At 40.2% G+C, this 115,343-nt stretch carries 101 protein-coding genes, 1 tRNA gene and 2 pseudogenes (2 of these 104 cut by a window edge); 35 read left to right on the forward strand and 69 right to left on the reverse strand.

Features of this window, described 5'->3' with window-relative positions; translation table 11 throughout:
* Window positions 1-1,093, reverse strand: the 5' portion of a protein-coding gene (locus tag ABIB50_RS01415) for a hypothetical protein (protein ID WP_429376615.1). 422 nt of this gene lie to the left of the window's left edge; the window shows 1,093 of its 1,515 coding nt (coding positions 1-1,093); the start codon lies at window positions 1,091-1,093; its stop codon lies beyond the left edge, outside the window.
* Between the two features lie 7 nt (window positions 1,094-1,100).
* A complete protein-coding gene (locus tag ABIB50_RS01420) occupies window positions 1,101-1,592 on the reverse strand; it encodes a D-glycero-alpha-D-manno-heptose-1,7-bisphosphate 7-phosphatase (RefSeq protein ID WP_429376617.1) in 492 nt (163 codons plus the stop codon).
* A 535-nt stretch (window positions 1,593-2,127) separates the two neighbouring features.
* Between ABIB50_RS01420 and gltB the strand changes: the two genes are divergently transcribed.
* Window positions 2,128-6,651 (forward strand): glutamate synthase large subunit, encoded by a 4,524-nt coding sequence (gene gltB / locus ABIB50_RS01425; protein ID WP_429376619.1) that lies wholly within the window; start codon window positions 2,128-2,130, stop codon window positions 6,649-6,651.
* Between the two features lie 7 nt (window positions 6,652-6,658).
* Window positions 6,659-8,143 (forward strand): glutamate synthase subunit beta, encoded by a 1,485-nt coding sequence (locus ABIB50_RS01430; RefSeq protein WP_429376620.1) that lies wholly within the window; start codon window positions 6,659-6,661, stop codon window positions 8,141-8,143.
* Between the two features lie 233 nt (window positions 8,144-8,376).
* Here the strand turns inward: ABIB50_RS01430 and ABIB50_RS01435 are convergent, their stop codons facing one another.
* The 3 genes from ABIB50_RS01435 to ABIB50_RS01445 are packed head-to-tail and all read right to left on the reverse strand — an operon-like array spanning window position 8,377 to window position 10,752.
* Window positions 8,377-9,036, reverse strand: coding sequence for a YdeI/OmpD-associated family protein (locus tag ABIB50_RS01435; protein WP_429376622.1), 660 nt, complete (start codon window positions 9,034-9,036; stop codon window positions 8,377-8,379).
* A 10-nt stretch (window positions 9,037-9,046) separates the two neighbouring features.
* Complete coding sequence (locus tag ABIB50_RS01440) at window positions 9,047-9,577, reverse strand: RNA methyltransferase (RefSeq protein WP_429376624.1); 531 nt, start codon at window positions 9,575-9,577, stop codon at window positions 9,047-9,049.
* A 5-nt stretch (window positions 9,578-9,582) separates the two neighbouring features.
* Window positions 9,583-10,752 carry a galactokinase gene (locus tag ABIB50_RS01445; protein ID WP_429376625.1) on the reverse strand — a complete coding sequence of 390 codons (1,170 nt, stop codon included), beginning with the start codon at window positions 10,750-10,752 and terminating at the stop codon, window positions 9,583-9,585.
* Between the two features lie 142 nt (window positions 10,753-10,894).
* Here ABIB50_RS01445 and ABIB50_RS01450 point away from each other — a divergent pair, with 142 nt between their 5' ends.
* Window positions 10,895-11,185: a YciI family protein gene (locus tag ABIB50_RS01450; RefSeq protein WP_429376627.1), complete on the forward strand. Its 291-nt coding sequence runs from the start codon at window positions 10,895-10,897 to the stop codon at window positions 11,183-11,185.
* A gap of 50 nt (window positions 11,186-11,235) precedes the next feature.
* On the opposite strand, the gene ABIB50_RS01455 is transcribed toward ABIB50_RS01450, so the two are convergent.
* The 3 genes from ABIB50_RS01455 to ABIB50_RS01465 form a co-directional block, all read right to left on the reverse strand.
* The gene (locus ABIB50_RS01455) at window positions 11,236-11,988 is read right to left on the reverse strand and encodes a hypothetical protein (protein ID WP_429376629.1); all 753 of its coding nucleotides are present in this window, start codon (window positions 11,986-11,988) and stop codon (window positions 11,236-11,238) included.
* A gap of 168 nt (window positions 11,989-12,156) precedes the next feature.
* Entirely contained in the window at window positions 12,157-13,023 is an 867-nt protein-coding gene (locus ABIB50_RS01460) for an aldo/keto reductase (RefSeq protein ID WP_429376631.1), read from the reverse strand.
* A gap of 147 nt (window positions 13,024-13,170) precedes the next feature.
* Window positions 13,171-15,927 carry a carboxypeptidase regulatory-like domain-containing protein gene (locus ABIB50_RS01465; protein ID WP_429376632.1) on the reverse strand — a complete coding sequence of 919 codons (2,757 nt, stop codon included), beginning with the start codon at window positions 15,925-15,927 and terminating at the stop codon, window positions 13,171-13,173.
* Window positions 15,928-16,095: 168 nt separating this feature from the next.
* Between ABIB50_RS01465 and ABIB50_RS01470 the strand changes: the two genes are divergently transcribed.
* Window positions 16,096-16,563 carry a CYTH domain-containing protein gene (locus ABIB50_RS01470; protein WP_429376634.1) on the forward strand — a complete coding sequence of 156 codons (468 nt, stop codon included), beginning with the start codon at window positions 16,096-16,098 and terminating at the stop codon, window positions 16,561-16,563.
* Window positions 16,564-16,637: 74 nt separating this feature from the next.
* On the opposite strand, the gene ABIB50_RS01475 is transcribed toward ABIB50_RS01470, so the two are convergent.
* Complete coding sequence (locus tag ABIB50_RS01475) at window positions 16,638-16,844, reverse strand: hypothetical protein (protein ID WP_429376636.1); 207 nt, start codon at window positions 16,842-16,844, stop codon at window positions 16,638-16,640.
* A 285-nt stretch (window positions 16,845-17,129) separates the two neighbouring features.
* Between ABIB50_RS01475 and ABIB50_RS01480 the strand changes: the two genes are divergently transcribed.
* A complete protein-coding gene (locus ABIB50_RS01480; RefSeq protein WP_429376637.1) occupies window positions 17,130-17,327 on the forward strand; it encodes a hypothetical protein in 198 nt (65 codons plus the stop codon).
* Window positions 17,328-17,413: 86 nt separating this feature from the next.
* Here the strand turns inward: ABIB50_RS01480 and ABIB50_RS01485 are convergent, their stop codons facing one another.
* From ABIB50_RS01485 to ABIB50_RS01495, 3 genes are all read right to left on the reverse strand, one after another.
* A complete protein-coding gene (locus tag ABIB50_RS01485) occupies window positions 17,414-17,743 on the reverse strand; it encodes a YbjQ family protein (RefSeq protein WP_429376639.1) in 330 nt (109 codons plus the stop codon).
* A 54-nt stretch (window positions 17,744-17,797) separates the two neighbouring features.
* Window positions 17,798-18,079 carry a pyrimidine/purine nucleoside phosphorylase gene (locus ABIB50_RS01490; protein ID WP_429376640.1) on the reverse strand — a complete coding sequence of 94 codons (282 nt, stop codon included), beginning with the start codon at window positions 18,077-18,079 and terminating at the stop codon, window positions 17,798-17,800.
* 97 nt (window positions 18,080-18,176) lie between these two features.
* On the reverse strand, window positions 18,177-18,899 hold the full coding sequence (locus ABIB50_RS01495; protein ID WP_429376642.1) for a class I SAM-dependent methyltransferase: 723 nt from the start codon (window positions 18,897-18,899) through the stop codon (window positions 18,177-18,179).
* Between the two features lie 105 nt (window positions 18,900-19,004).
* Between ABIB50_RS01495 and ABIB50_RS01500 the strand changes: the two genes are divergently transcribed.
* Window positions 19,005-19,886, forward strand: a complete 882-nt coding sequence (locus ABIB50_RS01500; protein ID WP_429376644.1) for a LysR family transcriptional regulator — start codon at window positions 19,005-19,007, stop codon at window positions 19,884-19,886.
* 441 nt (window positions 19,887-20,327) lie between these two features.
* Complete coding sequence (locus ABIB50_RS01505; RefSeq protein WP_429376646.1) at window positions 20,328-21,263, forward strand: cation diffusion facilitator family transporter; 936 nt, start codon at window positions 20,328-20,330, stop codon at window positions 21,261-21,263.
* A 61-nt stretch (window positions 21,264-21,324) separates the two neighbouring features.
* On the opposite strand, the gene ABIB50_RS01510 is transcribed toward ABIB50_RS01505, so the two are convergent.
* Both ABIB50_RS01510 and xth read right to left on the reverse strand, forming a co-directional pair.
* Window positions 21,325-22,812 carry a TlpA family protein disulfide reductase gene (locus ABIB50_RS01510; protein ID WP_429376648.1) on the reverse strand — a complete coding sequence of 496 codons (1,488 nt, stop codon included), beginning with the start codon at window positions 22,810-22,812 and terminating at the stop codon, window positions 21,325-21,327.
* Between the two features lie 199 nt (window positions 22,813-23,011).
* Entirely contained in the window at window positions 23,012-23,785 is a 774-nt protein-coding gene (gene xth, locus ABIB50_RS01515; protein WP_429376649.1) for an exodeoxyribonuclease III, read from the reverse strand.
* A 326-nt stretch (window positions 23,786-24,111) separates the two neighbouring features.
* Between xth and mutS the strand changes: the two genes are divergently transcribed.
* Both mutS and ABIB50_RS01525 read left to right on the forward strand, forming a co-directional pair.
* Window positions 24,112-26,721: a DNA mismatch repair protein MutS gene (gene mutS / locus ABIB50_RS01520; RefSeq protein WP_429376651.1), complete on the forward strand. Its 2,610-nt coding sequence runs from the start codon at window positions 24,112-24,114 to the stop codon at window positions 26,719-26,721.
* A 149-nt stretch (window positions 26,722-26,870) separates the two neighbouring features.
* Window positions 26,871-27,434, forward strand: a complete 564-nt coding sequence (locus tag ABIB50_RS01525; RefSeq protein ID WP_429376652.1) for a C40 family peptidase — start codon at window positions 26,871-26,873, stop codon at window positions 27,432-27,434.
* Between the two features lie 8 nt (window positions 27,435-27,442).
* Here ABIB50_RS01525 and ABIB50_RS01530 read toward each other — a convergent pair whose 3' ends face one another.
* The 4 genes from ABIB50_RS01530 to ABIB50_RS01545 form a co-directional block, all read right to left on the reverse strand.
* Window positions 27,443-28,192, reverse strand: coding sequence for a TMEM175 family protein (locus ABIB50_RS01530; RefSeq protein ID WP_429376654.1), 750 nt, complete (start codon window positions 28,190-28,192; stop codon window positions 27,443-27,445).
* Between the two features lie 146 nt (window positions 28,193-28,338).
* Window positions 28,339-30,249: a DUF3857 domain-containing protein gene (locus ABIB50_RS01535; RefSeq protein WP_429376655.1), complete on the reverse strand. Its 1,911-nt coding sequence runs from the start codon at window positions 30,247-30,249 to the stop codon at window positions 28,339-28,341.
* Between the two features lie 11 nt (window positions 30,250-30,260).
* Window positions 30,261-32,213, reverse strand: a complete 1,953-nt coding sequence (locus ABIB50_RS01540; protein WP_429376657.1) for a DUF3857 domain-containing protein — start codon at window positions 32,211-32,213, stop codon at window positions 30,261-30,263.
* Between the two features lie 184 nt (window positions 32,214-32,397).
* Window positions 32,398-34,272, reverse strand: coding sequence for a DUF3857 domain-containing protein (locus ABIB50_RS01545; RefSeq protein WP_429376659.1), 1,875 nt, complete (start codon window positions 34,270-34,272; stop codon window positions 32,398-32,400).
* Between the two features lie 124 nt (window positions 34,273-34,396).
* On the opposite strand from ABIB50_RS01545, the gene ABIB50_RS01550 reads away from it, so the two are divergent.
* On the forward strand, window positions 34,397-35,419 hold the full coding sequence (locus ABIB50_RS01550) for an exonuclease domain-containing protein (protein ID WP_429376661.1): 1,023 nt from the start codon (window positions 34,397-34,399) through the stop codon (window positions 35,417-35,419).
* Between the two features lie 46 nt (window positions 35,420-35,465).
* Here the strand turns inward: ABIB50_RS01550 and queG are convergent, their stop codons facing one another.
* The gene (gene queG, locus ABIB50_RS01555; protein WP_429376663.1) at window positions 35,466-36,425 is read right to left on the reverse strand and encodes a tRNA epoxyqueuosine(34) reductase QueG; all 960 of its coding nucleotides are present in this window, start codon (window positions 36,423-36,425) and stop codon (window positions 35,466-35,468) included.
* Between the two features lie 74 nt (window positions 36,426-36,499).
* Here queG and ABIB50_RS01560 point away from each other — a divergent pair, with 74 nt between their 5' ends.
* On the forward strand, window positions 36,500-36,739 hold the full coding sequence (locus ABIB50_RS01560) for a hypothetical protein (RefSeq protein WP_429376664.1): 240 nt from the start codon (window positions 36,500-36,502) through the stop codon (window positions 36,737-36,739).
* 393 nt (window positions 36,740-37,132) lie between these two features.
* Here the strand turns inward: ABIB50_RS01560 and ABIB50_RS01565 are convergent, their stop codons facing one another.
* The 11 genes from ABIB50_RS01565 to ABIB50_RS01615 form a co-directional block, all read right to left on the reverse strand.
* Window positions 37,133-37,918, reverse strand: coding sequence for a polysaccharide deacetylase family protein (locus ABIB50_RS01565; protein WP_429376665.1), 786 nt, complete (start codon window positions 37,916-37,918; stop codon window positions 37,133-37,135).
* Between the two features lie 70 nt (window positions 37,919-37,988).
* On the reverse strand, window positions 37,989-39,098 hold the full coding sequence (locus tag ABIB50_RS01570) for a Gfo/Idh/MocA family protein (RefSeq protein ID WP_429376667.1): 1,110 nt from the start codon (window positions 39,096-39,098) through the stop codon (window positions 37,989-37,991).
* Window positions 39,088-41,418: a GH92 family glycosyl hydrolase gene (locus ABIB50_RS01575; protein WP_429376669.1), complete on the reverse strand. Its 2,331-nt coding sequence runs from the start codon at window positions 41,416-41,418 to the stop codon at window positions 39,088-39,090. Before ABIB50_RS01575 ends, ABIB50_RS01570 begins: the two co-directional genes overlap by 11 nt.
* 92 nt (window positions 41,419-41,510) lie before the next feature.
* A complete protein-coding gene (gene ruvB, locus ABIB50_RS01580) occupies window positions 41,511-42,533 on the reverse strand; it encodes a Holliday junction branch migration DNA helicase RuvB (RefSeq protein WP_429376671.1) in 1,023 nt (340 codons plus the stop codon).
* A 90-nt stretch (window positions 42,534-42,623) separates the two neighbouring features.
* The gene (locus tag ABIB50_RS01585; protein ID WP_429376673.1) at window positions 42,624-43,355 is read right to left on the reverse strand and encodes a polyprenol monophosphomannose synthase; all 732 of its coding nucleotides are present in this window, start codon (window positions 43,353-43,355) and stop codon (window positions 42,624-42,626) included.
* 121 nt (window positions 43,356-43,476) lie between these two features.
* Window positions 43,477-44,973, reverse strand: coding sequence for an MFS transporter (locus ABIB50_RS01590; protein WP_429376674.1), 1,497 nt, complete (start codon window positions 44,971-44,973; stop codon window positions 43,477-43,479).
* Window positions 44,974-45,069: 96 nt separating this feature from the next.
* The gene (locus ABIB50_RS01595; protein ID WP_429376676.1) at window positions 45,070-45,993 is read right to left on the reverse strand and encodes a hypothetical protein; all 924 of its coding nucleotides are present in this window, start codon (window positions 45,991-45,993) and stop codon (window positions 45,070-45,072) included.
* Window positions 45,994-46,044: 51 nt separating this feature from the next.
* Window positions 46,045-47,223, reverse strand: a complete 1,179-nt coding sequence (locus ABIB50_RS01600) for an acetyl-CoA C-acyltransferase (RefSeq protein WP_429376678.1) — start codon at window positions 47,221-47,223, stop codon at window positions 46,045-46,047.
* A 65-nt stretch (window positions 47,224-47,288) separates the two neighbouring features.
* Window positions 47,289-47,459 carry an Arc family DNA binding domain-containing protein gene (locus tag ABIB50_RS01605; RefSeq protein ID WP_429376679.1) on the reverse strand — a complete coding sequence of 57 codons (171 nt, stop codon included), beginning with the start codon at window positions 47,457-47,459 and terminating at the stop codon, window positions 47,289-47,291.
* 2 nt (window positions 47,460-47,461) lie between these two features.
* Window positions 47,462-47,974: a hypothetical protein gene (locus ABIB50_RS01610; RefSeq protein ID WP_429376681.1), complete on the reverse strand. Its 513-nt coding sequence runs from the start codon at window positions 47,972-47,974 to the stop codon at window positions 47,462-47,464.
* Between the two features lie 4 nt (window positions 47,975-47,978).
* Window positions 47,979-48,839, reverse strand: a complete 861-nt coding sequence (locus ABIB50_RS01615; RefSeq protein ID WP_429376683.1) for an SPFH domain-containing protein — start codon at window positions 48,837-48,839, stop codon at window positions 47,979-47,981.
* Window positions 48,840-48,952: 113 nt separating this feature from the next.
* On the opposite strand from ABIB50_RS01615, the gene ABIB50_RS01620 reads away from it, so the two are divergent.
* Together ABIB50_RS01620 and ABIB50_RS01625 are read left to right on the forward strand one after the other, a co-directional pair.
* Window positions 48,953-51,016, forward strand: coding sequence for an HD family phosphohydrolase (locus tag ABIB50_RS01620; RefSeq protein ID WP_429376684.1), 2,064 nt, complete (start codon window positions 48,953-48,955; stop codon window positions 51,014-51,016).
* A 72-nt stretch (window positions 51,017-51,088) separates the two neighbouring features.
* Window positions 51,089-51,175 (forward strand) — tRNA-Ser (locus tag ABIB50_RS01625).
* A gap of 267 nt (window positions 51,176-51,442) precedes the next feature.
* On the opposite strand, the gene ABIB50_RS01630 is transcribed toward ABIB50_RS01625, so the two are convergent.
* The 35 genes and pseudogenes from ABIB50_RS01630 to ABIB50_RS01800 all read right to left on the reverse strand — a co-directional run bounded on the left by ABIB50_RS01630 (window position 51,443) and on the right by ABIB50_RS01800 (window position 87,007).
* Window positions 51,443-51,994 (reverse strand): WcaF family extracellular polysaccharide biosynthesis acetyltransferase, encoded by a 552-nt coding sequence (locus ABIB50_RS01630; protein ID WP_429376686.1) that lies wholly within the window; start codon window positions 51,992-51,994, stop codon window positions 51,443-51,445.
* Window position 51,995: 1 nt separating this feature from the next.
* A pseudogene (gene xrtY / locus ABIB50_RS01635) lies at window positions 51,996-53,391 on the reverse strand (exosortase Y).
* Entirely contained in the window at window positions 53,388-54,008 is a 621-nt protein-coding gene (locus ABIB50_RS01640; protein ID WP_429376688.1) for a class I SAM-dependent methyltransferase, read from the reverse strand. The pseudogene xrtY and the gene ABIB50_RS01640 overlap by 4 nt, the downstream one beginning before the upstream one ends.
* Window positions 53,995-55,140, reverse strand: coding sequence for an XrtY-associated glycosyltransferase XYAG1 (locus ABIB50_RS01645; RefSeq protein ID WP_429376690.1), 1,146 nt, complete (start codon window positions 55,138-55,140; stop codon window positions 53,995-53,997). Before ABIB50_RS01645 ends, ABIB50_RS01640 begins: the two co-directional genes overlap by 14 nt.
* On the reverse strand, window positions 55,137-56,540 hold the full coding sequence (locus ABIB50_RS01650) for an exosortase Y-associated Wzy-like protein (protein WP_429376692.1): 1,404 nt from the start codon (window positions 56,538-56,540) through the stop codon (window positions 55,137-55,139). Before ABIB50_RS01650 ends, ABIB50_RS01645 begins: the two co-directional genes overlap by 4 nt.
* Entirely contained in the window at window positions 56,524-57,678 is a 1,155-nt protein-coding gene (locus ABIB50_RS01655) for a glycosyltransferase family 4 protein (RefSeq protein ID WP_429376694.1), read from the reverse strand. Before ABIB50_RS01655 ends, ABIB50_RS01650 begins: the two co-directional genes overlap by 17 nt.
* A complete protein-coding gene (locus ABIB50_RS01660) occupies window positions 57,678-58,898 on the reverse strand; it encodes a hypothetical protein (protein ID WP_429376696.1) in 1,221 nt (406 codons plus the stop codon). Before ABIB50_RS01660 ends, ABIB50_RS01655 begins: the two co-directional genes overlap by 1 nt.
* A gap of 68 nt (window positions 58,899-58,966) precedes the next feature.
* Window positions 58,967-60,184, reverse strand: a complete 1,218-nt coding sequence (locus ABIB50_RS01665) for a glycosyltransferase (protein ID WP_429376698.1) — start codon at window positions 60,182-60,184, stop codon at window positions 58,967-58,969.
* Window positions 60,175-60,693 (reverse strand): FkbM family methyltransferase, encoded by a 519-nt coding sequence (locus tag ABIB50_RS01670; RefSeq protein WP_429376700.1) that lies wholly within the window; start codon window positions 60,691-60,693, stop codon window positions 60,175-60,177. The genes ABIB50_RS01665 and ABIB50_RS01670 overlap by 10 nt, the downstream gene beginning before the upstream one ends.
* A 179-nt stretch (window positions 60,694-60,872) precedes the next feature.
* Window positions 60,873-61,913 carry a glycosyltransferase gene (locus ABIB50_RS01675; protein ID WP_429376702.1) on the reverse strand — a complete coding sequence of 347 codons (1,041 nt, stop codon included), beginning with the start codon at window positions 61,911-61,913 and terminating at the stop codon, window positions 60,873-60,875.
* Complete coding sequence (locus ABIB50_RS01680) at window positions 61,910-62,899, reverse strand: glycosyltransferase (protein ID WP_429376703.1); 990 nt, start codon at window positions 62,897-62,899, stop codon at window positions 61,910-61,912. The genes ABIB50_RS01675 and ABIB50_RS01680 overlap by 4 nt, the downstream gene beginning before the upstream one ends.
* Window positions 62,890-63,831: a glycosyltransferase family 2 protein gene (locus ABIB50_RS01685; protein ID WP_429376705.1), complete on the reverse strand. Its 942-nt coding sequence runs from the start codon at window positions 63,829-63,831 to the stop codon at window positions 62,890-62,892. Before ABIB50_RS01685 ends, ABIB50_RS01680 begins: the two co-directional genes overlap by 10 nt.
* Window positions 63,832-63,834: 3 nt before the next feature.
* The gene (locus ABIB50_RS01690; RefSeq protein WP_429376707.1) at window positions 63,835-64,761 is read right to left on the reverse strand and encodes a hypothetical protein; all 927 of its coding nucleotides are present in this window, start codon (window positions 64,759-64,761) and stop codon (window positions 63,835-63,837) included.
* On the reverse strand, window positions 64,761-65,909 hold the full coding sequence (locus ABIB50_RS01695; protein WP_429376708.1) for a glycosyltransferase: 1,149 nt from the start codon (window positions 65,907-65,909) through the stop codon (window positions 64,761-64,763). The genes ABIB50_RS01690 and ABIB50_RS01695 overlap by 1 nt, the downstream gene beginning before the upstream one ends.
* 31 nt (window positions 65,910-65,940) lie before the next feature.
* On the reverse strand, window positions 65,941-66,774 hold the full coding sequence (locus ABIB50_RS01700) for an FkbM family methyltransferase (RefSeq protein WP_429376710.1): 834 nt from the start codon (window positions 66,772-66,774) through the stop codon (window positions 65,941-65,943).
* 37 nt (window positions 66,775-66,811) lie between these two features.
* Window positions 66,812-67,483 (reverse strand): class I SAM-dependent methyltransferase, encoded by a 672-nt coding sequence (locus ABIB50_RS01705; protein ID WP_429376712.1) that lies wholly within the window; start codon window positions 67,481-67,483, stop codon window positions 66,812-66,814.
* 192 nt (window positions 67,484-67,675) lie between these two features.
* Window positions 67,676-67,966 carry a DegT/DnrJ/EryC1/StrS family aminotransferase gene (locus ABIB50_RS01710; RefSeq protein ID WP_429376714.1) on the reverse strand — a complete coding sequence of 97 codons (291 nt, stop codon included), beginning with the start codon at window positions 67,964-67,966 and terminating at the stop codon, window positions 67,676-67,678.
* A gap of 102 nt (window positions 67,967-68,068) precedes the next feature.
* Entirely contained in the window at window positions 68,069-69,073 is a 1,005-nt protein-coding gene (locus ABIB50_RS01715; protein ID WP_429376716.1) for a glycosyltransferase family 2 protein, read from the reverse strand.
* A complete protein-coding gene (locus tag ABIB50_RS01720) occupies window positions 69,066-70,085 on the reverse strand; it encodes a glycosyltransferase family 10 domain-containing protein (RefSeq protein WP_429376717.1) in 1,020 nt (339 codons plus the stop codon). The genes ABIB50_RS01715 and ABIB50_RS01720 overlap by 8 nt, the downstream gene beginning before the upstream one ends.
* Window positions 70,085-71,041 carry a glycosyltransferase gene (locus tag ABIB50_RS01725; RefSeq protein ID WP_429376719.1) on the reverse strand — a complete coding sequence of 319 codons (957 nt, stop codon included), beginning with the start codon at window positions 71,039-71,041 and terminating at the stop codon, window positions 70,085-70,087. Before ABIB50_RS01725 ends, ABIB50_RS01720 begins: the two co-directional genes overlap by 1 nt.
* Window positions 71,007-72,239 (reverse strand): glycosyltransferase family 4 protein, encoded by a 1,233-nt coding sequence (locus tag ABIB50_RS01730; protein ID WP_429376720.1) that lies wholly within the window; start codon window positions 72,237-72,239, stop codon window positions 71,007-71,009. The genes ABIB50_RS01725 and ABIB50_RS01730 overlap by 35 nt, the downstream gene beginning before the upstream one ends.
* Window positions 72,240-72,300: 61 nt before the next feature.
* Window positions 72,301-73,071, reverse strand: a complete 771-nt coding sequence (locus tag ABIB50_RS01735; RefSeq protein WP_429376722.1) for a class I SAM-dependent DNA methyltransferase — start codon at window positions 73,069-73,071, stop codon at window positions 72,301-72,303.
* 13 nt (window positions 73,072-73,084) lie between these two features.
* Entirely contained in the window at window positions 73,085-74,200 is a 1,116-nt protein-coding gene (locus ABIB50_RS01740; RefSeq protein ID WP_429376723.1) for a DegT/DnrJ/EryC1/StrS family aminotransferase, read from the reverse strand.
* A gap of 7 nt (window positions 74,201-74,207) precedes the next feature.
* On the reverse strand, window positions 74,208-74,615 hold the full coding sequence (locus ABIB50_RS01745) for a hypothetical protein (RefSeq protein WP_429376725.1): 408 nt from the start codon (window positions 74,613-74,615) through the stop codon (window positions 74,208-74,210).
* The gene (locus ABIB50_RS01750; protein ID WP_429376726.1) at window positions 74,612-75,631 is read right to left on the reverse strand and encodes a glycosyltransferase; all 1,020 of its coding nucleotides are present in this window, start codon (window positions 75,629-75,631) and stop codon (window positions 74,612-74,614) included. The genes ABIB50_RS01745 and ABIB50_RS01750 overlap by 4 nt, the downstream gene beginning before the upstream one ends.
* Window positions 75,624-76,277 (reverse strand): class I SAM-dependent methyltransferase, encoded by a 654-nt coding sequence (locus tag ABIB50_RS01755; RefSeq protein WP_429376728.1) that lies wholly within the window; start codon window positions 76,275-76,277, stop codon window positions 75,624-75,626. Before ABIB50_RS01755 ends, ABIB50_RS01750 begins: the two co-directional genes overlap by 8 nt.
* Entirely contained in the window at window positions 76,274-77,158 is an 885-nt protein-coding gene (locus ABIB50_RS01760) for a hypothetical protein (protein WP_429376730.1), read from the reverse strand. Before ABIB50_RS01760 ends, ABIB50_RS01755 begins: the two co-directional genes overlap by 4 nt.
* Before the next feature lie 109 nt (window positions 77,159-77,267).
* Window positions 77,268-78,122: an alpha-1,2-fucosyltransferase gene (locus tag ABIB50_RS01765; RefSeq protein WP_429376731.1), complete on the reverse strand. Its 855-nt coding sequence runs from the start codon at window positions 78,120-78,122 to the stop codon at window positions 77,268-77,270.
* Between the two features lie 10 nt (window positions 78,123-78,132).
* Window positions 78,133-79,428, reverse strand: a complete 1,296-nt coding sequence (locus tag ABIB50_RS01770; RefSeq protein ID WP_429376733.1) for an ABC transporter ATP-binding protein — start codon at window positions 79,426-79,428, stop codon at window positions 78,133-78,135.
* The gene (locus tag ABIB50_RS01775; RefSeq protein WP_429376735.1) at window positions 79,428-80,291 is read right to left on the reverse strand and encodes an ABC transporter permease; all 864 of its coding nucleotides are present in this window, start codon (window positions 80,289-80,291) and stop codon (window positions 79,428-79,430) included. The genes ABIB50_RS01770 and ABIB50_RS01775 overlap by 1 nt, the downstream gene beginning before the upstream one ends.
* Complete coding sequence (locus ABIB50_RS01780; protein WP_429376736.1) at window positions 80,275-81,405, reverse strand: glycosyltransferase family 4 protein; 1,131 nt, start codon at window positions 81,403-81,405, stop codon at window positions 80,275-80,277. Before ABIB50_RS01780 ends, ABIB50_RS01775 begins: the two co-directional genes overlap by 17 nt.
* Complete coding sequence (gene asnB / locus ABIB50_RS01785; protein WP_429376738.1) at window positions 81,398-83,185, reverse strand: asparagine synthase (glutamine-hydrolyzing); 1,788 nt, start codon at window positions 83,183-83,185, stop codon at window positions 81,398-81,400. The genes ABIB50_RS01780 and asnB overlap by 8 nt, the downstream gene beginning before the upstream one ends.
* A gap of 163 nt (window positions 83,186-83,348) precedes the next feature.
* Window positions 83,349-83,864, reverse strand: coding sequence for a UpxY family transcription antiterminator (locus tag ABIB50_RS01790; RefSeq protein ID WP_429376740.1), 516 nt, complete (start codon window positions 83,862-83,864; stop codon window positions 83,349-83,351).
* 14 nt (window positions 83,865-83,878) lie between these two features.
* Window positions 83,879-86,305, reverse strand: a complete 2,427-nt coding sequence (locus ABIB50_RS01795) for a GumC family protein (RefSeq protein WP_429376742.1) — start codon at window positions 86,303-86,305, stop codon at window positions 83,879-83,881.
* Window positions 86,306-87,007 (reverse strand): polysaccharide biosynthesis/export family protein, encoded by a 702-nt coding sequence (locus tag ABIB50_RS01800; protein ID WP_429376744.1) that lies wholly within the window; start codon window positions 87,005-87,007, stop codon window positions 86,306-86,308.
* A 170-nt stretch (window positions 87,008-87,177) separates the two neighbouring features.
* Between ABIB50_RS01800 and ABIB50_RS01805 the strand changes: the two genes are divergently transcribed.
* Entirely contained in the window at window positions 87,178-87,960 is a 783-nt protein-coding gene (locus ABIB50_RS01805; protein ID WP_429376746.1) for a glycosyltransferase family 2 protein, read from the forward strand.
* Window positions 87,961-88,178: 218 nt separating this feature from the next.
* Here the strand turns inward: ABIB50_RS01805 and ABIB50_RS01810 are convergent, their stop codons facing one another.
* Window positions 88,179-89,126, reverse strand: a complete 948-nt coding sequence (locus ABIB50_RS01810) for a hypothetical protein (protein ID WP_429376748.1) — start codon at window positions 89,124-89,126, stop codon at window positions 88,179-88,181.
* Window position 89,127: 1 nt separating this feature from the next.
* A complete protein-coding gene (locus ABIB50_RS01815; protein ID WP_429376750.1) occupies window positions 89,128-90,432 on the reverse strand; it encodes an MBOAT family O-acyltransferase in 1,305 nt (434 codons plus the stop codon).
* A 280-nt stretch (window positions 90,433-90,712) separates the two neighbouring features.
* Here ABIB50_RS01815 and ABIB50_RS01820 point away from each other — a divergent pair.
* The 14 genes and pseudogenes from ABIB50_RS01820 (at window position 90,713) to ABIB50_RS01885 (ending at window position 105,717) form a co-directional block, all read left to right on the forward strand.
* Window positions 90,713-91,050 (forward strand): annotated as a pseudogene (locus ABIB50_RS01820) (glucoamylase family protein).
* Window positions 91,051-91,054: 4 nt separating this feature from the next.
* Window positions 91,055-92,404 carry a glucoamylase family protein gene (locus ABIB50_RS01825; protein ID WP_429376751.1) on the forward strand — a complete coding sequence of 450 codons (1,350 nt, stop codon included), beginning with the start codon at window positions 91,055-91,057 and terminating at the stop codon, window positions 92,402-92,404.
* A gap of 39 nt (window positions 92,405-92,443) precedes the next feature.
* Window positions 92,444-94,750 carry a beta-glucosidase BglX gene (gene bglX / locus ABIB50_RS01830; RefSeq protein ID WP_429376753.1) on the forward strand — a complete coding sequence of 769 codons (2,307 nt, stop codon included), beginning with the start codon at window positions 92,444-92,446 and terminating at the stop codon, window positions 94,748-94,750.
* A 77-nt stretch (window positions 94,751-94,827) separates the two neighbouring features.
* Entirely contained in the window at window positions 94,828-95,310 is a 483-nt protein-coding gene (locus tag ABIB50_RS01835; protein WP_429376755.1) for a hypothetical protein, read from the forward strand.
* Window positions 95,311-95,433: 123 nt separating this feature from the next.
* Complete coding sequence (locus tag ABIB50_RS01840) at window positions 95,434-95,910, forward strand: RNA polymerase sigma factor (protein WP_429376757.1); 477 nt, start codon at window positions 95,434-95,436, stop codon at window positions 95,908-95,910.
* Window positions 95,894-96,472, forward strand: a complete 579-nt coding sequence (locus tag ABIB50_RS01845) for a hypothetical protein (RefSeq protein WP_429376759.1) — start codon at window positions 95,894-95,896, stop codon at window positions 96,470-96,472. The genes ABIB50_RS01840 and ABIB50_RS01845 overlap by 17 nt, the downstream gene beginning before the upstream one ends.
* Complete coding sequence (locus tag ABIB50_RS01850) at window positions 96,469-96,651, forward strand: hypothetical protein (protein WP_429376761.1); 183 nt, start codon at window positions 96,469-96,471, stop codon at window positions 96,649-96,651. Before ABIB50_RS01845 ends, ABIB50_RS01850 begins: the two co-directional genes overlap by 4 nt.
* A 66-nt stretch (window positions 96,652-96,717) precedes the next feature.
* Window positions 96,718-98,049 carry a sigma-54-dependent transcriptional regulator gene (locus tag ABIB50_RS01855; protein WP_429376762.1) on the forward strand — a complete coding sequence of 444 codons (1,332 nt, stop codon included), beginning with the start codon at window positions 96,718-96,720 and terminating at the stop codon, window positions 98,047-98,049.
* Window positions 98,050-98,305: 256 nt separating this feature from the next.
* Entirely contained in the window at window positions 98,306-98,383 is a 78-nt protein-coding gene (gene kdpF, locus ABIB50_RS01860) for a K(+)-transporting ATPase subunit F (protein WP_157540818.1), read from the forward strand.
* A gap of 12 nt (window positions 98,384-98,395) precedes the next feature.
* Window positions 98,396-100,114, forward strand: a complete 1,719-nt coding sequence (gene kdpA, locus ABIB50_RS01865) for a potassium-transporting ATPase subunit KdpA (protein WP_429376764.1) — start codon at window positions 98,396-98,398, stop codon at window positions 100,112-100,114.
* Window positions 100,115-100,122: 8 nt separating this feature from the next.
* Window positions 100,123-102,156, forward strand: coding sequence for a potassium-transporting ATPase subunit KdpB (gene kdpB, locus ABIB50_RS01870; protein ID WP_429376766.1), 2,034 nt, complete (start codon window positions 100,123-100,125; stop codon window positions 102,154-102,156).
* Between the two features lie 11 nt (window positions 102,157-102,167).
* Window positions 102,168-102,731: a K(+)-transporting ATPase subunit C gene (locus ABIB50_RS01875; protein ID WP_429376767.1), complete on the forward strand. Its 564-nt coding sequence runs from the start codon at window positions 102,168-102,170 to the stop codon at window positions 102,729-102,731.
* 104 nt (window positions 102,732-102,835) lie between these two features.
* Window positions 102,836-103,966 carry a sensor protein KdpD gene (locus ABIB50_RS01880; protein ID WP_429376769.1) on the forward strand — a complete coding sequence of 377 codons (1,131 nt, stop codon included), beginning with the start codon at window positions 102,836-102,838 and terminating at the stop codon, window positions 103,964-103,966.
* A complete protein-coding gene (locus ABIB50_RS01885) occupies window positions 103,963-105,717 on the forward strand; it encodes an ATP-binding protein (protein ID WP_429376770.1) in 1,755 nt (584 codons plus the stop codon). The genes ABIB50_RS01880 and ABIB50_RS01885 overlap by 4 nt, the downstream gene beginning before the upstream one ends.
* Before the next feature lie 15 nt (window positions 105,718-105,732).
* Here ABIB50_RS01885 and ABIB50_RS01890 read toward each other — a convergent pair whose 3' ends face one another.
* Both ABIB50_RS01890 and ABIB50_RS01895 read right to left on the reverse strand, forming a co-directional pair.
* Window positions 105,733-106,023, reverse strand: a complete 291-nt coding sequence (locus tag ABIB50_RS01890; RefSeq protein ID WP_429376772.1) for an RNA recognition motif domain-containing protein — start codon at window positions 106,021-106,023, stop codon at window positions 105,733-105,735.
* Window positions 106,024-106,103: 80 nt separating this feature from the next.
* On the reverse strand, window positions 106,104-107,117 hold the full coding sequence (locus ABIB50_RS01895; RefSeq protein WP_429376774.1) for a beta-ketoacyl-ACP synthase III: 1,014 nt from the start codon (window positions 107,115-107,117) through the stop codon (window positions 106,104-106,106).
* A gap of 107 nt (window positions 107,118-107,224) precedes the next feature.
* Between ABIB50_RS01895 and ABIB50_RS01900 the strand changes: the two genes are divergently transcribed.
* From ABIB50_RS01900 to ABIB50_RS01930, 7 genes are all read left to right on the forward strand, one after another.
* Window positions 107,225-108,214, forward strand: coding sequence for a YihY/virulence factor BrkB family protein (locus ABIB50_RS01900; protein ID WP_429376776.1), 990 nt, complete (start codon window positions 107,225-107,227; stop codon window positions 108,212-108,214).
* 416 nt (window positions 108,215-108,630) lie between these two features.
* Window positions 108,631-109,122 (forward strand): peptide-methionine (S)-S-oxide reductase MsrA, encoded by a 492-nt coding sequence (gene msrA / locus ABIB50_RS01905; RefSeq protein ID WP_429376778.1) that lies wholly within the window; start codon window positions 108,631-108,633, stop codon window positions 109,120-109,122.
* Between the two features lie 93 nt (window positions 109,123-109,215).
* Entirely contained in the window at window positions 109,216-111,564 is a 2,349-nt protein-coding gene (locus ABIB50_RS01910; RefSeq protein WP_429376779.1) for an ATP-binding protein, read from the forward strand.
* A gap of 58 nt (window positions 111,565-111,622) precedes the next feature.
* Window positions 111,623-111,820, forward strand: coding sequence for a hypothetical protein (locus tag ABIB50_RS01915; protein ID WP_429376780.1), 198 nt, complete (start codon window positions 111,623-111,625; stop codon window positions 111,818-111,820).
* Window positions 111,817-113,610, forward strand: a complete 1,794-nt coding sequence (locus tag ABIB50_RS01920) for a DNA topoisomerase 3 (RefSeq protein WP_429376782.1) — start codon at window positions 111,817-111,819, stop codon at window positions 113,608-113,610. The genes ABIB50_RS01915 and ABIB50_RS01920 overlap by 4 nt, the downstream gene beginning before the upstream one ends.
* A 146-nt stretch (window positions 113,611-113,756) precedes the next feature.
* Window positions 113,757-115,001 carry an efflux RND transporter periplasmic adaptor subunit gene (locus ABIB50_RS01925; RefSeq protein WP_429376784.1) on the forward strand — a complete coding sequence of 415 codons (1,245 nt, stop codon included), beginning with the start codon at window positions 113,757-113,759 and terminating at the stop codon, window positions 114,999-115,001.
* Window positions 114,998-115,343, forward strand: the 5' end (the start) of a protein-coding gene (locus tag ABIB50_RS01930; protein ID WP_429376785.1) for a TolC family protein. It continues 1,103 nt past the right edge of the window; the window shows 346 of its 1,449 coding nt (coding positions 1-346); it begins with the start codon at window positions 114,998-115,000; the stop codon falls past the right edge of the window. The genes ABIB50_RS01925 and ABIB50_RS01930 overlap by 4 nt, the downstream gene beginning before the upstream one ends.

Below are 115,343 nucleotides of genomic sequence, written 5' to 3' on the forward strand. Positions count from 1 at the left end.
CAACGCCTGCTAACACGTATTTGGCCTTCTTTTTCAGCGTAACCAATACATCGGGCACCCAACTGGTACATGACATTAATAATGGTATAAACATAGGCGACAGTAACCTGCTGTTTAACCGCTCGAACCGCGAAAACGTAGCCAGCAGGACAATAAATAAACCATAAACCAGTGTATAAGCTATCACTATGTTCTCGTAACTGTTAATGCGGCCCGTAAGCGCTTTCCAGCCCAAAATGGCTATCAGCGTTATTAATACCAATGCAGCAAATGCTGTGGCATAGTTGTCGGCACTTTCATGGAAGCTGGCCCAGTCGCAAAATACGGTGCCGGCATAGTGCAGGTTTTCGCTGAAAGAGGTAACAGAAGGCAGGCGTTTACCTGTACTTAAACCGGTGTTAAGGCTGTTCAAAAACAGGTTGCCGGCCAGTAAGGATATCGACCCAAAACCTAAAATGAGGATATGTTTTATTTTTCTGCGGATGGTAAGCTGGTCGTCCAGTAATAACATTAACCCGCCTGCGCCAATCAGGGTAATACCGGCATAACGCGTTATACAGGCAATGGCGGTAATGATCACCACCATTACTAAGGAGAAGGTACTATGCAGGCGCATATAATGGTGATAGGACAGTATAAACAGCATTACCTCCAGTATAAACAACGTCTCAGACCATAAAAAACTGTAGATCTCTATCAGCGCCGGGCTTAGTATAATAGCCGTCAGTACCAATATTTTATAGATCCTGGCATGGGTAATGAACCGTTCCATCATCCAGCCGGTAACAAATATCACCGCTGCAAAAAGGCACGAGTTAATAACAGAGCCCGCTATAAAACCGTTAACCCCGGTAACAAACTGTATCACCCCTAAAAAAAAGGGATAAAATACCGGGAAAAACGTAAGTGGTGTGCCGTTAAATGTTAAGAGCGACCAATGTGCCTGTATGCTATTAGCCGTACTGGCATACATGATAGAATCCGGGGAGATACCAACACCGCTGTAACTTGTAAAAATATAAATCACGATGTAGCCTATAATGGCGGCTATCAGGGTATCGATATGTTTTAAGTAAGCGGTGTATTTTGTCATGTTGTAACTAAGCTATCATATCCAGCACCGTACTTATCGGCTGGTCGCTATCAATCAAAATACCTTTAACACCCGCGGCGGTTCCGGCTTCTACATCGCGTTCGCGGTCGCCAATAAAATATGATTTTGACGGATCGATGTTATATTTTTCAATGCCTTGCAGCAGCAGGCCCGGTTTGGGTTTGCGGCAATCACAGTCGCCGGTAAAGTTGGGGTGGTGCGGGCAGTAAAACATATCGGTAAACTCCACGCCGTGTTCATGGTAGGCTTCGCGCAGCTTGGTATGCATCTTGGCAAGCTCTTCTTCGGTATACCAGCCTTTGGCAAGGCCGCCCTGGTTGGTGGCTACAATTAACAGGTACCCTTTATCCTGTAAAGTCTTTAACGCGTCATAATTATCAAGAATAATAAAATCTTCTACCCGGCGAATGTAATCGCCTTGTTCATGGTTCAACACACCATCGCGATCTAAAAAAACAGCTTTATTTTTTGCAGACATTAATTAAAATTTTGGCAAAAATACTAAAAGGATTTTAATGCGGCTTACCTATCGCGTAGATTCACCCGACCTTTGCTTCGCTCGGTCACCCTCTCTTCCGCAAGCGGTAAAGAGGGTTGTTTTATATAACCATGCCTAAATTACCCTCTTTCCGCCGAAGGCGAAGAGAGGGTGCTCCAGCGAAGCGTAGAGCGGGTGAGTTGTCGCCGATTATCGCTGTTGATTTCCTTCATTTAAAAAATTAAATAAGGTTTAAAAACATTCTCCCCAATTACATTTTGCTATAAATCTTTAAATAAAATTAAAGTTCGACTATCAAATCAATAGAACTACTTATTGCCGATCCATATAATTTAAGTCATATAATTTGCGATAATTTAATATGATTTGTTAATTTTTTATTAAATTTTAAATTATCGCCTATATTATCTGCCAATTTTTAAGAGAATACCAAAAATTAATATTTATATCGTAAAAACGTTTTGCATTCTGTATTTTCGTGGTTACGAACACTTATAAACCCGTTTGTATAGCGATGGATCAGAACGATAGCACACGACAGGGTCTTTACAGGCCAGAATTTGAACACGACTCTTGCGGTACAGGCTTTATCACCAATATTAATGGTCATAAAGACAACCAGATAATTGATAATGCGCTTACCATGTTAGAAAACATGGAACATAGAGGTGCCTGCGGCTGCGATCCCGATTCGGGCGATGGCGCGGGTATATTGATACAACTGCCCCATGAGTTTTTCATGGAAGAATGCTCATACCTGGAGATCAGCCTGCCCGAACCGGGCGAGTATGGTGTAGGTATGATATTTTTACCGAAGGAATCGGTACTTAAAAAAGCCTGCCGCACGGTAATTGATAATGCAATTGATAAGTTAGGACTTCATAAATTAGGCTATCGTAAATTAACGGTAAACTCGTCAGTAATAGGCGAAACAGCACGCAGCGCCGAACCGGATGTTGAGCAGGTGTTTATTTCAAGGCCGCTCCATATTACCAATACCGAAGATTTTGAACGTAAGCTATACGTATTAAGAAGATACATCAACAAAACAGTTACCGAAACTATACCCAGTGCAAGGAATGACTTTTATTTCCCGTCGTTATCCTGCAAAACCATTGTATATAAAGGCCAGTTAACTACTTACCAGTTGCGCCAGTATTATGCTGATCTTACCGATCCGCGTATGGCATCAGCTTTGGCGGTGGTTCACTCGCGTTTCTCAACCAATACGTTCCCATCGTGGAAACTGGCCCAGCCGTTCCGTATGATAGCGCATAATGGCGAGATCAATACATTAACCGGTAACTTAAACTGGTTTTACTCAGGCCTGAAATCATACGCGTCTGCCTACTTCACTAACGAGGAGATGGAGATGCTGTTACCGGTGGTTGATAATAACCAGTCGGATTCGGCCTGTTTAGATAACATCATCGAGATCCTGCAACATACCGGCCGCTCATTACCACACGTAATGATGATGCTGATACCCGAAGCATGGGACGGTAACGAGCAGATGGACCCGATAAAGAAAGCTTTCTACGAGTTCCACGCTACGTTAATGGAGCCATGGGATGGACCGGCAGCAATCAGCTTTACCGATGGTAAACTGGTAGGCGCGGTGCTTGACCGTAACGGCCTGCGCCCATTACGTTATACCATAACTAATGATGGCCGTGTTATAGCAGCCTCTGAAACAGGTGTACTTAAAATAGACGAGAAAACAGTTTTACGTAAAGGCCGTTTACAGCCGGGTAAAATGTTATTGATCGATACCGAGCACGGCAAGATCATTACCGACGAAGAGATAAAACAACAAATAGCGTCTCGCCAGCCTTACGGCCGCTGGTTAGAGAACTATAAAATAAAGATGGAGGACCTTACCGAGCCGCGTTTAGCTTTTGCTAACCTAAGCGCCGATTCGGTTTTCCGCTACCAGCAGGTATTTGGCTATAGCCGCGAGGATATCGATACCATTATCAAACCAATGGCGCTTGATGGTAAAGAGCCGATAGGATCAATGGGTACTGATGTGCCTTTGGCTATCCTGTCAGACAAGCCGCAGCATTTATCAAGCTACTTTAAGCAGTTTTTTGCGCAGGTAACCAACCCGCCGATAGACCCTATCCGCGAGCGTTTGGTAATGAGCCTGGCTACCTTTATAGGTAACAACGGTAATTTATTGGACGAGGATAAAATGCATTGCCATTGCGTAACGCTTAAACACCCGATCTTAAAAAATCACCAGTTAGAAAAACTTCGCAGTATTGATACCGGCATGTTCCATGCTAAAACGCTACAAACCTATTTTAACGCTGATGGTAACCCGGGTTCGTTACAAAAAGGTATCGAGCGTGTTTGCCGCTATGCGGAGGATGCTGTTGCCGATGGATTTGAAGTATTGATATTATCTGACCGCGCGGTCGACTCTGAGCACGCGCCTATACCATCGTTATTAGCGGTATCTGCCGTGCATCACCACCTGATAAAAAAAGGCTTGCGTGGCGCTGTAGGTATCGTAGTTGAGACCGGTGACGTTTGGGAAGTACACCACTTTGCCTGTTTATTAGCATTTGGCGCGACTGCCATTAACCCATACCTGGCACAGGCAACTATCGAGAACTTAAAAGAAAGCGGTGCATTAGAAACCAACCTGGACACTAAATATCTGTTAAAGAACTATGTAAAATCCATTAACGACGGTCTGTTAAAGATCTTCTCGAAAATGGGTATCTCTACCCTGCAGTCATACCATGGATCGCAGGTGTTCGAGATCCTGGGATTGAACAAAGACGTAGTAAATAAATATTTCTGCGGAGCGGTTACCCGTATCGGCGGTTTAGGTTTGGATGAGATCGCACGCGAATCGCTTTGCAAACACCGCATAGGCTTTGGCGCTAAAAACGAAAGCCGTTTATTACCTGAAGGTGGTATTTACCAGTGGAAACGCCGTGGCGAAGAACACTTATTTAACCCCACTACCGTACACTTATTGCAACATGCTACCCGCAGCAATAACTATGAGGTTTATAAAAACTACGCTAAAGCTATTAACGAGCAAAGCGAGAAACATTACACCATTCGTGGTTTATTAGATTTTGCACATCACCGCGAAGCGATCTCGATAGACGAGGTTGAGCCGGCAGAAAACATCATGAAGCGTTTCGCTACCGGTGCAATGTCATTTGGCTCGATATCGCACGAGGCACACAGCACCATGGCAATTGCCATGAACCGTATTGGCGGCCGCAGCAATACCGGCGAAGGTGGCGAGGACGAAATGCGTTACGAACCATTGCCTAACGGCGATTCTATGCGTTCGTCTATCAAGCAGGTAGCATCTGGTCGTTTTGGGGTTACCTCAAACTACCTGACTAACGCCGACGAACTACAAATTAAAATGGCGCAAGGTGCAAAACCCGGCGAAGGGGGGCAGTTACCGGGCCATAAGGTTGACGACTGGATAGCAAAAACCCGTCACTCAACCCCGGGCGTTGGTTTGATATCGCCGCCGCCGCACCACGATATTTATTCGATTGAGGATTTGGCGCAGCTGATATTCGACTTAAAAAATGCTAACCGCACTGCCCGTATCAACGTTAAGCTGGTATCAAAAGCAGGTGTGGGCACTATAGCCGCAGGTGTTGCCAAAGCACATGCCGATGTTATCCTGATAGCCGGCTATGACGGTGGTACCGGTGCATCGCCAATAAGCTCGGTAAAACACGCAGGTTTACCATGGGAGCTCGGCTTAGCCGAAGCACACCAGACACTGGTACGCAATAAACTACGCAGCCGCGTGGTGTTACAAACAGATGGTCAGCTTAAAACAGGCCGCGATTTAGCTATTGCAGCCTTAATGGGTGCAGAGGAGTGGGGTGTTGCAACCGCGGCGTTAGTTGCCGGTGGTTGTATCATGATGCGTAAGTGTCATTTAAATACCTGCCCGGTTGGTGTTGCTACACAAGATCCGGAATTAAGAAAATTATTCTCTGGCAAGCCGGAGCACGTTGTAAACTTATTTAAATTTATGACCGAGGAGCTGCGAGAGATCATGGCCGAGTTAGGTTTCCGTACCATTAACGAAATGGTGGGCCGCGTTCAGTTCCTGAAGGTAAGAGATAATATTAAGAGTTGGAAGGCTAAGAAAGTTGATCTTTCAGGTATCCTGCACCCGGTAAATAATCCAAAAGATGTTACGCTGTACAACAGCGAATCGCAGGATCATGGCATGGCCGAGATCATCGACTGGAAATTATGGGAAGACGCAAAACCTGCATTAGCTGATAAAACACCGGTATTTGGTACTTATGATGTGAAGAACACCGACCGTACCATTGGCGCGTTGTTATCAAACGAGATCTCGAAGATCTACGGCTCGGCCGGTTTGCCTGATAATACCATCAACTATAAATTTAAAGGATCAGCCGGGCAAAGCTTTGGCGCTTTTGCAACCAAAGGCGTATCGTTTGAGCTGGAAGGCGAAGCTAATGATTATGTAGGTAAAGGTTTATCCGGTGCGCAACTGGCGGTTTATTCATCGGCTGACGCCACTTACCTGGCCGAAGAAAATATTATCATAGGTAATGTTGCCTTATACGGTGCAACATCGGGCGAAGCCTTTATTGGCGGCATGGCCGGCGAGCGTTTCGCGGTACGTAACTCGGGCGCTACAACAGTTGTTGAAGGTATTGGCGACCATGGTTGCGAGTACATGACCGGCGGCTTGGCGCTTATCCTTGGGAAAACGGGCCGTAACTTTGCCGCAGGCATGAGCGGCGGTATCGCCTGGGTTTATAATCCGGATGGCGATTTTGCCGAAAACTGCAATATGGAAATGGTTGACCTTGACCCGCTGACGCTTAAAGACGAGGAGCAGATCCTTACTTTATTGCGTAAGCATGTTAGCTTAACCGGCAGCAAGCTGGCGCAATCGATCATCAAAAACTGGAACAAGGCTTCTACAGATTTTGTGAAAGTGTTCCCTAAGGAGTATAAAAAAGTAGTAGAGAAATTAGAATATCAAACTGTAAGCAAATAATTCACAGATGGGAAAAGTAACAGGATTTCAGGAATACGACAGGAAGATGCCTGAAAAATTATCGCCTGCAGAACGTGTAAAAAACTATAACGAATTTGAGAGCTTATATACAGACGAAGAGTTAAATAAACAATCGGCGCGCTGCATGGACTGTGGTATTCCGTTTTGCCATTCGGGCTGCCCGCTGGGTAATATCATCCCTGAGTTTAACGACGCGGTTTATAATAAAAAATGGGAAGAGGCTTACCAGATCCTTGCATCAACCAATAACTTCCCTGAATTTACCGGCCGCATTTGCCCGGCACCGTGCGAATCTGCATGTGTATTGGGCATAAACAAACCGCCGGTTGCAATTGAAGAGATAGAAAAACACATTATAGAAATTGCTTACCAGAAAAACCTGGTAAAACCGGTAGCGCCATTGGTTAAAACCGGTAAAAAAATTGCCGTTGTTGGTTCTGGTCCTGCCGGATTAGCTGCCGCCGCGCAATTAAGCAAAGCCGGCCACGAGGTTACGCTATATGAGCGCGATGATAAAATTGGCGGCTTATTACGTTATGGTATCCCTGATTTCAAAATGGAAAAATGGATCATCGACCGCCGTATGGAGGTGATGGAGAAAGACGGCGTTATATTTAAAACCAATACCGAAATAGGTAAGGATATAGCTGCCGATGAACTGGTGCGTAGTAATGACGCGGTGGTTTTATCGGGCGGTTCAACCATTCCGCGCGATCTACCTATCCCAGGCCGTGAACTGAAAGGCATCCATTTTGCGATGGACTTTTTAAAGCAACAAAACAAACGTGTTGGCAACTCGCCCATTACAGCCGAAGATATTTTAGCTACCGGTAAAGATGTAGTAGTTATTGGTGGTGGTGATACCGGATCAGACTGTGTTGGTACATCAAACCGCCAGGGTGCGGCATCTATTAAACAATTTGAGGTGATGTTTCAACCGCCTGAGCAGCGCACACAACACATGCCATGGCCAACTTACCCTATGGTGTTAAAGATCACCAGTTCGCACGAAGAAGGTGTTGAGCGCCATTGGGGTGTAAATACCAAAGAGTTCTTAGGCGATGAGAACGGCAACCTTAGAGCGCTGCGCGTAACAGACGTTAGCTGGGAAGTTGATGTAATGGGCCGCCCTATTAAGTTTAGCGAAGTTGAAGGATCAGAGCGCGAGATACCTTGCCAAAGAGTGTTCCTGGCAATGGGTTTCTTAAACCCGCAATACGCAGGTATGTTGCAGAGCCTTGGTGTTGAATTAGACGGCCGCAAAAACGTAAATGCTAAAGAAGGCGTTTACCGTACCAACGTAAGTAAAGTATTTACAGCAGGCGATATGCGCCGCGGACAATCATTGGTTGTTTGGGCGATATCAGAAGGCCGCGAATGCGCCCGCAAGGTTGATGAGTTTTTAATGGGACACTCTGTATTAGAGAGCAAGGATTCTGTTAACCAGTTCGACCAGGTGTTTGATTCGTAGGCCACCTAACCCCCTGAAGGGGGAATAATATTGGAGATCCTCTTTCGCGTGTGCGGGAGAGGATATTTTTTATAACCCATAATTTTTTTGATGAGTGCGCAATACCAGTGGTAAATTTTGGTGCTTATCTGGGTAAAAGCGGGTGATTAGGAGTATCTAAATGGTGCATAAATGGCTACTTTTTATGCATAAACGGCTAATTTTTGTCCATAAATAAAAACAAATAAAAATATTTACTTTTCTGATGGGTTCTTTTTGCCGTCATTTAATTTCTCTGCCAGTCTAACCAATCGCTCGTCGCGGGTCTTTTCCTGTTTGGCGGTAAGGATCCAGAGGACGTATTCTTTTTTGTTGGAGTAGGAGAGCTGCTGGTAAAAATCCATAGCCCGGGGTTCGGTTTTCAGGGCATCGGCTATGATGGGTGGGAGCTTTATCTGCTTGTTATCCACATCGATATAGGCGCTGTACTCGTTTTGGCGGATGTTTTCCTTGTTCCCTTCTGGCTCTCTTGCCTGCCCAAGCGGCCTGAAACGTAATGCGGTCCAGGTATCATCAATAGCTGCCGAGGCTACGATTCGGAGATCATATTTGGCCACTTCGTCCCAGCTGCCCATCATTTCCAGGTCGCTTTTAATACCCGAACTCTTTTTGGGGTAGGTTATCCAGAAAATGGTATCGGGTTTTAATACCGGTACAATTATCTTTAAAGATTCAGCCAGTTCAGCGGCATCTTTAACAAATAGCTGCACCCCGTCAAATTGCCTGCTGGGGTTGAAAAATAAGGTAACACCTTCGGGTAAAGGTTCAAGTATGGCGAAGTAGCTTTTGGGAGCATTATAAAACAACCAGTTTTTACTGGGTTTTATGAATAGTTTTTTAGCTAATGCGCTCATACGCCAATATTTACAAATTCAATTTAGCAAAGAAATCCCACAATACAATACCTGCCGATACCACGATATTGAACGAATGCTTGGTGCCAAACTGCGGTATTTCTATACAGGTATCAATTATTTGCATCACTTCATCGCTAACGCCATTTACCTCATTACCAAATATTAACGCGTATTTGGTGGTTTTGTTGGGGATAAATTCGTTAAGCATCACGCTGTTTTCGGCCTGCTCAATTGCTATGATCTGGTAACCCTCTGCGCGTAATTGTTTAACAGCTGCTACAGCGTCCTCATGGTACGTCCAGTTAACAGACTGGGTTGCCCCAAGTGCCGTTTTCTCTATCTCGCGATGCGGGGGCTGCGCCGTTATCCCGCATAAACAGATCTGCTCCACCGCAAACCCATCCGACGTACGAAATATCGACCCAATATTATGCATACTGCGTACGCTGTCCAGTACCACTGCTAGGGGTAGTTTCTGCTGATCTTTAAATTCAGATATGGTGGCGCGGTTAAGCTCGTCTAATTTTAATTTTCGCACTTTAGTTATGCTTCGCTGTTTAATGACAATGTCCCAACACCTATACCAATCAATGATTGATATACAGATGGGGCGTAACCAATTTTAGCTGTATAATAAGTATTTAATTCCTGGCTGAAGTTTTCAAATTCGTCATGTTTAACTAAAGCTATGGCACAGCCGCCAAATCCTGCGCCTGTCATGCGTGCTCCGGCTACGTGTGGGTTAGTTTTAGCATATTCTACTACTGTATCAAGCTCTTTGCCGCTAACTTCGTACAGGTCACGTAATGAGTCGTGCGAGGCATACATCAGTTTGCCAAAACCGATTAGATCGTTTGCCGCAAGCGTATCGGCGGCTAATTTTACCCTGTCGTTCTCTTCAACAACGTGTTGGGCACGTTTGCGCACCACCTCATCAGCTATTAAATTTTTATGCAGATTAAAAGTAGCGGTATCAATATCGCATAAGTAATTAATACTGAGCTCCTGGTTAAGCGCTTTTAACGCTGCCTGGCACTCTTCAACACGCTCATTGTATTTCGACTCGACCAGTTTACGCGATTTATTGGTATTGATGATAGCCAGCACATAATCGCCTAAGTTGCTTGGTACAATATCATATTTAAGCGTGTCGCAGTTTAATACAATAGCTTTGTCCTTTTCGCCAAAGGCAACAGCAAACTGGTCCATAATACCACAGTTCATGCCTATAAAGTTATTCTCTACCGACTTGGCAATCTTCACCAGCTCCAGTTTAGTATAACCACCATTAAACAGATCGTTTAAAGCATAGGCCATTACCACCTCAATTGATGCAGATGATGATAAACCTGCGCCAATAGGTATATCGCCAAAAAATAACAGATCAAGTCCTCCCAGTTTATGGCCGTCTTTCAGAAAATGGTTGATTACCCCTAAAGGGAAATTGTACCAGCCATCGCCATCTTTTTCATAGCCGTCTTTTAAAGTGATCTCCGGGTTCTCATCAAAATTCAGGCTCTTAAAGCGGAACACGTTATCCTGGTTGGTACTTATTAATAAGTAGGTGCCAAAAGTAATTGCAGCCGGCATTACAAGCCCGCCATTGTAATCAATGTGCTCGCCTATTAAGTTTACCCTTCCCGGCGAGAAGTAAGCGTGTTGGGCCTCTTTATGGTATATTTCAGAAAATTTTTGTGCTAAACCGTATTTCATTTTAAGCTATATTATTGGTTTGGCAAATATTGTAAATATTACACTATTAGTATTACTGCCGCCATTAATAATTGTAAATAATTAAACAGGTTATGAATCGGTCTGCTCAGTGTTATATTTGTAACAACTAAAATTATAAACCATGGATCAATACTTAATAACCGCATACGATTACACCGACGAAGGCGCATTTGAAAGAAGAATGGGCGTAAGGCCGCATCATTTAGATGGCGCTAAGGACCTTAAAGCCAAAGGTAACTATGTTATAGGAGGAGCGATGCTGAATGAAGAAGGTAAAATGATTGGCTCGACTATGATCCTCCAGTTTGAGAATGAAGAAGAGCTGGAGGCCTGGAAACAAGGCGAACCGTATATCACCCAAAAGATATGGGAATCGGTTGATATAAAACCGTTTAAAGTGGCTAATGTGTAATAGCTAAAACGAAAAGACCCCAATCAAGGGGTCTTTTTATAAATTAACTTTTACTTCTTCTTTTCTACCGTGCCTGATGAAAGGTTTATAGAATAAGTATTAGTACCCAAGGTTAGTATAGCTTCATTATATCCCGGGAATGCTATTGTCCCCTCAAATAAAAATGCGCCTTTAGGCGAATTGCCGGTTATTGTGCAAGTGGCTGTACCGCTTGAAATCATTGAAAGGTTTGAGGCAGTAGCCTTATTAACAAGCAGATTTTTAACCGTTATATCAATTGAAATTGTTCCGGCCCTTGCTGTATCGGCTTTTAATTTAAAAGTCCCCATGGTTTTAAACTGGCCATTAATTACATATGCCTGTGCCGCAGGTGTTAAACCCGCCACGGTTACAGTTGAGCTGCCGTTGCCATTCGCCGATATTTTGGGCCCATTGTAATTACCGCTGAATGTTAATGTGCTGCTAACATTGTCTGCCTGTTTGTTGGCGTTACAATTAAGCTTATTGGTGATCTTTTGTTTAAAGCTACAAAGTATTACAGATCCCGGCTGATTTTGACGTACTATCGTATCAACATGCGTTGCGCCACAACCTGTTGCATTGGTATATAGCGTCTGCGAGCTTAAAGAAATATCATTTGATATTGCAGCAAGGCCGTTTGAGCCTGATGCCAATGAACCAGCTATCATCAATGCCGATTCTTCATTGCTGATGGGGGTGCCATCTGTTTTAACCTGTAATTTTTTACAGGCGGTAATGCCCATAAAACTAACAGCAATTATGAATATAAGGGGGTACTTCATAAAAACTTTTTGTCTATTATTTAATCAATTTTAATTTCTAAAAATAGACATTATTATGACAATTTAATAAAATGTTAATAAATTTTTTGGTAAGCGGATTGATAAAAGAAAAAAGGGCTTTGCGTATAATACAAAGCCCTTTCATTACAAATTTAATTTTATTACAGCTTATAAGGCAGGAGATATAGTGTTGAGATCTGCGATATCTTCAGCCGTCAACTCAATATTTATTGTCTTCATGTTTTCTTCCAAATGCTCAACGCTTGATGTGCCGGGAATCAACAAGATATTATCAGCATGGTTTAACAACCAGCTTAAAGCTACCTGGTGTACAGTAGCACCGTATTTTTCGGCAATGGTTTTTAGCTTATCCTGCGCGGCTACATTGCCGGCATTAAGCGGGAACCAGGGGATGAAAGCAATGTTTTGCTCTTTGCAGTAGTTCAATACCGCTTCCCATTTACGGTTATCCACGCTGTACATGTTTTGAACCGATACCACTTCGAAATATTGCTGCGCCTTTTTAATGTCATCAACACTAACTTCTGATAGCCCTATGTGTTTGATCTTGCCATCCTGCTGTGCCTGTTTTAAAAAGTTAAAGGTATCTTCGGCCGGTACTTTAGGGTCTATCCGGTGTAGTTGATATAGATCTATCCGGTCAAGCTTCAGGCGTTTTAAACTTCCTTCCAGCGCTTCCTTTAAATGATCAGGATGCGCGTTAACTGGCCATTGATCGGGGCCGGTACGTTCTAAACCTCCCTTAGTGGCAATTACCAATCCTTTAGGATAGGGGTATAGTGCCTCGGCTATTAACTCTTCCGATACATACGGGCCGTAACTATCTGCCGTATCAATAAAGTTTACGCCTAATTCAACCGCGCGTTTTAATACACTGATTGATTCGTCATGATTATTGGGCGGGCCCCAAATGCCTTTGCCGGTTATCCGCATTGCGCCGTAACCTAACCGGCTTACAATAAGGTCGCCGCCTATTGTAAATATCTTGTTGTACAAGTTCGCTGTATCAGCCATGATAATGTTTTTATAGTGTGGTAAATAAACAATGAATTTAGGCTGATTGTTCTTAAATATGGTGGGCTGATTGTCATATTTAAAAAAGCCCTAAAAAAGCAAAAGTTGACCCATTGAGCCAACCTTTGTTGTTATTTATAATGGGATTTATTTTACCGTATACCGGTAAAGTGTGCGCCCGATATTTCCATTACTGTCAATGCCTTCAATTATGGCACGGTAGGTGCCGGTGCCATCAGCATTAAAAAAGTCAAATGTGGCATTGCCGTCCTTATCAGTCAGTACTTTTGGGTTCCAGTAAATGGTTGTCCTCAAATCACCGCCAAATGAGCCGTTTTTTGCAGCATCATATTTAGGCGAATAAAATGAACGCGCCATATAATAGCCTTTAGGAGTGAAGTTAACGGCACTGTATTGCGATGTTGTTAACTGGGCAAGCAACTCTCTATCTAATTTTGGTTTTGTAGTTTTTTTACTGCTTATAACAATAACCCCGTTTGTGTTATTCATACGGTTTACGCCGCTTAAACCCTCGCTGTTAAATATTTCTATCTGATCTATACTCTCGGCGGGGATACCGAAAAGATTCGGAAAATCGACAATCGCACCGTCCAGGTATATTGACGCTTCCACTTTTTTGCCGGCATTATAGTCGCGCGTTATATATAGCTTATCCTGATAGTAGGTAATTCCGGGTAATGTGGCTTTTATACACTCGTATAACGAACCGCAATCAGTAAGGCGTTTACCATCCACTACGTGGTCTGGTATGCTGCTTAACCCTACCAACGAGGTAAAATCCTGGTGGCTGACCTTTTTTTCGACCTTTTGCTCTTTAATAACAACTTCTTTAATTACATGCGAATTGGCTGCCTGCCTCTTATCGTTCTGTAAATAGGCATTAAGTACTGTATCAATGTTGATCACTTCATCCGCAGCATTAAGATTGGGTGTTGGTGCCTGTGGCGATGGATTATTGAGCATTATCATCAGGTTATTAGCGTTTAATGAGCCTTTGGCATTAATAACGGCTTTAACCGAATCGGGAAAAAATAGCTTAGAGATCTTAAATTCCCCTTCAGGGCCGGTGTTAACCGTTGCAGAAACTTTCATGTTTTTAATATAAAAGTTTAAAGTTCCGCGTGGCATTGGCATACCTTGGCTTGTACGCAATGAGCCTGTAATTTCTATACCATCTTCCGGCCAAAACTTTATAGCAGGTTGTTTATTTGCAAATACATCCTTATAAATAATGCGCCTGTAACCTTGGGTAAGCATTAAAACATCCAAATCGGCAGCAGTTTTATCACTTATCTTATTAAAATAATAGTTAGGCTTTTCGATATAGCCCTTCAGGTCCGAGGTAAGCAATTGGTTGGTTAAAATGGTAGTTTCTGAATTTTCATCAAACGGAACTTTTTTATCGTCCAATACAGTTACCGATAAGTTAGCTAAGGCAGGCTGGTTGGCCGCTGTTTTAGCCGTAACGTTAAAAGTCACCGGGTCACGCACCCCATAAGTTGTTTTGGCGGTACTTAAACCTATTTTTAATTGATCATTACGTTGTATAAATACAATACGTTCTGCCAGCGGGTCTCCGTTTGCGGCAAAAATTGTAAACTGGGCAACGCCGGAAGGGAATTTGGATTTAGCTATCGCAGCCGAATAGGTTTTAGTTACAAGTGCTGATTGCCCGCCATAACAGATAACCTGACCCGATTGCCCCAAAACTGAGATCTTTTTGTATTTGTTAGCCAGGAAATAGGCATCATTTGCCGAGATTGTAAGCGTCAGTTTGTCGGGATCGGTAGTATTTACAGAAACGGTTATGCCCGAGTCTTTGGGTTTTGGCAGGTCATAGGTGTTTTGTGATCCATCCGGGAAAGTTAAAGTTGCCTTATACGTTTTACCGGTTTGCGGCTCTAATTCAAACACCCCCATGCCTAAATGTAGCGCCGAAACGGTTGCTACTACGGTGCCGCTGTTATCTATTATAGTTCCTTTAACATCTGTACCTAATCCATCAGGTTTAACAGCCTTAAAGGCCACTTTAGATTTAATGCCGGCTACCAGGTCGCCACCTTCGGGGAAAAATTGAACGTCAATTGGTGCAGCAACATTTTTTAACGAATAAGTATTTACAAAAGTGTTGTTATTGATATCAATGCCTGCTATCAGGTTAGCTTTGCCTAAGCCTTCTGTTTTATTTGTGGTGAAACTAATGTTGATATTTCCCTGAGCATCAGTTGTGCCCTTGCCTTTGCTTATACTTTCGTCATCGGTGTTTTGTACTTTCCAGCTAACTTTCCGGCCTGCATAGTCGCGGCCATCAGCCGTATAATAATGTATTTCCGCGTCAACTTTTGCGGTGTTGTTTTTAAATTGTCCGGATAGGGTTATATTGCTAAAAACGTTTTTATCTACAAGCGTACCAACCGGTATTGTTTTACTAAAGAAATAAACCGGGTCAAAATTACGCATCCAGTTAGTGTAGGCTTTTATATGGTAATTACCCTCTTTATAATTACCTTTTAGCAGCAGTATATCGCCAATAGCCGTCCCATCGGTAACCGGTAGTTTCAAACGTTGTATGGTTGAATCTTTACTGGTTAAAACATCTACATACAAAACCTTGCTGATTGATGATGGCAGGTGTTTGTTTTTGGTCATATCATCATTAACAGTTATATCATTTGTTAAGTATGCTTTAAACCAAATGGTATCGCCAACAGCATAGTAGGGTTTATCAAAATGCAGGTAAACTTTTTCGAACGGATAGTCGGCGTTATATTTTACAGCTTTGGTAACAATTGTATTTATGCTTATGGTATCAGTTTGGGCAAAAGCCGATAAGCAGATAACAAGTAAGAATAATAATGTAGCAGCAATTTTTTTTGAATTCATTAGTATGCTTTGCGTATTAAAAAGATGGATAAATATATCTATTTATGCAATAGTATGGCTAATACTATTGTACTTTAACATTTTTTTACACTTCGAAGTATAACGGGGCGTAAATAAACTTAAACCAACATAAATAAATACTGTTGGTAATACGGAAACAAATTTAACATGGGTATTGAAATAGAAAGGAAGTTTTTAGTTGATCATAAACAATGGCAGCAACTGCCTAAACCTGCAGGCACTAAAATGCAGCAAGGCTATATGGTTAATGAGGATGACAGAACCATAAGATTACGCATTACAGATAAACAGGCGTACATTACGTTTAAAAGTGGCACAGCAGGTATAAGCCGTAACGAGTATGAATATGAAATACCGGTTAACGATGCCACCCAATTGTTTGCCCAATTTGTTAAAACAGGTTTAGAGAAAACGCGCTATTGTATAACCCATGAAGGTAACCTATGGGAGATTGATGTTTTTGAAGGTGATAATCATGGCCTGGTTATAGCCGAAATTGAGTTGGGGCATGAAGACGAATACTTTGTCCATCCGCCTTGGGTTACGGTAGAGGTAAGCGGCGAAGAAAAATATTATAACTCAAGTTTATCCGTACACCCGTTTAAAAACTGGTAAAATAAAAAGGCAGCATTTTACGTAGAAAATCCTGCCTTTTTATTTTTTGCAAACCGGTATACCGGTTATGCCGCTTACCAGCCGCTACCTTTTTTTGCAGCGCCGCTTGCGATATGACCTTCAGCCGTAGCTTTGCTCATGATTGCAGCCATTTTGTTACCTGCAGCGTCTGCGCCTGTAGCAATGTATCTACCTGATTTTACATCAATAGTAGGGTTGATCATTGGTACGTTTTTGGTTTTGGTTTTCACTGAATAAGCTGTGATGCCTGATGTTGCCATAAATAAGTTTTTAATTGTTTAAAAGTTAACCTTGTTAGGTGTGAATTGTTTTCACAAACATAGTTTACTTTTGTTAAGTAGTATATAATTCTTGATATTTTTTATCACCAAAAATGTGGATAAGTGCCAATTTTTAACCTATTTTGTTGATTTGTGGAAAACTTGTTGCTTCGGCCACGCAAAATTTGGACTTTTAAGCACAGCAAACTTGCCTGAAAAGTGATTTCCGGATAAAATAACCGGCGTATTTTTTAACTTAGTATGTACTATTATTATAAATAATAAATGAAAAAGAGGGACACAAGCATATTATACCTGTTGTTGGGCTTGTATGCTTTAATGATAAACTGGTATTATAACCACTCTATAATAATGCTGATACTTTGCTATATATTCTGGCCGATTTATCTGATTTATGAATTGCTTACAGGTGGCCTTGCACACGGTATGTGGAGGGAGATACCATTGACCTATTTTAGATAGATATGATTCATCAGATTTTGAACGATAATTACACCGATTTTCTTTAAAAATCGGTGTAATCAAAATGCCATCGGTGTAATCCTAAATTATATTTTTTCTACTACAACCGCGGTGCCGTAGGCCAGCACTTCGGTTATGCCCTGCATTACTTCGTTGGCATCATATCGCATGTTAATTATGGCATTTGCGCCTAATACCTGAGCGTGTTGTATCAATAGCTGGTAAGCTTCTTCGCGGGCGTTTTCGCAAAGCTCTACATAAATAGAAAGCCTGCCGCCAAACAACGACTGAAAACCGCCTGCTATATTGCCTGCAACACTGCGGCTGCGTACGGTAATACCGCGTACCACGCCTAAATGTTTAACTACCCGATAACCTTCTAATCCGGTGCTGGTTGTAATTAATGAATGATCCATAGTTGATAAATTGAAGTTATTAATCAAATATACGACATTCATAAACCGGTATTGTTACCGGTATTTACATAAATACGAAGTTTGGTTTTTAGATTTAACTTTGAAAGATGTATTGGCCGGAACCTCGAAAGATTGACCGTTGGTAAAAGTCTCCCAATTTGCTTCACCAGGTAATAAAGCCACCAGTTCGCCCTCAATAACCGTCATGGTTTCGTTGGTTGATGTGCCAAATTCATATTCGCCGCTTTCAATAACCCCAATAGTCGATTTGCCGTCGATAGCAGTATAGGCTAACGATTTTACCGCGCCATCAAAATATTCGTTTACGTTTATCATAGTCTTTATTTATGGCCGAATATCGCAAAATATTTTAAAGTGGCAGTTGCAGTAGCGATAACAGGAATTTTCTGGTAAAACTATCCTGCAACTAATTCTACTTTATTCCTCCAAAGGCTGCGAAGTAGGAGTTTTTATGTAATATCTCTACATCTGTAAAACCTACTTTTTTTAAAAGGGCCATTTGGTAATTTACAGACCGCGGGGTATCCTCATGCGCAACATAGTCCAATACCTTTTGGCGGTATTCTGGTCCGCCAAGTGTGTCCAGGTAATCGCTGTAGCGTTGCTGGAACAACCTGTTCAGCGGCTCGGCGTCATGTGCAATAAGATCCGAGATCCAGATACTGCCGCCCGGTTTTAAAGCCTTGTATAGCTTGCTGAAAACGTTTTCCCAGTCGGCATCATCACGCAAATGGTGCAAGGTTGCCGCAGCCAGTATAATATCAAAGTGGTTATCGGGCAGATCAAGGTTGCGCATATCATCCTGTATAATCGTAACCTCACCGTTTGTTTGCGCCGATACACGATCTTTGGCCCGTTCAAGCATGGGTAAGCTCAAATCATTAAGTGTGCAATTAAGATTGCCTGTTTTGCTTAGCATCTTTAACGTGTAGTTACCTGCGCCGCAACCTATATCTAACAGGTTTTTAGCATTTGGGCTTATATACTTTGCCGCTTCGGTGCAAAGCTCCATGGTTAACGGGGCGTCGATAGTTGTTGCCTGGCCGGTGTCTAAGTTTGAGAAACGCTCAACGTCATTATCAAAACGGTTTCTTATCTCCTCATTGGTGGCTTTACCGGCATAATTTATATTCATATTATTAGCTGTTTGAAATTGTGGTTTGACAAAGCTATTCGTTTTAATGATATTTGTAAAATATCAATTTTGTCAATTATTGATATTTAAAAGGTATCATTGAAAATGGAATTAAGACACCTGCAATATTTTAAAGCCGTAGCGCAGCACCTGCATTTTAGAAACGCGGCTGCCAGTTTGTTTATTTCGCAACCGCCATTAAGCCGGCAGATAAAGGAGCTGGAAGAAGAGTTGGGCGTGCAATTATTTTTACGTAACAACAAGCGCGTAGTTTTAACTGAAGCCGGAAAGTATTTTGCGGCAACCGTCGATTCAATTTTTGCGCAGCTGGAAGAAAGTAAAAATATTGCCCGGCAAATTCATCAGGCCGCAGGTACCGGCGAACTGAAAATTGGTTATATCAGTTCTGTTTACCAACCGCACCTGGCCGAAGTATTAAAAGCTTTACGGCAGGTTTTCCCTTATATAAAAACCAGTTTGTATGAACGCCCCACCATTAAACAAATAGAGGCGTTGGAGCAGGGGAAGCTTGATGTAGGTATATTAAGGGCGCCGGTACAATCGGACAAGTTAACGGTGCAAACCCTGTTCTTCGACCCATTTATGGTAGTTGTGCCATCTGCCGGGATGAAATTTGCCAAGGCCGATGTGCTTGCAGATTTTATAAAGGATAAACCCTTTATATTTTTTAATAAGGAATATGCGCCCCATTATTATGATAAACTGGTTGAAATTTGCCACAGGTTGGGGTTTAAACCCGATATTACACATGAAGTAAATAATGTTCATTCCATAGTGCAATTAGTTGAGGCCGGTTTAGGTGTTTCAATACTACCCCTCTCTTTAAAGCAGCAATATGCCAAGTTACAGTTATCGTTTATCGAATTGCGCGATATCCCCGTAAGTACCGAAGTAGTTTTGGCTTATAAGCAATCAAATTTAAATGCCGCTTTAAAATGGTTTATTAAAAATTACAAGAAAAAATAATTTGCCATAACCGGTGTATTCTATCGCCGTATAGTGCGTATAAACATAATAATTGCTATAAAAATAACGGCGATATAAACCAGTTTCATAATATAGCTAAGTAAGCAATAATTGTTGACTATAAAAAAATGCCGCGAAATATCCGGGGCATTTTCTGTGAATATCATCTGTTATTATTTCTGTAACAATACGGTTGCTTTAACACCAACCGTTGTAATGCCCGATCAATGGCTCGAAATATAAATGGTGTAAATGTTTCTATATTATAATAATAGAGACATGAAATAACCATAAACCTTAGCTTCTGGTTTTAAAAATTATTCTTTAAGTTAATTTTATACTTAAATCCCGCTCCAATTTACGATCTATTACAAAGCCGCACAATTAAATTTAGCATTACTCAAAACATAATAGGCTGCTTTTTATTACACTACTATAAATATGACAGGATCAAGTAAATCAATTTACGCGGCACTTTTTGCAAACCTGCTTATAGCTGTTACCAAATTTATTGCAGGGGCTATAGGCAACAGCGCTTCTATGATTGCCGAGGGGATCCACTCGGTAGTTGACACTATAAACCAGTTACTGCTGTTATTGGGGTTAAAGCTTAGTAAAAAGAAAGCCGACAGATACCACCCGCTTGGGTATGGTAAAGAATTATATTTCTGGTCGTTTGTGGTATCTATACTGATATTTGGGTTGGGCGGCGGCGTATCTGTTTACCAGGGTGTTACACACATTATTCACCCCGAAGCATTAGGCGACCCTACCTGGAGCTATGTGGTATTAGCTGCCTCCGTTATATTTGAAGGCGCTTCGCTTATCATAGCTGCCAAAGAGTTTAATAAGCTGCGCGATGGACAGACCTGGTGGAACGCCATCATAAAAAGCAAGGACCCATCAACCTTTTTAGTGCTGTTTGAAGACAGCGCTGCCGTTGTAGGCCTGTTTATAGTAGCCATATGCCTGTGGCTAAGCCATCATTTACATCAACCTTTTATAGATGGCATAGCATCGCTCTTGGTGGGGCTGATACTGATTTTTGTATCGCTGATACTGGCCCGCGAAAGCCGGAGCCTTTTAATGGGCGAAGGCATAAAAATGAACACCAAAAAACGCATCAGGCAAATAGCCGAAGGTGACAAAGCGGTGCTGAAACTGATGCACCTTATGTCAACCTATCAATCGCCAGAGGAAATTTTGGTGATGATCATCATCGCTTTTAAACCCGACCTGAATACAGGCGAAATAAATGACGCTATTGACCGTATCCGCGAACAAATAAAATCAGAGTTTAAGCGCATTAGGTTCGTAATTATCCAGCCCGATGTTTTTGAAGGTAAGATAGATCCTAACGTGCAGGCGTATATATAAATAGCAGGCCTAAATCGATTTTTAAGGATAAAGACTTTCCGTATTGGAAAGCTTAAACTAATTAATTTTTCTTTAACAACGTATCTAATTGTGCCTGCAATGCCGGGTTTGAGGGTCTAAACGCATCTGCCGAAACGATCTTGCCATCAGGGTCAAGTAATATAAACCGGGGGATGCTATGTATGTCATAACTGGTTATAAAGGCCGAATGCCAGTCATTGTCGGCAAAAACCTGTATGCCGCCTAAGGCGTTATCTTTTACAAAGTTTTTCCATTTTGTCATATCCTTCTTTTCATCAATAGAGACACTTACAAACTTGATGTTGTCATGCTCATATTTTTGCTCCACCGTTTTAAGTGATGGTATCTCTGCTTTACAAGGGCCGCACCAGGTAGCCCAAATATCCATATAAACATATTTACCTTTTAAGCTGCTCAGATCTACTGGTTTATCATGTGCGTCCTTATAAACAAATTGCGGCGACAAGGTACCCGGCGCAGTTAACTTCAGATTATTATATCCCCTGGTTATTTGCGTTTTGTAGTAAGGGTCTGTAACAACGGCCATATATTTGGTATAAGTTGCTTCAAGTTTATCGCCTGGCCTCATCAGCGACATCATTATCACGTATAATAATCGCTGTTTAATGTAATCATTGCTGATCTCTTTGTTGATAATATCAAAGCGTATTTCATTCGCGTTTTTGCCATCACTGTAAGGATTCCTGGTCCTGTCGGCACTTATAAGCTGAGCTAATCTTTTTTCTACCAGTTCTCGATATGTTGTTGAGAATTGATATAATTCCCCATTATTAATATCAAAATCCTTCCATATTCTTTTTTGAGTCAGGTCACGGCCTTGTGCATCCATTCTTTTAACATGCATTTTGGTCATCAAGTCTATCATCTTGGTAGTTACTTCTTTGATATTTTCCCTGGTAACAGTTCTTGAAACTGCACGCGACTCTCTTTCCATCTGCGGGTCGACGCCATATTTCCTGCTATACACATCTACACTGTATCTAACCAAATAATCTATATTGGTTTGCTGTGTTCTTACAAAAAACTTGTCCAAGCTGTTATCTGCCAATAATGCTGATGCTTTTGCAGTGTAATCATCCATCTGTTTCATAAAAACAGCGGGCTCCGTGTCTAACGGCTTATCAAATAAAGCACTATATTGAAAAGGCAAGTATTGTTTTACAGACTCATTTATCTGGTTAAATATATTGTTCTCTTTACTCCCTTTGCCTGTGAATATATAAACCGAATCTATTTTATTAATTACAAGGTTCATTTGGGGTTCAAGATAAATTGCTGTACCATTAAAACTGTAGTAATTGGCGCTATCTATTGGAATTATCTTGCTAAAATTTCCGGAATAGTCTACAGGTATTTTAACAGAGAAATGGTTTGCATTGCCCAGTAAAATAGAGTCGCCCGCCATTTTAGGAATTTTGCCCGAAATTTTAGCGGTATTTTTTGATTGTGCAAAGCAAGTGACGCTGAAAAGCACAAATAAACTGGTAAATAATTTTCTGATTGCCATCGGTTTAGTATAGGTAATACAAGGTAGTAATTTTTACTTAATTACAAATTAGTACACTAACTTTATCTCTGCTGCGTACGTGGAGTGGAAAAGTTATTCCATCATTATTATGATCCGTTCCCGGTGGTTGAGCATTATGAAAAAGTTAAACAAGTGCAGAATAGAGAATCGCTCGGGCCGTTGCTTTTTTTAATATTACCTACACATCCCCCAACTCCACCCAAACCGGCGCATGGTCGCTTGATTTTTCCCAGCCGCGTACGTGTTTGTCAACGCCTGCAGCCAGCAAACTCCCTTCAATTTCAGGGCTCAATAAAAAATGATCTATCCGTAAACCTGCGTTTCGGCCGTAGGCGTTTCTGAAGTAGTCCCAAAAGGTATAGATGGTTTCGGTAGGATATAGCTTGCGGATGGCATCGGTCCAGCCTTGGGCTAACAGGCGGTGAAAAGCTTCGCGTGTTTCGGGCCTGAATAGGGCATCGTCAAGCCAACGTTCGGGTTTGTACACGTCCTGCTCAGTAGGCATAACGTTGTAGTCGCCGGTTAGTACCACAGGGATACCACGTGCCAGTAAGCCTGCGGCATGGCTTATAAACCGCTCGAACCATTGCAGCTTATAATCAAATTTGGGCCCCGGTGCGGGGTTGCCGTTGGGTAAGTATAAGCAACCTACTACCACGCCGTTTACAAAAGCTTCAATATAGCGGCTGTGCAGGTCCTCCGGGTCGCCGGGCAGGCCGCGTTTAAGTTCCTGTAGCTCGCCCTTAGCCAGTATAGCTACCCCGTTCCAGCTTTTTTGGCCGTGCCAAATAGCGTTGTAGCCGGCGTCAATAATAGCTTGTTCGGGAAATTTTTCCTGTGGTGCTTTAAGTTCCTGCAGGCAAACCACATCGGGCTGGGTTTCTTCCAGCCAGCGAAGCAATACCGGCAGGCGGCCATTAACGCCGTTAACATTGTAGGTAGCTATTTTCATGTTCTAAACTTATAAAAAATGTAACGCAATTTTGTTTGGAATACCTTTATTTATATAAATGCTGACCTTTGTTTTATTTCCTTTTTTAACAAATTGATAGTCAATTCATTAAATCAAAATCTTGTTTCATTTTGTTTCACTCGTTTTTTGTAAGCTGTTTACTGTCAATTATTTAAGTCGAAATCGTGTTTCACGTGTTTCATTTGTTTCACATTCGCGTGAAACAGAACAGGCAGTCTATCCACAACCTGCCGAATTTTCAACAATCCACATAAAGCCCAATCATTGCATTAACTTTACCAATTACTTAAAAAAGAATAGATCGCTTGGCTAAAGACGCAACTAAGGAAACACCCTTAATGCAGCAGTATAATGCAATTAAAACAAAGTACCCCGGTGCTTTGCTGCTGTTTCGCGTAGGCGATTTTTACGAAACGTTTGGCGAAGACGCCATCAAGGCAGCCGGCATTTTGGGCATTACCCTTACCCGCCGTGGTAACGGTGCCGCCACGTTTATCGAGCTGGCAGGTTTCCCGCACCACTCGCTGGATACCTACCTGCCAAAGCTGGTGCGTGCCGGTCAGCGCGTAGCTATATGCGACCAGCTGGAGGACCCGAAAACCACTAAAACCATTGTAAAACGCGGTGTTACCGAACTGGTTACACCCGGCGTCGCTATTAACGATGGTATCCTTAATCAAAAAAGTAACAACTACCTGGCATCGCTGTACTTCGAGAAGAACAGTATAGGTATTGCCCTGATTGATATCTCGACCGGCGAATTTTGGGCCGCGCAGGGTAACAGCGATTATATCGATAAACTATTGCAGGGCTTTAACCCAAGCGAGGTTATCTACCAAAAAAGCAAGCAAGCGGACTTTAAAGAGAATTACAGCGACAGGTATTACACCTATACGCTTGATGAATGGCCCTATAGCGGCGATTACGCGCACGAAACCTTGTTAAAGCACTTCGGTGTCAAATCATTAAAAGGGTTTGGTATAGATAAGCTAAACCTGGGCATTGTGGCCGCGGGTGTGGCCTTACATTACCTGAATGAGACCGAGCACCGTAACCTGCAGCATATCTCGGCCATTGGCCGGATAGAAGAGGATAGGTACTTGTGGCTGGACAGGTTCAGTATCCGTAACCTGGAGCTGATCGGTTCGGCCAATGAGAACGCGCGGACCTTAGTGGATGTGCTCGACCATACCTGCTCGCCAATGGGGGCAAGGCTATTGCGCCGCTGGATAGTGATGCCGCTTAAAGAGCTTAAACCCATTAACGACCGCCTTGGCGTGGTTGAATACCTGATAGGCGAGGAACAACTGCGCGAGGAGCTGCAACAGTACATTCGCCAGATAGGCGACCTGGAACGGCTGATATCAAAAATTGGCCTGCAAAAAGCCAACCCGCGCGAGGTTTGCCAGTTAAAGAAAGCGTTGCTGGCTATCGAAACGATCAAAAAACTTTGTGAGCAATCCATCAGTCTGCCATTAAAAGCGATAGGCGAGCAGCTTAATCCCTGTGCACTCATCAGCGATAAGATAGCCAAAGAACTGCATCCCGAGCCACCGGTTATGCTGGTAAAAGGTTCGGTGATGAATGATGGGATAAATGAGGAATTGGACAGGTTGCGGAAAATAGCGTTTGGAGGCAAGGGATATTTATTAGAGATCCAAAAACGCGAAGCGGAGAGCACGGGCATACCGTCGTTAAAAGTGTCGTTCAATAACGTATTTGGCTACTATCTGGAAGTTACCCATACGCATAAGGAAAGGGTGCCTGCCGATTGGATCCGCAAGCAAACCCTTGTAAATGCCGAGCGTTACATCACCCCCGAACTAAAGGAATACGAAGAACAAATATTAGGCGCCGAAGAAAAAATCCTGGCGCTTGAAACCAAACTTTATAACGACCTGCTATACGCGCTGGCTGAATACATTAAACCTATCCAGCTAAACGCGCAGTTAATTGCAAGGCTGGATGTGCTGTTAAACTTTGCCACCATAGCTATCAAAAACTACTACGTTAAGCCGCAGATGAATGATAGTAAGGTGATTGATATTAAAGGCGGCCGCCACCCGGTTATTGAAAAGACGCTACCGCAAGGCGAAGAGTATATCACCAATGATGTGTTCCTTGATTCTGAAACGCAGCAGATCATTATTATTACCGGTCCAAACATGGCGGGTAAGTCGGCTTTGTTAAGGCAGACGGGCCTGATTGTATTAATGGCGCAGATGGGGTGTTTTGTGCCGGCAAAATCAGCTTCATTAGGGTTGGTTGATAAGATCTTTACCAGGGTAGGGGCATCTGATAACCTGTCATCAGGCGAATCGACCTTTATGGTGGAGATGAATGAAACGGCCAGTATCCTGAATAATGTGTCAGACCGGAGCCTGATATTATTGGATGAGATAGGCCGTGGTACCTCAACTTATGACGGGATCTCCATAGCCTGGTCCATTGCCGAATATTTGCATAATCATCCATCGGCGAAAGCCAAAACATTATTCGCGACCCACTACCACGAGTTAAATGAGTTAAGCAATACCTTTAACCGTATTAAAAACTATAATGTAACCGTTAAGGAGATAGGTCACCAGATCATCTTCCTGCGCAAGCTGGTGCCCGGTGGCAGCGAGCATAGCTTCGGGATCCACGTTGCTAAACTGGCCGGTATGCCGCAAAAGGTATTAAGCCGCGCCAACGAGATATTGAAGAAGCTGGAGAACGAGCGTACCGGCGGCGAACATATTAAAGAAAGCATCCGTAAAGTGCAGAAGCAGGCCGTGCAGATGCAGATGTTCAGTATCGACGATCCTGTACTGGTAAAGATCCGCGATACCCTGAATAATCTTGATGTTAATACCTTGACCCCTGTTGAGGCGCTGATGAAGCTGGATGAGATCCAGCGGGTTATAAAGGGGTAAAGAGATAGGTGTCTTAGGCTCTCGAAGCATGCGGGAGGGCCTTTACGCTCACTCTTCGAGTGCCTCAGGGTGACACCTGTTTAATATCTATGTTAATATGTTAAAAACATCCGTCTACCTTTTTTAACCTTTCCTTTTACTTTTATGGGATGAAGTTGAACCGTTACGCTTTACTTTGTTGTGCTTTTGTAGTTATGCTATCGGCTTGCCATAGTAAAAAGGCTGCGCTAAAAGGCGAGGCAGGCGAAATAGTAAAGCCACAACCCAGCATTGCCGAAAAATATGCCGCTATAATGGGAGTTAAGGAAAGCGATATCAAAAACGGCCGCCTTTATAATTTTATTGAATTATGGACCGGTGTTCCCTATAAATTTGGCGGATTAGACAAAGACGGTGTAGACTGCTCGGGCCTTACTTTATTATTGGAGCAGCAGGTATATGGTATTAACCTGCCACGCATTACCTACCAGCAAGTTGCAGTTATTAAACGTAAATATGAGGAGGAACTAAAAGAAGGCGACCTGGTATTTTTTGACTTTGACGGAAAACAGTTCAGCCATGTAGGCGTGTACCTGCAAAACGGCTATATCGTACACGCCAGCTCTACTAAAGGTGTAATTGTAGTGCCTTTGCATGGTTTTATGTATAAATACTTCTCAAGGGCGGGGTCTATAATCACAGATACAACGGTTTCGGCTTTAAAAAGTGAATAGCGACATTATTAGGTTTTAGTTATAACCTGCTTTTTGCGTTTAGCTTTTACGTATCGGTACAGTTGTGCTATTAGCGGGCCCTTATCACCGGCAGGATAATATTTTTTCTTCACTTGTGAAATGACTATCCCATACACCGCCACCACATATACAGGTACGTAATAGGGGAGGTTTAAAAAAGTTAATGCTATTAAAACCGCCATTAAAGCCGGGATTAAAAAAAGATTTACCCGGCCTATTTTCCATTCAAAATTTGTTTCTAAGTCGACTGCGTTAATACATAATTTATCCCTGTTCTTTAATAAATAACGGGATATCAATGATTGCGTAAATATGGTAGAAAACAAAACCGCGACATAAATTAACCAGGTCAAATTATATATTTCTAACTGTGTCTCCGGGTTTGTTTTGCGCGTAATTAAAGAAACTGCAAAGGGGAACAAGGTTACCGTAAAAAGAAAGAGGAGATTAAGGCCTAATAACTTTTGATCATAATCCTTTAAATATCTAAATAGCTTTAAATGAGCTACCCAAAACCTAGCTACTAATCCAAAGGTTATTACGTAGCCAAAAAACTTTAATATCAGTTCTTTAAAAGCATCGTGGATTTCTTTATCACCAAGTTTGTTTATCGCTTCCGGTAGCTTTAATTCTAACACCATTATAGTTAGAATAATGGCAAATACAGCATCGGTAAATAAAACTACCCGCTCAAGTTGAAACTCCTTCTTTATTTCTTCTTCCTCTTTTATATCCATAGCTAAATATAATTCAATATTTTTGTAATCAATATGGCAAAGCAAGATTATTCATTCTGGACAAAGTACAAACGTTTTGCAGGGAACGAAATACTGTTATACGTAATAATGATACTCGGAATAATCTTAGGGATCTGGATATTTAGTTAATTGCCTTTTACCAGCGTTATGCTATAGTTATCCGCGTCAACCACTTTCTGGTAAAAATCTACAAAATCCTGATAAGTGGTTTTATCGTAGGTGCCATCAATCAGCTGCATTTTACGGCTGTATACCAGCTTGTCGCCCTTTAAGCTTATCCTTGCCGAGTAATTTCCAAACGGCTTGTTGATGTTTACGTTAAGCGGTATCTTTTCTAAGTGATAGCCGGCAGGTATGGTATAGTTTATTTCATCGTCATCAGTAAACCCTTCGTTTATATAAAAATTGGTTTGCCGGTTGCTCACCTCGCGTGGGGTATGCCCGGCGCGGTTTACCGAGTTTACCTGGAAGTATAACTTATTTGCATCGCCCGACGCATAGTCGCGTGCCGAAAGTTTCAAATATTCGGTAGTTGCGGGCTGGCTGGATTTATCCTGTTTAAAGCTGATGCTTTCAACTTCAAGATTGTTAATAGGGTAAAGGTTGTTTAATGCTTTTATCTTTTCGATTTTTGAAGTATATATCAACGATTCCCGGCTATCATATTGGATCCCTTTAAATACCGTTTCCATATCGCCTGTTAACTCGCCTTTTTCATTGAGTGTGAAATTACTTCTGCGTTGCTCCAGGTTAGTTTGCGCCGAATACTTTGGTGTATGCATTAGTTTTCCACCCTCTGGTGTGCACGCAATTACTATACGGTCGTCTGTAAAATCGCCTAAAAAGCCAAAAGGTATTTTTTGACTGGTACACTCTAACCACGTAGTATCATTTTTAAACGGGATACATAAAATAACGTGGTTACCCTGATCCATACTGGTAAAATCGGTTAGCATACTGGTTTTGTTGCCGCCCGCCTCAACCATGCAGTAGTAAGATGGTATGTCCGCAACTTTAAGCAGGGCCTGTGTATAGTTAACAAGGGCTTTGCAATCGCCGTAGTTTAGTTTGTCAACATCCTCAGCTTTAAACGGTTGGTAGCCGCCTATGCCTATCTGTATGCTTATGTAATGCGTTTTTTGCTGCATGTACTCGTAAATCTTTTTTGCTTTCAGCTTTGGGTCGGCAATGTCTTTGGTAAGCTCTTTTATATAGGATTTGGTTTGTTCAGGCAGCTGATCTCTGCTAATCAATAACTTATCATAAAACCATTTACCCAGCTCGTTCCAGTTGGTAAACGAGCCATCTATGCCCTGGTATGAGAATTTTTCGGGTGCTATTTTAACGCTGCTGGCATAGGTATAAGCGTTTGGACTATAGGGCTCGTCCTTAAATGCCTTAACATTACTTATTGACCAGCTATAGGTATTTACACTACCATTATTGCTGATGGTTGCCTTTGCAGGCAGGTTGGTCTCCTTATACCGAATATTAAAACCGGGCTTGCATATAAACGTGTATGAACTTTTTTCGATAGCCACACCGGTGCCCGGGTTAGGGTGCCAGTTTGGGAAATTAAGAGATTGCTTCATCCGTACCTCGTACTCGTACTCAATCGTATATGGATAATTTACAACAGAAGGTATGAAATGCGATACACGCGAATCTTCAAACAACGAGAAATTGTTGGCAGCACTCACATCTTCAAAATCACTGTCAGAGAACTTACTGATCTTTTTCCCCCACTCATCATAAATAACCCCTTTGGCGTATTTAATGGTAATGCTTTTATCGTGCCAGATAAAAATATGTGCCAGGTCGTTTCCGTTTTTATTTAAAACAGTTATAGCAGCTTTTATATGGTAAATAGTATTATCTAAGGATTTCACTTCGATAGTTTCTTCTTTGTTACGTACGATGCTACTGGCATACGGCAATAAATTTTTTGAAATAGAAGCTGCGCTATAATTCTCCTGCGCCATAGCTATATTATTGGCTATCACAAGCAGGAAAAATGTTAGCAGGGGTATTCTCATAAATTAAGATATTATATCTTTTTCTTAAAGATCATTTCTGATTTCTCTTCCAGTATTATTTTGTTGTACAGCTCTTTTAAAGACTGATATTCGTCACTCGAATAAACAGGTTTTTTAAACGAAATAATATTGGAGAACGAAAATGAATTACCATTTGGCTGGTACATCACTACAAACCTGCCGCCATCGTTTGGCAAGGATATCGACTCGGGTTTGGGCTCATTTTCTATGGTGTATCCATCCGGCAATATCATGTTCAACACAAATTTCGTGTCCGACGGCATCCCCCAATCTACCGGGTAGGTGCGGTCGGACAGTTTAAACGGATTGGTTACCACTCTGTTAAATAAGTATGGGTTAAAGCTTAAGCTTGAATGATTAAGGTTATCATATCCCTCTAACTCAACTTCGTAATTCTCAACTACCGGCAAGTCAAGGCTATCAATGTTTGTTATGTTAGACTTTATGATCTTAACCCTCGTTAATTTTTCGTCCAGGTTCTCAACGTATTCCTGCACGGTATTAAACTTTTTAATAGCCTTACGTTTCTCATACGCGGCATAGCCGGATGATCTGTTAATTAACGAGCCTTTTAACTTACCGTTATCCTGTAAGGTGAGGTTAAATAAATAAGTGTTGTTTTGATTTTGATTAGCCAGCAGATCAACCCATTCTGACGGTTTATCCATACTTATTGCCCTGCCTTTATCATTGAGGCAACGCATTGGCAACATCCCGAAGGATAACATGGCATCGGTAGCGTCAAGCAAGTAGGTTTTATCTGCTATAGTAACCCGCGCAATAACGTAATTAAACTCTTTAATAACCGGGTATAACTTGTTTACCATCCCGTTGTCGCGGGTTGATAGTAATACGGCGTCGGCAGTAAAACCTGCCGCATTTAATGCTGATACTAAGGATAGGTTAATATCCGCGACCGAACCGTAATGCTTGTCCAACGCGGCACGGATATCCGGGCTATAAATGCCGCCGGCGTTTGTCCATTTTATATTTTGCTTAATATAGTTGTAAATGGCTTTAGCTTTAGCTAACGGATCTGGTATATGTGCAATTACCGGAGTGATCTTGTCTTTCAGCAGATCTTTCTTCCTAAGCTGTACGCCGAAATAATCTTCTTTTTTTAGCTGGTTCTCAACGTCTTTCCATTGTACGGTCACCTTTTTATGATCGCCGGTATAAGGGTGTGTGTATTCCGAAAGCTCAAAATATATGGCCGACATAAAGTTTTTAGGGGCCGTCATATAGTCTTCGGTGACAAATGCGGGGATGTTATCCATTTCGTAAGTGGAATGCAGGCAATCACCTTTCGTCGCGCCAAACACAAAGCATTGAACCTCGCGCTCTGAGGTGTTTTTGGTTAACTTTTGGCTGCCCTTTAACACTGCGTTGTAAGTCCAGAAGGCGGGTATATGGGGCTCGTACTTTGAGCGCACCTTTGGTATATCGCCCTGGAAGCGCCACTCGTGGAAATTATCAAACCAGGGGGTGTCAAACCTATAGGTGTATTCAATTATACAGCCATCGCGCAGGGCAGGTAAAGCAAACTTTACAGTTTGGTAGTTTTTGTTTTCGCGGGTGGTATAAACTTTTTTCAGATCTAATTCTTGCGTCTTAACCTGGCCGTTATCGTCTTTATATATGGTTATGCCCTTTATTTCATCTACATTTTCATAGGCTTCATCTCTATTATCGCTATTGTAAATAGGGATGGTAACAGTACCGTACTTAATGCCATCGTTATCAAATATCTTGATCCTGGCGTGATAGGTATAGCGTAAGGTTATACGGCCCAACGACCCCGAAAATATGCTGGCCTCGCCATATTCGTTTAAAAAAACAGCATGTGCCGCCTCGTCGTTTTTGTATCTCGGCATATTTAATTCGGCCTGGTCAACTGTACCGAAAGAGAAATCCTGAGCATTTAGAGCTGTAAATAGTGACAAAAAGACTAAATTAACGAGTAGAAATTTGTTCATCTTATATTTGATAATTGGGCGGTATTAAATTATTTTTACTAATGTAACTACTGTTTCTTTTTTAAAATAATCTCAGATTTCTGCTGTACCATGATACTGTCATAAAACTCTTTTAACGATTGATACTCAGCGGCCAGGTACGTTGGTTTTTTTATGACAAAGTATTGGTTACTGCAAGAGCGTTATCGGCAGGTTGAAAAGTTGTAGAAAAGCGCCCCCCTTGATCGGGCAATGATACGCCGGCACTTGCCGGGCTATTTGCAATCGTATAGTTGTCTGATAAGGATATATTAAGGATGATCTTTAAGTCAGACGGCATTACAAAATCTACCGGGTAACGGCGGCTCTCTGCCTTAAACGGGTTTGTAATTATATGATTAATTAAATATGGATTAAAGCTTATTACATCGCCGTTTTCCTTGGTATCTACTTCGATATCAAAGTCTTCTGAAACCGGCATATCAAGACTATCCAGGTTATTGATCGCTGACCGGGAAATTTTTAATCCCGGCAGGCTTTCCTCAAGGCTGTCAATATATTTTTTTGTATCGCCATATTTTTTAATAAGCGCTCGTTTTTCGTACCCGGCATAGCCAGGGAAGCGGGTTGTTAACGTGCCTTTAAGTTTGCCGTTATCATCCTGCTTTAAATTAAATAAGTAGGTACTGCTCTGGTTTTGATAGGCAGTTAAATCTGTCCAATGTGCCGGTTTATCAGCACTTAATACTCGGCCATTATCATTAAGGCAACGCAGGGGCAATATACCAAATGGAAGCAGTGGGTCTGTAGCGTCTAACAAGTACACCCTGTCGCCCAGATCAACTTGCGCAACCAGGTAGTTAAACGCCGTAGTGCTTGGGAGCTGGCTATTGATTGCCCCATGGTCACGGGTTGACAATATCACTGCGCAACTATTTAATCCCGCCGCTTTTAACGCGGCTACTAATAATAAATTAATATCACCCGAATCACTGGCACGTTTGTTATCTAAAGCCTTACGGATGTTATCACTGCGCAATGCAAAAATGCTATCCCATTTTACAGATCTTTGGATGTATTTATACACGGCTCTTGCCTGCTCGTATGGATCTGTAATTCCAACAATAACAGGCGTCAGCCTTGCTTTTAAAAAATCCAGCTTTTTTAAAAGAGCCCCTAAATTAGGATCAAGCTGAAAAAATTTATCAACCTCCTCCCACTTAAAATTCACATCTACACGTTTGTCGGAGAATAACGAGGTGTATTGCGATTGCTCAAAGTATACCCCAGCCATGAAGTTTTTTGGTGTGCTCATATAATCTTCTTTAACAAAAGCCGGTATATCGGTCATCTCATACAAAGCATAAGCGCAGTCAATTTTTTGAGATCCAAGAAGAAAACATCCAGTAGCTATGCTTGTCGAATTACGGGTTAATTTAAGATTCCCCCTCAGCATAATTTTATACGACCAAAAAGCAGGCACCCTGGTGTCATAGGTCGATATGATCTTAGGGATTTCGCCCTGGAACAACCATGTATGGTAATTTTGTAAAAATGGGGATACTATACGATAAGTATAATCTACTATGCAGCCGGGCCGTAACCCCGGCATGGTAAATTTGACCGTTTTGTGATTTTTATTTTGCCTGTTATTACGAATTTTATATGGGTCGAATTCTTCGGTCTGTACACTGCCCTTATCATCTTTGTAGGTGGTTATTCCAGCGACGTCATTAACTTCTTCGGCTACGTAAATGTCATCGGTATTAGATAGCGGAATTTCCACGGAACCATATTTGAGTCCTTCATTATCAAAAATTTTAATTTTAACGTGGTATTCGTGTACCAAAGCGATAACACCGTTCAGGGAAGGAAAAAAAAACGATTCTCCATATTCTTTTAAGATAACAGCATGCGCGTTCCTATCGTTTTTGTAAAATTTCATGTCTAACTCTTCCGGTTCGACCGATCCAACCGTGAAGTTTTGTGCGTTGACCGCTGTAAATAAGGATAATAAAAATAGTTTGACGAGTAAAAATTTCTTCATGTGATATTAACGGTTTGATGCTGTTAAGGTAAAATATTTATCAGATATATTAAATACTTTTAAATAGTTTACCGTGCTGATTTTTTTTAGGACTTTTGCAGCTTAATTACGCTGACCATATAATATGAAATTAAATTTAAAACGCCCTTTGGCATTCTTTGACCTTGAAGCTACCGGCATAAATATTGGTGTTGATCGTATTGTTGAGATCTCGGTAATTAAATTGCATCCTGATGGGAGCGAAGATGTAAAAACCTGGCGCGTACACCCGGAGATGCCTATCCCGATAGAATCGTCATTGATCCACGGTATTTATGACGAGCATATAGCCAACGAACCTACTTTTAAGGAAATAGCACCTTTAGTTTCAGAATTTTTAGATAATAGCGACCTGGCCGGCTTTAACTCCAATAAATTTGATATCCCCATGCTGATGGAGGAGTTTTTAAGGGTTGGTGTTTTGTTCGACCTGGATAACCGCCATTTTGTTGATGTGCAGAATATATTCCACCAGATGGAGCAGCGTACTTTAAAGGCCGCCTACCAGTTTTATTGCCAAAAGGATATCATAAACGCCCATAGCGCCGAAGCTGATACCCGCGCCACCATGGAGGTATTACTGGCCCAGTTAGCGCGTTATGAGAACCAGGAATGGGAAGATAAAAAAGGAAATAAAAGCATACCTGTAGTAAACCACGTAGAGGGATTACACAAGTTTACCAATTTACATCGCCCGGTTGATTTTGCAGGCCGCATGGCTTTTAATGACGCAGGCGAAGAGGTGTTTAATTTCGGTAAGCATAAAGGCAAAAGGGTAGAAGATGTATTTAATGCCGAGCCAAGCTATTACTCATGGATGATGCAGGGCGATTTTCCGCTTTACACCAAACGTAAGTTAGAGCAGATCTATAAACGCTGGAACGATAAACGCCAGGCAGAGCGCCAGGCAAAACCGGTACAACCCAAACTTTTTGTAGAGGATACCAAAGCCGAAGCATCCAAACCGACCCAACAGCCATCGGTACAACAAAAAGCATATAACAAACCGTACGAGAATAAGCCCTTTAAAAAGAAGGAAGAACCGGCCGTGCCGGTTAACGAGGATATGTTGAAGTTGTTAGCAGATAAATTTAAGAAGGGATTATAATCGGAGATCAGAGGTTAGTGATTAGTTAATTAGAACAAACAAAATCCTAATCACCAATCTCTAACCCCTGATCACTGTTTCGCAAGAACTCAATATTCCTTTTCAACCCACCAAACTTCGTACGCTTCACTGCCGAGTTCTTAAATACTTTCTGAAAAACATCCTCGGTTATTTCTGTCAGATCAGCGTGATTTAAGCCTAATAACTCGGGATGCGGATCAAAGGCAGGTTCATTATGCAGCACCGAAAATTTATTCCAGGGGCAAACGTCCTGGCAAATATCACAGCCAAACATCCAGTTGTCCATTTTGCCTTTAAATTCGGGCGGTAGCTCGTCTTTAAGCTCAATGGTGAGGTAAGAGATACAACGGCTGCCATCAACCACGTAAGGGCCTACAATGGCGTCTGTAGGGCAGGCATCAATGCAACGGGTGCAGGTACCGCAATGGTCGGCAGTTGGCTCGATGTCATACTCCAGCTCGATATCAACAATCAGCTCTGCTAAAAAAAAGAATGAGCCTGTTTTTTGGTTGATCAAGTTTGTGTTTTTACCTATCCAGCCCAAGCCTGCCTTTTTTGCCCACGCTTTATCCAAAACCGGGGCCGAGTCGACAAACGCACGGCCGCCTACTTCGCCAATCTTTTCGTTTATGGTAGCTAACAGTTGTTTTAGCTTATCTTTAATTACCGTGTGGTAATCCTGCCCATAAGCGTATTTGGATATTTTTGGGGCTGATAGATCAGCCTGGCTATTATCGGTATAATAATTAAGCCCCATTGATATTACCGACCTGGCGCCATCAACCAGCAGGCGGGGGTCAAGGCGTTTATCAAAATGGTTCTCCATGTACCGCATTTCGCCATGCATGTTTTTGTTTAGCCAGGTTTCAAGCCGCGGGGCTTCCTGCTCTAAAAACTCAGCCTTAGCTATACCGCAAAACAAGAAACCCAGTTTCAGGGCTTCCTCCTTTATTAGCGCGCTATATGCCGACTTGTTTTGTTGCATTAGCACAAAGATAACATAAATAAAAAACAGACCCTTTGATTAGCTGTTGTCAATAAACACAAACTAACAAAGCCATGGAAAATACAGCATATAATGACCCGATAGACGACCAAATAACCAATGACGATAATTCTGTTACCAATAAAGACGGCGATAATGAATTGGAAAAAGCCGAACCGCCGCTTAGCGAAGCAGATACTGATGTGGACAGACCAGCCACGCCTGACGATAACATGGGCGATCCAACACCAATAAAAGAGGAGGATGAGGACAACTCCAACAAAGGCCAGGGGCCGAAGGGAGAGAATCTGTAGCTCGCCACCCAGCCCTCTGAATGGGGGCTTTTGAAACGTTATATTATGAAATTTGAAATTTAGTCGGGTGCTTCAATTGTTTCACTTCGGGTGTTTCACTCCGTATCTTATGAAATTCAATAAAACAGATAACTGTCTTATTAAAAGGTGTTTATGTTTGCCTATTTAAAGTTTTTGTACTGTTGCAAACTGTTTCACTCTAAAAATTAAAATATTTATTTTCAGATAGTTAAGTAAAAAGAGTGTTTCAAGTGTTTCACTTTTTTGAATGAAACACCGCACCATCATCAATAGCCTGTTTATTACGATAATTGCAAAACAACAAAGCCGCTTCAATCCAGTTGAAGCGGCTTTGTTATTAAATATTTGTTCCCCCTTCAGGGGGTTAGGGGGTTAAAAGCTATTCCTGATGCTATTGCTCAGCGTTTTTGCAGTCCAGTAACCGCTGTCTAAGATCCTTCTCACACACATCAACGGATCATTAGGATCGCGTTTATCTGCCAGCGCGAAAGCTATCTTGAAACCACGTTTATGCAGCTCAGGGAAACCTGTTTTGTTCCAGATGCCAAACGGATATGCGAAGTAGGTTATCTTCTTGCCGGTTATCTCTTCCAGTTTCTTGGTTGGCTTGTCAATCTGTATGGTCCAATCATCCTTTTTAGGATCAGGATTGTGTTTGTATTTGCTGGTCATGTGGTGATCCCAGGTATGGCTGCCTATTACGTTACCTGCGTCTGACAAGGCTTTAACCTGCTCCTTAGTCATATAATGCGGGCGGCCTATTGATACGGTCATTACGAAATACACTGCTTTGTAGCCATACTTCTTTAATTCAGGCGCGGCGATGGTGTATTGGTCCTCGTCGGTATCATCAAAAGTAAGCATGATAGGTTTCTTTGGCAAGGCGGCGCCGGTTGTAAGGTAAGCATATAGCTGGTCAGGTAGTATGGTGTGGTAACCGCTATCGGCCAGCATTTTGATGTGTTTCTTAAACTCGGCAATTTGTACAATGTAATCTTTGGCGTTTTTGGAGTCTTTAGGGCGCCAGTCTCTTATTTGATGGTAACACAATATAGGCACCTGCTTACGGGCCATTATAACCGCAGGGTTAGTTTGTGCATTAACGGAAACATTTAATAATAAAAGGAAAGCTAATAGGGAGAAAGATAATTTTGACATTTAATGGGGTAGTATTAGTTAAAAAAAGGACTTACGAAGTTTTAAACTCCGTAAGTCCGATAATGTTTTATTAAGGTTGTAAAACAATGCGTTTTCCTTCGGCGATGGAGCGCTTGGCGCCGTCAAGGATTTCCATAGCTACCATATTGTAAGCTAATGATGCCTGATCGCCTTCGCCGGAGATCTGGCCGCGCAATACCGCAGTTAAATAAACTAACGGGTCGTTGTTAGGTGCCTGCAGCGCTTTAGGTATACTAACCGCGCTATAGTTATTCTCTTTAACACCCGAATACCGGGTTTGTACGCTTTTACCATCAAAAGCGTGTATAACACCACGTTCGCCCCAAACTTCCATATCTTTTAAGTTAAGCGCCCAGTTCCATGATGCCTCTATAGAAGCAGTGGCGTTAGGGTATTCAACCAATATGGTAGCATCATCCTCAACTTTAGGATAAACTGAAGGTTTGTAGTGTTTAGCAATAGCAGTAATAGCTATTGGGCGTTGGCCATGCATTAACCAGGTGGCCAGATCGGCACCGTAGCAGCCAAAATCGTTAAGCGCACCTGCTCCGTTTAAAACGGGGTCTGTTAACCACTCTAAAAACTCGGGGCTGCAACCAATTTCTTTTGGCCCGCGGTGTCCGTCACGAATTACCATACGACGGATCTTACCAATGCTGTCCTGGTTAACAACATTGTAAATGTATTGGAACGATGGGTACCACGTGGTTTCATAATTCACCAATACTTTAACATTATATTTCTTCGATAAGGCTTCAATACGCTTCGCCTGAACCAGTGTTGCTGCTAACGGCTTTTCAACCATAACCGGGATATGCAAAGGTGCGCAAACCTCAACAATATCAACGTGCTTGCCAACAGCGTTATAACCCAGCATAACTTCGGGCTTGCGGGCCTTTATCATTTTGTTTACATCATCAAAATACAATGAATCGGGCAGGTTAAAACGTTTTTTGTATTTCTCCCATAACGGGCGGCTTGGCTCGTATATACCAACAATATTAGCCGATCCTTTTTTCATCTGACTGAAAAATCCAAGGATATGATCGTGGTTCAAACCATACACACCTAAACGCAGGCGGGTATCCTGTGCTTTAACAGTAATTGTACAAGCCATGAATATCGCCAGTAACGATAGCGTTGATTTTCTATTTTTCATTTGAAAGCGAATAAGGTGCGCTTGAATCTTTAATCCCTCTTTGTGTATTTGGTTTATCAGACATCACATAGTTTAATACTCCGCCTTTTACCAGATCTGTATGATTGAAATAGTTCAAATCATACGGCTTGCCATTAAATGTTAACGACCATACATACTGGTTAGCATCGCTGTTGTTTGGCGCGTTAATAACCAGTTTTTTGCCGTTCTCAAGCGAAACGGTTAAAGATTTAAATAATGGCGTACCTAAAACATACTGACCACTGGTAGGGCATACCGGGTAAAAGCCCATTGATGAGAAGATATACCAGGCTGATGTTTGGCCGTTATCTTCATCGCCGCAATAACCATCAGGCGTAGCTTTGTATAATTTTTTCATCGCATCGCGGATATGCATTTGTGACTTCCAAGGCTGACCAGCAAAGTTGTACAGGTATAACATGTGCTGGATAGGCTGGTTGCCATGTGCATACTGGCCCATGTTTACAATCTGCATTTCGCGGATCTCATGGATAACACCGCCATAATAGCTATCATCAAATACTGGTGGGATGATGAAGATTGAATCAAGCTTGTTAGCAAACTGTGCTTTACCACCTAATAAGTTAACCATACCCTGGATATCATGTAAGGCAGCCCAGCTATAGTGCCATGCATTACCTTCGGTAAAGGCATCGCCCCATTTAAGCGGATTGAATGGAGTTACCCATGATCCGTCCTTATTTTTACCGCGCATTAAGCCAATTGACGGGTCGAATAAGTTACGATAGTTTAAGCTGCGTTTTTTGTAGATATCTATTTCTGATGCAGGTTTGCCTAATGCTTTGCCTAACTGGTAGATAGCGAAATCATCATACGCATACTCCAAGGTACGGGCGGCGTTTTCGTTGATCTTAACATCGTAAGGTACATATCCTAAAGTGTTGTAGTACTCAACACCACGACGACCGGTAGCGTTAGGGCCTTCATTATTGGCTCCATGTTTTACAGCTTCCCATAATGAATTTATGTCTTGTCCGCGGATGCCTTTTAAGTAAGCATCGGCAACGATAGAAGCAGAGTTATTACCGATCATACAATCAGAATAGCCTGGGCTTGACCACTCCGGCAGCCAGCCGCCTTCTTTATAATCATTAGCCAACCCCATCTGCATTTCTTTGTCTATAGATGGATATACCAGATTAAGGAATGGGTATAATGCTCTAAAAGTATCCCAGAAACCTGTACCAGCAAATTTGTAGCCCGGCATTACTTCGCCGTTTTGGGCGCTATAGTGTACTACTTTGTTTGATGCATCCAACTCATACATTTTATGAGGGAAGAACAACATACGGTAAAGGCTTGAGTAGAAAGTGCGGGTCTGATCAACCGTACCACCTGATACGGAAAGGCGGCTTAATGTTTTGTTCCAGATAGCGCGGCCTTTTGCAGCAGTAGCATCAAAGCTATCGCTGCCTATTTCCCTTTTTAGGTTAGTTTCTGCCTGTTCTAAGCTGATGAACGATGAAGCAACACGCAAGTGTACTACTTCGCCGGTTTTGGTTGAGAAGCCAATAGCAGCTAAAGCGTGCTTAGCATTGGTTTCTAAACCGTTAGATATGGTGGCAGATTCAGGATGAGCGCCTTCGCCACTCCTGTTACCACGGGTTGCATCAGTTATACTGTAAGTACGTGTTAAGGTAAATGCCTTATCAACATAGATAACAAAGTAGTTTTTGAAGTTTTTTAAAGCCGGGCCGGCAGCCTGGGTTGAGTAACCCACAATTTTGTTCTCGCCAGGTATAACTTTAACATACGATCCGTTAGTGAAAGCATCGACAACTATGAATGAGCTATCCGCTTTAGGGAAAGTAAATTTAAATTGTGCAGCACGTTCGGTAGGGGTGATCTCGGTAATAATGTCATGATCAGCCAGATAAGCGCTGTAATAGTATGGCTTAGAGACCTCTGCTTTGTGCGAGAACCAGCTGGCGCGGGCAGCCTGTGTAACCTTTAAGTGTTTGCTTATTGGCATGATAGAAAACTGGCCATAATCCCCCATCCATGGTGATGGCTGGTGCGTTTGTTTAAAGCCCTGGATCTTGTGCGCGTCATAGGTATAAGCCCAACCATCGCCGTTGGGGCCTGTTTGCGGCGTCCAGAAATTCATGCCCCAGGGTACAGCAGTACAAGGGTAAGTGTTACCGTTTGATAGATCTGGCCTTGAATCGGTACCCATTAACGGGTTAACCCAATCTACCGGGCTGGTTACGCTGGTAACTACCTGTGCAAAAGAGTTGCCGCATATTAATAACAATGCAAAAAGTAATATTCGTTTCATAAGGGTTATTTATATATTATGTAACTATGGTATAATTGGTTATAACTTGGTGTTAACCGTTTAATTGTGACGGCAATAGTAATAATAAAAACTTAAAATAAGGAAGTATTTCCGCCGAGTTTTATTTTACCCAAATGCCTGTAAGCAGCCTCTGTGGCCTCACGGCCGCGGGCCGTTCGCATTAAAAAGCCTTCCTGTATTAAAAAGGGTTCGTAAACTTCTTCAATGGTTCCTTCGTCTTCGCCAACTGCGGTAGCAATGGTTTTTAAACCAACAGGGCCGCCTTTAAACTTATCTATAATGGTGGTTAGTATTTTGTTATCCATTTCGTCCAAACCATGCTCATCAACATTTAAGGCGTTTAGCGCATATTTAGCAATAGCTGTATCAATATTTCCATCACCTTTTATTTGAGCGAAATCCCGGGTACGACGTAATAAGGCGTTAGCTATACGCGGGGTGCCACGGCTGCGTCGCGCAATTTCGTAAGCCCCTTCATCACTTATTGGAGTTTTTAGTATGGATGCCGAGCGTAGTACTATGGTGGTTAATAATTTGGCATCATAATACTCTAACCTTGAATTTATGCCAAAACGGGCGCGTAAAGGTGCGGTCAGCAATCCTGAGCGCGTTGTTGCACCTACAAGAGTGAAGGGGTTAAGCGAGATCTGGACAGAACGGGCATTAGGACCGCTCTCCAGCATAATATCTATCTTAAAGTCCTCCATTGCCGAATATAAATACTCTTCGACCAGCGGGCTTAAACGGTGTATCTCGTCAATAAATAAAATATCGCCGGTTTCTAAATTGGTAAGCAAGCCGGCAAGGTCACCAGGTTTATCCAATACCGGGCCCGATGTTATCTTGATGCCAACCCCCATTTCGTTAGCAATGATATATGATAGCGTGGTTTTACCTAATCCCGGGGGGCCATGTAATAAAACATGATCAAGCGCTTCGCCACGCTGGCGGGCAGCCTGTACAAATATCCTTAAGTTCTCTAATATTTTAAACTGACCGGTAAAATCCTCGAAAGCCTGCGGACGTAAAACTTTTTCAATGTCACGCTCGGCAGGGGATAGGCGTTCGCCGTCAGGATCAAGATGCTCATTCATTAGGGTAAAATTAAAAATTTTACGGGGATTAGTGATTGATTGAATAGAGATTAGTTTTGAACAAGGAACTAATCACAAATCACTGGTTAGTTATCCCTCAGGATACTTACGGAATATGCTGTTTATACGCATGCGCAATACGCCAAGAACGGCTTCTTTAAATATGCCTTTCGACATTTTGGATGAACCAGCTGTACGGTCTGTAAATATAATGGGGATCTCTGTAACGATAAAGCCATGTTTAACAGCGGTGTATTTCATTTCTATCTGGAAGGCATAACCCACAAATTTTATTTTATGCAGTTCTACAGTTTCTAAAACCTTGCGCTTATAGCACATAAAGCCTGCTGTAAAATCCTGGATGTCTACGCCGGTAATAAACCGCACATATACCGACGCAAAATAACTCATAAGTACACGGCTCATGGGCCAGTTTACTACGTTAACACCTTTAATATAACGCGAGCCTACCGCCACATCGGCACCTTCAGCACAAGCTGTTCTTAACCTGATCAGATCATCGGGGTTGTGTGAAAAATCGGCATCCATTTCAAAAATGTAGTCATACCGTTGCTCTATTGACCATCTAAATCCATGGATATAAGCAGTGCCAAGCCCTTGTTTACCCGCGCGTTCTATTAAAAAAAGTTTACCGGGGTAAGTGTTCTGTAAATTTTTGACAATTATTTGTGTGCCGTCCGGCGATCCGTCATCAATGACCAGCACATGAAAATCAAATGGTAAAGAAAATACCTTACGGATCATCCGTTCAATGTTTTCCTTTTCATTATAGGTGGGTATAATTACTATGCTATCAGGCACTTAACGAATTGGGGCTTTAAGGTAAATTGAACCACTAAATTAAAAGATTTAATAAGGATAAAAAATAAAAAAAGCAGCAAACTATAAATTAGTTGCTGCTTTTGTATAAAATACCTGTTAATTATAAGTTAGTAGTGTCTGCAATTACTTCGTTTTCACTCACATACGGGTCGGTAATATAATTCCGTTCCGCTAATCTGGGCGATACAAAAAGAAACACGAGTATAAACACACCAATGAACGCCACAAAGAACCACTCGTAGTTAGCACCTTTAAGATTACGCGCCCACCAGCCGCCATCTTCTATAAGTCCGTTAACCGAAGCAGTTATCAGGTTGCCAAATGATACAACCAGGAACCAGATACCCGTCATAGTACTTTTCATCGATTTTGGCGAATGGGTATATGCATACTCCAGGCCGGTTATAGATACCAGTACTTCGGCGGCTGAAAGTATCATAAATGCCAATATCTCCCACCACATGGATGGCGTGCCACCATGTTCAATACTGCGGTGTGCAAGCCCGATCACAATGAAAGATAAAGCGGTTAAAATTAAGCCGGTGCCCAATCTTCGCAACGGAGTGGTTTTGAGGCCCCGTTTATCTAACCATGGGTATATCACATAGTTAAATAAAGGGATGAACAGTAGTAGAAATACGGTGTTCATGGTTGACAACTGGCCAGGAAAAACAGTAAATGAGGTGAAGCCAAGGTTAATTGAACGATCCATCTTATCAGCATACAGTGTCCATTCAGATAAGCATTGATCCCATACTGCCCAAAATGCAAGAGCGAAAAAGAACACCGACATAACACGATAAACGGCTTTCACGCCTTCAACCCTTTCAGAATCATAAGGGCCTTTAGCTACATCTAGCATAGATTGCCCCGGTTTTTTTAGGCTTAAGTGAGTTAGGGCATACCAGGTTATAAAGACCAGGTTATTGCGGTTAACCCCTTGTGGGGGAACTTTTACATATTTTTTTCGTCCCGAAAAGAATATTATGGTAGCCAGCGCCATCAGTATTCCGGGAATACCGAATGCCCATCTTGGTCCAAAGTGGTCGTATGTCCACGGAATTGCAACTGTCGAGATCATAGAGCCCGCATTGATACTGAAATAAAACCAGCCGTATACTTTTGAAAGAAGATCTTGATTGGTAGCATCAAACTGATCACCAACGTTAGCCGATACGCAAGATTTAATACCACCAGCACCAATAGCAACAACAAGCAAGCCTATTTCAAAGCCGTTAAGGCCACTGTCACATGTTGCTAACAGCAAATGCCCAACACAGTAAATCATTGATACATATAATATAAGCTTGTATTTTCCGGTAAACCAATCTGCTATCATGCCGCCTACAAATGGCAGAGCATAAGCCACCATTACAAAAAGGTGATGTAATTTATTGGCATGGGCATTTGCCTGTTCGGTTAAAGCCGCATTGCCGGTGGGGTTAAAAAATTGATTTACCAGGAAAAGTGTCAGGATAGAACGCATTCCGTAAAAGCTGAAACGCTCGGCAGCTTCATTCCCAATTATATACGGGACGCTTCTTGGAAATCGGGATTTAGGCGCAAGCTCGCCAGCAATTACGGTGTCATTAGCCATATAATTTGTCAGTTAATTTCGTCTAAAATACTATTATTCTGTTAAATATAAATAGCGGGGCATAGATACTATTTATTTGATTTTTAATTGATTATGTTACTGAACCGCTTTTTTCTTCACAGGTGCAGCCTTTATTGGCCTGGTTGGGGGTTTAGGGTCAATGTAATTTTCATCCTGCTCATTAGGGACATTACGCATATCTATATTATCCACATATTCCCATTTGCCATCTTTTAAACGATAGCCATTGTAAGTAAGGTCAGGGCCGTAAGTTTCTGGCTTGTCTTTTGATTTTTTATCTGGCGCAGCCAAATTATCAAACACTATTAAATGTTGCGATGGTATATATCTTAATAACATAGATGCCTGGCGGGCGTATTCAAATACCACGCGTTTACGCGTTTTATTATTACCGTTAAACACAGGTAAGCCAAATACCGGTTTGTCGTTTTGAAAATAAAGGGCTTCAATAACCTTCTTTGTTGATTTATCTGTATGGCCTTTCCACCCTAATAAAACATAATAGGGGGTAGTGCCTTGCACGGGTATGATGGTATAATACTGTGAGCCAAACCAACTGCGGTTATCAGCTACCGTATCTTCGGGGTTTTTTATTAACGGAGAATAATCTGATAAACCATACAGCTTTAAAGCGCCGCCCGAGTTAAGTTGAATAGCGCCATAAAAACGGTAGCTGCCATCGTCATTAGCTACGTGCCAGCTAAATATCCTGAATTTATTATCCGGCGATTGGGTTAGCGTAATAGTTTTTAAGGAATCAAAAGGAAAAGCAAACGAGTTGGGCGTTTTTAAAGCCGTTACCAAAGTTTGTATAAATTGGTAGTTAGTGGTTTTACGCACCCCATCTATTGGATCATGTATGATAGCATTACCCAGGTGCTTCAAACTATCCTGGTAAAAGTTTAATCGCTTTAAATTGCCGCCATCGTCGCTATGCTGGGCAAAAGCTTGCGAAAAGAATGACAGCAAGAATATAAATAAGAATGATCTTTTTAGCACAGTTAAAAAGTTAATACCAATTGTAGGTAAATATATACTGATTTTTTCTTCTTAACGTAAATTTTCGATAACAATTGCGCTGGCGCCACCTCCGCCGTTACAAATACCGGCCACGCCGTATTTGCCCTTGTTTTGATCTAATACACTTAACAAAGTAACAATAATACGTGCGCCCGATGCACCAAGCGGATGCCCTAAGGAAACGGCACCACCATTTACATTTACTTTTGCCGGATCTAATTTTAATTCGCGGTTATTAGCTATGGATACTACCGAGAATGCTTCGTTGATCTCGTAATAATCAATATCACTGCCTGATAAACCTGCGCGGCTTAAAGCTAATGGGATAGCTTTTGATGGCGCGGTTGTAAACCACTCGGGTGCCTGCTGTGCATCGGCATATGCTACTATCTTGGCCAACGGTTTTATACTCAGTTCAGCAGCTCTTTCTTTACTCATTAATATTACTGCTGCCGCGCCATCGTTTAAGTTCGATGCATTTGCGGCAGTAACGGTCCCGTCTTTTTTAAACACAGGTTTTAAACCGGCTATTTTGTCAAATTTTACTGTGGCCGGTTCTTCATCATCACTAAACAAAGTAACCTCGCCTTTCCTGTTTTTTAATTCGACAGGGGTTATTTCATTAACAAACTTGCCATTATTTTGAGCAGCAATTGCCCGATTGTACGATTCAATAGCATAAGCATCCTGGTCTTCACGGCTTATGTTACATTCAACCGCGCAAAGCTCGGCTGCCGACCCCATATGGTAATCATTATAAACATCCCAGAGGCCGTCTTCAACCAAACCATCTATCAGTAAGTCATTACCTAATTTATAGCCTGTACGGGCTTTTGCTAAGTAATAAGGCACATTGCTCATGCTCTCCATACCTCCGGCCAATACAATATCATTTTGCCCGGTAGCTATGCTTTGTGCAGCAAGCATGATAGCCTTCATGCCCGATGCGCAAACCTTGTTAACGGTAGTAGCAGGTAAATAGGGGAGGCGGGCAAATATTGCCGCCTGGGTGGCCGGCGCCTGCCCTAAATTGGCCGACAAAACATTACCCATAAAAACTTCCTGGATCTGCTCAGGTTTTAAACCTGATTTTTCAACTGCTGATTTTATAACAACAGCACCCAGCTGTGTTGCAGTAAGGCTTGCCAAACTGCCGCCAAAGCTTCCTATAGGTGTACGGGTCGCCGCTACAATTACTACTTCTCTCATTAAATAGATTTTTAATATGCAAATCTATTTATTTTATTTGATAGATTGCTATGCTTGCATAGTAATTATTGATCTTCTTTTTTCTTTTTATTGCTTTTTTTCCGCGCGAGTAAAGCCTGTTGAAGCAGATATTCAACCTGGCCATTGGTGCTTCTAAACTCTTCAGCCGCCCAGGTTTCTATCTCCTTCAACATATCCGGATTTACTCTTAATATAAATGCCTTTTTTTCAGCCATAATTAATGCACTGCTCTTTTGCGCCTTCTTAAAATAATTAAATGTGCGCCCAAAAATATTAAAATTGGTATTACCCCGGCTGGGGTTTTGCCTGGATATACATAAACATTGGTAGTTAAAGTAAACGGGAAGTTATTTTTAATGGTCATGACTTTTCCAAAACCTGCTGAATCCCAGATATACTCGCGCGAAAAAAAAGATTCGCGATAAAAGCTGGCCGTAAAACCACTTTTCAAGGTTAAAACCCTGGTTCGGCTAAAAAAATCGCGTGTACATTGGCCAATAATGCTACCTCCTGCATCAGTAATTAATATGGTATGACTAAAAAAGCTTTCGAAATTAAAGCGCAGTGTGCCGTTAGCCAATATCACTTTGGCATTACGTTTTGATATGCCTTCATAACTTAACTGACCATATTTAACCATATTATCAGTAAGGTCATATTCCGGGCTCCACCATCCGCGTCTTAACATGGATAGCTCATTAGTTTTGGTTGTATCTAATTCCTGGTACATAATCTTAGTGATATAAAGTACCTGTGTTAACAACCGGGTTTACACTTCTGTCACCGCATAAAACAACCAATAGGTTACTTACCATAGCTGCTTTGCGTTCTTCATCAAGGTCTACTATGTTTTTTTCTGATAGTCTTTGCAGGGCCATTTCCACCATACCTACCGCGCCTTCAACAATTAACCTGCGGGCAGATATAATAGCCGATGCCTGTTGTCTTTGCAGCATGGTATGTGCAATTTCTGGCGCGTAAGCTAAGTGAGATATCCGGGCTTCTAATACCTCGATACCTGCACGGTCCAATCGCTCATTCAATTCTTTCTCTAACAATATACTAACCTGGTCGGCACCGCCTCTTAAAGTAATGCCGGCGTTTTCGTCTTCGATATTATCATAAGGGAATGAATTAGCTAAGTGCCTTACCGCAGCTTCACTCTGTATATTCACATATTGCAGGTAATTCTCGACAGCAAATACTGCGCTTGCCGTGTTTTTTATTTGCCATACAATTACTGCCGCTATCTCAATAGGGTTACCAACGCTATCGTTTACTTTTAGTTGCTGGCCGTTAAGGTTAAATGCCCTTAATGATACTTTCCTTTTAACGGTGAATGGATTTACCCAAAAGAAGCCGTCCTGCTTTATTGTACCAACATATTTGCCGAAAAACGTAAGCACTTTAGATTCATTGGGGTTAACAACAACAAATCCAGGTAAAATAAAAACACCTATAATAAAGCATATAATCGTAACCGCTGCGCCAGCTCCGCCCGCATTTGCTGCCAAGATGGCTATAACTGCTAATAATAAAACTAATCCGGCAGCGCCAAAGCCCGGTGTAGGTTCAAGGATTTTTTCAGAATTCATGATGATTTTGATTTTAAAATGATATCACAAAGATATCACAATCTATTTGATAAAAGCAATAAAAAAAACATATCGCATAAATATATTATTTTTGCCTACGCTTAACTTAATAAATGGCTACACTTTCTTCTTCTCGCCAAAAGGCTTTACTGCGCAAATACGCACGTAACGTTAAGTTTTTAATGATGGTAGTGAGTATTTGCTTAATAGTATATTCGCTGCCCAAGCAAGCTAAGTTTAGCTATGAAATTGAAAAAGGAAAGATCTGGAACCAAAAGGACTTGATATCCCCCTATAACTTTGCCATACTAAAAACGCAAGCCGAAATCCAGAATGACAGGAAGAATGCACTGGCAAGTACTACCCAATTATACCAGTTAAATACAGAAGTTGCCCAACAACAAATTGAGGGTTTTAAAACAGACCTGGAGATTAAATGGCATAATGCCGGAATTGATGACCGTAAAAAGGCGAAATATATTTTAACAGGTAGCAACCTATTGGCAGCGGTTTATGATAAAGGCGTATTAAATCTTAATTCCAAATATCCTAGGAACCAAAGCTATCCTATAACTGTCCTTCAAAAAAACGTTGCGACAGAAAAAAATACCGCTGAACTATTTACCAAAGAAAGTGCCGTTATTTATTGCAATGAAATATTAAGCACGCGCAATGATGTTGATAAAACATTTTTATTGGATCTGTTGCAAAACCGCATCCAGTTAAACGTGATTTATGACGATAAGCTTACTACCCGTTTAGAGTCAGAAGTGCTGGAAGGATTATCGTTAACCCGTGGCATGGTTCAAAAAGGTGATGTTATTGTCTCTAAAGGATCGGTAGTTAATGACGATGTGTTCCAAAAGCTGGAGTCGTACAAAAAAGCTTTCGAAGATAATACGCGAACAAACGGAAATCCACGGCTGGTGCTCGCGGGCCAGTTTTTATTAGTATCAATAACAGTTGCGCTGCTAATGATCTTTCTTTACTTATTCAGGAAGGATATTTATGCTGATAACAGGCTGGTAAGTTTAATATTACTGGTAATTACTGCCATGTTATTTACATTATCAATGGCAATAAATATGCAGCTGCCTTATTTATATGCTATACCGTATTGTATTGTGCCAATAATCATCCGCATATTATTTGATACGCGTTTGGCGCTAAATATTCATTTATTGGTGGTTTTGATAGCCGGTTTTTTTGTTCCTAATAGTTTTGAATTCGCCTATTTCGAGATCACGGCTGGTATGGTATCTATATATAGTATCAAAAACCTGGTTCGGCGCGAGCAATTTTTGATATCAGCTGTAATTATAACGTTTACTTACTTTGTTGCTTTTTTAGGCATAGCATTAATTAGAGAAGGTACTTTGGTTGATATTGACTGGCGAGGCTTCATTCCGTTTATAGTAAGCGTTTTATTAACCTTGTTAGCTTACCCGCTGATTTATTTGTTTGAAAAGATATTTGCTATCACATCAGACATCACCCTGATTGAATTAACTAATACCAATGCTCCTTTATTACGCGAAATGGCATTTACCGCTCCAGGTACATTCCAGCACTCGTTACAGGTGGCTAATCTGGCCGAAAATGCTATTTATGCTATTGGTGGTAATGCCTTACTGGTTAGGGCAGGAGCATTGTACCATGATATTGGCAAAATGGAAAACCCATTGTTTTTTATAGAGAACCAAAACTCAGGTTTTAACCCGCATGATAAGTTACCGTACGAAGAAAGTGCCCAAATAATTATAAGGCACGTTTATAAGGGGATTGAAATGGCAGAGAAGGCTAACATTCCTGATATTGTAATTGACTTTATACGTACGCACCATGGCAATACCCGGGTGGATTATTTTTACCAATCTTATTTAAAAAATTTCCCTGAAAAAATCATTAACGAGAACACTTTTAGGTATCCTGGGCCCATTCCTTTCTCAAAAGAGGCCGGTGTTTTGATGCTTGCGGACTCGGTCGAGGCCGCTTCACGCTCATTAAAGGAGCCTGATGAAAAATCCATCAGCGCCTTGGTTGACCGTATTGTAAAATATAAATTAGATCAAAATCAACTGAAAGACAGTAATATAACTTTGAAAGATCTTGAAACTATCAAGGCGATTTTTAAGCGAATGTTGATGAGTATTTACCATGTGCGAATTGATTATTAATTTTTTTTTGATGGCATAGGCTAATTGCTATATTTGCAGTCCCTGAAAAAGGGGTTTTATTGAAAATAAAACGGTGAGGTGCCTGAGAGGCCGAAAGGATCAGTTTGCTAAACTGACGTACGGGAAACTGTACCGAGGGTTCGAATCCCTCCCTCACCGCAAATTAGAAGCTTAAATGCTCGCAAAACCTGTAATCAACGATTACGGGTTTTTGTTTTATCGGTAAACAAAAAACTACCGCCAATCTCATAAAGTTGTGCGCAATTCGTGTAGCTTGATAATCTTACAGAGCAAGGCTTACGACGCCGGAACAGCTTTGATCGACCGCCGTAAATTAATGACTTAAAATGGTAAGGGACTTAGCTTTGTTGCTGGTTCAGACCAATGCTATGATTTAATCTCAAAGCATTTTACTTTATAAAGCGTTTAGCTGATTACGCGGTCGCGTATTTTCATAGCAGGGTTTCCCTGGTAAATAGAATAGGGTTGAAGATTTTTTGTAGCAACAGAGCCGGTGGTAAGCACTGCGTGCGAGCCTATAACAAGCCCTTGGTTAACTATTGCCAGCGCGCCAATCCAAGCGCCATTCTCTATGTTTACAGCGCCTGTAATCAAATCAAATGATGTCTTTTTATAATTATGGCTACCGGTAATGATTGTGACTCCTTGCGAGATACATACATTACTGCTAATGGTAACCATGGCTATATTATCAATCCAAACATTTTCGCCTATCCAAACCTCATCAGCAATGCTAAGCAGCCAGGGGTACTTTATGTTAACGCAGGGTTTTATCTCAACCTGCTTGCCAATTTTAGCGCCAAATAAACGTAACAGCGCCACTTTTATACCGTAGGCAGGGAACAAGCTTGTTTTAAAAACAAAGCCGCTTACATAATGCCATAGCACCCTTTTAAGCATACTGCCACCAGGATGATAAGGATAGTTGTTATAAGATTCCAAATCTGTTTTTTGCATGTTATTTTTTTAAAGCGACATCCGTTTTCACCCAAAAATAAAGGCCGGCGCTTATTGCAATATAAATGAATATGTTAAAAATTGTGTGATGATCAATAACTGCGCCCAAGCGCTTATCCCAAAACAAGGCTAAAATCACCAAACGGATTATGTTTAAAAATTCAATAACAAAAATGCCCGATAGTAAGAATACTATCTTTGCGGTACGTGGTTTTGGATAAGCAAGAACAAATGCGGAAAAAAAGCTGATAACACCCAGCCCAAGGCACGAGTAAACCAGTATGATGGCACCATGACCGGCAACTAATAGCTCATAATTATTGGTGATAGTAGCAAAGCCGAAGCATCTTAAAACCAAAGCGCTGCATTTTAGCAAGCCCCAACGCAATACCTTTATATAGTTTAAATATTCAGCTAAAAATAGATTGTACTGACCGCCTGGAGTGGTGAGACCAAAGAACAGTATATTGAAATAATAAAACACCAGGAACAAGGCAGTAAACCATATAGCAAACCTTATAGGGTTATTTTGCTTATTTGGTATCATTTTGTCGCTTTAAGATTTCGTCTATTTTGATATCCACTATCAGCCTGAACCAGAAGCCTTGCAGAAAATGAAATATCACGCCTGTGCGGCCGTCCAATATCCCTAACTGAAATACTATGCGTTGAATAAAGTATAGCATCGGGCGTAAATATCGCGGCGTTTTTTGCCACCTTTGTTTATACCAGGCCTTGCGCTCATTGGGTGAGCCCCAGATGCTGGGGGTTTCTGCTAATACTATATCAGATCGCATGCGCTCTACTTCCTGCTCTGCAACTAAATCGCTGTAACGGTTATGTTTGGCTATCCAAAAACTGATATTATTTTCTTTTAAATTTTCTTCTAATAGGTGGCCATCTTTCCAAATTTCGGTTTTACCGGGTACTACAAAACGGTGGTCCATCTTCTCGGTAGTATCCGAGTAGCCAACACCATACCTAAACATTTTTAATAAGTAGAATGGGTAATAGCCACCATGCTTTATCCATCGCCCTTTAAAAAAGTTTTTACGATTAAAGTAAAAGCCATTGGTATTTAGATGTTCTTGGTCTTTAAAATTAATCAGGTGTTGTTTCAGTTCGGGTGTTACAACTTGATCCGCATCCAAACAAATTACCCAAGGTGTTTGCACGGGGCAATTTTTAAGTGCGAAATCCCATTGTGTAGGGTGATTCTCAAACGGATTATACAAAAGCGTAGCACCAAATTCCTCAGCGATTTTAATTGTAGTATCAGTACTGCCCGAATCGACTATAAAAACAGGGGCATTCAATCCTGCTATTGATTGTAAAAACCGCGGCAAGTGCAGCGCTTCATTATAAGTTAAAACTATAAAGGAGTAAAGCGTGCTCAATATAATCGCGCTTTAATAATCATTGACTTCCAAAAATACGGCACCCTGCCGCAGCCCTTAAACTCAATATTGGTAAATCCGGCATTCACTAAGGCATTGCTCAGTGTTTTTTTTGACCATAGCTTGATATGGCCGCCGTACCACATTGGGTTTAAGTGAGTATCCCATTTATTAAACAGGCTAAGCACGAGGTTTTTTAGATAGCCATGGTAGGGGGTAGAGATGATAATTTCGCCGCCGTTTATTATGGCCTCTTTGCAAAAAAATATAAAACCTTGGGGGTCATACAAATGTTCAATAACCTCTGTTGATATAATGGTATCAAATTTTTTAGGCTGCAGTTCATTAGGTAATTTACCAGTCGAGAGGTCCTGGAGGAAAAACCTGTCCGGGTTCGTTTTTTTGGCAATTGCAATCCCTTCGGCAGATGCATCGGTACCATAAGCATCATAACCATTACTTATTAAAAAATTTACCAGGTAGCCATTGCCGCAACCCAGGTCTAATATACGGCGGCTGATATTGTTGTTTAACATTTCCAATATTGGCTCCTGCAAATATTGGAACGTGTGCGCGGCTGTACTTTCGCTAAATCCGTAATCTTTATACTCCGCCATGGTCAATAATTTGCTGATACATATTTATATATTTTTTAATTAATTGGCTGTCATCAAAATCGCGATGAATAATTGAGGGTGCATTCATACTAATAGCTTCTAATTCATGCATACTATTGGCAGCGATAGTATTTATAACATCGCTTACAGATTGTGGTGTTGTTTGGCAAATCCAGCCTAAGTTGTGTTCAATAATATAATCTGCCAGGCCAACATGCTCACTTATTAATACGGGCGTGCCGGCGCTAAGGCTTTCAATAACCACATTGCCAAAATTTTCATTATAGGAAGGTAATACCAATAAATCATGCTCGCTAAAAACATCAAATTTATTTTCATTTTGGAAACCGATCCAGCTAATGTTATTCTCGCTATGGTTATAATGAGCTATGTTCTTTAATATGCTAATATAATTTTCGTCACCATCGCCGGCAATGGTTAAATGATAGGGCACATTTAGCCTGGGCAAAGCGTGTAATAAAATATCCAGCCCCTTTTTTTCCTCAATTCGTGATAAAAACAGCAGTTTTAAAACTGGCCCGGCTGACTGTTTGTTTGGTAATGATTTAGCGATTTTAACAAAGTTAGCTAAGTTGAATATCCCGGCAGGTTTTACAATATTTAATAATGCTTTTTTTTCGGCAACCGATGTTGCATGCAGGTATGAGTGTTTTAATATTTTTTTACCTAAGAAATTATGTATCAGTATTTTAATAAAGCTGTTTTTGTTTTGGAAAGAGTAATCACTTAAAGTACCGCGTGGCGAAATTACTACCGGCACTTTCCTGGTTAAAGCAATAAACGCCGAAAATACCGAAACTAAATTCCACCAGGCGTGGATATGTACAACATCAAATCCACGCACATTCTGCCAAAGGTTTATTAATAGACCCGGTGATAAATGGCTATGGTCTTTAGTAACACGTTTAAAGTAGGTTACACTAACACCATCGACCAATGTTGATTTGTTTGATTGTATGTCTAACTCGTCTTTACCATTAGCGGTTGTTGTGAAAACAGTTACCCCATTACCCGTACTTACCAACTGCTCACTTAATTTAGCTACAGACATGGTAGGGCCGCCATACAAATAGGCCGGTTTGTAAGAAGCATTGATTTGTAAGATCTTCAAATATCCTCTAATATATTTTGAATTCTAAGCACCTTGCTTAAAATTAACATAGTAATAAAACTCCAAAAAACCGAATTAAGTAAAAACTCAAAGCTTAAGCCTCGCCAAAAAATTTGGAACAGGCCGGCAAATACCAATGCCGTCCCTAAAATATACCCTCCAAATAGTTGCTCGGCTTTTTGAGATATTAATTGTACTGCCGCACCATAAATAAATAAGGCAACAAATACGCCTAACGGTCCTCCAGACAAGTATCCATCTACAACATAAGCGGGTTTTGCTGAAACGCTTGATCCCCTGCGAATAACCCCGGAATTGTAAACCCGTTCCATAACCAGTTCTTCGGTAATTGGTTTGCCGGGCCAAAAAATACGCGGTACTATTGCAATTATTGCTTGTTTTACCAAGTCAAAGCCATAATAATCAATATATTGGGGGGTCGATTTTATATATTCGGTAAACATACTTACTTCGCTTAAACGATATACTAAAAACCCCAAATTAGTATCCTCCTGCGACTCATTATTTAACGCAGCATCAAGCGCAAGTTTATAAGCATCATCACTGTTAACGCTATCGCCCCAGGCGTTTGCACGGAAAATATGATTATATGTCGGTAAATACATAAAAAGCAGCAACAACGCAGGAATAAATGTTGTTATTACTATGCGCTTATAGGTAGGATACAAAAAAATTCCCAATACAAGTACACTAACAATAATAGGCTCTTTAAAACCGGATGTTAATGCCTGGTAAAAATTAGTAAGATATAAGAATAAACAAAATGCGGTATTAAAAACTTTATTTAGCGGTATTGCAAATGCCAGTGCCAATGTACCGGCAATAAAACTTAAAGAAGAAAATTGAAAATAAAATTGTATCAGGCCACTTGTGTGCCCTGCTACGTATGATAGCGGCAGAAATATTATAGCTATCATTAGCAAAATATTGGCCAGCTTATCTGTATTAACCTTATATTTTTGCTTAATGGGGTATTTCATAGACAAAATCATACCAGTTGCGAATGCAGCATGCCCTAAAACGTAATATCGTTGGCATTGTGCCGTAAGATCTAAGTTATCATAATCAATAGTAAACGTAGCTAAGCCACTATTATCTAGGTACCCCAACAAGTTGCAGAAATAAAATATAGAACTACACGCCATGTAACCTATAAATATAATCTGCACCAAAAATATGGGGCGCATTAATTGTGAACCTATTAGCCTGTCATTAGGTAATGGTTTTAACCATCCGCTGTAACAAATAAAAAATATAAAAAACGAACCCAGCCAGGCAACAATGTAAGACAATACTGGCGAGCCCCTAAGCAATATAGATAATACCCACGGTATATATAATATCAGGTACCGCTCAAAAGGTTTACTGGTTGCTTCCATTTTTATAATTTACAATAGCACTAGCCTGGCGAGTAAAGCTCCAGTCTTCTATAACATGTTTGGATATGTTACCCATATGAGTAAGTCCTGTTTTGCCTTTATTAAGCAAATATGTGAGTTTGTCACCAATGTCCTTAATAGATCCTGCTGTAAACACCATTCCATTTTGATTAGATTTTACTAGATCTGGCGCACAGCCGACTTTATCAGAAACTAAAACTGCTTTGCTGCAAGACATTGCTTCGTTAACAGCCAGTCCCCAAGTTTCGCCGGGCCCTATTGACGGAAGGCAAAAAATATCGCAAGTCTGGTAAATAATGGGCATGTAAGTTTGGTTTTTAAAATCCATAAAATGGATATTTGGATTTAATATGGCTTGTTGTTTTAATTCATCTTTTAAAACGCCGTTGCCTACAAACAGCAAATGCGTATTAGCCGCATTTATATTAATAAATGCTTTTAGTAATAAGGCGGGATCTTTTTTAACTTCAAGCTTACCTGCAAAAAGTATAACTATACTGTCAGTATTAAGTCCAAGCAGGTGTTTTAATTTATCAACCTCTTTTTCTTTAGGATCAGCAAATCTATCATTATCAACCGCATGCGGGGCAAAAATCAATTGATCATCGCGCAGGCCGTATTTTTTGAAATAAGCTCTATTGTTTATGCCGGTATAAAAAGCATAATCCACAGTGTCATATACCCATTTTAAATAAATAGACCTTATTGCATTTTTAAGTCCCGGTTTTTCGTCAAGCAATGTTGAGTCTCCGCGGAAAAGCACTGGTATTTTATTTTTAAAATGGCGCATCACAATTAAGTGGCTTTTGTACGCCCAGCCGTAAACTAAAAGGGTGTTTGGTTTCCATGCTTCTATCTCAGTAATGATAGTGGGATTAACAATGCCATAAAAGTGGTGCGAACCCGGATCATCTGATGTGTTTTGCAGCCATTGATAATCATACGCGTCTAACAAATTGATATCCCATTTTATAGTTTTATTAAACCCCGGATCATGTTTTTCTATCGAAGCTGCTCCCCATGTATAAAAAACTTTTACTTCTACCTGTTGGGCCAGTAGCTTAAATACCGGGGCATAATATTGTATAGGATGAGTGGTAATTATTGCTATGCGCATCAGTCCGCTTTAATCAGAACCTGGTTAAATAATTCGCACTGTTTTTGGGTGGTGCTTTGAGATGTATATTTAGCGGTTCCTTCGGTATTATAACGAGGTACACTAAGTTTATCAGTTAGCAACGCCAAAAAAAAAGATCTAATAGCTGTCTCAATATTTACCGCAATATAACTATTGCCATGTACACCATAATCGTTTAAAATAGTTAATGCTGAGCTTTGCGGATTAAAAATAGCCAGCAAAGGTTTTTTCGTTAAAAGATAGGGATATAGTTTAGAGGGCGTATATTTTGGATCATCAGACCCGGGTATAAATAAGGCATCAGCTGCCAATAAGGTATTCAATGAGTGGAAATAGTTAATCCTGTCGGTAATTTCAATTACATTTTTTTCGATCCCCAGTTTTTTTGCCAGGGGTAATATTGTTGGTTTACCCTTCCCTTTAGGCGCATAGCTGGTACCAATAAAATAGAGTTTCATTTTACTATATAATTCGGGTTGTTGTGTTAACCCCTGTTTAAAAACTTTGAAAAGAGGAGTGATGGCATTGTGCATATCAATACCCCCGCGACCAATGTATACGATGTTTTTGAAGCCCGGTTGAAGTAAGTTAATAAATGCTGCCTGGCTGTTCATTGCTGCTTTAATATCGGGCTCAAAACTGCCAAAAGTAATTGTAGCCGAAGGTACTTCTTTTATTTGTGGATACCTGTTTTTAAGATCATCAATATAACTGTCAGAAACACTTATCAGGCCATCAACGCTTTTCATTGCAATGGCTTCCAGGTATTGATGCAATGTATATACCAATTTATATTTAGGCGGGCGCTGTGCTTTATCATCATAGTGCGTAGAGTACCAGGGGTCCTGCATATCAATAACGTAAGGCACACCAAATTGCTTTTTCCAATGTGCCCCTAGTGTACATATCGGGAACTGCGTAGTTGAAAAGTAGATCAGGTCAAATTTTTTTGCCTTCAATAACTCATTAACCTTTTTGCGATAAAACCAATACGACCTAAAAGCTATGGCCCCAAAACCCAACTTTGAAGTAACCCGCTTTTTTAAAGCCTTTACGATGTGGATTTTTATGTCAACCGGAATAGTTTTCAACAGTAGTTCGTCGGCTGGCATATCGCAATATTTAGCATCTACGATAACAATTTCTGCCTCCCAGCCATACTGTTTAAAATAAGGAAGGCTTGTGCGTACCCGCTGCATATCTGGGGTGTTTATCGGGGCAAAATATGGAGAAATAATGAGCAGACGTTTCAAATGATTTGATATTATTACAATGTATGCTCAACGATTTTTAAAAATTTTTTGCTTTCAACTTCCCAGTTGTATAACTCATGGGCTAAGCGCAAAGACTCATTTTTGGCCAATGTTAATAACGCTCCATTTTTATAATAGCTTGAAAGAATGGCGGCCATAGCTTTTGTGTCGCGTGCGGGATATGTATGTCCTATCGTTGGGTTTTTGGTTATAAAATCTTTTTGAGCAATAGTATCACTGGCAATAATAGCTAAACCGGCTTGCATATAAGTGAATAATTTGTTACTAAGTGCTAAATTATTATTTGTAGAAAAACCAGGTTCAAGTGCCAGGCCTATGTCAAACTGACCTGCAAATTCAGGAAGCTTATCCGGAGGGATAGGATCGTGAAACCGTATGTTAACCTTGCTACCGGTTAAGTAGTTTATAAAAGTGGCATTAGTATGTAGCTTGCTGCCCAATAAATGTAGTTCAAAGTGTTTATTGTCCAAAAGCTGTAAAGCCCCAATAATATCTTGCAGTCCACGATTGGCGCCTATTGTTTGTGAAAACCACAATAGCTTTAAAGGTTGGTGGCTATTTGGTATGGCATTCACTATATCGCTTTTATGAAAAACGTTTAATAAAACCGCGGGCTTCAGGCTTGTAAATATTTTAGAATATGCTTCGGCTATTTGCGGGCTGCTGGTGGTAAAGTAGTTTAATTGGGGGATGTGTTTATTTTCTATTTGCATTTTTAAAATTACGTCATGATTATCATCATCATCACTCATTTCGTATCGGTGAAAATCCTCAGCATCAAATCCGCTGGGTTTGTTATTTATTTTTGCAGCTCCAACAACTGCAGGCAAGGCGCCCAAATTATGGCCGATATATAGATCAGCCACATATTTTTTAGCTTCGCGGATTAGAAAATAGCTGGCACGGGCTATGGCAATGTCCGCCATAAAGCGCCCTTTTGTTTTACGATTCACAGTTTGAGCGAGTTTATGGATTAAACGACTAAGAAAATACAAAGCCCTTTTATATTGTGGGTCTCCGCCTACACAAACAGCTCTCCATTTTTTTGACGCTAATAATTCCTGATCAAAATTAGCACCCCATGCATTCCAGTACATATATAGCACGGTAACCGTATAGCCGGCATTTGCTAATGTATCAGCCTCTTTTACCAGCCGTGGGTTTAACGATGGTTGCCCCGATGTTATAAATACAATATTTTTTACGCCCAATGTTTATTGTTACTGTACTGCGAATTTTCTTTCACAAACAAAAAATCAGACTGAAATAGTGCGTTATCAAGCGGGCGTTTCATCAAGGTACATACATCGTACAAAACAAACCCGCGTTCTTTCATAAAATTAAGTACATCAATAACTAACGGGCTATTTACATATATATCCAAAAGCGAAACTTCTAATAAAACAAACTCGGCATGTGCCAACGCTTTCTCTCCGCCTTTTAAAATTTCAAGCTCATAACCTTGCGTGTCAATTTTGATAAAATCGGGTTCGTCATGATCGTTTTTTTCGAGCAATTTATCCAAGGTCAATAAGTTCCTTTGCTCGGTTTTGGCTTCCGTATCAAAATGTTCAACAAGTACCGAACTAGCCGATTCATAAATATTAAACTTAACAGTCACCGCTGTAGCGCCTAACAGTTCTATTTTATAGTTAACATCATTGTAAACATTTTTAACCTTTATTAAAGCAGGCTCTTTTAAACTTTGGCCCTCAATCATGGTTATTGCGCAATCCGGAAACTTTCTTAAAATCAACGGTCCAATAGCCTTCATAAGCACCAATATCAAGGCAAAATTTAGGGGAAAACCCCAACCGCTTAATATTAGTGAGACTGGTTTCCTGGCTTGGGACACCCAGTTTTTCACGGATATTTCTTTTAATTTTTTGAGGTATCAGCCTATTGAGGTAGTTGAGTATCATCGTTAAATAGGTTTAAATATTGTTCTGCAATTAATTTAACATCAAATCTTTTCTCGGCAAGATGCCGGCATTGGTCTCTGTCTATCTGTGGTATTTTATCTAATGCCTTTGACATTTCGGCCTCATTATTTACAATAACGCCAGTAATTTCCTGGTTAATAACTTCTGGTACCGATCCGCGGTTAAAAGCAATAACCGGCGTACCGCAAGCCATCGCCTCAATCATTACAATACCAAAAGGTTCATCCCATTCAATAGGAAATAATAATGCTTTTGCCTGCCTTAAATAGCTGTTTTTTTCGGCATCATTCAATGAGCCTAAATATTTTACTTGCAGGTTGTCAATCAAAGGCTCTATTTCGTTTTTAAAGTATGCAAGATTATCGGCTGTATGCGAAATATTACCGCCTATTACCAATTTGTTACCTGTCGCTTTTGCAATTTTAATGGCAGTATGCACACCTTTTATTCTATCTAATCTACCTAAAAACATGAATGGGGCATCATCTGCTACATTTTCATTTAATTGATATTTTGAAAAATCAATTGCATTATAAACTGTTTTCCAGTAACCTGCTACATTACCTGTGCTGACACAATAGTTACTACAGGCCGTAAATATTAAATTTCTGTTAGGAAGGGCGGTAATAATGCGTATACCAGAAGCCGCTACCGGTCTGCCATAAGTCATTATTTTTTTTACAGGAGCATTTACAACAGGAAGCAATAAAATCAAACGGCCAAAATTGTGTATAAGATCAAAATTATTTTTGTTACGTATTAGATATTGCCACACAAAAAAAAATTCTTTAATTCTTTGTGTTTTTGGGCGGTTTAAATCATTTATACCATAAGTAATTGTTTTACCGCTACAATGTGAATCTGGCCCGGCCAGCAAAGTAACCTCGTGGCCTTGTTTTATATATTCTTCTGCAAATAAATATACCAGTCGTTCGTGTCCGCCATATTGCATTGGAGGAACTGATATTCCGGGATCCATGATAAGCAATATTTTCATATCAAAGATCCTTCAATCTCTTTGTATATTTGTAAATATTTTTTTGCGCATACTTCCAGCGAGAGGTTTTCTATAATATAATCGCGGGGTTTAAATTGACCTATAAGAGTAAGAAAAACAGTGAGTTGTTTTTTAAAATCATCGGCATCAACAAACTTTATCCCACAGCGCTCGTCCCAATAAGGTACTGAACTTACCGGCTCAAACTTAACTTTGTGCGGATAATACTTTGGATCCTGCCAGTAACCACCTCTATCCCAGGCCAGTATAGGGGTACCCGTAGCTAGTATTTGCTGATAGGCCAGACCCTGTGTTTCATTTGTACAGATAAATATTACTGCTTTTGAAACTTTTAGCTTATCACGTAACTCGTAGTGGGTGTAACTGCCGTAATTAATAAACTGATAGGATAGGTTTTGCTGATCAAGTATTTTAATAACCGGGTCGACCAATTCGGTTTCATATTTATTAAATACCTTGTCATAAATTAAAAAATCAAAAATTTTATCGCCTTTAATAGGTTGCCAATGCTCGGTATCAATACCTACCGGCCATGAACTTACCTTATTGCCATAATAAGGTTCAAACATTTTGCGCATCCATTCGCCCGGTACCAGTAAGCGCTTTACATTTGGGTACCGTTCAAACAGGTCGGGGCAATCAATCGGATGCGAGTATATTCCGGCACCAAATAATATTGGATTTTTCCATTCCATGTTAAATAAAACGTGGGGTTTGCCAATAATACAAGCAATTTCTTCTGGGTGTTTGCTAATATATTTATAATTATTTAAGCGGTAAGGAACGCCAATTTTATCAAGACCTCGCATTAAATTGATTGCAATGATCATTACGCCACCGGGTTTCGGTTTTCCTCTTATTATCCGCCTGATGATCATTCGGAGATAACGATCATATTTAAACCAGCGGTCAGCGTTAGGTTCTTCGTAAAATAAGTTTATAGGTTTAGTTATTTTCAATTCCATTTTAATTTTCGGCGGACATTCAAAATTTGCCCGGTTCTTTTAAAGCCGAATATATGGTACATCGTATTTACAATGCCGGCGGTTGGTATTGTAAAATACGGGTCAAGTTCTAAAATCCATTCATATAAATTAACGGCCTCATCAATATTATCTTTAGCTATCCACTGGCAAAGCGGCCATAAAACGTTTATTGCTGCGTTAATTCTTCGAGTTGTAAGCCTATTGGTATCATCCAATTGTTTCAGTATATTTTTATAAATTAACAGATGCTGGTAATTAGTACAGGTCGAAGCTATACTTCTTTGAAACTGCAGGCGTCCTTTTTGATGGTGGGCATGACATAGGGTCGCTTCATTAAGTATTGCGATTGAAGGTTCTTTCAAAGCCACTTCCAGCATAAAGCAGCGATCATCGCGGGACGCAAAATTAGCAGCGGCAAATGAAGTGCGATGGGGGATATTGTTAATGAAATCGTTTTTAAACAGAAATGCTGAATAATGAGAGCTGTCACATTCGCCCAAATTTTGAGCTATAAAATCATCACACATAGTCCACCGCTGCGTTCTGCTATATTCTTCATTTTCATATATCTCATAACCTGCTACCACAATATCAGCATTTGTCTCTTCTGCTAAGCGGAATTGTTTTTCTAAAGAGCCAGGTGCCAACCAGTCGTCCGAATCAAGGAACTTAATGTATTTTCCTTTTGCGTATGTAAAGGCCATGTTTACCGCCCAGGGCTTTCCCCACTTTTGCTGCCTGTAAATTTCAATCCCGCGGATTTGCTGTAGCATTTGCCAGGTACCATCCGTGCTTCCATCGTCAACAACAATAATTTGTATCGCCAGATCAGTATAACCGCTGCATGATTCAATGGCTTTTGGCAGTGCCCATATCCTGTTATATGCCGGTATAATTATGGTAATATCCATTTATTAATAATTGGAAAAAACAGGCAGGTAATTTTTATAATCAAATTTTTCATTCCTTATTATGGCCTTGAGTATGCGCTTACAAAAAACCAGCAATGCATAAAGTGTATTACACAACATATTTATTGAAAATGAAATTATTTTGTTGCTTATAAAAGGAAAATGCCCGGCTATTTTTAATTTAAGACACTCGCGTTTATAATGAAAAGCATTAGTATATGATCCTGAAAAATGTAATATGGCAGGCTCAACTTCAACCCCTACTTTAACAAAAAAACAGTATTGTAATAGCACATCAACTTTTAATGGTCCGTCAATACCAATTGGTGTCCTCATGCCGGTACCATAATCATTAACAAGGCCAACCCCGTGCATAGCCATAGCTACCGAAATCAAGGGTTCCTCGTTAATACTTGTATTCATTTTTTTAAATCCAAGTTGAGTATAATTAGTGCTCATCTCACGTGCTGAATTATAAATACTTTTTGTGACAGAATTTTTTTTAAAATAATATAAGCCACCATTAAATAAAGGAACAGACCTTATATTAAATTGCGTACACATTTTAGCTATATCCATATACCATTCACCCGTACTTAATAGCTCATCGCCCAATACCGCAAATGAATTGGGTTGGCATAGATCTATTAACTTTTTTAAAGGTTTGATAACCAAACAATCAGCATCAATAAAAATTGTTTCTTTAAAAGGAGTATACTGATCTAAAAAAAGCTTTTGGCTTAATCCTTTACCATAAGATGGTTCATAAGGAATGTAGGTATCGAAAAAGCCTGTAAATTTTTCTTCGGGCGCATCCGAAATTACTGCCCTTGGAATATCCGGGTTGTTTTTTATTAAGGATAAGGCCAGCAAATTAGCCATATCTATATATCTTTTATCCCCTGCCGCGATTGTAATTATACCAAGCATTATTGGATTGCCAGTTTTTTTAAATTAGCTTCATATGATGTATTTAGCTGCAAATCATGCATCGCCTTAATATGTTCGGCCCCTTTTTTAGTGTAGTATTGGATATTACCGCAAATAGCAATTTTCTCAATAACCTGCATCAATGAATTTAGGTCATTTTCCTCTGCCAGGAAATCATGATAACCCATCACGTAGGGAATATCAGCATGACTGGATGTAATAATGGGCAATCCTAGTGCCTGTGCCTCAATTATGATGGTAGGCGCACCGCCTTCAGAGTCATTGTCTTTTGCGGTCATGGAAGGGTGGATCAAAAAATCATAATCACTCATCATTTTTATGATGTTATGATGTTTTACCAAGCCATGCCATTTAACAAATGACTGCAGGTTATTCTCGGTAATTATCTGGTTATAATTTTCCTGCAATGGCCCGTTACCAATTATATCTATTGTAAATTCGTTTAGCTTTTCCCTTAATTGTGCAATAGCTTTTAAAAATAGATGAAAACCTTTTTTTTCTACAAATCGTCCGATAAATAAGAATTTTATGGGGTCATTAGCACTTCTGTACTTTTCTTTTACAGGGTAGTCTTCAACTGGTATCAGCAAGGGATTAACTAAACATTTTTTTTCAGAGGCGCCAAAGGCCATTATTTTTTTTTTAAGCTCCGGGCCTTCAGCAAAAAAAGCGTTCCCGTGTTTCAAAAGCTGCACAAGATTTTTCCTGTATTGTTTATCATAGGTGGGCTGAGATGAAATATCATACCCATAAAAAGATGTTATGTAGGGGGTGTGTTTTTTGAATATCCTGTTAAATTCCATCATGTGCACCCCTGCGTTCCCGAAATGGCAATGGATAATATCCGGTTTAAAAGTTTCAATTGCATTGTTCAGCTGGGAATACCAATGTTTGGTGCTGGTTAATTTTTCATAAAGATACCTGTAAGCGCCTTTAAGATTTTTACGGGTATATATACTGCCTGTAATCTCAAAAAATATTACTTGTTTTTTTGTTGCTTTATCAATATTTTGAAAGTTAAATGATACTACACCAACCTTGGCAAACTGACAACTTTTTTGGATAAATCTTTTTATAAAAGTTTCTGTCGGTTGTGAAAAGGATTCTGTGAAATGGAGAATACGCATTTGTATTTATGATGATATGATCACGGATACACTATTCGGGGAATGATTTTTTTTTCTTAGCTGCGAATGTGTTTTTTTGAAATGCAAAAACTGATTTGTTTTGATCTAAAAATTTAAAATTATTAGCTATAATCAAATCAACTATATCGGGTATAAGATATTTTTTACCATTGTATTCAGTATCGTGCAATTCAATTATTATTTTTTCACACTTTTCCAGCGCGTTTTTATCATTCAATAAGATAGTTACCTCCGCCCCCTCAATGTCGCAAATTAAGGTAAAATTATTGAACTCATAAGTTTCACATATTTCATTTAATGTTATTGTTTCAACTGTAATTGTTGAGTCGTCAGAACCGCTTCTGTTAAGTTGTCCGGTAAGTGTACTTTTGCTTGCCGAAAATGAAACTGTTTTACTAAAATAATCTATTGCTTTATTTATTAATACATAGTCAGTTTTCCGGTTAAGCTGAATGTTTTTTTTATTGGCATCGATTAATGAAGGGTCGGCTTCAACAGAAATATACCTTCCATTAGTTTGTATATATGATATAATGCTTCCCGTTACTCCAATGCTTGAACCTAGTTCAATTACGTCGTCATTTTCATTGAGGTATTTTTTAATAAAATCAACTTCCTTTTGTTCATAAATTCCATAATATAGCAATGATTTTGTAAGCGGAGTAACCATGTTATCAGCTACATCAATAATCACATGATGAAATGGTATACGCTGCTTAAGCACAAAGGCTATGGTGCGGATTGTAAGGTGATTAAACGAAATACGTTTACCAGTAAGTGAAAAAACAATACGGCTAACAGGGTTATGAGCTAAAATTTTTGAGATTAATGATTTTAGTGACATTTTTTCGTGGTTATATAATAAACAACAATTGAATAAACTAACTCCTATTTGTATTTCTTCCTGCAAAAATTGAAAACTGTTCATTCGCATGCGAAAAATCCTGCAAATGCACCAGATTGAAATTTTTAAATAAGTTAATATAAAACTGCTTGGAATAATATTTCCACGAAATAATATCTTTTTTATCGGAAGTGTTTTCAATCAAAAACAATAATCCGTCACGCTTTGCAACGCGGTTTAACTCTTTTACAGTTTGATTAAGATCTTTTTTGGCAGTAATTCCACCTAGAACGAAACTGATCCAGATAATATCAAAAGCATCATTTTCAACGGGGATTTTATTTTTATTTATCAGTTTGTAGGTCACCTTAGAATTGACAGGTGCTAATTGCAACAAATGTTTAATTGGGTCAGCCCCGGTTACATTACATTTCGTTAAATCAGCTAATTCGATACTCAATCGACCATGCCCACAACCAAAATCCAACAATGTTTGCTCATTACCCCTCAATTGTTTTTTTAGTACCGGGAAAATTGTTTTTGCTTGAAAATCTTTTAACGATTGTATTTCCTCTTCGCTGAGGCTAATGTTCAAAACGGATAACTCTCCAAATCGTTTTGCCCTATTTTCCCAGTAATCTATTGGAGAGAATGTAAGCTTATAAATAAAAAATCCGATTTTAGATTTTAGTTTGGAAAGTATGCTCAATTGCCTGGTTATTTATTAAAAAAAAATGATGCGTAAACTCAAAATTCCTGCTGCTTAATAAACGGATAACTCCTAAATTCACAAAATTTTCTCAGCCTCGACAGAGAGAGTTGTATATTTTTCAAAACTGCTAATGAGCGTCTCGATATTTAGAAATTCCTTGGTATTGGGTACCCGGTATAATGATCCATTTCATAGAATAAATGATATTGCTTCCATATAGCCAGGTGCTTTGCTTGTATTGTACTTATCGGCATTTTTTTTTAAACGGAGCATGTCGCATGCTATTCCGGCATAGTGAACCACGACGATGGCTTTGGTGTGGGGTGTAATTAATACTTCAATAGTTTCGGCATCAATATGTGGATTATGCCGCCTTGGTGTATGTTTATTAGCAATGCTGCCAATTCCAAGGCATCGGTACACGAAGTTGTTAAAATTGTTTTTTTGAAACAATACCTTGCGCAAAGAAAATCTTCGCATACCCCTGTATAATAACCATCGCCTGCAGTTTTTCCACGTGCCATGGCATCGGCAATATATTTTAATTCGTTCCTTGTATAATGGGTTTTGTTAATGGTATCATTAGATTTTATTGTTCTTATACCCGCGTACAATATACTGGAGCCAAACGGCAAATTTCCACCCAATTGTTCTTGAAATAAAGTTGATAATATCCCCCCCTAATTTATCATTGCGGGGCTTTAAAGAAGGAGAAAGTTGATTTTGGTAATATGAAACTTTTGAGGCTACATTTTTTAACTTAAAGTAGATTTTAAGTTTTATTTCCTCAAAACTTTGATAAGTGGCATTATGAATACCTGTTATTTGACTATCAGAAGTAGCAAAACTTAACAAGTGCTGATGCTTAAGCCATATGCTTTCCACAAGATTTAAAAAAGTGGTTTCATTTACTGTGCCAGATAGCGACTTTTCACCTGCTGATTTTCTGTAATAATTTAATATTTCGGGCTGATATACAAGCCCGTTTGAATTTAAAATAATCCTTGTAAAATATTCGCCATCTTCATCCGTACATGGTGAGATATTGCTGTTCCATGGGCCTGCTCTATTAATAACACTTATTGGAGTTAAAAAAGCATTAGGTTGTATCATGCTTGCATGAAGATCAAACCCGCCATAAAGTTTAACCAGAAAATTTAATGGTTCATCTAAATATTCAAGAAAAAAATCATCTCCGCTCGGAATGTTATTATTTACCGAACCAAAAAAATGTGTCGTTTTGCACACTGCAATTTTACCAGGCTGGCCTTTCAATGCATTCATTTGCAGTTCAATCTTATTTATTGCCAACACGTCGTCTGCGTCTAAGTATTGAATGAATTCTCCGCGGGCGTATTCCAGTCCGGTTTGCTTCGCGGCACTTGCACCCTTATTGCTTTGATTAATTAAAACTACTTCACTGCCAAAAGCATTAACAATATCTGCCGATCCATCGGTAGAGCCATCGTTTACAACTATGATCTCTTTATTTGACCAAGTTTGAGCTAACGCCGAATGTAGCGTTTCCGCCAGAAATTTCTTCGCATTGTAAACCGGAATAATTATGGAAACTAAAGGCTTATTCATTTATACGTTGCTCAAATATCTCCGTCCACCTGGCTCTTAATGATGCATTTAAAGGTGGTGTATTATTATTGAACCAGGGTTGTTTTAACATTTGTATATATTTGTTATTATCGTGGTCCAGTTCAATGATCTTTTCAATTACAGGACTAAAATCAAAATTTTTAAACTGTAGGGTCATTTTTTTCTGCCTGCCAACTGCTTTTAATTTGCGTTTCGCCCGATCTAAAGGCGCACGATAGTATGAAGGACGGATATCCCTAAAATCCGGCTGAGCATATTTTTCAAGTAAATTAGCCGTTATTGAACTGTTAAAATTGATAAAATCAGCAGCGTTAATAAAGCTTGATGTATTAAATACTTCGTTTACGTGTGCGTCGCCACAATAAACAGGTATGCTGTTGGCTAGCATAGCATCATAAAGTTTTTCTGTTTGATAACCAGGATAAACATAGTTTTCAAACGATATGGTAAACTTGTATTTTTGCAAAAACAACCTTTTACGCTCCCATTTGCTGCCCTTATAAAGGATATCCACATTGTTGGGCATATTATTCATTGATGTACCTGGTGCGTCCACCTTTTTATAACGGGATAATTGCTTAAAGAACTCTTCGCGGTAGGGTACTTTATTCCCATATATAAAAGCGCAAAAATTTTCTTTTTGTTCAAATATTTGTTCAGCATCGTATGCATCGGATTTAATAAGCGTTAACGGATCCAATGCATGCCACTGTATTTTTTTGTAACGGTAATTATTTATTTCCTCTTCACGTGCTATGCCGAATGCCCATTCGCAAACGGACATATCGGGCTTTATATTTTCGCAATAATAGCCTATTCTTATATATTTACCACGTTCGGGTATTTCATTGCCATATGGCCCAAAAAATATAAAATCAGGGTTCTCTGATTCTTCAAAAATATACTCATCTAAAAGCTCGTTTAAAATATCTCTGCAGGCAATTTCTTTATTTATGCCATTTTGAAACTTTATTTTAATTTTTTTAGCCATTAGTATAAAAACTCCTGATTATTGTTGTTGTTATATTCATTTAGTTTTTGATAATAGGAATTATATATCTTTTTTAATTCTTCTTCAAACGGCATTACAACTTCATCCCTTGATTTATTTTTTTGCCGATGGATAAACTTGCCTGCAGCTATTTTTAGCTGTGAATATAAGCTGATATCTGAGCGATCTCCCGGATAGTTATATTTAAGTTTGCCTATTGCATCTTCATATTTTAGTAATTCGGGCGTAGCTGTTGAGCTTACATTCCCGGGTGTAAATACCGATATAGAATTATAGCCCGTATAATAGGCTATTTTCGCTTGAAGAAAAGAAATGCGAAGAGAATATTCCCAATCCATCATTTTGAATTGAGTATCATATAACCCAATATAACTCAAGGAAGTTTTACGCACTAACATGTGTACATCGCCAAACGAAAATGTTTTTATAGTGCCTTCTTTCCATTTTTTATACCAAGGCAACCTGCCTTCCATATTTATTTTAGTGGGGTTAGCTAAGCTGCTTTCTAACGAGTTTGAAATGCAAACGTCAATTCCTGGATGCAGTAACATAAAATCTTTACACTTACGTATAGCGCTATATGCATGCACGTCATCATCAATAATTTTTTTAATAATATTGCCCTTAGCTAGTAGCATACCTTTGTTCCACGCATGTGCTTGATTTTTATCTGGTTCCGAGATAAACTGGTGTATTTTACCTTCTTTAAAAAGTTGCTGCAAGTAATCTTTGGTCCCATCTATGCTGTTGCCATCAATCACCACTATTTCTTCATCGGGTTGTAGCTCTCCCAGTAATTTTTCTAACGTAATCTTTAAAAAAGGTAATCGGTTATAAGTTGCAATGATATACGAGAGATTAATTATAGACATTAGTGAGATTATTGATAGGAATGCTAAATCAAGCCCAACAGTTTCTGATATTTGCTGCTTCACTAAAGTGTTCTTGTAACCTTATTAAAGATTTTTCGATGGTGTGATCTGTAATTTGTGTAAGCAGGTTTTGCTGTATCAGTAATTTGTTCCGGACGGAATCATCTGTTATTAATTCCATGCATTTCAACACAGAAAGGTCATCTAAAGGATTAAAATATAAGGCCGAATCACCAAGGACTTCTTTGTGACCATCTAAATTCGAGCACAAAATGGGACAGCCCAGTAATAAAGCTTCAATAGGTGGTATATTTGATGGCCCCAACAAAGTAGGCATTATGAGTGCCGACGCGTTTTTGTATAAAATATATAAAGTGCTGTCTTTAACAAAACCACTAAAAGTAACGTTGTTTTTTAGTCCTAATTCGTTTATGTAATTTTCTATATAAGCTTTATTCCCTTTATCACTACCACATAGCAGCAGTTTAAAGTGAGGGAATTTTTTTATGAATTTTTCAAAGGCTTTAATTAAAATATAATGATTTTTATGCGCCCAAAATTGTGCAGGGTAAAAAAGGAATTGATTTTTTATTACGCCTTGTTCGTTTAAGATGGCCTGATCATTTTCGGCTGCTAGGTTAGCATCCTTGACATTATACGATGAGAATATAGGTAATACCTTGATTTTATCTTGTTTAATATTTAGATGAGTAATCAGTTCTTTTTTGCCTGCTTCTGTTTCAACAAATATCATCAAAGCCGAAGGCATTACTTTAGTGTACCAACTATTCCGTTTGTCAAAGCCATCTTCACCAGTTATTTCAGGAAATGCATAAGTAGTATAATGGGCCAGGTCCCAATTATTTAAGATATAAGGCATGCCATTTATCACATCGGATGACGGAGCGGGATAAAAGATCATTTTTATGCCCTGGCTTTTTAAATATGCAGTAATGGCGTTATCCTTAATTTTCTTTTCTTTTTGGTCAATAAAATTGATATAGTTTTTAAAAAACTCTCTGGATATAATTTTAAATATTCTTCGTGCAATTTTCAATAAAAAAGAGACCCCTTTTTTATTTTTATTAATGCTTAAACAAGGTTTATTAAAGCCCGTAAATACGTTCATCGATACAAAAACGATTTCAATATTTGAACTGAAATTGAAATCGTCAATACCAGTTATTAACGTTGATAAATAGGTGAAACTTCCTCCAGATATTTTTTCAATAGGTTTATCCACCCAAACACCAATCTTCATTAATGCAATTATTTTTTTAGTAAATTCAATATTAATTTATAGTGTATTGTATAAATTGTATTTAACTCTCTGATTTTAGTTTTTGTAATATAAACACAGCATTCCATGAATTAAGCGTCGGCTCTTCATCTGTTAACCATTCATATGTTTTCAAAATTTTAAATTTGCCAGCTATCAGCAATTCTACTTCTGATTTAAAAATATATCGCATTGTATGTGACTCTTTTATTTCAGTTACCTGATTTGAATCTATAGGATTAATTAATATCGTATAATTGACATCTACAGTATTCTCAAGTGAGTTTACTGTAGATTCGGCCAGGCGGGTTATGTTTATAGTATCATTCGCCATCCGCTTTATCCTCGTTACCGGCGGGTCGGTCAATACACCCGGGCCATACCAGCAATCAAATATAAATAAGCCATTGTCGGGTAAATGTTGATGAGCTGTATTCACTGCTGCTGACAGATCTTGATTGGTTACCTGGTAGCTCATTACATGAAATAATGAAATAACTATATCAAATGTTTCATTAATGGCGGCAGTCCGAATATCGCCCGTAACAAATCTAAGTTGATCTTTAACATCAAGAGGGGTATTGTTTATCGCTTGGCTGGTCATTTCGGCTGCCATGTCGATACCAGTGACGTTATAACCTAAACGGGCTAAAACATAATCATGTTTACCTGTGCCACAACCAAGGTTCAATATTTTTTGTGCCGAAACACTATACTGTTTTATTAGTTTAACAATATATTCAGTCTCGGCGACATAGTTTTTATCAAGATAAAGTAAGTCATAATATTGTGCATATAATCCAAAACGATCCATTAACTATAATTTGTTATTGTAACACGAGTTTTAATTTTTCGGACACTGTTTCTATCTGGGCATCTGTAATAGCCATCCCGCTTGGTAGATAAAACCCCATTCGCGCCATATTTTCCGCAACCGGATATTTTTCATTAATAAATAATCCCATATCATTTAACACAGGTTGTTCATGCATATTCCAAAAGAAAGGGCGGGTAGCAATCTGTTCTTCACCAAGCCTTGCCATAACAGTTTCTGCATTTAGCCCTGATTCGGGCTTTAGTAATATGCCATAAACCCAATATATATTTTGGGCATAATTTGTATTAACAACCGGAAGTGTAATTTGCTCAATATCTTTAAGCAAACTGTTATATTTTTCTCCCATTTTCCTTTTAATAAGCACAAACTCGTCTAACCGCTCTAATTGTGCAAGCCCCAGCGCGCCCTGTAAATTGGTCATCCTGAAATTAAAGCCCAATTCATAATGTAAAAAACGTTTTTTTGGGACGAAGCATAAATTCCGTAATGACCGGCATTTTTTGGCAAGTTCTTCATCATCAGTAAGTATCATTCCTCCTTCCCCTGTAGTAACATGCTTATTAGCATAAAAACTAAAAGTACTAATGTCGCCAAAACTACCGCATGGTTGACCGTTATAAACTTGCCCATGTGCTTCTGCAGCATCCTCAATTATTTTAAGTCCGTATTTTTGACTTAAATTTAATATGGGGTCCATATCAACAGGTAAGCCATAAATATGTATTACCATTATTGCTTTTGTGTTTTTTGTGATCTTAGCCTCAATCTGGTTTACGTCCATGTTCCAGGTATTTATATCAGAATCCACCAATACTGGTTTTGCTCCGGCCCTTATTATTGCAGCGGCGCATGAAATAATGGTAAAGGTTGGCATAATTACTTCATCGCCATTACCAATTCCCAGTGCCAGTATAGCGGCATCAAGCGCCACAGAGCCATTACAAACAGCAATGCCAAATTTGCGGCCCATCTTAACGGCAAACTGTTCTTCAAATTTTGTTATATATGGCCCCTCAGAAGATATCCAGCCAGTATCAATGCAATTGTTGAGGTATTTTTTTTCATTACCATTAAGTAACGGTTCATTAACAGGGATGAATGCCATAGTTGATTTAGTTTTGTGAAGTGAATATTATTTTATCCTCATCGCCACAATAAGGGCCCTGCTTTACCTCAATCATCTCGCTGTTTTCAAGCATTTCAAATCCGTGGCCGCCGGCAGCTAATAAAATTACATCGCCTTCTTCAATCACGCGGCTTTCAAGATAATTGCGGTGGTCATCATAGAAATCAACCTTAACCTTTCCTGATTTTATGTAAAGCACTTCCTGAGTAAGGGTAACTTTTCTTTCAACCAAGCGGTGCACATGCGGGTTAATAACGTAACCAGCAGGGCGATTCATGTAGCCCAATTGCTGAGAGAAATCCTGAGGTGTAAAAAACTCAATTCCCTGTTTACTAAATGAAGACCTTATTATTAAGGCCAGCATTTGGTTATTATGCTCAACTTTTTCAATCATCTGTTCGGCAAATTGTATTTAAAGAAATTTTTTTTTAGTACCCACTCTTTAACCGCATCATCCGTATTAAATGCATTTTGGTGAAACTGATAGCCTTTTTTTTCGGCAGCATCCAAAATGACTTTTATTTTAAATGCTTCGCCAGGCTCATTATTTCTTTTAGCAATAAACAGCCTTCTTTTTATACCCCTATATATCCTGCGGGGTATAGTATACGAAGATTTAGCAGGTTGTGTATGTTCTGTAGTAAAGTTTTTAATCCTGATTTCGGTAAATGAATTACACACACCCTGATAAAAAGCTCTTTTTTCAAAATAGGCTAATGTTAACCTATGTGCAGGTACGATATGGTACAGCATTACCTTGGGGTTATATTGGGCTGTCATCTCCCTTTGTGCAGCCTTAATGGTAAGGCCCGTTTCACCATCGCCCTGGTATTGCTGTAAATTGTCGGGGATGCAATCAGGATGGAAGCCGCCCAGTTGTAACATAACGTTTTTTCTGATACAGAAATTTAAGCCCCAAACATAATTGGGATGTACGGTGATAGATTTATTTCCTAAGTCAAGTAAACTTAACCACGTACACATTTTACCGCCATATGGAGTATCATCCCAAAAATAATTGAGCCATTCAGGGGGAGGACTTTCATACTTTGGTAAACATGGACCAGTTAAAAAAGATACTTCAGTGTTATTAAATGATTCGTTGATTCCAGTCAGCCAATATGTAGATAGTTCAACATCATCATCAATAAAAGCTAATATTTCGCCCTTTGCCACCTTGGCTCCTTTATGCCTGCCAGTAAGTAACCCCGGCATATTATCATAACAATAAGTGAAGTTTTTGATATGCGAAGAATAGTCACTACATAGGTTTTTTGTGTCATCAGTCGATCCATTGTCAACTACAATTACTTCAAAATCATTAGCCACATAGTTTTGTTTGACTATTGATGCCAATGTGTTTTTTAAAAGAGCAGATCTGTTAAATGTTGGAATTATAATGCTAATCATTTACTCTTAATACCATTAGGTTAGGGAGTGTATAAACTATAGTAGCAATTGGCAGTATATTTTCTTTTATTACCTGGTTAACGCCTGTTGCCCAACTTGTGTCATGTAAGACAATTAAACTCCCTTTTTTTAATAAAGGTTTATAAGCATCCCAATCTTTTTTTACACCATCATAATTATGGTCACCGTCAATAAAAATGAAATCAATATTGTTTTCCAGCGTTTTTAAGTCAACCACAACTAAATAGCTCCAACCCCTTAACATTTTTATTTTAGAGATGTAGTTTTTTGTATTTGATAAAAACACTTCGAATGTATTCTTTTTTATAAGATTTGAATCATCATCATCATTCTTTGAATAAATCATTGCATCATTCTCCCAGGTATCAATACAATACAAAACCGAATTGTTATTCAATGCATTAGCAATAAAACAACTACTTGCACCTAAATATGAGCCAATTTCAACACATACTATCCTTGTCTTTTGAATGTTTTTTACGGTTTTATGAAGCGTTATTTTTTCCTCTATAGTTAAATGGGTAAATATTTTATTATCTTTTGATAGTTGATGGCTTAAAATATATAAGGAGTTTTTAATATATATAAACTCCTTAAACAGCTTTTTTGAAATCTGTTTAATCATTTTATATTTAATAACATGCTTTTGCCTAAAAGCAATCTGGTTCTTCTGATAATCATATTCCTTAAATTGAATAGGTGTGAACCTTTCATGTTTTTTAAAAGCACCTTTTTAAACCGCTGCTCGGCCGTTTTATGATTCTTTAACAAAAAAGGAAAATCGAAAGTATGTATAGAAATATTGTACAAATTCAAGTCGCCTACCTCAAAACCGTTATAATTATTATAAGCATCTAAGTGCGTTCCGGACCCATCTGTTCCTATATTCAGCACGAAAGTTTTGTTGGGAAATAATCCAAATCTTTCTTTTATTACTTGTGATCCATGCCATCGTATATGCCATGAATCTATAACCCCATTTATTTGTGAATCAAGCATCGATATAGTATTTCCGTAATCAAACTCTCTGAGTTTTTTATTAGTGACGAGTAAATTTTTAACGAGTAAAGCGTCGGGAATAAAATCGTCCCAACGATTTTTCCATGTAGCCCAACCCCAGCAGTCTGCCCCGTTTAATAAAAAATAAGCATCAAGCTTGTTGAAATTGTTATAAGGATCAACAAAAGCATTTATTGATCCTATTATATCCTGATCCTTGAATTTATGTAAAGAATCATTCATATAAGTCAAAAAAGCAGACGACGTAATCATATCATCCTCTAATACAATAACCTTTTCATTCGCATTAACAACCGCCGTTACACCAGCAATAATTGAGTTAGCTAACCCCTGGTTACTACTTGCTTGCGTTATGATAACTTCTTGAAACCGGGTTTCGTTTTTAATTAATTCACTAACAAGGGTTATGTTTTTTCGCTGTTCTTCGGTAGCATCACTCTTTGGCCCATCGGCATAAATATATAATGTTGATTGTGGAGCTAACACATTATTTGCCAGCGCATTTAACGTTTGTTGTGTATGCCACGGGCGGTTATATACAAATAAAACTATAGGAGCTAATGACATTATCCGTAAGCAAGTAAAATTGTAAAAGTCATAAGCTTACCCAATTAACATTTAAATTACTTGATACATCAACGGGATATTCTTTTCCGGTGCCAAAGCCAAGCCAATCTTTAGGGGCATATACCTTTTTATCTTGTTTGGTATTTAACCATGCGCCCCACCAGCTAAATGAACTATTTGATAGTATACAGATATCGGCACACATCAAAAATTGCAAGTCAACAATCTCACTGTTTTTTGATATGTATTTATTCTCGATATAAGCAAATTCTTGTTCAACGTATTGAGGGTCATCAGAAACAAAAATACAATAGGTGTTTTTGTGATATACGTCAGTTAGTGCTTTTTTATAATATGATAGGGGTAAAGATAGGTTAGCATCTAAATAATCTCCCCGCCTTATGTGTATCACGATTTTTTTCGACGCCGGTAATTTTGTTAGCAGCTGGTCAAAGGGATTTTTGTGGTTCTGTTTAACAGTGAATAATCTTCGAATATCCTCAGTGCACATTTCAAAGTACACTTCGGATTGAAAATATCCCTCATAAAGGCAACCGTCCTTAATTTGTTGAAGCTGAACATATGCCGATCGGTCGTTTTTAAACTCAACAACTTCGTTATTTAATAATAATCTATGCAGTGTTTTATAAAAAGCTTTTTTAGCGTGTATTCTGAATATATTTTTGAAGCCCTCTATAGAAAATAAAAACCTATCCAGGGGTAGCAAGAAGTCATTCTTTACTTCAAAATATTTGGCGGGGAGAAAGTTTTCGATGCTTTTATCTATATAAAAACTAGTACCCATTTTTTTTGCCGCTGTATAAACAAATGCTAGTTGGAATAGTTGGTTGCCTAACCGGCCTTCTAAACGTACAGCGATCATTTATAAAAAATTAACATTTGATCCATCTTATTACCGGGGCCATTATTCCTGGGCGCTTCATGATCCATAATGGTGAATCGCTTAATCCGCCTTCTATTTCTAAGGTAATTGAAGGGTTGTTTTTTCCAGGCTCCAATATCCATTTTCTGTAATGCAGACTGGCAATTAATTCAATCCTATATTTACCTTCATTTAATGTTCTTGACGGAAACTCACTTCTTAAAGTATTTAATCCTATTGTAAGTTTTGGCCAATAATTTTCATTGTTATCGGATTGATAAGTCCAATAAATTAAGTCGCTATTATCGTTATATAACGCGTACCCGACTGTAAAAGCAGGATCTAATTCTTTTATATTTCCAGTAATTTCAATGAATATTTTTTCGTTATTCTGTACACAATGATCTATTGCATTATTCTGGTCATTAATTATTTCAAATTTTATGGGAGTAAAATATTCATCTGAATATGATGAATCTGTATTTTCCCAAGTACCATTGTTGGTTACGGTATCAAAATTGGTTAAATAACTTCTTATAATTTTATTCACATCATTACCCATGGTATGAATACTACCATTGTGAAGTAGCATCGCTTTTTGGCAGAAAGAGGTTATTGCAGCCATATTATGACTCACAAACAAAACAGTCCTCCCTTCGCCCTTACTTACATCTCCCATCTTACCCAGACATTTTTTCTGAAATTCAGCATCGCCAACGGCCAGTACTTCGTCTATTATTAATATTTCAGATTCAAGATGGGCTGCGACAGCAAAAGCAAGGCGTACATACATACCGGAGGAGTAACGTTTAACAGGTGTATCTACGTAACGTTCTACACCCGAAAAATCAACAATTTCATCAAACTTGCGTTTGATCTCGGCCTTGCGCATCCCTAAAATAGCGCCATTTAGATAAATATTTTCGCGGCCTGTTAATTCAGGATGAAAACCGGTACCTACTTCAAGTAAGCTGGCTATACGCCCTTTTACCTTTACAGAGCCCGTAGTAGGGGAGGTTACCCGGCTTAAAACTTTAAGCAATGTACTTTTACCTGCACCATTGCGCCCTATAATACCAACGGCATCGCCTTGTTCCACTTCAAAATTAATATCTTTTAAACTCCATACAATATCGCTTTTACCCTTAGTGGTACGGTCGTTTGTTTCACCAATTTTTAAAAATGGATCTTCCTTGCCGCGCACCCTTGCCCAAAAGCGTTCAAGATCGCGAGAGATAGTGCCGGTGCCAAAATCGCCCAGTTGATAGGCTTTTGATAAATCATCTACTTTTATTACTCTACTCATTATACTGTATCCACAAAAGTTTTTTCGACTTTATTAAATATGACAATACCTGTTAATAGTATAATAACAGTTACCAGGCTGCTATAACCCAACAATGCCCAACTAAAACTGCCTTTGTTTAAAAAACCATACCTAAAGGTTTCTATCACAGCGGTAATAGGGTTAAACTTAATAACCCAACTATAGGCAGGGTATTTAACTATGGCTACTGATAAAGGAAAAATTACTGATGTTGTGTACTGTACTAATGGTACACCAAATGCTACTATAAAAGCAAGGTCGCGGTATTTGGTGGTAATCGCCGATATTATCATACCGAGGCCGAGGCCCAAGGCTGCAATAATTACCATAAGCAACGGAAAGAGTAAAATATAAAGGTTAGGGGCAACAGGCGAACCCTTAAAATGATATACAACCAGCAATATCACAAATAATACGAACTGCACCATAAACCGTATTAAATTGGATAGTACGATGCTTAATGGCATAATAAGCCGGGGAAAATAAACTTTCCCAAGTAAAGCCGCATTATCCCTGAAAACCGTTGATGTTTTGGTTAAGCAATCAGCAAAGTAGCTCCATAAAATTATACCAGATAAATAAAATATTGGGCCGGGTACGGTATCTGTACCAATATTGGCCAGGTTATTAAAAACCAGGTTATAAATTAAAATGGTTATTATTGGCTGTACAAAAAACCATATTGGCCCCAAGATGGTTTGTTTGTAAAACGATACAAAATCGCGCCTTACCAATAACACCAGCAAATCACGATAATGCCAAACATTTTTTAATCCTAAACTAAAAAGGTTATTCGTGGGTGTTATTTCAATATCCCAATTTTCATCAGCGGGTTCGCTCATCTAATAGTAAATCTTGTAATTTATTTATGTAATTATCTTCGTTAAAATAGTGAAGACATTGTTGTTGTAAATGTTTGCGCTTGTCAATGTCCAGCGGATATTTTAAATATTCTGTCAGCGTACATTCTAATTCTTCGAGATCATCAGGATTAACAGTTTTACCTAACTCGCCATTTCTAATAGCGTCAACGCTGCCATCAACATTGCCGCAAACAACTGGTAAACCACAAGCAAGGGCCTCAATAAAAACAATTCCAAACCCCTCTTTTTTGCTTGGCAGGATAAAAAGGTCAGCGAGTAAAAAATGATCGGAAACCTCTGTTTCGGTAATAAAGCCGGTTAGTATAACCTGATCTTCAACATGGTGTTTATGTATGAGATCTTTAATTCTTACTTCCTCTGCATCGTCATATTGACCTGAAAGTACATACTTAATAGTTGGGAAAGTTAGCTTTAGCTTATCTATAACTTTTATTACCTGCTCATATCCTTTATACTGTTCTGTAACAGCAAGCCTTGTTAACGTAAATAAAATAAGATCGTCTTTATTTAATTTATAACGGTCTAATAAATATTGCGGCTTAATAAAATTATCAGGCAATTTCATTAATGGATCTATCGCGTTATTTAATACGTAACATTTATCTTCATTCGTGTGGTGCAACCGTATTATTTCTTGTTTGGTAAAATTACTAACACAAATCACTTTATCGCACCGTTTCAGCAACCGCATTTTAATAAATGATATGTCTCGCCAAACTTCAATACCATGGGCAATAAGCCAAATTTTGCATTTAGGGTTTATAAGTTTTATAATTAATCCTATAAACGCCAAATTAATATGACTTAAAATCACTACGTCTGATGTTGTGGCTAGTTTTGGTGATTGAATGGTGAATGATATACGTTTTACTCCAAAACCCTTAAAGTCTTTTGCCGGGATGTATTGGGTCATGACATCTTTGTTTTTGTCATGAACGGACCATAGCCTGAGAGACCATTTGTTACGTGCCGCAATTTCTGTTAACGAATGGGCTAATGTGCGGGTCATTTTTTGTATCCCGCCGGTTGTGCTAAAGGTTTGTAAAGTAAGAAGCACGATTTTTTTAGGCATGCTTTTGAATTTGATATAGTGCAAAAGCTTTAGACCAATGTACTTTATTGTTTTTAAACGCTTTTATCACGTTTCGTGCTTTTTTACTTTTATATAAATTTTCGGCTCCTATCTCTTTATGTTGTGCCATCCATTCCTGTAACGGAAAACTAAAGCCCATTTTGGGCCTGTTCCATATGGATTGTGGTAAAAAATCCTTAAAGGCGTCAACCAATATTTTTTTTGGCTGTTCATTATTAAATCTAATATCAGGCGCAATGCTATTTACCGTTTGCTGAAAGTCTTCATCTAAAAACGGTACCCTAACTTCTAAACCATGGCTCATGCTCATTACATCAGTATCGCGCAATAGCTGATTTTGCATGTACATATTAGTTTCAAACCAGGCAGCTTTTTCCTGATTGGTAATACCGGGATTAGGTGTTTCAATACCTGAGAATAATACCCTATAAACCTCTTTTTCTTCGCAGTCCAATATATCAGCTATTTCTTCAGGGGCAAATAAACCTCTTAAAAAAAGATAATCTGCGTTTGCATGATTGTTAGATAAATATTTTACCCTCTTATACTGATTGGCGCCCCAATAATTAACTACCTTCAAGAAAGTCGTTGGTATTGACCTTAAATATTTAATGTAATTTATCCGGTGAAATGATGGGTACCCACCAAATAGTTCATCGGCTCCTAAGCCAGATAATACAGCCTTAACGCCATCCTGTCGTGCATATTTACTTATAAACCACGCATTAATTCCATCAGTAGTAGGTATATCCATAGCAAGTAGTATAGCAGACAACGAATTTTCAAAATCTTGTTGCTGTACTAAATGAGTAAATCTTTCGCCTTGTATCTTACTAAAAACTTTTTGTTGATAGGCCCGCTCATCATACGCCTTTTCGTTAAAAAAAATAGATATGGTTTTTAATTCTTGTTGTTTTTCCTGGTTTGCTAATAATGTTATCAAGCTAGAATCAACACCGCCACTTAAAAATACACCGATAGGGGCATCAGAAATAAGCTGGCGTTTAACAGTTGCCCTCAACTTGCTATTTATTGCTTCTTTGGCTAACATTATATCGGTAATATAATTAGTAGCTGATAAGGTGTTATAAGGTGATATTTTGTAACTGCTATTATTATGATCCCAGCACAAAAAATTGGCTTTTGGTAAATTAAGTACGTTAACTAAAGTAGTCTCAGGTTCCGGCACATGGCCAAATGCTAAAAACCGTATTACCCAATTTTTGTTGACAGTAGTAGCTATACCGGCTTCCTGCAATGCTTTTACCTCTGATGCAAAACTTAATTGCCGGCCTTGCACATTATAATACAATGGTTTAATACCCATAGTATCGCGAACTAAATATGTTAACGCTTTTTGTACGTCATATAAAGCAAATGCAAACATACCGCGTAATTTGCCAAAACTGGCAATACCCCAATATAAATAAGCTTGTATTATAACCTCGGTATCGCTGCTTGAATTGAATTTTGCACCCAATTTTACCAATTCATCTTTTAATTCAGGGTAATTATATATTTCGCCGTTAAAAGTTATCCAGGCTTTTTTATTGATATCGGCCATTGGCTGATGTCCATTACGGCTCAAGTCGATAATTGATAACCTTCGATGACCAAATATTAAGCCTTTATCTTCGGCTATAAAAACGCCCTCGTCATCAGGTCCGCCGTGCTTTAATACACTGCACATAGCAGTAACCTTTGCCTGTAGATTATTAATGTTTGTTTCTTTAGAAATTATCCCAACGATTCTGCACATAAATGAGGTTTGTTCATAGCTTCGCCCCGTAAGTCACATTTTTATTATGTAACTTATTAATTATTAACTGATTATACGTTAAATACAAAACAGCTAATTAACGTGTATTTACGGCATAAGTTAAAATAAATATGCCATTGTTAGCTATAAATTATAATATTAATTAAAATCTCTCAATAATTGAGGCTGCAACATTCACTATGATAGAGCAACCTAAGTTTTCAAGGCGTAACATAAGTTGTTTTTGTGATTTGTACGAAATCATTTCCCCTATCATTCCTTTAAGTGGGCCGGCTTTTATTACTATCTTTTCGCCGGGTTGCAAATTTTCTTCGGTTACTACTAACTCGTAAGGGGCGGCCATTATCATTTTTAAGTCGTCAATTTGGCGATCAGGCATTGTGGCAACTTCGCCTGAAAAGTATATAAATCTGGCGATTCCTTTGGTCATTAAAACTTCTGTTTTTTGTTGTTCGGTAATATGAACAAATAAATAGGATTTGATAAAAGGTTCTTCTACCCATTTTTTTCGGTCACTCCACTGTTTTTGTTGGCGCTGTAACGGCAGATAACTTTCTACACCTTTATTTATTAATGCCTGGTGTGCTTTCTTTTCGGCTCGGGCTTGTGTATAAACAGGATACCACTTACAGGCAGCAGTATTTATTATTAAGGTCATTTAGCAACTAGGACTTATTTTTTTAACCATTTCCAAATATGCCACCATTTATTTTCATCATCATCTATATAATAACCAGAGCTTTCATAGCCCGAATAATCAGAATAATAATAATAAGTTGTGCCGTAATTATCACCTGAATATTTGGTTGAGTAATAACGCGAATGTAACAAGTCTTGCTGAAATGCATTAAGTACAATAACCGTATTATCCAACTTATATTCCTGGGCAATACGTTGCGGTATTGTTGCCGCATAAAATTTTGACTTGCCTGATCGGATTACAAAAAGATTAATGTCACTCATCCTTATCAAAGGTATAGCATCTGATACTAAACCAATTGGCGCGGTGTCAATCATAATAACATCATATTTTTCTTTCAAATCAGCTATTAATTCTTTTATTCTGTCAGAATGCAATAACTCTGATGGGTTTGGAGGTACGGGCCCCGAAACTATAAAATCAAGACCACTTTGGTTAGAATGGTTAATAATATCATTAACCGTGCATTGATTAGCCAGGTAATTACTTAGCCCCATATCATTAGGCACATGGAAGGTTTTGTGTAATTTTGATCGCCTTAGATCCGCCGCTACCAATATTACTTTCTTATCAATAAGGGATAATGTGCTTGACAGGTTAACAGCTACAAATGATTTCCCTTCGCCCGCAACTTCAGAGGTAATACAAATAACTTTGCTTTTTTTCTCTGATGCCAGGAAATTTAAATTTGTACGAACAGCCCTAACCGACTCAGCAAATATCGATTTAGGTTTACTAATAGCTAATATTTGAGTGCTAAATTCATCAATGTCTTCAGGGAATTTCCTGATAACGCCGACAATGGGTATTGTAGTGAGACTTTCTACAGTTTCTTTATCATAAATATATGGGTTTAATATCCTGATCAAGATTATAAAGCCTAAACCTATAGCAATGCCGAAAAATATGGCTGAATGATGTATAGAGGTTTCGTTGGGTGATACAGGAGTGTAGTTTGGCCTGGCAAGATCAATTATTGTCGCACCGGGTAAAATGCCCGCACTGGCTATTTCCTGGTCAAGTTTTTTCTCAGATAAGAAAGAATAAACCTTATCGTTCACCTCAAAATCACGGTTTAAACTAAGCATCTCACGTTCTGCTACCGGCAACTGGCTAATTTGCTGATTTATAGGAGCTAGCTGATCCTGGTAATATTTTTGTTTTGCTTCAATTTGCTTGCGTACTGCAATTATATTAGTTATTGCATTGGTTTTAACCTGTAAAATTTGCTGGTCCACATCACGTATTTGACTAGAATTACTGTCGTATATTTTAAGCAACGCATTTTTATTAGACAGCAAACCGTTTAAAATATTAATAAATTCGCTAAGCTGTGTACTACCACCACTATTAAAATTAAGGCTTACGTTGTCTTTACCTTTAACAATATCTTTTTGAAGCTGATCAATAGCAAGCAAATCGATTTTTAGTAATGAAATTTGCGATTCAATATCTTTAGATTGGCTCAATACCTTATCTGAGGCAGAGCTCACATTCATCATTTTTTTGCTTTGCTTATATTGTTGGATGGAGTTTTCAGACCCATTTAATTTGCCGGAAAGAAAATCTAGCTGGCTATCAATAAAAGCTATCATTTGCGACGCAGATTTTCTTCTCTGTGTACGGTCATAATTAACATACTCTTTTACAACTGCGTTTAACGCATCAGTAGCGAATTGCGGGTTAGCATCTGTTTGTGTTAACGATAATAGGTTGGAATTTTTAGCAGTTTCGGCTGTTCGTAAGCCATTTCTTACCCTTCCAATAAATTCTTCAGGCGAATTGAGTTTGAATAGAATAGAAGTTGTTTTGGGTAAAACACCGGGGTACTTAATACTAAAGGATGTAGGGCCTATTGTAAAGGGTACACCGTAAGTGCCACGGTGTGTAAATTCTTTGCCGGCATTGGTGTAAATAATATTAAAGGATGTGGTATTTACCGGCTTATAAGTTATCAGTTCATGCGAGAAATTTAAACTGTCAAACTTAATTAATTGTATATCCAGTGGTTTTGCTGGGTACAACTCATTTGTACGATTAATTACACGTCCGACAACGTAAAAGCTAAAAAGGTAATCAAGGTGTTTAACGGCATTTAAAAGCAAGGGGGTGCTCTGTAATACAGCTGTTTCGCTTTGTATTCTTGAAGTATTACCCCGGTCGTTGACACCTGCGAGGCCAACTATATCTCCTATTTCAGACTTTTTTTCCTCAAACTTAATTAACGCAGATGTAGCATAAGTTTTTGGTGTATACCATAAATAAATGCTCGAAGCCAGGTAACAGATTAAGACTGACCCAACTATCCAATACCAACGGCTTAACAGGATCTTAGCTATTTTATAATAGTCAAACTCCTGATTGGGTAATTTGGGCGCTGTTTTTCCTATCTCTTCCATTTAACGGCGGGTAAGTGATAAAACAATTAATACTGTATTCAATATCAATAAAACCGGCGATGCGATGGTTGAAATGTCCTGTAACCTTTCTGCACGTATAGCCCTTTTGTTTTGAGATACTACCACAATATCATTATTTTGCATAATAATTCGCGGGTCGGTTAACGTTTTTATATCTGTTAAATCTATAACCTCTGTTTTTGGATATTTTTGTCCGCCTCTTATAATTTTGACATTCCTGCTATCAGCCTTTTCAGTAAGCCCACCGGCCTCGCCAATTACTTCCATTAATGTTGTATTATCATGTGTTAGCGAAATAGGGGTAGTTCCTTTTAACTCGCCAAATAATAGTACTTTAAGGTTTGTTATTTTTAATTCAAATAACGGATCTTTTAAAGTTTTGCGATACAGGTTTTCAATATAACTTCTTGCTTCTACCCGGGTCATACCGGCAACAGGTACTCTTCCAATACCAGTTAAGGCAATAGTCCCATCTTCTTCAACCTGGTAGCTTTCTCCTTGTTGTGATATTGGCGCAGCATTGACGCCGGGCGCACCTGCAGTAAGGTCTATCAGGTTTTTACTGTTTTGTACATTTATAATCTGCAGAATATCCTGAGGCTTAATACGGTAATTACTTATATTTGTTGAACTTTTTGATAAAGTAGTATCAGGGGTAAAACTTTTTTGTTCAAGTAACACTCGATCCTGTTTGTATGAACATGATGTAAAAACGATTCCTACAAATAGGTAAATAATAATTAAATAGCGCATATGTACAGTAAATTCGGCTAATATAATATTTAATATTTATACAGCAACAATCCCAAAACTAAACAATTGTCCCTATAACTTAGCGTATATTTTTAGAAGTGCAGCATTTTAAAATTTCTTTAATCACCGTCACCCGTAATGCACAAAAAACGATTGGCCGTTGCATTGAATCTGTTATAGCGCAAAACTATGATAATATAGAGTATATAATAATTGACGGCGCATCAACCGACAATACTTTACAAATTATAAGGCAGTATAAACAGCACGTTGATTTTTTTATATCTGAACCGGATGGTGGGATATATGATGCCATGAATAAAGGGTTGGCGCTGGCAACAGGTGATGTGATCGGCGCGTTAAACGCTGACGACTATTTTGCTGACGATAACGTTATAGGCGCTGTAGCGAAGGCCTTTGCCGACCCTGCAACAGCTGCACTTTATGGCGATCTTGATTATGTACGCCCCTCCGGAACGATCGTCCGAAAATGGCGTTCAAAAGCCTACCGACCCGGGCTATTTAATTTTGGCTGGATGCCGCCGCATCCGACCTTTTACTGCCGGAAGACGGTTTTTGACAGGTTAGGGGGCTACGATTTAGACTACGGCACGGCTGCAGATTACGAACTGATGGTTCGTTTTATTCATTTGCATCAGATACCACTGAGTTTACTGCCGAAAACGATGGTGAAGATGGGCCTCGGTGGCGTTAGTAATAAAAATGTGGCAAATCGTATTCAAGCCTGGCGGTCTGACTATAAAGCAATGTGTGACAATGGAGTAGCAGTTCCGGCTTTGGCTATTTTGCTTAAGCCCCTCCGGAAAACCCTGCAATATATTTCGAAAAGAGATAATGGATTACCCGATGAAATTACGTAGCGTATAACCATCGCATTCACGGGAACGAATAAAGAAGGTTTATCAGCCAGCCCCTATATTGCTAAGGAAAAGATAATATGTATAAGTGCGAAGGTATTAATGCTCCTCAGCAATAATGCTGGGCCTATATCTTTGTTAGCTTATTATAGCGACGCAAGTATTCATTTAAGACTTACGCCAGTAAAAGATTCCTAAATAACCTGCACAGCCTTTTTTTCTCATTTAAAATTCATCGTTTTTCTCAAATCACCTATAATGTTTTTCGTGAATATTGCTGCGCCCACTCCATTTAGATGAAACTGATCAACAAACAATTTATCGTCTAAAAACGTCTTGTTATCACCGGCGTTTACATACGTTCCACCGTATTGCTCCACTATCTTTTTACACCTTAAGTAGTGTGCTTTAACAATAGCGGAGTTTTTTTTAGAGCTTATGTACGCTTTCCTAATTGGTGGCTGCACAAACACTAGCGAAACATGCCGGGTTTGTAATAATGTACATATAGATATCAATTCGTTGTATTGAGTATTAGTATAGATGCTTGGGAAAACATCATGCTGATTCCATCTTTCCTGTGAAATTTTGCCTGGAGGCACATTCAACAAAACTGCACCTCCAGTATCAAATTTTAAAGACTCGTATCTATCCACGACGTTTCCTAATGCGCGCAATGATTCGTTTCTCGACTTAATACTTTCAATAGAATTATAGTTTCTCATATAAAAATATTGCATTTGATGATCTTTGAAAAAATCGGGCGCGTTGATATAATCTATTACAGTGCCATTTCCCGGCGTAATGAAGTCAAGTAGCGACGAACAAATAAGTACATACTTGGGCTTGTATCTTGGTAAATAATTAGCCAGTACCTTTTTTGTATCACCCATTTGCATTCCCCAACATGCAAAATTAAAATAGGATGATTTTATGCTGTCCCGAATCACCTTAGAATCTAGGTTGTTCAGAGTCATGGATGAGCCCATTGCAAGTAGATCTACTTGAGTGATTTTTCTGTTTTTTGCATATAAAATTTTTGCGTCGAAACTGATCGAATTGGTGAAAAGAGGATAATAACCTTTAAACAACAACACGGTATAGAAAATATATACAGGAACGACTATTGCTGTAACACTTAAAACAAGTGAAAAGAAGTCTTTTTTCATATTAGAATTGGAAATATATGAATTGACTGTGATTTGAAGTGCTGCCGAATATGATCAAACACACGCATAAATAGTAAATACTCCATCTAAAATATTGGGGCTTGGAATCAATGTAAGCTACAATGCTGCCCCGCTTTTGCATTATATGAACAACTTCTAATAGAATAATTAGTGCGGCGCCTATTGCCAAATCTTTCCTGGAAGCCACGTTTTCAACCTGGTTAAAAGGCACCCTGTGCAACAACCGGATTAAATCTCCAGCTGTTTCTGTGAAGGCACTTTTTATTATGAAAGCTGCGTCGCTTATTGTTTTTGCTCTAAAAAACACCCATGCCATAGTTACTAAAGTAAATGTCGTAAGTGTTTGAATTGTAGAATAGAAGCCTTCAAATTTATTTAACCCTAAAATGCGGACTATCTTATTTCTGAAATTTTGAGTGTACGAGGCAAATACTAGATAGAACCCATTTATTGCCCCCCACACTATATACGTCCAATTAGCGCCATGCCATAAACCACTTATCAGAAACACGAAAAATAAATTGAAATACCAGCGTGAAACAGTAACTCTACTTCCGCCCAATGGAATATACAAGTAATCTCTAAACCAGGTAGAAAGAGAAATATGCCATCTGCTCCAAAACTCGCTTATACTTTTGGCATGATATGGGCTATTGAAGTTTTTCATGAGCTTAAACCCCAGCACTTTTGCCGTACCCAGTGCTATATCCGTGTAGCCGGAAAAATCACAAAAAATTTGAAACGAAAAAAATACTGTTGCAATGATAAAACTTAAACCATGAGTTTTATGGGGATCGTCATAAGCAATATTTACCATGACGGACAAGCGATCTGCAATGACAATTTTTTTTATCAACCCCCAGGCTATAAGTTTTAACCCGTCAGCAATTCTTTGATAATCAAAGTTCTGGTGGGTTCTAAATTGATACAATATATTTTGTGGCCTTTCAATTGGACCCGCAACCAATTGTGGAAAGAACATTACATATAAACTGTAGATACCAAAATTCCGCTCAGCTTTTTGATTACCCCGATACACTTCGATAGTGTAACTCATGGCTTGGAAGGTATGGAATGATAAACCAATAGGAAGTAGAATCGTTAAGTAGGGCAGGCGGTTTGAAAAATTTACTGTATGTAGGAGTAACGATAGGTTTTCGTTTATAAAATTGTAGTATTTAAACACTGCAAGTATCCCTATATTGGCAATTAAGCTGATGATCAAAAAAAGTTTTCTCCGTCTGCCTTTTGCATTTTCAATATAAATCCCAGCAAAATAATCCACAACTATGGTAAATCCTAATATCAGGATATATATAGGTACAAATGTCATGTAAAAATAACAGCTGCTGATTAGTAGTAACAGCCAACGAAATCTGTGAGGCAGGAGAAAATATGAGGTAGTTACAATTACAAAAAAATATAAAAAGTGAAACGAGTCAAACAGCATAAATTGTCCAGATTTAGTAGATGGTATCAAAATAATAAATATTAAACGATCTGTCAAATATTAATTTATTCCTGAAAAAATCTTATAAAATTGTTGCGGCCTAACTGTCAGCGATATGTATAATGGCTATGGTGCAAGCTCGCCAACCAATGATGGGGTAATTGCCCCAACAGCGGCTCTGGCCTCGTTCCCTTATACACCTGCTGAATCAATGGCGGTACTTAATTTTTTTTACTATATATTGTGGGATAAAATCTCGGGTACTTATGGTTTTTACGACCCATTTGCCCTCGGCAGCCCTGGTTCGCCTCGTCGACACTGGCTATCGACCAGGGCCCGGAAATTATTATGATTGAAAATTACCTCAGCCAACTGCTGTGGAACTTGTTTATGAGTGCACCCGAAGTAAAAAACGGAATGAAAAACCTGGGATTTAGCAGTCCTAATTTGTAATAAGATGAAAAAGATATTTAGCATAGCATTAGTTGCCCTGGTTGTTTGTTGTATAAAAGTTAATGCACAATCAGGTAGTGCTGAGCTTACGATAAAGAAAGGTCTTACCGACGATCAACTGCTTACTTTAGTTCAAAGACAAACGTTCAGGTATTTTTGGGATGGCGCCGAACCGGTTTCGGGTTTGGCCCGCGAGCGTTATCACATCGATAATAGTTACGAGCAGCAAGATAAAGACATTATTGCCACGGGCGCTTCGGGCTTTGGCTTTGGGGCTATAGTAGTAGGCATGGAGCGCGGTTTTATTACCCGCAGGGAAGGTGTGCAACGTTTAGCGCAGCAGGTTTCTTTTTTAGCGAAAGCTGACCGATTTCACGGTGCCTGGCCGCACTGGATGTATAACACGGGCAAAGTAAAGCCTTTCGGCCGTAATGATGATGGAGGGGACTTGGTAGAAACGGCTTATCTTGCACAGGGTATGCTTTGTGCGCGCCAATACCTTAGCAAAGGCAATAAAACCGAAAAGGCACTGGCCGCCCGGATTGATAGTTTATGGAAAGGTATTGAATGGGACTGGTACCGTAACGGCGACAAAAACGTGTTGTATTGGCACTGGTCGCCAAATGTGGGCTGGAAAATGAACTTTCCTGTTAGGGGATTTAATGAGTGTATGATCATGTATATAATGGCGGCAGCCTCCCCAACACACAGTATTCCGGCAGTGGTTTATGATGAGGGTTGGGCACGCAGCGGAGCTATAGATACGGCAATCAGTCCTTATGGTTTTCCTATCCGCCTAAAACATAACGGCGCACCGGGTAGTGTGGGGCCATTGTTTTGGGCGCAATACTCATACCTGGGCTTAAACCCTAAAGGGCTGGTAGATAAATATGCCGATTACTGGCAGGAGAATCGTAATAACACATTGATTAACCGTGCGTATTGTGTAGCTAACCCTAAACACTTTAAGGGGTACGGCGAAGATTGCTGGGGCTTAACGGCCAGTTATTCGGTAAAAGGCTATGCGGGGCATGCGCCGGGCCATGATGTGGGCGTGATATCTCCTACAGCTGCCCTGGCATCTTACTGCTACACACCAAAAGAATCGATGCAAGTGATCAGGCATTTATATGAAGACCTTGGCAACAAAGTTTGGGGTGAGTATGGTTTTTACGATGCTTTTAGTGAAACTGATAACTGGTATCCTAAACGCTACCTGGGTATTGATCAGGGGCCTATTGTCATTATGATAGAAAATGGCCGCACCGGTTTATTGTGGGACCTGTTTATGTGTAGTCCCGAAATAAAGGCAGGGTTAAAAAAACTGAATTTTAAAAGTCCTTATTTAAAGTAACCAGCTGGAAAATATATCCTGCTAAATAACAAGTATGCAATGTGTATAAAAAGAGCAATAACGATTTTATGTTCGACGGGCTTGCTTGCGTCGACTGTATATGCGCAAGGAAAAAAACCTGCACTTAACGGACAGGCTAAAATGAATGCTTTTATTAGTCAACTAATGGCAAAGATGTCGGTTGATGAAAAGATAGGCCAGTTAAACCTCGTTACCGGCGGCGAAGCCACCACAGGTGCTGTCGTAAGCACCAATGTAGAAGCTAAAATAAAAAAAGGGCAGATAGGCGGTATTTTCAGTTTAACAACACCAGCTAAGATCCGAAGAACACAAGAGATAGCTGTTAATAGCAGTCGCCTGCATATCCCGCTTATCTTTGGTCAGGATGTGGTACATGGTTATAAAACAGCCTTTCCAATCCCGCTGGCCCTGGCTGCCAGCTGGGATTTGCCTTTAATTAAGCATACGGCTCGTGTAGCGGCTACCGAAGCCAGTGCAGATGGTATTAACTGGACCTTTTCGCCGATGGTTGATATCGCCCGCGACCCACGCTGGGGGCGTGTAGCTGAAGGTAGTGGTGAGGACCCTTACCTGGGATCTGAAATAGCCAAAGTGATGGTACAGGGGTATCAAGGCGATGATCTGAGTAAGAACAATACTATTATGGCCTGTGTTAAACACTTTGCCCTATATGGCGCTGCCGAGGCCGGGCGCGATTACAATACCACCGACATGAGCCTGAACCGGATGTATAACGAATACCTGCCGCCCTATAAGGCCGCTTTGACTGCGGGCGCAGGAAGTATTATGGCTTCATTTAATGATATTAACGGTATACCTGCTACGGCTAACAAATGGCTGCTTACCGATTTGCTGCGTAAGGAATGGTGTTTTAAGGGTTTCGTGGTATCGGACTATACCGGCGTAACCGAAATGATAGAACATGGACTTGGCGATCTGCAGCAAGTATCAGGGCGGGCACTAAATGCAGGATTGGATATGGATATGGTGAGCGATGGATTCTTAACAACACTTAAGAAATCACTGGCCGAAGGTAAAGTAAGTATTGCCAGTATCAACACCGCATGCCGCTTGATATTGGAAGCCAAATATAAACTGGGCCTGTTTGATGACCCTTACAGGTATTGCAGCGAAGACCGCGCCAAAACCGAAATATTTACACCCGATCATTTAACACTTGCGCGACAAGCCGCAGCGCAAACATTTGTGTTGTTGAAAAATCAAAATCATACACTCCCCCTTAAAAAAGCCGGCACAATAGCAGTGGTGGGCCCGCTGGGTAATACCCGCACAAACATGCCGGGTACTTGGGCGGTTAATGCCGATCTTGCAAATACACCTTCATTAGTAGAAGGATTAAAGGCCGTAGCCGGCGATAAAGCGACTATCACTTACAGTTTAGGCTCAAATTTAATGGCTGATGAAACGCAGCAAACGAATGGTACAATGTTTGGCCGCGAAATAAAAAGGGATACACAGACGGAACAGGAAGTTATAGCCGATGCTGTTCGCGATGCCAATAAAGCTGACGTAATAGTGGCTGCCCTGGGCGAAGGGTCAGAAATGAGTGGTGAAAGTTCAAGCCGCACCAATATTGAGATTCCTGCCGTGCAGCAGCGATTATTAGCTGCATTATTAAAAACCGGCAAACCGGTGGTACTTGTTTTATTTACCGGTCGCCCACTGGCAATTAAGTGGGAAAGCGATAATGTACCGGCTATACTTAACGTGTGGTTTGGCGGCACCCAAGCTGCTTACGCTATAGCCGATGTATTATTTGGTGAGGTGAATCCATCGGGCAAACTACCCATTACTTTCCCCCAAAATGTGGGGCAGGTGCCAATCTATTATAGCCATAAAAACACCGGCAGACCATTGCCAGACGGGGGGTGGTTCACTAAATTCCGCTCAAATTATCTCGACGTTAGTAACGATCCTTTATATCCGTTTGGATATGGTTTAAGCTACACTAACTTTAGCTATGGCGCTATCAAACTCAGTGGCACAAAGCTTAAACGGGGCCAGGGGCTTAACGCAAGTGTAACGGTAACCAACACCGGCAAGGTAGCAGGTAAAGAAATCGTACAACTATACCTGCGCGATTTAGAAGCAAGTATTACCCGACCGGTAAAAGAATTAAAGGGTTTTAAAAAGATCAGTCTTGAACCGGGCGAGAGTAAGGAAGTGATTTTTACGCTTACTGAAAATGAACTGATGTTTTACAATGCCAACCTGAAATACATTGCCGAACCGGGTGATTTTAATGTATTTATCGGGCCAAATTCCCGCGATGTGCAAACGTGTAAGTTTAATTTTAGTAAATAATTTCAGATTTCCGATTGAATCAAGAGAGCGTACCTATTGATTTTTTGGTTTAAATTTTTTATCCCAAATTTGCAGGCATGACGGATCTGAATGAATATGAATGCGAAATGCTGGATGCCGTGCTTGAGGCATTTGGCGTGCCCGACAACCTGACGAGAGGGCAGCTGATGGAGTTGTTTGACGGAGACGAAGCAGTGGCTTTCGCGATGGTGCAGGCGTTAGCAAGGGAAGGATTGGTGGCCGAGAATGGTAAACCAGGGCATTACGAATTGCCTGAGAAACTGATCCTCAAACCTAAAGGAGAAAAATTTCTAAAAGATGGTGGCTTCACCCGGCGCTACCAGATGGAGCAACACAAACCAGTTGAGATCGGCGGCACACTTGCCAAATTGCAGCAGCAAAACATGCGTTTGCAAAATGAAAAGCTAGCCAACAAATCAGAAATAGCTGACTTACAGAAAACAGTTAAAAACTTACAACTTCGGCAATATATCCTGTTTGGGCTTATAGTTGTGGCACTGATTTTTGGCTATTTTCTAAGTGCTTTATTGAAAAATTAAGAATATTTACTGTTTTATTATTGTTCGGACCTGAGGCTTACAAGTACTTTTAGCGTCGATAATGAAAAACTGTAACATTTTAATATACCCCGTATCTAACGGGGCATATTTTTCAGAATAGTTATGGAATTTGAAGTGATCTATCGTACATACAGCCCACAAGTTTTTCGGATTTGTCTCGGCTATCTCAACGATGAGGAACAGGCCCGAGACCTGGTGCAGGAAACCTTCGTAGCTGTCTGGAAAAATCTTGATTCCTTTGAAAATAGGTCGAAGATAAGCACTTGGATCTTTCGCATCGCTACCAATAACTGCCTGCGCGCGCTTGAAAAATCCAGACGTTTTGTAACCACGGAACTGCCAGCCAACCTGCCGGCTTTAACTGAAACTGCGCCAGAAGCTGAACTGCATTTCCTGTATGCCTGCATAGCCGAACTGCCCGAGACAGATCGTATTGTTATCGCACTTGTACTTGAAGATTTGCCACAGGCCGAGATCGCGGATATTGTAGGGTTAAGCCCAGGCAATATCCGTGTCAAAATACACCGCATCAAGGAAAAACTCACCCTTAAATTTAAAGCACATGGACCATTTGATTGAGTTGAAAAAAATCTGGCGGGCTGCTGATACCCTCCAACTGCCAGATGCCGCAACCGTTGCCCTGGCTGCAAAAAAATACCGTAGCACACACCTGCGAAAAAAAATATGGCTGATTGGTATGGCCACTTTGTTGGGCGGATTGATGCTTTGGGTTATATATAATTATCATTCTACTCTGGTCAGTACAAGGATCGGGGAGGGGCTTACCCTGCTCTCTACAGTTATCTTTATTTTCACCAATACCCGTTCGTTAAATCGTCTTAACCGGGTTAATGATGTTGACAATAAGGTGTTTATAGCTTATCTGGAGCAGGTGTATAAAAATCGCCGCTATTTTTACCACGTTACGCAACCTATATGTTTTGCCTTAAGCACCGCAGGAATACTGCTCTACTTTTTTGAGCTGCTGCAGAATACCCCTTATCTGATCCCTGGTTATTGCCTAATAATGATCTATTTATTATTTATGTGGCTCTATGTCCGCCCACGAACCTTTAAGAAACAATCCGAAAAACTTGAACTTACCCGCCGACATATATCGGCCTTATCCGAACAATTATGAAAAAGAACATCAATACACCGTACTGGTGGCTTATCCCCACCGGCCTGCTTATTAATTCCGGCACTTTGTTTATTCATCATTTTCACCCTTTACCTGACTCCCTTTTAGGTATCCTACAAGGTATTGGTATCGCTCTGATGATTAGTGCGCTCCTTAAACAAAAGATCAAACCGGCGTGAAGGTTAGTTGTTAAAACGAATTAGGTGCAATCTGAATAAAGCATTAATATTGCAGAAAAATATGCTATGCAGAACACCATCCTGATCATTGATGACGAAAAAAAGCTAAACGATCTCTTATCGCGCATTATTGGTTTAGAAGGATACCGGGTTTTGCAGGCCTTTAATGGCAAAGATGGCTTAAGGTTAGTACAGCACGAAGACGTTTTGCTGGTACTCAGTGATGTAAAACTACCGGATATAAACGGTGTTGACCTGGTAAAAAACATCAAAGAAAAAAAGCCTTATGTAGAAGTGATCAACTTAACGGCCTATGGCACTATAGCTGATGGTGTAAGGGCCATCCAGAATGGCGCGTTCAATTATATTACGAAGGGGGATGACAATGATAAGATCATCCCACTGGTAAACCAGGCTATGGATAAGGCTGTACTGCAGTTCAATAAATTTCAGCAGGAAAAAAAACCGGGCGCCAAACACAGTTTTACCAATATTATAGGCAGTTCCAAAGCCATACAAGAGGCTATTTCGCTTGCGCGGAAGGTAGCCGCTACCGACACTACCGTATTGCTTTTAGGCGAAACGGGTACGGGTAAAGAAGTATTCGCATCATCCATACATTATGAAAGCCAACGACGGTTAATGCCATTTGTGGCGATAAATTGTAGCAGCTTTAGCGCAGAGCTTTTGGAGAGCGAGTTATTCGGGTATAAAGCCGGTGCATTTACCGGGGCCTTAAAGGATAAAAAGGGCTTATTTGAAGAGGCTCAGCATGGCACCATATTTCTCGATGAAATTGGCGAAATGAACCAGGAACTCCAGGCTAAGTTACTACGTGTATTGGAAAGCAAAACCTTTATTAAAGTTGGCGATACTCAAACTACCAAAGTAAATGTACGCATACTGGCTGCCACTAATCGCGACCTGAAAAAAGAAGCCGAAGCTGGCCAATTCCGGTTGGATCTATATTATCGCTTATCAGTATTTACTATATCCCTGCCATCACTTAATGACCGTAAGGGGGATATTGAATTACTGGCTAATTATTATTTAAAAGAATTTTCAGCTAAAGCGGGTAGGAGAGTGTTAAAAATGGATGCCGCATTTTCAGACCTGCTTAACCGCCATAATTGGAAAGGTAATATCCGCGAGTTAAAAAATGTAATGGAGCGTTTAGTAATACTGGCTGATGGTGATACCCTAACGACAGACTTATTGCCGCCCGACTTTAAATACGAAAACACCAACCCTAATGCGCTTGATCTGGCCAATATAGAGCGCCAACACATCCAAAAAGTGTTAGCTCATACTAACAGCAATAAAACTGAAACTGCACGTCTGCTGGGCATAGGCGTAACCACCCTTTATCGCAAGCTGGACGAGTACAAACTCAACTAATACTCATTCATAATGATAATGAACCCTTCCATTTTGGTAGGGTTTTCCTGTTTGTAGTTATCCCTTTCGTGTTTAATTTAATTGTAAGTAGTTGTTTATCAATTTCTTATAATGATAAATAATTTGTTGGTATTGCCTTTGCCATTAGTGGCAAAAACAATAACAAAATGATAATACTCATTCTTTTCTTCGCCATGCTCCTCGGCTGGTGGTTCATTTTTAAATCCATCGACTGGTTCGAAAAAATCTAAGCAACATGATCGCACTATTCATCATTTCTATCGCGGTTTTCATATACATGATATATGTGCTGCTTAAACCCGAAAAATTTTAATCTGAACACACAATGAACACAGAATTATTTGGAATCATTGCCTCGTTTGCCCTTATGCTGCTTATAGGCATACCGCTGGGCAAATACCTGGCAAAAATGTTTGCCGGCGAAAAGGTATGGACCGATTTTATGAAACCCTTAGAAAACGGTATTTATAAACTATCAGGAATCAATCCTAACGAGCCGATGAACTGGAAACAGTTTTTAAAAGCCATGATGGTTATTAACCTGCTTTGGCTGGTGTATGGCTTCTTTGTTTTGATGTATCAGGACAAGCTACCCCTTAACCCTGATGGCAACCCGGGTATGACCGCCGACCTGGCTTTTAATACCATCATTAGCTTTGTAGTGAACTGCAACCTGCAGCACTATAGCGGTGAAAGCGGGGCAAGCTATCTTATACAGCATTTTATATTTATGTTTCTGCATTTTGTAAGCGCTGCAACCGGCATTGCCTGCGCGGTAGGTTTATTTAAAGCGTTTCGGGATAAAACCACTAATGATTTGGGTAACTTCTGGAACTACTTTTTAAAAGCCATCACCCGATTGTTATTACCTATAGCAGTAGTAATTGCTTTAATATTGACCTTTAACGGTACTCCAAGCAGCTATGCAGGTAAAGATAAGTTCATATCGCTGCAAGGCGATACTGTAAACGTATCCCGCGGTCCTGCTGCACAGATGATCGCTATAAAACATTTGGGCACCAACGGCGGCGGGTGGTTTGGCGCAAACTCTACACATCCGCTGGAAAATCCAAACTACCTGACCAACATTACCGAGATCGTATCACAAATGATCATTCCTATCGCAATGGTTTTGTGCTTTGGCTATTTTATCCGTCGGAAAAAACTGGGTTGGGTGATCTTTGGGGTAATGATGGTTGGTGCCTTACTGCTAATCATCCCGAGCATCAGTAGTGAACTTGGTGGTAACCCCGCCATTGCTAAAATGGGCATAACTCAAACTACGGGTGCCATGGAAGGTAAAGAGGTGCGTATAGGCCCCATCGCTACAGCCTTCTGGAGTACTTTCACTACCATCGTATCAACAGGTTCAGTTAATGGTATGCATGACAGTACAATGGCGCTTACCGGACTATGGCAACTGTTAGGCATGATGATCAACGGTTTCTTTGGTGGTTGCGGTGTGGGTGTATTAAACTACTTTATCTACCTCATTATAGCTGTATTCATTTCCGGCCTGATGGTTGGACGAACTCCCGAGTTTTTGGGCCACAAAGTGGAAGCGCGTGAAGTCAAAATAGCAGCTTTGATAACTTTGCTTAGCCCATTCTTGATTATGGCCGGTACAGCTATCGCTGCGTATGTGTTCACTAATCACGGCAATGCCGACTGGACAGTTAAACCGTCAGCATGGTTAAATAACCCAAGCTTCCACGGCTTTAGCGAAATGCTTTACGAGATGACTTCGGCCAACGCCAACAACGGATCTGGCTTTGAAGGGCTGGGGGACAACAACATCTTCTGGAACGTTTCAACAGGTTTTATAATGTTATTGGGCAGGTTCCTGCCAATTATTGGCCCGGTGGTTATAGCAGGTTTGCTGGCACAGAAAAAATTTATCCCGGAATCAGCTGGTACATTAAAAGTTGATACAGTGACTTTCGGCCTCATGACCTTTGCAGTAATACTTGTTTTAAACGCATTATCATACTTTCCTGCTTTGGCATTAGGCCCTATTGCAGAGTTCTTTTCAATGCCTAAGTAATTAAACACATGAAAACTCAATCTAATAAATTATTTGAACCTGCTTTAGTGCAAACCGCGCTTAAACAATCGTTCATAAAACTGAACCCTAGAGTAATGCTTCGTAACCCGGTTATGTTTACCGTGGAAGTAGGTACTGCCATTATGCTATATATGAGCATTTACAGCTTTTTGCATACGGGTCAGGGTTCTTTTGCTTATAACCTTATCATTTTTACAGTACTGTTGTTAACGCTATTGTTTGCAAACTTTGCCGAGGCCATTGCCGAAGCACGTGGTAAAGCACAGGCCGATAGCTTGCGTAAAACCCGCGAGGAAACACCTGCTAAAGTATTGGTTGTAAATGGTTCGATCATCACGAAATCATCGAATGAATTACGCAAGGGAGACGTGTTTTTCTGCGAGGCTGGTGATACGATCCCTACGGATGGTGAAATTATCGAGGGGCTTGCAACCATTGATGAATCGGCAATCACCGGTGAATCTGCTCCGGTTATTCGCGAAGCGGGTGGTGATAAGTCATCCGTTACAGGTGGTACCAAGGTTTTATCAGACCAGATTAAGGTTAAAGTTACCACCGAGCCGGGCGAAAGCTTCCTGGATAAGATGATTGCACTGGTAGAAGGTGCTTCACGCCAGAAGACCCCGAATGAGATTGCACTAACCATACTGTTGGCCAGCTTTACACTGATCTTTATTATCGTATGCGTTACGCTTAAGCCTTTTGCTGATTATGCCAATACGCCAATCACCATTGCAGCCTTAATCTCACTCTTTGTTTGTTTAATCCCGACTACCATCGGTGGTTTGTTATCGGCCATTGGTATTGCCGGGATGGACAGGGCGCTGCGTGCCAACGTAATCACCAAATCGGGTAAAGCGGTAGAAACCGCAGGTGACATTGATGTATTGTTACTGGACAAAACAGGTACCATCACTATCGGTAATCGTAAAGCCACCCATTTTTGGCCGGCTTTAGATATCCTGCCGGAAGATTTGGTAAAAGCGGCGGTATTATCATCGTTAGCTGATGAAACCCCCGAAGGTAAATCCATAGTTGAACTGGCAAGTCAAAGCAAGATGACTATCACGCTTACCGCACCTGAAACTGCTGAATTTATCAAATTCACTGCCGAGACCCGTTCGAGCGGTATTAATACCCCGGACGGTATGCGGATACGTAAAGGTGCATTTGATTCTATCCGTAACCTATCAGTAAACGCAGGGCACAAGTTTCCTGATGATGTAGAGGAGCGCGTGAAAACCATCGCGTCTAACGGTGGTACGCCACTGGTAGTTTCGCAAAACGAAAAGGTCTTGGGTACAATAGAGTTACAGGATATCATTAAGCCCGGCATCGCCGAACGTTTTGAACGCCTACGTAAAATGGGTATCAAAACAGTAATGGTGACCGGTGATAACCCGCTGACTGCTAAATTTATTGCCGAAAAAGCAGGTGTTGATGATTTTATTGCCGAGGCTAAGCCTGAGGATAAAATGAATTACATTAAAGCCGAACAACAGGCTGGCCGCCTGGTAGCGATGATGGGTGACGGTACCAACGATGCGCCCGCACTGGCACAAGCCGACGTGGGTGTTGCGATGAACAGTGGCACACAGGCTGCGAAGGAAGCCGGTAATATGGTGGATCTGGATAACGATCCAACCAAGCTTATTGAGATTGTTGAGATAGGCAAACAGTTATTAATAACACGTGGTACGTTAACTACTTTCTCTATCGCAAATGACGTGGCTAAATACTTTGCCATTGTGCCGGCATTATTTATTGCATCTATTCCGGCCCTGCAGGCAATTAATATCATGAACCTGAACAGTCCTGAAAGCGCAATCCTGTCTGCAGTTATATTTAACGCCATCATTATCCCAATGCTTATACCACTGGCTTTAAAAGGCGTAGAGTACAAGCCAATTGGCGCCAGCGCATTACTTCGCCGGAACTTGCTTATCTATGGGTTAGGCGGTGTTATCGCACCATTTATAGGCATCAAGTTAATTGACCTGTTTATTTCATTATTCTTTTAATAATTAATATCATGAAATCAAATATTTTAAAATCCATCCGCATCACATTGGTGCTAACTGTGATCTTATGCGTGATCTACCCGGTCTTCATTATGTTCGCCGGTAAACTATCCAAAGGAAAGGGCGACGGCGAAACTATCGTCGTGAACGGCAAGGTGGTTGGTTATGCCAATGTGGGGCAAAGCTTTACCGAACCACAATACTTTTGGGGCAGACCGTCGGCAGTTAGCTATAACGCTGCCGGCTCAGCCGGATCAAACAAAGGGCCAAGTAATCCTGATTATTTAAAAGATGTGTCTAACCGTATCGATACGCTTTTAAAATATCACCCATATTTAAAACGTAGTGATATCCCTGCCGAGATGGTAACGGCATCGGGCAGCGGTCTTGACCCGGATATTTCGCCCGAAGCAGCTACGATTCAAATTAAGCGTGTAGCTGCTTATCGGAAGATCGACGAAGGTAAAGTAGAGGAATTAGTTAAAAACCACACCGAAGGCCCGTTATTAGGCTTGTTCGGCCCATCAAAAGTTAATGTGCTTAAATTAAATGTAGCTTTAGATGCACTAAAATAATATTGAATGTAAGCATGCGCCTAAATACTAATTGTTGTTGATTAGTTAGTTAAATGTGAGTGTGCAAAAAGGGGGGGAGCGACGCCCCTTTTATAGGTTAAATTATGGAAGAGGAAAATAAAGAGCAATCGGTTAAGCATTTTTTGGAGCTGATAAAAAGTTCAAGGCGTGGTAAGTTTAAGATCTACATTGGCATGAGTGCTGGCGTGGGTAAAACCTATCGTATGTTGCAGGAAGCACATGCCCTGTTGCGTAATGGGATTAATATACAGATCGGTTATATCGAAACCCACAATCGTTTAGAAACCCATGCTTTATTAGCGGGCCTGCCTTTAATTCCCCGGCGTAAAATATTTTATAAGGGTAAGGAACTGGAAGAAATGGACCTTAAGGCCATCCTTAACCGGCATCCCGAAGTTGTAATTGTTGACGAACTGGCCCATAGCAACATAGAGGGGAGTAAAAATAGTAAACGCTGGCAGGATGTAGTTGATATTTTAGAGGCCGGTATTAACGTCATTTCCGCGGTAAATATCCAGCACCTGGAAAGCATGAACGAGGAAATAGAAAAGATCACCGGGATCCCTATCACGGAAAGGGTACCGGACAAAGTCTTGGAAATGGCCGGCGAAATAGTGAATATAGATTTAACTGCAGATGAATTGATTGACCGCCTGAAGGATGGCAAGATTTACGATAAATCTAAAGTTGAGAGAGCCTTACAGAATTTTTTTCGTAGCGAAAAGATATTACAGTTAAGAGAAATAGCGCTAAAAGAAGTAGCACATCATTTAGAGCGTAAAATCGATATTGAAGTGCCCAAGCAGATTAAACTGCGCCCCGAAAAATTCCTGGCTTGCATATCATCCAATGCCGAGACATCAAAAGTGGTAATACGAAAAACTGCGCGCCTGGCATCGTATTACCGTTCGCCGTGGATAGTATTATATGTGCAAAGCAGCAGTGAAAGTTTGGACAAGATAAAGCTTGACAAACAACGATATTTGATTAATAACTTCAAGTTGGCCACCGAGTTGGGCGCCGAAGTGCTAAAAGTAAAAAGCGACCGGATAACACAAACAATAATGCAGGTAGCAAAAGAACGGGAGATAACTACAATATGTATCGGTAAACCGCACTTAAGCCTGTTCCAGGTAATTTTAAGGACACCTGTATTTAACGGCTTGCTTAAAAATATAGCAGCTACAGAAATTGATTTAGTAATACTATCATGAAAGTAAAAAATAAACTCCGCCTGGGCTTCGGCTTCCTGTTTATAGTGGTATTGGTGTTTGGCTTAATATCACTGTTTTATATCAACGAGATATCTAATAGCGCCAAGGTTATTTTAAAGGACAATTATGAGTCGTTGAATTTTACCAGAGATATGCGTACAATACTTGATGAAAAGGATTTTCCGTTAAGTAAAACAACGGCTAATAATTTTAACACCCTATTGGTAAAAGAAGAACATAATATTACAGAAGTTGGCGAGCTGGCCGCAGTGAAAAGTTTAAGGGGGGCCTTTGTTCAACTGCAGGATAAATCAGCCACACTTATCCAACTAAAACTATCAGAAAGACAAGCCCGAAAAGATCTCCGTGATATTGACGCGATAAACATGCATGCAATTGTTGTTAAGAATGACAAAGCACATACTTCGGTTGAAAACGCAAGTGTTTTCCTGGGTCTTGCCGGTGCGTTTACCTTCCTGGTGTTATTTAGTTTTAGCGTAAATTTCCCAAGCATAATTTCTAATCCTTTAAGCTCTTTATTGGATGGCATAAGAGAGATTGCGAAAAAGAATTACAAACAGCGTATTCACTTTGATCAAAACGATGAATTTGCAGAAGTAGCCAACGCGTTTAATGAAATGGCATGGCGACTGGATGAATGGGAGAACAGCAACCTCTCCAAGATCATGTCAGAAAAATTGCGCATCGAAACTATTATTGAGCAAATGCACGATGCCATCATCGGTATCAATGAAAAGCAGGAAATATTGTTTATAAATACTGCTGCTAAAGACATCCTGAATTTAAATACCGACAAGACCCAGGGGCGCCTGGTTACCGATATTGTTAAAACCAATGATCTGTTCCGCTCTATAATGGCCGAGGATAAAACAGGTAAGCCCTTTAAAATAGTGGTTGATGGTAAAGACGCGCATTTCCAGCTGGAAACGCGTGAGATAGCTGTCCCCAATTTGAACCCGGATCCTGACGAGACGTTAAAAATAGCCAAGAAACAAGTAGGCAAGGTTTACATCCTCAGAAACGTTACTGAGTTTAAAGAGCGCGACGAAGCCAAGACCAATTTCATAGCTACCATATCACACGAGTTAAAAACGCCTATCTCATCTATCAAAATGAGTTTAAAATTAATGAAGGATGAAAGGGTTGGGGCGCTCAATTCTGAGCAACAAGAGTTATTAGCCCATATCACCGATGATAGTGAGCGTCTGCTTAAAATAACCAGCGAACTGTTAGAGCTTTCACAGGTGGAAACAGGAAATATTCAATTAAACTTTGTTCCGGTAAAACCCGAACAGATCCTGGATTATGCTATCGCTTCGGTAAATTTTCAGGCCGAACAAAAAGGTGTGAAACTGGAGATTGTGAAAGATGAAGACCTGCCTTTATTAAATGTTGACGTAGAGAAAACCGCGTGGGTATTGGTGAACTTTTTATCGAACGCCTTGCGCTATAGTTCCGAACATTCAAAAATTACCATCAGCATAAAAAATAATAAGAACAAGGTGGAGTTTTCTGTAAAAGACCAGGGTAAAGGCATTGACGAGCAATATCAAAAACGTTTATTTGACCGTTATTTCCAGGTGCCTACTGACGGACAAAATAAATCTGGCTCGGGATTAGGCCTGGCTATCTCCAAAGATTTTATTGAAGCACAAAACGGAAAGATATGGGTAGAAAGCGCAGTTGGTGAGGGTAGTTTATTCGCTTTCTATTTACCGGTTAACGGGTAAGGATCAGCTATATCTTTACCGTTGTAGCCTGGGCCGTTTTTGTTTAACAACAGTTCCTGTTGGTGTAGTCTCTACTATACTCAGCCGTAACCCGCGCCCTGCCAGTGGGGTTCCATCCAGTTCAATAATGGCTTGCTCCGCTCCCTCGCGGTTTGCTATTTCGAGAAAGGCATATCCTTTACAGATTTTTGTTTTTTTATCGCGGACGATTTTAATAGTAACAACGTCTGCGTAAGGAGCAATGATTTGTACGATTTCAAGCTCGGTCATATCCAACGGAAAACCGCCGACAAATAATTTGATCATAATTATGGATGGTAAAAATTATAATTAGTCAATAGTATAAACGTAAATCTTTGCATCAGCAATTTAATAAACCGAAGTTACTATAAATTATGATGGCGTAATGTACCCCACTTTAAATAAGTGCTACCCCAGGTAAAACCTGCGCCGAATGCTGTTAATAAGATGTTATCACCGGCTGTAAAATCATCCTGGAAATCCCACAGACAAAGGGGGATAGTTGCCGCGGTTGTATTACCATACCGCTGGATATTAACCTTTACTTTTTCAAGCGGGAAATTTAACCGGTTGCCAACCGCATTGATAATGCGGAGGTTGGCCTGGTGCGGAATAATCCAATCAACATCCTGGTTGGTTAAGTTATTGCGTTCCATTATCTCCAAACAGGCATCGCTCATGCCCTTAATAGCGGCTTTGAAAACTGTTCGCCCATCCTGTTGGACATAGTTCCTACCCGCTGCCAATGTTTCGGTTGAAGCCGGTTCAAGCGAACCGCCAGCTGGAACAGAAAGGCAGGCGACACCCTTACCATCTGTTTTAAATAGATTGTCGATAACCCCAATGCCGGCGGTGGATGGTTCAAGCAGAACAGCGCCTGCGCCATCGCCAAAAAGGATACAGGTGTTACGGTCGCTATAGTTTACAATAGCACTCATTTGGTCAGCACCTATTACAATAACCTTTTTATATCGCTCACTTTCTATCAAGCTGGCACCCATGGAAAGCGCATATAAAAATCCGCTGCAGGCGGCATTCAGATCAAAACCCCAGGCGTTATTTAAACCGGCTTTTTCGCAAACCAAACTTGCCGCGGGAGCCAGCAACTGGTCGGGTGTCGATGTTGCCAATATCAGGCAATCTACCTCTTCGGCCGGCAGTCGGGAATCTTCCAGTAGTTTTTTAACAGCAAAAGCTGCCATATCTGAAGTAGCTAACAAAGGGTCGCGAAGGATGCGGCGTTCTTTTATGCCTGTTCGCTCAGTGATCCATTTGTCTGAAGTTTCGACCAGTTTTTCCAGATCTTCATTGGTTAATCTATCTTCGGGGACATAACCTCCGATCGCAGTAATCTCCGCGGTTATTCTTCTTTTATTCACAAATACTAAATACTTATAACTTTATAAAGGCAAAGATCGTTATTTAGTTTTAATAGAAACAATCTGGCGCGATTATGGGTTGGTAATCAAGCAGGTAATTTTATAACATGATTAAACTATACTTTACCAAACAAGCCATTAAAGATGGATTTACGATCTTAAAAGCAGCCTTTAGCGGCTTTATGAATGATTTGGCGCTTAAGTACAGTGCGTCGCTCGCCTATTACACCATTTTCTCGTTAGCGCCGCTATTATTGTTAGTAATCTCGCTGGCAGGGATCTTCCTTGGCAAAGACGCCATCCAGGGCAAGGTTTTTTTAGAGCTGAATGGCTTCGTAGGAAATGATGCGGCCATCCAAATCCAGGATATGATCAAGCATCTTGAAATGTCCGGCAAATCAACAATATCAGTTATTATTGGCGTTGTAACTTTACTTATTGGCGCGACCACTGTGTTTGGCGAAATACAGGAATCTATAAATATGATATGGCAGGTCAGGGCTAAGCCTAAAAAAGCATGGCTAAAGTTGGTAAAAGATCGCCTGTTGTCTGGTTCATTGATTGTTTCATTAGGTTTTTTGCTCCTGGTTTCACTACTGATTAATGGCGCGTTACTTGCTTTAAGCGATAAACTTAAAACCTTCCTGCCTGATATTACAGTGGTCATTTTTAACATTATTAATGTGTTAATCAGCTTTATTGTGATAACCGTCCTGTTCGGTGTTATCTTTAAAGTGCTGCCCGATGCAAAGATCAGTTGGAAAGACGTACGCTCAGGTGCCATCTTTACGTCGTTGCTGTTTATGTTTGGCCGCCTGGTTATTGGGATGTATGTTGGCATGTCAGCCAATAGTTCAACCTATGGTGCAGCGGGATCATTGATAGCCATTTTGCTGTGGGTTTATTACACTGCTGCTATCCTTTATTTCGGTGCAGAGTTTACCAAAGCCTATGTTGATTTTAAAGGCAAACGCATTGAGCCGGCAGCGTATGCTGTACATGTTGAACTAACTGAAGAAGAAAGAGCCGTTAAGGTGCTGCCAAAGAAAAAAGATAAGAAAACCGGCGAAACGTTAAGCCGGAGAAGTAAGTCGTAGTGATTGTACTTCCACTGAAAGGCTTCGGAAGCCTCTTTGTTTAACATCGTGATCCAGAAAATAGTGGATCAAAATGGATCAACCGAATCAGGTTTTTTACTTAAATATTTGAAAATTAGCAATTTGGTAAAAACAGGTGGATCAAAATGAATCGCCTTTTAAGTCAGAAATTTTACAGATAAATCACTATTAATTATTTAATAATCAATTGATTGCAAAAACGCCGGTTTTATAAGCGCGGATCAAAATTTTTGGATCAGGATGGATCAAGATTTTTGGCCCAGCGAAATAAATTATGTCCTGATTGTTTGAGGTTTTTTCTGTGATCATATTAAAGCAATCTAATTTGATTGTATCATGTTTTAATTAAAAAAGCAATTTACTCTTTCGTACTTTTGTTATTTAATTAGAACGATATGAATACTGAAAAAGCCATTCTGGCAGGCGGTTGCTTTTGGGGAGTAGAAGAGTTACTACGTCATTATCCCGGCGTTATTTCAACAGTAGTAGGTTATACAGGCGGCGATGTCCCTAATGCTACTTATAGAAACCATGGCACGCATGCCGAGGGGATAGCGATAACCTTTGACCCGGCGCAGCTATCTTATCGCAAACTATTGAAGTATTTTTTCCAGATCCATGATCCAACTACACGTAACAGGCAGGGCAACGACATTGGTGCATCTTATCGTTCGGCCATATTTTATCTGGATGAAACACAACGTGAAACAGCCAACGAGTTAATTGCAGAAATGGAAGCCTCTGGAATATGGCCCGGCAAGATCGTTACTGAGGTAGTACCTGCAACTGATTTTTGGGATGCCGAGGCTGAGCACCAGGACTATTTACAAAAGAACCCCTACGGCTATACCTGTCATTTTGAACGACCCGAATGGAAACTGAAGTGATTATAAAAGTTTAAACTTTATATTATAGGTAGCCCATTATGTTAATTTAAATTTAGCACTTTTAGCTATATTTTTATTACACAGTTACACCTGATGATTTCGTCTAAAATACGCCTTGTTATATTATTGACAGGGTGCTTATCGTTCTGCTTCACTGCTTATGCCCAACCAAGTGCAAAAGATGGGGTGCTGGACCTTCGGCAGAACGATTTGGATGGAGAGGTAGAGCTAAACGGCGAGTGGCAATTTTACTGGCAACAGTTTGTTAACCCTGCCGCGATACCTGCAAAAAGTGATGTGCGGGTGCAGTTCCCTTTTTTATGGAACGGTTATTTACTCAATGGGCATAAGTTGCCATCGTTTGGTTATGCCAGTTATGTTTTAACGATAGTAATGCCAAAACATACTGCGCCACTAAGAATGTCTGTGCCGGATGTTTATTGTGCTTATCGGCTTTATTTAAATGGCAAACTGATAGCAAGCAATGGTAATGCCACCCAAGGACCGGATGGCTTCCGGGCACATTGGCAATACCGTGCTGTGGACTTACCTGCGAATACAGACACTTTGCGACTGGTGCTACATGTATCCAATTTTGTACATTATCGCGGTGGCGTAAAGTCACCTTTGGCGTTAGGGCCGAAGGCGCCGATGGAACTGGCACGGCAGCGTAGTGAGGCCATCGATTTGCTGTTAACAGGCTGCTTATTTATGGGTGGGTTGTTTTTCCTGGGGCTCTATATTTTTGGCAACCGCGACAAAGCGGTATTGATGTTTTCACTCTATGCCATCGTTTACAGCTACCGCATTATAGGTACAGATAATTATGTGCTGCACAGTTTATTTCCTGATCTGAACTGGTATGTAGCAGTAAGGTTGGAATATATGAGCTTGTTTGCCGGTATTGGTATTTTTGGACTATACTGCCGTTATTTATATCCTGCTGATAGTAATAAGAAAGTAATCGCTGCTATTACAATTGTTTGTTTTGTTTTTACAGGGATCTCACTGTTTTTTCCGGCTTATTATTTCTCGCAACTCGTCAACCCTTTCCTGGTAGTAATGGTGTTTTGTTTAGTATATGTGCCATACCTGTATATTAAAGCGTGGCGGCTTAAACGGCCGGGCTCAATATATTCACTGGCTAGTTCGCTGGCGCTGATGGGGGTGTTTGCTATATCCCTTTTACATTACTGGAATATCGTACCACAGTTACAGCTGCTTAGTTTTATTGGTTATATCAGTTTTTTCTTTTTGCAGTCGTTGGTTTTATCCCATCGGGTATCATTTGTATTAACGCGAGCACGGCATGAAGCAGAACAGGGGCTTGTTGCTAAAAGCGAGTTCCTGAGCACGATGAGCCACGAGATCAGGACACCGCTGAACTCTGTTATCGGTATAGGGCATTTGTTACTGGAGAATGATCCTCGCCCTGATCAGCAGGCACAATTACAAACGATGATCTTCTCGGCAAATAACCTGCTTGGTATTGTAAATGATATCCTGGATTATAATAAGATTGAAGCTGGAATGGTGACTTTTGAAAATATTCCGACAGACCTGCCAGCTATAGCCAGGAATATAGTTAATAGTTTAGCGACCATAGCGCAAGATAAAGCGATAGACCTACGGTTAAATATAGATTCGGAGCTGGACTTTATGGTTAATGCCGATCCTACGCGGATTGCCCAGGTGCTGACCAATTTGGTGCATAACGCTATTAAATTTACTAATACCGGTGAAGTATTAGTTACGCTGGGGCTTAAGAAGCGTAGCGAAACAGAGTTAACTGTTCGCTTTGGGGTAAGGGATACAGGTATTGGTATTTCGCTCAAAAACCAGGCATTAATTTTTGATCGCTTTACGCAGGCAGACTCATCCACCTCACGCAGTTTTGGTGGTACCGGGCTTGGCCTCGCTATCAGCAAACGGTTGCTGGAATTGCAGGATAGCCAATTACACCTTGAAAGCGAAGAAGGGAAAGGCGCTTACTTTTATTTTGATCAAATATTTGCGCCCGGTGGGCAGTCATTGATGGTAGCCGCACCGGCAGGGCAGGCGCCGGCTAACCCGGCAGCTTTTAGTGGCTTGTCGATTTTATTAGTCGAAGACAATATATTAAATGTGATGGTAGTGCAAACTTTTCTGAAAAGGCGCGGTGCGGTTATCGATGTTGCAGGGAATGGACAGGAGGCTTTGGCAATGTTGGATACGAGCAAGCACCGGCTAATTTTAATGGACCTGCATATGCCCGTCATGGATGGCTATGAGGCGGCGCGGCGTATCCGGGCCAAAGGTATTACTATTCCAATCATCGCTTTGACGGCCAACCTGCCGCAAGATATACAGGACGAAGTCCATGCTGCCGGTATTGATGATATTGTTGTTAAACCCTTCCTGCCGGATGAACTATACCGTAAAGTGCTGCATTACGTAAGTTAGCAATAGTGTTTAAAACTTCTTTTTGCCAGAAGTGGCCAATAAACTATTTTTAGCGGTGATGAAATACCAGGAAGGACAACAGGTGATATTATTAACGCTGGAGGGTAAACCTGCAGCAGGTAAAGCAGTGGTGGAACAGGTTGATCTAGAAAACGAATATTATACAGTTCGCCATTATTTACGCGAGGACGCACAGCCCGAACTGATCGGTAACGTAGTGGAAGGTCGGTTGGTCGTTTTTGCTGACTTCGCATGAAAGTAATTATAGCCGAGAAACCATCGGTAGGGCGCGAGATAGCCAAGGTATTTGGCGCGACCACGAAGCACGATGGTTATATCGAGGGTAAAGGCTATACTTTTACCTGGGCTTTTGGCCATTTGCTACAACTGGCTGCGCCGCAGGAATATGGTTATTATGGCTGGAACGTGCAGCATTTGCCGATGCTGCCGACCAAATTTAAATTATCAGTACGTAAATCAAACGGAAAAGAAGATGCCGGCGCAAGGAAGCAGCTGGATATCATAGCCAAGCTTTTTGATGAAGCTACCGAAATTATTGTAGCTACGGATGCCGGACGGGAAGGCGAGCTCATCTTTCGTTATATCTATTATTACCTCAAATGTAAAAAGCCTTTTAAAAGGTTATGGATCTCATCGCAAACTGATGCGGCTATTAAGGACGGCTTTCGTAACCTGAAGCCCGGGACCGATTATGATACGTTATTCAATTCGGCACATTGCCGTTCACAGTCCGACTGGTTGGTAGGGATGAACGCGACCCAGGCTTTGAGCCTGGCTTCGGGTAATAAAGGGGTATTGTCGCTCGGCAGGGTGCAAACGCCCACACTGGCGATGATCTGTGCACGTTATTTAGAAAACAAGACTTTTGTGCCGCAGCTTTATTACCAGGTAGTTATTCAACCTGTAAAGGATGAACAGATATTTAAAGCCATTTCTGAAAAGAATTATAAAACCCGCGAGGAAGCCGAAACGATACTGGCATTGGTAGGGGTTACTGCCAACGTGGCCTCGGTTGAAGCCAAACCCCGCAAAGAACCGCCACCGTTATTGCATGACCTAAGCAGCTTGCAACAGGAAGCCAATAAGCGAAAAGGCTTCACTGCCGACCAAACACTTAACTTATTACAGAATTTGTATGAAAGCAAGCTGGTAACTTATCCACGTACCGGCAGCCGCTATATAGGTGATGATGTATTTGCCGAGGTACCTGCGCTTATTAATAAGTTTCTGGAACATCCCGAGTTTGGTAAGCAGGCAAATTTGCTTTCGGCGGCCAAATTGAATAAACGGAGTGTCAACGCTAAGAAGGTTACAGATCACCATGCTATTTTACCAACGGGCGAAAAACCTTATCAACTAAGCGATGATCACCAGGCCATTTATGATATGGTAGCGGGCCGTATGTTAGAAGCTTTTCATAGCGATTGTATAAAAGAGGTTACTAAAATAATATTGGTGTCCGGATCTAAGTTCATGGCCAGTGGCACCGTGATCCAGGCAGCTGGCTGGCGCGCGGTTTTTAATGATAAAGACGAAGAAAAAAAGGACGAGGAAAATGCTACATTGCCCAAAGTTACCCAGGGCGAAGACCTGCCGGTGACTGCCAGCGGTGTACTAGAAAAACAGACCAAACCCAAACCACTTTATAATGAAGCTTCGCTGCTAAAGGCGCTGGAAACCGCGGGTAAAGAGATAGAAGATGAAGAATTGCGGGAAGCGATGAAAGAAAGCGGCTTAGGCACACCTGCCACCCGTGCCAATATCATCGAAACCCTTTTAACCAGAAAATATATCCTGCGCGAAAAGAAGAATCTGGTACCTACCGAAACAGGCCTCTCTGTTTACGAAATAGTGAAGCACCAGCAAATTGCACAGGCCGAACTTACTGGCAACTGGGAGAAGCGCCTCGAGCAAATTCGCGGCGGGGCATCCGTTGCAGAGTTTCAGGAAGAGATCAAAACCTATACCCGGGCAATTACAAAAGAGTTATTAGCCTCCGGCAAAAATATGCTCGTTAAGGCTTGATCTGCATAAAGCCTATTTTGTCCGATTTTGGGAAAGTTAGTCCGGTATCGATCGCTTTTAAATTTCTTTGTTTTATAAGTTACTGACAATAAGATTATTAACATTGGTACGCCTATTGCAAAATGCCATGCAATACAAAGTACTATATGGATAAAGAAATTACACAAGAAGTAGCGGCCAAAAACAAGAGGAAAGGATTGTTTATTGGGGTAGCCGTAATCATCATATTGGCGGGTTTAATATGGGGGCTAAGATCCACCTTTAAATCAACCATAAAAAGGTCAGAGATCACAACATCGGTAGTAGCTATAGGTAATGTCGAAAATACATTAAACGCAACAGGCGAAGTACTACCCGAATTTGAAGAGATACTAACCAGCCCTATTAACGCTTCCATAAAAAATGTAATAATGGATGCCGGGCATAATGTAAAGGCCGGACAGTCTATCTTATCGTTGGATAAGTCAGCTACCCAAACCGACTACGAAAAATTAAAGTTCCAGTTAGAGTCTAAACAGAACGAGATCAAAAAGCTAAAGCTTGATCTGAATAAAAGTTTTTTCGATATCCGGTCGAACAATGATATCAAGCAATTACACATTAGCAACCTTACAGACGCGGTGCAGAATGCCAAACGCCTGTTTGCAGCCGGTGGCGGCACCCGCGAAGGTATTGAGCAGGCTGAATTGAACCTGAAAGTGGCACAGCTTGAAAAGAAACAGCTGGAAAACGAGATCAAAAATAAGCAGCAAACCATGCAGATAGAGATCAGGGAAGCAGAGATAGCTGCCCGGATTTTGGCAAGTGATGGTGACGCGCTGCAGCGTAAATTAAATTTAGCTAACATCATAGCTACCCGGGCTGGCGTAGTTACCTACGTTAACAAAAATATCGGTGCCAACGTAAGGGAGGGCGAGGCCATTGCCCGTATCGCCGACCTGGGCAGCTTTAAAGTTCAGGGGAGTATCTCCGATAATTCATTAGGCCAACTGCATAGCGGCTTACCGGTAATTGTTTTGGTGAATGACGTGCAGTTGCGCGGTAGGGTTATTAATGTATCGCCATCGGTGCAAAATAGTGTGATATCATTTGATATACAGCTTGACGACCGCAACAGTAAAGAGCTTCGCCCTAATATGAAGGTTGATGTGTACTTAGTTACTGCTGCGCATAGCCACGTTATGCGGGTAGCTAATGGCCCGGCATTTAAAGGCCCATCTGTTCAGGATATATTTGTAGTAAACAACGGTAAAGCTGAGCGTAGAACTGTACACATCGGCCTGACTAATTTTGATTATGTGGAATTGTTGGATGGCGTAAAACCTGGCGATACGATTATCACATCGGATATGGCCGAATATAAAAATTCAAAGGAGGTAACAATTCAATGAGGTTTTTAATATTGATCATATTGCTTTTTACAGGTCGCGTAGCATACGGGTTAGATACTTTGCGTCTGTCATTAAAACAAGTTGTGGAGATGGCTAAGGATAACTCTATAGCTGCCAAGCAAGCCTCTACTACCCGCGAAACTAAATATTGGCAATGGCGCACGTTCAAGTCAAACTATCAGCCACAACTATCGCTAAGTGGTACTTTACCGGGATACACTAAAACCAGCACACCGGTAGTACAGCCGGACGGTACTATATTGTTCCAGCCTATCCATTACGATAACTCGGCTTTGAACCTTAATTTTAGTCAGACTATAACCGCTACCGGTGCTACAATTT

Origin of the sequence: Mucilaginibacter sp. UYCu711 (genome assembly GCF_050433825.1) — a bacterium.
Classification (GTDB): domain Bacteria; phylum Bacteroidota; class Bacteroidia; order Sphingobacteriales; family Sphingobacteriaceae; genus Mucilaginibacter.

What these genes read in the sequence shown, in the direction of transcription:
- ABIB50_RS01420 (WP_429376617.1), bottom strand. Translation starts at nt 1,592, where the DNA reads ATGTCTGCAAAAAATAAAGCTGTTTTTTTAGATCGCGATGGTGTGTTG.
- gltB (WP_429376619.1), top strand. Translation starts at nt 2,128, where the DNA reads ATGGATCAGAACGATAGCACACGACAGGGTCTTTACAGGCCAGAATTT.
- ABIB50_RS01430 (WP_429376620.1), top strand. Translation starts at nt 6,659, where the DNA reads ATGGGAAAAGTAACAGGATTTCAGGAATACGACAGGAAGATGCCTGAA.
- ABIB50_RS01435 (WP_429376622.1), bottom strand. Translation starts at nt 9,036, where the DNA reads ATGAGCGCATTAGCTAAAAAACTATTCATAAAACCCAGTAAAAACTGG.
- ABIB50_RS01445 (WP_429376625.1), bottom strand. Translation starts at nt 10,752, where the DNA reads ATGAAATACGGTTTAGCACAAAAATTTTCTGAAATATACCATAAAGAG.
- ABIB50_RS01450 (WP_429376627.1), top strand. Translation starts at nt 10,895, where the DNA reads ATGGATCAATACTTAATAACCGCATACGATTACACCGACGAAGGCGCA.
- ABIB50_RS01455 (WP_429376629.1), bottom strand. Translation starts at nt 11,988, where the DNA reads ATGAAGTACCCCCTTATATTCATAATTGCTGTTAGTTTTATGGGCATT.
- ABIB50_RS01460 (WP_429376631.1), bottom strand. Translation starts at nt 13,023, where the DNA reads ATGGCTGATACAGCGAACTTGTACAACAAGATATTTACAATAGGCGGC.
- ABIB50_RS01465 (WP_429376632.1), bottom strand. Translation starts at nt 15,927, where the DNA reads ATGAATTCAAAAAAAATTGCTGCTACATTATTATTCTTACTTGTTATC.
- ABIB50_RS01470 (WP_429376634.1), top strand. Translation starts at nt 16,096, where the DNA reads ATGGGTATTGAAATAGAAAGGAAGTTTTTAGTTGATCATAAACAATGG.
- ABIB50_RS01475 (WP_429376636.1), bottom strand. Translation starts at nt 16,844, where the DNA reads ATGGCAACATCAGGCATCACAGCTTATTCAGTGAAAACCAAAACCAAA.
- ABIB50_RS01480 (WP_429376637.1), top strand. Translation starts at nt 17,130, where the DNA reads ATGAAAAAGAGGGACACAAGCATATTATACCTGTTGTTGGGCTTGTAT.
- ABIB50_RS01485 (WP_429376639.1), bottom strand. Translation starts at nt 17,743, where the DNA reads ATGGATCATTCATTAATTACAACCAGCACCGGATTAGAAGGTTATCGG.
- ABIB50_RS01490 (WP_429376640.1), bottom strand. Translation starts at nt 18,079, where the DNA reads ATGATAAACGTAAACGAATATTTTGATGGCGCGGTAAAATCGTTAGCC.
- ABIB50_RS01495 (WP_429376642.1), bottom strand. Translation starts at nt 18,899, where the DNA reads ATGAATATAAATTATGCCGGTAAAGCCACCAATGAGGAGATAAGAAAC.
- ABIB50_RS01500 (WP_429376644.1), top strand. Translation starts at nt 19,005, where the DNA reads ATGGAATTAAGACACCTGCAATATTTTAAAGCCGTAGCGCAGCACCTG.
- ABIB50_RS01505 (WP_429376646.1), top strand. Translation starts at nt 20,328, where the DNA reads ATGACAGGATCAAGTAAATCAATTTACGCGGCACTTTTTGCAAACCTG.
- ABIB50_RS01510 (WP_429376648.1), bottom strand. Translation starts at nt 22,812, where the DNA reads ATGGCAATCAGAAAATTATTTACCAGTTTATTTGTGCTTTTCAGCGTC.
- xth (WP_429376649.1), bottom strand. Translation starts at nt 23,785, where the DNA reads ATGAAAATAGCTACCTACAATGTTAACGGCGTTAATGGCCGCCTGCCG.
- ABIB50_RS01525 (WP_429376652.1), top strand. Translation starts at nt 26,871, where the DNA reads ATGAAGTTGAACCGTTACGCTTTACTTTGTTGTGCTTTTGTAGTTATG.
- ABIB50_RS01530 (WP_429376654.1), bottom strand. Translation starts at nt 28,192, where the DNA reads ATGGATATAAAAGAGGAAGAAGAAATAAAGAAGGAGTTTCAACTTGAG.
- ABIB50_RS01535 (WP_429376655.1), bottom strand. Translation starts at nt 30,249, where the DNA reads ATGAGAATACCCCTGCTAACATTTTTCCTGCTTGTGATAGCCAATAAT.
- ABIB50_RS01545 (WP_429376659.1), bottom strand. Translation starts at nt 34,272, where the DNA reads ATGAAGAAATTTTTACTCGTCAAACTATTTTTATTATCCTTATTTACA.
- ABIB50_RS01550 (WP_429376661.1), top strand. Translation starts at nt 34,397, where the DNA reads ATGAAATTAAATTTAAAACGCCCTTTGGCATTCTTTGACCTTGAAGCT.
- queG (WP_429376663.1), bottom strand. Translation starts at nt 36,425, where the DNA reads ATGCAACAAAACAAGTCGGCATATAGCGCGCTAATAAAGGAGGAAGCC.
- ABIB50_RS01560 (WP_429376664.1), top strand. Translation starts at nt 36,500, where the DNA reads ATGGAAAATACAGCATATAATGACCCGATAGACGACCAAATAACCAAT.
- ABIB50_RS01565 (WP_429376665.1), bottom strand. Translation starts at nt 37,918, where the DNA reads ATGTCAAAATTATCTTTCTCCCTATTAGCTTTCCTTTTATTATTAAAT.
- ABIB50_RS01570 (WP_429376667.1), bottom strand. Translation starts at nt 39,098, where the DNA reads ATGAAAAATAGAAAATCAACGCTATCGTTACTGGCGATATTCATGGCT.
- ABIB50_RS01575 (WP_429376669.1), bottom strand. Translation starts at nt 41,418, where the DNA reads ATGAAACGAATATTACTTTTTGCATTGTTATTAATATGCGGCAACTCT.
- ruvB (WP_429376671.1), bottom strand. Translation starts at nt 42,533, where the DNA reads ATGAATGAGCATCTTGATCCTGACGGCGAACGCCTATCCCCTGCCGAG.
- ABIB50_RS01590 (WP_429376674.1), bottom strand. Translation starts at nt 44,973, where the DNA reads ATGGCTAATGACACCGTAATTGCTGGCGAGCTTGCGCCTAAATCCCGA.
- ABIB50_RS01600 (WP_429376678.1), bottom strand. Translation starts at nt 47,223, where the DNA reads ATGAGAGAAGTAGTAATTGTAGCGGCGACCCGTACACCTATAGGAAGC.
- ABIB50_RS01605 (WP_429376679.1), bottom strand. Translation starts at nt 47,459, where the DNA reads ATGGCTGAAAAAAAGGCATTTATATTAAGAGTAAATCCGGATATGTTG.
- ABIB50_RS01610 (WP_429376681.1), bottom strand. Translation starts at nt 47,974, where the DNA reads ATGTACCAGGAATTAGATACAACCAAAACTAATGAGCTATCCATGTTA.
- ABIB50_RS01615 (WP_429376683.1), bottom strand. Translation starts at nt 48,839, where the DNA reads ATGAATTCTGAAAAAATCCTTGAACCTACACCGGGCTTTGGCGCTGCC.
- ABIB50_RS01620 (WP_429376684.1), top strand. Translation starts at nt 48,953, where the DNA reads ATGGCTACACTTTCTTCTTCTCGCCAAAAGGCTTTACTGCGCAAATAC.
- ABIB50_RS01630 (WP_429376686.1), bottom strand. Translation starts at nt 51,994, where the DNA reads ATGCAAAAAACAGATTTGGAATCTTATAACAACTATCCTTATCATCCT.
- ABIB50_RS01640 (WP_429376688.1), bottom strand. Translation starts at nt 54,008, where the DNA reads ATGGCGGAGTATAAAGATTACGGATTTAGCGAAAGTACAGCCGCGCAC.
- ABIB50_RS01650 (WP_429376692.1), bottom strand. Translation starts at nt 56,540, where the DNA reads ATGGAAGCAACCAGTAAACCTTTTGAGCGGTACCTGATATTATATATA.
- ABIB50_RS01655 (WP_429376694.1), bottom strand. Translation starts at nt 57,678, where the DNA reads ATGCGCATAGCAATAATTACCACTCATCCTATACAATATTATGCCCCG.
- ABIB50_RS01660 (WP_429376696.1), bottom strand. Translation starts at nt 58,898, where the DNA reads ATGCAGCGGGTACGCACAAGCCTTCCTTATTTTAAACAGTATGGCTGG.
- ABIB50_RS01670 (WP_429376700.1), bottom strand. Translation starts at nt 60,693, where the DNA reads ATGATTGAGGGCCAAAGTTTAAAAGAGCCTGCTTTAATAAAGGTTAAA.
- ABIB50_RS01675 (WP_429376702.1), bottom strand. Translation starts at nt 61,913, where the DNA reads ATGAAAATATTGCTTATCATGGATCCCGGAATATCAGTTCCTCCAATG.
- ABIB50_RS01680 (WP_429376703.1), bottom strand. Translation starts at nt 62,899, where the DNA reads ATGGAATTGAAAATAACTAAACCTATAAACTTATTTTACGAAGAACCT.
- ABIB50_RS01685 (WP_429376705.1), bottom strand. Translation starts at nt 63,831, where the DNA reads ATGGATATTACCATAATTATACCGGCATATAACAGGATATGGGCACTG.
- ABIB50_RS01690 (WP_429376707.1), bottom strand. Translation starts at nt 64,761, where the DNA reads ATGCTTGGTATAATTACAATCGCGGCAGGGGATAAAAGATATATAGAT.
- ABIB50_RS01695 (WP_429376708.1), bottom strand. Translation starts at nt 65,909, where the DNA reads ATGCGTATTCTCCATTTCACAGAATCCTTTTCACAACCGACAGAAACT.
- ABIB50_RS01700 (WP_429376710.1), bottom strand. Translation starts at nt 66,774, where the DNA reads ATGTCACTAAAATCATTAATCTCAAAAATTTTAGCTCATAACCCTGTT.
- ABIB50_RS01710 (WP_429376714.1), bottom strand. Translation starts at nt 67,966, where the DNA reads ATGCGAAGATTTTCTTTGCGCAAGGTATTGTTTCAAAAAAACAATTTT.
- ABIB50_RS01715 (WP_429376716.1), bottom strand. Translation starts at nt 69,073, where the DNA reads ATGAATAAGCCTTTAGTTTCCATAATTATTCCGGTTTACAATGCGAAG.
- ABIB50_RS01720 (WP_429376717.1), bottom strand. Translation starts at nt 70,085, where the DNA reads ATGGCTAAAAAAATTAAAATAAAGTTTCAAAATGGCATAAATAAAGAA.
- ABIB50_RS01730 (WP_429376720.1), bottom strand. Translation starts at nt 72,239, where the DNA reads ATGAAGATTGGTGTTTGGGTGGATAAACCTATTGAAAAAATATCTGGA.
- ABIB50_RS01735 (WP_429376722.1), bottom strand. Translation starts at nt 73,071, where the DNA reads ATGGATCGTTTTGGATTATATGCACAATATTATGACTTACTTTATCTT.
- ABIB50_RS01740 (WP_429376723.1), bottom strand. Translation starts at nt 74,200, where the DNA reads ATGGCATTCATCCCTGTTAATGAACCGTTACTTAATGGTAATGAAAAA.
- ABIB50_RS01745 (WP_429376725.1), bottom strand. Translation starts at nt 74,615, where the DNA reads ATGATTGAAAAAGTTGAGCATAATAACCAAATGCTGGCCTTAATAATA.
- ABIB50_RS01750 (WP_429376726.1), bottom strand. Translation starts at nt 75,631, where the DNA reads ATGATTAGCATTATAATTCCAACATTTAACAGATCTGCTCTTTTAAAA.
- ABIB50_RS01755 (WP_429376728.1), bottom strand. Translation starts at nt 76,277, where the DNA reads ATGATTAAACAGATTTCAAAAAAGCTGTTTAAGGAGTTTATATATATT.
- ABIB50_RS01765 (WP_429376731.1), bottom strand. Translation starts at nt 78,122, where the DNA reads ATGATCGCTGTACGTTTAGAAGGCCGGTTAGGCAACCAACTATTCCAA.
- ABIB50_RS01770 (WP_429376733.1), bottom strand. Translation starts at nt 79,428, where the DNA reads ATGAGTAGAGTAATAAAAGTAGATGATTTATCAAAAGCCTATCAACTG.
- ABIB50_RS01775 (WP_429376735.1), bottom strand. Translation starts at nt 80,291, where the DNA reads ATGAGCGAACCCGCTGATGAAAATTGGGATATTGAAATAACACCCACG.
- ABIB50_RS01780 (WP_429376736.1), bottom strand. Translation starts at nt 81,405, where the DNA reads ATGCCTAAAAAAATCGTGCTTCTTACTTTACAAACCTTTAGCACAACC.
- asnB (WP_429376738.1), bottom strand. Translation starts at nt 83,185, where the DNA reads ATGTGCAGAATCGTTGGGATAATTTCTAAAGAAACAAACATTAATAAT.
- ABIB50_RS01790 (WP_429376740.1), bottom strand. Translation starts at nt 83,864, where the DNA reads ATGACCTTAATAATAAATACTGCTGCCTGTAAGTGGTATCCTGTTTAT.
- ABIB50_RS01795 (WP_429376742.1), bottom strand. Translation starts at nt 86,305, where the DNA reads ATGGAAGAGATAGGAAAAACAGCGCCCAAATTACCCAATCAGGAGTTT.
- ABIB50_RS01810 (WP_429376748.1), bottom strand. Translation starts at nt 89,126, where the DNA reads ATGAAAAAAGACTTCTTTTCACTTGTTTTAAGTGTTACAGCAATAGTC.
- ABIB50_RS01825 (WP_429376751.1), top strand. Translation starts at nt 91,055, where the DNA reads ATGAAAAAGATATTTAGCATAGCATTAGTTGCCCTGGTTGTTTGTTGT.
- bglX (WP_429376753.1), top strand. Translation starts at nt 92,444, where the DNA reads ATGTGTATAAAAAGAGCAATAACGATTTTATGTTCGACGGGCTTGCTT.
- ABIB50_RS01835 (WP_429376755.1), top strand. Translation starts at nt 94,828, where the DNA reads ATGACGGATCTGAATGAATATGAATGCGAAATGCTGGATGCCGTGCTT.
- ABIB50_RS01840 (WP_429376757.1), top strand. Translation starts at nt 95,434, where the DNA reads ATGGAATTTGAAGTGATCTATCGTACATACAGCCCACAAGTTTTTCGG.
- ABIB50_RS01845 (WP_429376759.1), top strand. Translation starts at nt 95,894, where the DNA reads ATGGACCATTTGATTGAGTTGAAAAAAATCTGGCGGGCTGCTGATACC.
- ABIB50_RS01850 (WP_429376761.1), top strand. Translation starts at nt 96,469, where the DNA reads ATGAAAAAGAACATCAATACACCGTACTGGTGGCTTATCCCCACCGGC.
- ABIB50_RS01855 (WP_429376762.1), top strand. Translation starts at nt 96,718, where the DNA reads ATGCAGAACACCATCCTGATCATTGATGACGAAAAAAAGCTAAACGAT.
- kdpF (WP_157540818.1), top strand. Translation starts at nt 98,306, where the DNA reads ATGATCGCACTATTCATCATTTCTATCGCGGTTTTCATATACATGATA.
- kdpA (WP_429376764.1), top strand. Translation starts at nt 98,396, where the DNA reads ATGAACACAGAATTATTTGGAATCATTGCCTCGTTTGCCCTTATGCTG.
- kdpB (WP_429376766.1), top strand. Translation starts at nt 100,123, where the DNA reads ATGAAAACTCAATCTAATAAATTATTTGAACCTGCTTTAGTGCAAACC.
- ABIB50_RS01875 (WP_429376767.1), top strand. Translation starts at nt 102,168, where the DNA reads ATGAAATCAAATATTTTAAAATCCATCCGCATCACATTGGTGCTAACT.
- ABIB50_RS01880 (WP_429376769.1), top strand. Translation starts at nt 102,836, where the DNA reads ATGGAAGAGGAAAATAAAGAGCAATCGGTTAAGCATTTTTTGGAGCTG.
- ABIB50_RS01885 (WP_429376770.1), top strand. Translation starts at nt 103,963, where the DNA reads ATGAAAGTAAAAAATAAACTCCGCCTGGGCTTCGGCTTCCTGTTTATA.
- ABIB50_RS01890 (WP_429376772.1), bottom strand. Translation starts at nt 106,023, where the DNA reads ATGATCAAATTATTTGTCGGCGGTTTTCCGTTGGATATGACCGAGCTT.
- ABIB50_RS01900 (WP_429376776.1), top strand. Translation starts at nt 107,225, where the DNA reads ATGATTAAACTATACTTTACCAAACAAGCCATTAAAGATGGATTTACG.
- msrA (WP_429376778.1), top strand. Translation starts at nt 108,631, where the DNA reads ATGAATACTGAAAAAGCCATTCTGGCAGGCGGTTGCTTTTGGGGAGTA.
- ABIB50_RS01910 (WP_429376779.1), top strand. Translation starts at nt 109,216, where the DNA reads ATGATTTCGTCTAAAATACGCCTTGTTATATTATTGACAGGGTGCTTA.
- ABIB50_RS01915 (WP_429376780.1), top strand. Translation starts at nt 111,623, where the DNA reads ATGAAATACCAGGAAGGACAACAGGTGATATTATTAACGCTGGAGGGT.
- ABIB50_RS01920 (WP_429376782.1), top strand. Translation starts at nt 111,817, where the DNA reads ATGAAAGTAATTATAGCCGAGAAACCATCGGTAGGGCGCGAGATAGCC.
- ABIB50_RS01925 (WP_429376784.1), top strand. Translation starts at nt 113,757, where the DNA reads ATGGATAAAGAAATTACACAAGAAGTAGCGGCCAAAAACAAGAGGAAA.